Origin of the sequence: Pseudomonas sp. S3E17, from assembly GCF_024168685.1 — a bacterium.
Classification (GTDB): domain Bacteria; phylum Pseudomonadota; class Gammaproteobacteria; order Pseudomonadales; family Pseudomonadaceae; genus Aquipseudomonas; species Aquipseudomonas marginalis.
Map to the genome: position 1 here is coordinate 4,518,148 of NZ_JALJWE010000001.1, position 115,343 is coordinate 4,633,490.

Annotated in this window: 98 protein-coding genes and 2 pseudogenes (1 of these 100 running past the window's edge); 52 read left to right on the forward strand and 48 right to left on the reverse strand. The window is 62.2% G+C overall.

What is annotated here, in order from left to right:
* The first annotated feature begins 193 nt into the window (after nucleotides 1–193).
* Both rep and J3D60_RS20455 read left to right on the forward strand, forming a co-directional pair.
* Entirely contained in the window at nucleotides 194–2,203 is a 2,010-nt protein-coding gene (gene rep / locus J3D60_RS20450; RefSeq protein WP_027608306.1) for a DNA helicase Rep, read from the forward strand.
* 58 nt (nucleotides 2,204–2,261) lie between these two features.
* On the forward strand, nucleotides 2,262–2,834 hold the full coding sequence (locus J3D60_RS20455) for a xanthine phosphoribosyltransferase (RefSeq protein ID WP_065938001.1): 573 nt from the start codon (nucleotides 2,262–2,264) through the stop codon (nucleotides 2,832–2,834).
* Between the two features lie 69 nt (nucleotides 2,835–2,903).
* Here J3D60_RS20455 and J3D60_RS20460 read toward each other — a convergent pair whose 3' ends face one another.
* The 6 genes from J3D60_RS20460 to dadA form a co-directional block, all read right to left on the reverse strand.
* Complete coding sequence (locus tag J3D60_RS20460) at nucleotides 2,904–4,826, reverse strand: acetyl-CoA hydrolase/transferase C-terminal domain-containing protein (RefSeq protein ID WP_253492609.1); 1,923 nt, start codon at nucleotides 4,824–4,826, stop codon at nucleotides 2,904–2,906.
* A 136-nt stretch (nucleotides 4,827–4,962) separates the two neighbouring features.
* Entirely contained in the window at nucleotides 4,963–5,373 is a 411-nt protein-coding gene (locus J3D60_RS20465; protein WP_141157845.1) for a cytochrome c5 family protein, read from the reverse strand.
* A gap of 182 nt (nucleotides 5,374–5,555) precedes the next feature.
* Complete coding sequence (locus J3D60_RS20470; protein ID WP_003176893.1) at nucleotides 5,556–6,104, reverse strand: cupin domain-containing protein; 549 nt, start codon at nucleotides 6,102–6,104, stop codon at nucleotides 5,556–5,558.
* A 116-nt stretch (nucleotides 6,105–6,220) separates the two neighbouring features.
* Entirely contained in the window at nucleotides 6,221–7,294 is a 1,074-nt protein-coding gene (gene alr / locus J3D60_RS20475) for an alanine racemase (protein WP_253492610.1), read from the reverse strand.
* 79 nt (nucleotides 7,295–7,373) lie between these two features.
* Entirely contained in the window at nucleotides 7,374–7,727 is a 354-nt protein-coding gene (locus tag J3D60_RS20480; protein ID WP_253492613.1) for a RidA family protein, read from the reverse strand.
* Nucleotides 7,699–9,000: a D-amino acid dehydrogenase gene (dadA, locus tag J3D60_RS20485; protein WP_253492615.1), complete on the reverse strand. Its 1,302-nt coding sequence runs from the start codon at nucleotides 8,998–9,000 to the stop codon at nucleotides 7,699–7,701. Before dadA ends, J3D60_RS20480 begins: the two co-directional genes overlap by 29 nt.
* A 156-nt stretch (nucleotides 9,001–9,156) precedes the next feature.
* Between dadA and J3D60_RS20490 the strand changes: the two genes are divergently transcribed.
* Entirely contained in the window at nucleotides 9,157–9,645 is a 489-nt protein-coding gene (locus tag J3D60_RS20490; protein WP_003176896.1) for an Lrp/AsnC ligand binding domain-containing protein, read from the forward strand.
* On the opposite strand, the gene J3D60_RS20495 is transcribed toward J3D60_RS20490, so the two are convergent.
* Nucleotides 9,642–9,995 carry a YkgJ family cysteine cluster protein gene (locus J3D60_RS20495; protein WP_065926704.1) on the reverse strand — a complete coding sequence of 118 codons (354 nt, stop codon included), beginning with the start codon at nucleotides 9,993–9,995 and terminating at the stop codon, nucleotides 9,642–9,644. The genes J3D60_RS20490 and J3D60_RS20495 overlap by 4 nt on opposite strands.
* 115 nt (nucleotides 9,996–10,110) lie before the next feature.
* On the opposite strand from J3D60_RS20495, the gene J3D60_RS20500 reads away from it, so the two are divergent.
* A complete protein-coding gene (locus tag J3D60_RS20500; RefSeq protein WP_253492617.1) occupies nucleotides 10,111–11,403 on the forward strand; it encodes an FAD-binding oxidoreductase in 1,293 nt (430 codons plus the stop codon).
* Here J3D60_RS20500 and J3D60_RS20505 read toward each other — a convergent pair whose 3' ends face one another.
* Nucleotides 11,404–11,628 carry a DUF1127 domain-containing protein gene (locus tag J3D60_RS20505; RefSeq protein ID WP_092488214.1) on the reverse strand — a complete coding sequence of 75 codons (225 nt, stop codon included), beginning with the start codon at nucleotides 11,626–11,628 and terminating at the stop codon, nucleotides 11,404–11,406.
* A 165-nt stretch (nucleotides 11,629–11,793) separates the two neighbouring features.
* On the opposite strand from J3D60_RS20505, the gene J3D60_RS20510 reads away from it, so the two are divergent.
* Nucleotides 11,794–13,218: a PLP-dependent aminotransferase family protein gene (locus J3D60_RS20510; RefSeq protein WP_253492620.1), complete on the forward strand. Its 1,425-nt coding sequence runs from the start codon at nucleotides 11,794–11,796 to the stop codon at nucleotides 13,216–13,218.
* Between the two features lie 62 nt (nucleotides 13,219–13,280).
* A complete protein-coding gene (locus J3D60_RS20515; RefSeq protein ID WP_065937995.1) occupies nucleotides 13,281–14,846 on the forward strand; it encodes a phospholipase D family protein in 1,566 nt (521 codons plus the stop codon).
* 12 nt (nucleotides 14,847–14,858) lie between these two features.
* On the opposite strand, the gene J3D60_RS20520 is transcribed toward J3D60_RS20515, so the two are convergent.
* Both J3D60_RS20520 and J3D60_RS20525 read right to left on the reverse strand, forming a co-directional pair.
* Nucleotides 14,859–16,001, reverse strand: coding sequence for an MFS transporter (locus tag J3D60_RS20520; RefSeq protein WP_065937994.1), 1,143 nt, complete (start codon nucleotides 15,999–16,001; stop codon nucleotides 14,859–14,861).
* 148 nt (nucleotides 16,002–16,149) lie between these two features.
* Nucleotides 16,150–17,643 (reverse strand): aldehyde dehydrogenase, encoded by a 1,494-nt coding sequence (locus J3D60_RS20525; protein ID WP_027608295.1) that lies wholly within the window; start codon nucleotides 17,641–17,643, stop codon nucleotides 16,150–16,152.
* Between the two features lie 230 nt (nucleotides 17,644–17,873).
* Between J3D60_RS20525 and J3D60_RS20530 the strand changes: the two genes are divergently transcribed.
* The gene (locus J3D60_RS20530; RefSeq protein ID WP_027608294.1) at nucleotides 17,874–18,236 is read left to right on the forward strand and encodes a cupin domain-containing protein; all 363 of its coding nucleotides are present in this window, start codon (nucleotides 17,874–17,876) and stop codon (nucleotides 18,234–18,236) included.
* 69 nt (nucleotides 18,237–18,305) lie between these two features.
* Here J3D60_RS20530 and rpmG read toward each other — a convergent pair whose 3' ends face one another.
* Together rpmG and rpmB are read right to left on the reverse strand one after the other, a co-directional pair.
* Nucleotides 18,306–18,461 (reverse strand): 50S ribosomal protein L33, encoded by a 156-nt coding sequence (rpmG, locus tag J3D60_RS20535; RefSeq protein ID WP_003176906.1) that lies wholly within the window; start codon nucleotides 18,459–18,461, stop codon nucleotides 18,306–18,308.
* Between the two features lie 11 nt (nucleotides 18,462–18,472).
* Entirely contained in the window at nucleotides 18,473–18,706 is a 234-nt protein-coding gene (gene rpmB, locus J3D60_RS20540; RefSeq protein ID WP_003176907.1) for a 50S ribosomal protein L28, read from the reverse strand.
* Between the two features lie 458 nt (nucleotides 18,707–19,164).
* Here rpmB and J3D60_RS20545 point away from each other — a divergent pair, with 458 nt between their 5' ends.
* Entirely contained in the window at nucleotides 19,165–20,757 is a 1,593-nt protein-coding gene (locus J3D60_RS20545; protein WP_253492622.1) for an ABC transporter substrate-binding protein, read from the forward strand.
* Between the two features lie 43 nt (nucleotides 20,758–20,800).
* Here the strand turns inward: J3D60_RS20545 and radC are convergent, their stop codons facing one another.
* Nucleotides 20,801–21,475 (reverse strand): DNA repair protein RadC, encoded by a 675-nt coding sequence (gene radC / locus J3D60_RS20550; protein ID WP_065937992.1) that lies wholly within the window; start codon nucleotides 21,473–21,475, stop codon nucleotides 20,801–20,803.
* A gap of 143 nt (nucleotides 21,476–21,618) precedes the next feature.
* Here radC and coaBC point away from each other — a divergent pair, with 143 nt between their 5' ends.
* From coaBC to argB, 4 genes and pseudogenes are all read left to right on the forward strand, one after another.
* A complete protein-coding gene (gene coaBC, locus J3D60_RS20555) occupies nucleotides 21,619–22,827 on the forward strand; it encodes a bifunctional phosphopantothenoylcysteine decarboxylase/phosphopantothenate--cysteine ligase CoaBC (protein ID WP_027608291.1) in 1,209 nt (402 codons plus the stop codon).
* Nucleotides 22,828–22,832: 5 nt separating this feature from the next.
* Nucleotides 22,833–23,288, forward strand: a complete 456-nt coding sequence (gene dut, locus J3D60_RS20560) for a dUTP diphosphatase (RefSeq protein WP_027608290.1) — start codon at nucleotides 22,833–22,835, stop codon at nucleotides 23,286–23,288.
* Between the two features lie 240 nt (nucleotides 23,289–23,528).
* Nucleotides 23,529–24,950 (forward strand): annotated as a pseudogene (locus tag J3D60_RS20565) (phosphomannomutase/phosphoglucomutase); the annotation flags it as partial.
* 18 nt (nucleotides 24,951–24,968) lie between these two features.
* On the forward strand, nucleotides 24,969–25,874 hold the full coding sequence (argB, locus tag J3D60_RS20570; RefSeq protein WP_015886532.1) for an acetylglutamate kinase: 906 nt from the start codon (nucleotides 24,969–24,971) through the stop codon (nucleotides 25,872–25,874).
* A gap of 62 nt (nucleotides 25,875–25,936) precedes the next feature.
* Here the strand turns inward: argB and pyrE are convergent, their stop codons facing one another.
* Nucleotides 25,937–26,584 (reverse strand): orotate phosphoribosyltransferase, encoded by a 648-nt coding sequence (gene pyrE / locus J3D60_RS20575; RefSeq protein ID WP_027608288.1) that lies wholly within the window; start codon nucleotides 26,582–26,584, stop codon nucleotides 25,937–25,939.
* Nucleotides 26,585–26,666: 82 nt separating this feature from the next.
* Between pyrE and J3D60_RS20580 the strand changes: the two genes are divergently transcribed.
* The gene (locus tag J3D60_RS20580) at nucleotides 26,667–27,446 is read left to right on the forward strand and encodes an exodeoxyribonuclease III (protein ID WP_003195493.1); all 780 of its coding nucleotides are present in this window, start codon (nucleotides 26,667–26,669) and stop codon (nucleotides 27,444–27,446) included.
* 58 nt (nucleotides 27,447–27,504) lie between these two features.
* Here J3D60_RS20580 and J3D60_RS20585 read toward each other — a convergent pair whose 3' ends face one another.
* The gene (locus tag J3D60_RS20585) at nucleotides 27,505–27,873 is read right to left on the reverse strand and encodes a DUF4870 domain-containing protein (protein ID WP_065937991.1); all 369 of its coding nucleotides are present in this window, start codon (nucleotides 27,871–27,873) and stop codon (nucleotides 27,505–27,507) included.
* Between the two features lie 22 nt (nucleotides 27,874–27,895).
* Nucleotides 27,896–28,618 (reverse strand): ribonuclease PH, encoded by a 723-nt coding sequence (gene rph / locus J3D60_RS20590; protein WP_017735760.1) that lies wholly within the window; start codon nucleotides 28,616–28,618, stop codon nucleotides 27,896–27,898.
* Between the two features lie 204 nt (nucleotides 28,619–28,822).
* Here rph and J3D60_RS20595 point away from each other — a divergent pair, with 204 nt between their 5' ends.
* The 6 genes from J3D60_RS20595 to J3D60_RS20620 all read left to right on the forward strand — a co-directional run bounded on the left by J3D60_RS20595 (nucleotide 28,823) and on the right by J3D60_RS20620 (nucleotide 34,119).
* Complete coding sequence (locus J3D60_RS20595) at nucleotides 28,823–29,686, forward strand: YicC/YloC family endoribonuclease (RefSeq protein ID WP_065926714.1); 864 nt, start codon at nucleotides 28,823–28,825, stop codon at nucleotides 29,684–29,686.
* A gap of 10 nt (nucleotides 29,687–29,696) precedes the next feature.
* Nucleotides 29,697–30,317: a guanylate kinase gene (gmk, locus tag J3D60_RS20600; RefSeq protein ID WP_065937989.1), complete on the forward strand. Its 621-nt coding sequence runs from the start codon at nucleotides 29,697–29,699 to the stop codon at nucleotides 30,315–30,317.
* 167 nt (nucleotides 30,318–30,484) lie between these two features.
* The gene (gene rpoZ, locus J3D60_RS20605; protein ID WP_003176920.1) at nucleotides 30,485–30,748 is read left to right on the forward strand and encodes a DNA-directed RNA polymerase subunit omega; all 264 of its coding nucleotides are present in this window, start codon (nucleotides 30,485–30,487) and stop codon (nucleotides 30,746–30,748) included.
* A 60-nt stretch (nucleotides 30,749–30,808) separates the two neighbouring features.
* Complete coding sequence (gene spoT / locus J3D60_RS20610; protein ID WP_005792489.1) at nucleotides 30,809–32,914, forward strand: bifunctional GTP diphosphokinase/guanosine-3',5'-bis pyrophosphate 3'-pyrophosphohydrolase; 2,106 nt, start codon at nucleotides 30,809–30,811, stop codon at nucleotides 32,912–32,914.
* A 24-nt stretch (nucleotides 32,915–32,938) separates the two neighbouring features.
* Entirely contained in the window at nucleotides 32,939–33,319 is a 381-nt protein-coding gene (locus J3D60_RS20615) for a RidA family protein (RefSeq protein WP_003176922.1), read from the forward strand.
* Nucleotides 33,320–33,375: 56 nt separating this feature from the next.
* A complete protein-coding gene (locus J3D60_RS20620) occupies nucleotides 33,376–34,119 on the forward strand; it encodes a hypothetical protein (RefSeq protein WP_253492624.1) in 744 nt (247 codons plus the stop codon).
* Nucleotides 34,120–34,183: 64 nt separating this feature from the next.
* On the opposite strand, the gene J3D60_RS20625 is transcribed toward J3D60_RS20620, so the two are convergent.
* Entirely contained in the window at nucleotides 34,184–35,035 is an 852-nt protein-coding gene (locus J3D60_RS20625; RefSeq protein ID WP_065937987.1) for an SDR family oxidoreductase, read from the reverse strand.
* Nucleotides 35,036–35,224: 189 nt separating this feature from the next.
* On the opposite strand from J3D60_RS20625, the gene exbB reads away from it, so the two are divergent.
* The 6 genes from exbB (at nucleotide 35,225) to J3D60_RS20655 (ending at nucleotide 42,008) form a co-directional block, all read left to right on the forward strand.
* A complete protein-coding gene (exbB, locus tag J3D60_RS20630; protein WP_253492626.1) occupies nucleotides 35,225–36,205 on the forward strand; it encodes a tonB-system energizer ExbB in 981 nt (326 codons plus the stop codon).
* Between the two features lie 6 nt (nucleotides 36,206–36,211).
* Complete coding sequence (gene exbD / locus J3D60_RS20635) at nucleotides 36,212–36,637, forward strand: TonB system transport protein ExbD (protein WP_003195519.1); 426 nt, start codon at nucleotides 36,212–36,214, stop codon at nucleotides 36,635–36,637.
* Nucleotides 36,634–37,383, forward strand: coding sequence for an energy transducer TonB (locus tag J3D60_RS20640; protein WP_027608280.1), 750 nt, complete (start codon nucleotides 36,634–36,636; stop codon nucleotides 37,381–37,383). Before exbD ends, J3D60_RS20640 begins: the two co-directional genes overlap by 4 nt.
* 142 nt (nucleotides 37,384–37,525) lie before the next feature.
* Nucleotides 37,526–38,446, forward strand: a complete 921-nt coding sequence (locus tag J3D60_RS20645) for a hydrogen peroxide-inducible genes activator (protein WP_015886540.1) — start codon at nucleotides 37,526–37,528, stop codon at nucleotides 38,444–38,446.
* 8 nt (nucleotides 38,447–38,454) lie between these two features.
* Nucleotides 38,455–40,530 carry an ATP-dependent DNA helicase RecG gene (gene recG / locus J3D60_RS20650; protein ID WP_027608279.1) on the forward strand — a complete coding sequence of 692 codons (2,076 nt, stop codon included), beginning with the start codon at nucleotides 38,455–38,457 and terminating at the stop codon, nucleotides 40,528–40,530.
* Between the two features lie 77 nt (nucleotides 40,531–40,607).
* Nucleotides 40,608–42,008, forward strand: coding sequence for an aminoacyl-tRNA deacylase and HDOD domain-containing protein (locus J3D60_RS20655; protein WP_253492630.1), 1,401 nt, complete (start codon nucleotides 40,608–40,610; stop codon nucleotides 42,006–42,008).
* Nucleotides 42,009–42,054: 46 nt separating this feature from the next.
* On the opposite strand, the gene J3D60_RS20660 is transcribed toward J3D60_RS20655, so the two are convergent.
* The 13 genes from J3D60_RS20660 to tagH all read right to left on the reverse strand — a co-directional run bounded on the left by J3D60_RS20660 (nucleotide 42,055) and on the right by tagH (nucleotide 59,578).
* Nucleotides 42,055–42,429: a helicase gene (locus J3D60_RS20660; RefSeq protein ID WP_253492632.1), complete on the reverse strand. Its 375-nt coding sequence runs from the start codon at nucleotides 42,427–42,429 to the stop codon at nucleotides 42,055–42,057.
* Nucleotides 42,430–42,553: 124 nt separating this feature from the next.
* Nucleotides 42,554–43,480, reverse strand: coding sequence for a type VI secretion system-associated lipoprotein TagQ (gene tagQ / locus J3D60_RS20665; protein ID WP_027608277.1), 927 nt, complete (start codon nucleotides 43,478–43,480; stop codon nucleotides 42,554–42,556).
* Between the two features lie 84 nt (nucleotides 43,481–43,564).
* Nucleotides 43,565–45,223 carry an SUMF1/EgtB/PvdO family nonheme iron enzyme gene (locus tag J3D60_RS20670; RefSeq protein WP_253494025.1) on the reverse strand — a complete coding sequence of 553 codons (1,659 nt, stop codon included), beginning with the start codon at nucleotides 45,221–45,223 and terminating at the stop codon, nucleotides 43,565–43,567.
* A 43-nt stretch (nucleotides 45,224–45,266) separates the two neighbouring features.
* The gene (locus J3D60_RS20675; RefSeq protein ID WP_098480714.1) at nucleotides 45,267–46,451 is read right to left on the reverse strand and encodes an FtsX-like permease family protein; all 1,185 of its coding nucleotides are present in this window, start codon (nucleotides 46,449–46,451) and stop codon (nucleotides 45,267–45,269) included.
* Nucleotides 46,451–47,155: an ABC transporter ATP-binding protein gene (locus J3D60_RS20680; protein WP_027608274.1), complete on the reverse strand. Its 705-nt coding sequence runs from the start codon at nucleotides 47,153–47,155 to the stop codon at nucleotides 46,451–46,453. The genes J3D60_RS20675 and J3D60_RS20680 overlap by 1 nt, the downstream gene beginning before the upstream one ends.
* Nucleotides 47,155–50,163: a serine/threonine-protein kinase gene (locus J3D60_RS20685; protein WP_253492634.1), complete on the reverse strand. Its 3,009-nt coding sequence runs from the start codon at nucleotides 50,161–50,163 to the stop codon at nucleotides 47,155–47,157. The genes J3D60_RS20680 and J3D60_RS20685 overlap by 1 nt, the downstream gene beginning before the upstream one ends.
* Nucleotides 50,160–50,879, reverse strand: a complete 720-nt coding sequence (locus J3D60_RS20690; RefSeq protein WP_027608272.1) for a PP2C family serine/threonine-protein phosphatase — start codon at nucleotides 50,877–50,879, stop codon at nucleotides 50,160–50,162. The genes J3D60_RS20685 and J3D60_RS20690 overlap by 4 nt, the downstream gene beginning before the upstream one ends.
* Nucleotides 50,880–51,533 carry a type VI secretion system-associated protein TagF gene (tagF, locus tag J3D60_RS20695; RefSeq protein WP_065926726.1) on the reverse strand — a complete coding sequence of 218 codons (654 nt, stop codon included), beginning with the start codon at nucleotides 51,531–51,533 and terminating at the stop codon, nucleotides 50,880–50,882.
* Nucleotides 51,530–55,030, reverse strand: a complete 3,501-nt coding sequence (gene tssM, locus J3D60_RS20700; protein ID WP_253492636.1) for a type VI secretion system membrane subunit TssM — start codon at nucleotides 55,028–55,030, stop codon at nucleotides 51,530–51,532. Before tssM ends, tagF begins: the two co-directional genes overlap by 4 nt.
* Entirely contained in the window at nucleotides 55,027–56,316 is a 1,290-nt protein-coding gene (locus J3D60_RS20705; protein ID WP_253492638.1) for a DotU family type VI secretion system protein, read from the reverse strand. The genes tssM and J3D60_RS20705 overlap by 4 nt, the downstream gene beginning before the upstream one ends.
* 6 nt (nucleotides 56,317–56,322) lie before the next feature.
* The gene (gene tssK, locus J3D60_RS20710; protein ID WP_092488197.1) at nucleotides 56,323–57,657 is read right to left on the reverse strand and encodes a type VI secretion system baseplate subunit TssK; all 1,335 of its coding nucleotides are present in this window, start codon (nucleotides 57,655–57,657) and stop codon (nucleotides 56,323–56,325) included.
* A 19-nt stretch (nucleotides 57,658–57,676) separates the two neighbouring features.
* Entirely contained in the window at nucleotides 57,677–58,186 is a 510-nt protein-coding gene (gene tssJ, locus J3D60_RS20715) for a type VI secretion system lipoprotein TssJ (protein ID WP_065937975.1), read from the reverse strand.
* 57 nt (nucleotides 58,187–58,243) lie between these two features.
* Nucleotides 58,244–59,578 (reverse strand): type VI secretion system-associated FHA domain protein TagH, encoded by a 1,335-nt coding sequence (tagH, locus tag J3D60_RS20720; protein WP_092488195.1) that lies wholly within the window; start codon nucleotides 59,576–59,578, stop codon nucleotides 58,244–58,246.
* Nucleotides 59,579–59,971: 393 nt separating this feature from the next.
* Between tagH and tssA the strand changes: the two genes are divergently transcribed.
* Genes tssA through tssC form a run of 3 tightly spaced genes read left to right on the forward strand, consistent with a single transcriptional unit; the run spans nucleotide 59,972 to nucleotide 63,051 of the window.
* A complete protein-coding gene (tssA, locus tag J3D60_RS20725; protein WP_027608265.1) occupies nucleotides 59,972–60,991 on the forward strand; it encodes a type VI secretion system protein TssA in 1,020 nt (339 codons plus the stop codon).
* 54 nt (nucleotides 60,992–61,045) lie between these two features.
* Nucleotides 61,046–61,552 (forward strand): type VI secretion system contractile sheath small subunit, encoded by a 507-nt coding sequence (gene tssB / locus J3D60_RS20730; RefSeq protein ID WP_065926732.1) that lies wholly within the window; start codon nucleotides 61,046–61,048, stop codon nucleotides 61,550–61,552.
* Nucleotides 61,553–61,554: 2 nt separating this feature from the next.
* Nucleotides 61,555–63,051, forward strand: a complete 1,497-nt coding sequence (gene tssC, locus J3D60_RS20735) for a type VI secretion system contractile sheath large subunit (RefSeq protein WP_065926733.1) — start codon at nucleotides 61,555–61,557, stop codon at nucleotides 63,049–63,051.
* Nucleotides 63,052–63,074: 23 nt separating this feature from the next.
* Here the strand turns inward: tssC and J3D60_RS20740 are convergent.
* Nucleotides 63,075–63,194 (reverse strand): annotated as a pseudogene (locus tag J3D60_RS20740) (outer membrane lipoprotein carrier protein LolA); the annotation flags it as partial.
* Nucleotides 63,195–63,226: 32 nt separating this feature from the next.
* Between J3D60_RS20740 and J3D60_RS20745 the strand changes: the two are divergent.
* The 9 genes from J3D60_RS20745 (at nucleotide 63,227) to J3D60_RS20785 (ending at nucleotide 77,289) form a co-directional block, all read left to right on the forward strand.
* Nucleotides 63,227–63,715 (forward strand): type VI secretion system tube protein Hcp, encoded by a 489-nt coding sequence (locus J3D60_RS20745; RefSeq protein ID WP_015886558.1) that lies wholly within the window; start codon nucleotides 63,227–63,229, stop codon nucleotides 63,713–63,715.
* Between the two features lie 87 nt (nucleotides 63,716–63,802).
* Entirely contained in the window at nucleotides 63,803–64,318 is a 516-nt protein-coding gene (tssE, locus tag J3D60_RS20750; protein ID WP_253492640.1) for a type VI secretion system baseplate subunit TssE, read from the forward strand.
* Entirely contained in the window at nucleotides 64,315–66,174 is a 1,860-nt protein-coding gene (gene tssF, locus J3D60_RS20755; RefSeq protein ID WP_065937972.1) for a type VI secretion system baseplate subunit TssF, read from the forward strand. Before tssE ends, tssF begins: the two co-directional genes overlap by 4 nt.
* A complete protein-coding gene (gene tssG / locus J3D60_RS20760) occupies nucleotides 66,138–67,181 on the forward strand; it encodes a type VI secretion system baseplate subunit TssG (protein ID WP_027608261.1) in 1,044 nt (347 codons plus the stop codon). The genes tssF and tssG overlap by 37 nt, the downstream gene beginning before the upstream one ends.
* Nucleotides 67,174–69,837 carry a type VI secretion system ATPase TssH gene (gene tssH, locus J3D60_RS20765; RefSeq protein ID WP_065937971.1) on the forward strand — a complete coding sequence of 888 codons (2,664 nt, stop codon included), beginning with the start codon at nucleotides 67,174–67,176 and terminating at the stop codon, nucleotides 69,835–69,837. The genes tssG and tssH overlap by 8 nt, the downstream gene beginning before the upstream one ends.
* Before the next feature lie 97 nt (nucleotides 69,838–69,934).
* Nucleotides 69,935–71,875, forward strand: coding sequence for a type VI secretion system Vgr family protein (locus tag J3D60_RS20770; RefSeq protein ID WP_065926737.1), 1,941 nt, complete (start codon nucleotides 69,935–69,937; stop codon nucleotides 71,873–71,875).
* 15 nt (nucleotides 71,876–71,890) lie between these two features.
* Nucleotides 71,891–72,325, forward strand: a complete 435-nt coding sequence (locus J3D60_RS20775; RefSeq protein WP_065937970.1) for a DcrB-related protein — start codon at nucleotides 71,891–71,893, stop codon at nucleotides 72,323–72,325.
* A 12-nt stretch (nucleotides 72,326–72,337) separates the two neighbouring features.
* Entirely contained in the window at nucleotides 72,338–76,789 is a 4,452-nt protein-coding gene (locus J3D60_RS20780; protein WP_253492641.1) for an RHS repeat-associated core domain-containing protein, read from the forward strand.
* On the forward strand, nucleotides 76,786–77,289 hold the full coding sequence (locus J3D60_RS20785) for an Imm26 family immunity protein (RefSeq protein WP_065937969.1): 504 nt from the start codon (nucleotides 76,786–76,788) through the stop codon (nucleotides 77,287–77,289). The genes J3D60_RS20780 and J3D60_RS20785 overlap by 4 nt, the downstream gene beginning before the upstream one ends.
* Before the next feature lie 82 nt (nucleotides 77,290–77,371).
* On the opposite strand, the gene J3D60_RS20790 is transcribed toward J3D60_RS20785, so the two are convergent.
* The 3 genes from J3D60_RS20790 to J3D60_RS20800 form a co-directional block, all read right to left on the reverse strand.
* Nucleotides 77,372–77,647 carry an HU family DNA-binding protein gene (locus J3D60_RS20790; RefSeq protein WP_003176958.1) on the reverse strand — a complete coding sequence of 92 codons (276 nt, stop codon included), beginning with the start codon at nucleotides 77,645–77,647 and terminating at the stop codon, nucleotides 77,372–77,374.
* Between the two features lie 191 nt (nucleotides 77,648–77,838).
* Nucleotides 77,839–78,987, reverse strand: coding sequence for an NAD(P)/FAD-dependent oxidoreductase (locus J3D60_RS20795; RefSeq protein WP_141156322.1), 1,149 nt, complete (start codon nucleotides 78,985–78,987; stop codon nucleotides 77,839–77,841).
* 36 nt (nucleotides 78,988–79,023) lie between these two features.
* Nucleotides 79,024–79,191, reverse strand: coding sequence for a rubredoxin (locus tag J3D60_RS20800; RefSeq protein WP_003213373.1), 168 nt, complete (start codon nucleotides 79,189–79,191; stop codon nucleotides 79,024–79,026).
* Nucleotides 79,192–79,388: 197 nt separating this feature from the next.
* On the opposite strand from J3D60_RS20800, the gene J3D60_RS20805 reads away from it, so the two are divergent.
* Together J3D60_RS20805 and ubiA are read left to right on the forward strand one after the other, a co-directional pair.
* Nucleotides 79,389–79,952: a chorismate lyase gene (locus J3D60_RS20805; protein WP_115485451.1), complete on the forward strand. Its 564-nt coding sequence runs from the start codon at nucleotides 79,389–79,391 to the stop codon at nucleotides 79,950–79,952.
* Nucleotides 79,952–80,842, forward strand: coding sequence for a 4-hydroxybenzoate octaprenyltransferase (gene ubiA, locus J3D60_RS20810; protein ID WP_108573466.1), 891 nt, complete (start codon nucleotides 79,952–79,954; stop codon nucleotides 80,840–80,842). The genes J3D60_RS20805 and ubiA overlap by 1 nt, the downstream gene beginning before the upstream one ends.
* A gap of 68 nt (nucleotides 80,843–80,910) precedes the next feature.
* Here the strand turns inward: ubiA and J3D60_RS20815 are convergent, their stop codons facing one another.
* Complete coding sequence (locus tag J3D60_RS20815; RefSeq protein WP_027608253.1) at nucleotides 80,911–81,288, reverse strand: hypothetical protein; 378 nt, start codon at nucleotides 81,286–81,288, stop codon at nucleotides 80,911–80,913.
* Nucleotides 81,289–81,443: 155 nt separating this feature from the next.
* Here J3D60_RS20815 and phoB point away from each other — a divergent pair, with 155 nt between their 5' ends.
* The 3 genes from phoB to J3D60_RS20830 all read left to right on the forward strand — a co-directional run bounded on the left by phoB (nucleotide 81,444) and on the right by J3D60_RS20830 (nucleotide 85,112).
* Nucleotides 81,444–82,133 carry a phosphate regulon transcriptional regulator PhoB gene (gene phoB, locus J3D60_RS20820; protein WP_003176964.1) on the forward strand — a complete coding sequence of 230 codons (690 nt, stop codon included), beginning with the start codon at nucleotides 81,444–81,446 and terminating at the stop codon, nucleotides 82,131–82,133.
* A gap of 82 nt (nucleotides 82,134–82,215) precedes the next feature.
* Nucleotides 82,216–83,502, forward strand: a complete 1,287-nt coding sequence (phoR, locus tag J3D60_RS20825; RefSeq protein ID WP_253494026.1) for a phosphate regulon sensor histidine kinase PhoR — start codon at nucleotides 82,216–82,218, stop codon at nucleotides 83,500–83,502.
* Between the two features lie 269 nt (nucleotides 83,503–83,771).
* Entirely contained in the window at nucleotides 83,772–85,112 is a 1,341-nt protein-coding gene (locus J3D60_RS20830; RefSeq protein WP_027608251.1) for a hemolysin family protein, read from the forward strand.
* 3 nt (nucleotides 85,113–85,115) lie between these two features.
* On the opposite strand, the gene J3D60_RS20835 is transcribed toward J3D60_RS20830, so the two are convergent.
* The 8 genes from J3D60_RS20835 to J3D60_RS20870 form a co-directional block, all read right to left on the reverse strand.
* Nucleotides 85,116–85,787 (reverse strand): M23 family metallopeptidase, encoded by a 672-nt coding sequence (locus J3D60_RS20835; RefSeq protein WP_253492643.1) that lies wholly within the window; start codon nucleotides 85,785–85,787, stop codon nucleotides 85,116–85,118.
* Nucleotides 85,788–85,869: 82 nt separating this feature from the next.
* Nucleotides 85,870–86,781, reverse strand: coding sequence for a response regulator (locus tag J3D60_RS20840; protein ID WP_065937963.1), 912 nt, complete (start codon nucleotides 86,779–86,781; stop codon nucleotides 85,870–85,872).
* Between the two features lie 168 nt (nucleotides 86,782–86,949).
* Nucleotides 86,950–87,711 carry a phosphate signaling complex protein PhoU gene (gene phoU, locus J3D60_RS20845; RefSeq protein ID WP_065937962.1) on the reverse strand — a complete coding sequence of 254 codons (762 nt, stop codon included), beginning with the start codon at nucleotides 87,709–87,711 and terminating at the stop codon, nucleotides 86,950–86,952.
* Between the two features lie 70 nt (nucleotides 87,712–87,781).
* The gene (gene pstB, locus J3D60_RS20850) at nucleotides 87,782–88,615 is read right to left on the reverse strand and encodes a phosphate ABC transporter ATP-binding protein PstB (RefSeq protein ID WP_027608247.1); all 834 of its coding nucleotides are present in this window, start codon (nucleotides 88,613–88,615) and stop codon (nucleotides 87,782–87,784) included.
* A 133-nt stretch (nucleotides 88,616–88,748) separates the two neighbouring features.
* The gene (gene pstA, locus J3D60_RS20855) at nucleotides 88,749–90,419 is read right to left on the reverse strand and encodes a phosphate ABC transporter permease PstA (protein ID WP_065926747.1); all 1,671 of its coding nucleotides are present in this window, start codon (nucleotides 90,417–90,419) and stop codon (nucleotides 88,749–88,751) included.
* Nucleotides 90,420–90,434: 15 nt separating this feature from the next.
* A complete protein-coding gene (locus tag J3D60_RS20860) occupies nucleotides 90,435–92,468 on the reverse strand; it encodes an ABC transporter permease subunit (protein WP_174556989.1) in 2,034 nt (677 codons plus the stop codon).
* Nucleotides 92,469–92,852: 384 nt separating this feature from the next.
* Entirely contained in the window at nucleotides 92,853–93,839 is a 987-nt protein-coding gene (locus J3D60_RS20865) for a phosphate ABC transporter substrate-binding protein PstS (RefSeq protein ID WP_016978637.1), read from the reverse strand.
* A gap of 267 nt (nucleotides 93,840–94,106) precedes the next feature.
* Nucleotides 94,107–95,396, reverse strand: coding sequence for an MFS transporter (locus J3D60_RS20870; RefSeq protein WP_027608244.1), 1,290 nt, complete (start codon nucleotides 95,394–95,396; stop codon nucleotides 94,107–94,109).
* 408 nt (nucleotides 95,397–95,804) lie between these two features.
* Between J3D60_RS20870 and J3D60_RS20875 the strand changes: the two genes are divergently transcribed.
* Nucleotides 95,805–96,209 carry an acyl-CoA thioesterase gene (locus tag J3D60_RS20875; protein ID WP_003176975.1) on the forward strand — a complete coding sequence of 135 codons (405 nt, stop codon included), beginning with the start codon at nucleotides 95,805–95,807 and terminating at the stop codon, nucleotides 96,207–96,209.
* Nucleotides 96,210–96,266: 57 nt separating this feature from the next.
* A complete protein-coding gene (locus J3D60_RS20880; protein ID WP_253492644.1) occupies nucleotides 96,267–97,166 on the forward strand; it encodes a D-hexose-6-phosphate mutarotase in 900 nt (299 codons plus the stop codon).
* Nucleotides 97,167–97,179: 13 nt separating this feature from the next.
* Here the strand turns inward: J3D60_RS20880 and J3D60_RS20885 are convergent, their stop codons facing one another.
* The 5 genes from J3D60_RS20885 to J3D60_RS20905 form a co-directional block, all read right to left on the reverse strand.
* The gene (locus J3D60_RS20885; RefSeq protein WP_065937956.1) at nucleotides 97,180–97,716 is read right to left on the reverse strand and encodes a DUF3299 domain-containing protein; all 537 of its coding nucleotides are present in this window, start codon (nucleotides 97,714–97,716) and stop codon (nucleotides 97,180–97,182) included.
* A 77-nt stretch (nucleotides 97,717–97,793) separates the two neighbouring features.
* The gene (locus J3D60_RS20890) at nucleotides 97,794–98,039 is read right to left on the reverse strand and encodes a GlsB/YeaQ/YmgE family stress response membrane protein (RefSeq protein WP_005792540.1); all 246 of its coding nucleotides are present in this window, start codon (nucleotides 98,037–98,039) and stop codon (nucleotides 97,794–97,796) included.
* 105 nt (nucleotides 98,040–98,144) lie between these two features.
* Nucleotides 98,145–99,230 (reverse strand): 5-(carboxyamino)imidazole ribonucleotide synthase, encoded by a 1,086-nt coding sequence (locus tag J3D60_RS20895; protein ID WP_027608240.1) that lies wholly within the window; start codon nucleotides 99,228–99,230, stop codon nucleotides 98,145–98,147.
* 11 nt (nucleotides 99,231–99,241) lie between these two features.
* Nucleotides 99,242–99,733: a 5-(carboxyamino)imidazole ribonucleotide mutase gene (gene purE / locus J3D60_RS20900; protein ID WP_003176980.1), complete on the reverse strand. Its 492-nt coding sequence runs from the start codon at nucleotides 99,731–99,733 to the stop codon at nucleotides 99,242–99,244.
* Nucleotides 99,734–100,041: 308 nt separating this feature from the next.
* A complete protein-coding gene (locus J3D60_RS20905; RefSeq protein ID WP_053127569.1) occupies nucleotides 100,042–100,950 on the reverse strand; it encodes a LysR substrate-binding domain-containing protein in 909 nt (302 codons plus the stop codon).
* A gap of 182 nt (nucleotides 100,951–101,132) precedes the next feature.
* Here J3D60_RS20905 and aspA point away from each other — a divergent pair, with 182 nt between their 5' ends.
* From aspA to J3D60_RS20945, 8 genes are all read left to right on the forward strand, one after another.
* Nucleotides 101,133–102,557 carry an aspartate ammonia-lyase gene (aspA, locus tag J3D60_RS20910; protein ID WP_025854459.1) on the forward strand — a complete coding sequence of 475 codons (1,425 nt, stop codon included), beginning with the start codon at nucleotides 101,133–101,135 and terminating at the stop codon, nucleotides 102,555–102,557.
* A 391-nt stretch (nucleotides 102,558–102,948) separates the two neighbouring features.
* Nucleotides 102,949–104,394 (forward strand): sodium:alanine symporter family protein, encoded by a 1,446-nt coding sequence (locus tag J3D60_RS20915; protein WP_253492645.1) that lies wholly within the window; start codon nucleotides 102,949–102,951, stop codon nucleotides 104,392–104,394.
* A gap of 77 nt (nucleotides 104,395–104,471) precedes the next feature.
* Nucleotides 104,472–105,449, forward strand: coding sequence for an asparaginase (locus J3D60_RS20920; RefSeq protein ID WP_253492646.1), 978 nt, complete (start codon nucleotides 104,472–104,474; stop codon nucleotides 105,447–105,449).
* Between the two features lie 116 nt (nucleotides 105,450–105,565).
* Nucleotides 105,566–110,122, forward strand: a complete 4,557-nt coding sequence (locus J3D60_RS20925) for a hypothetical protein (RefSeq protein ID WP_253492647.1) — start codon at nucleotides 105,566–105,568, stop codon at nucleotides 110,120–110,122.
* A gap of 48 nt (nucleotides 110,123–110,170) precedes the next feature.
* A complete protein-coding gene (locus J3D60_RS20930; RefSeq protein ID WP_065946485.1) occupies nucleotides 110,171–111,163 on the forward strand; it encodes an AraC family transcriptional regulator in 993 nt (330 codons plus the stop codon).
* Between the two features lie 142 nt (nucleotides 111,164–111,305).
* Nucleotides 111,306–112,340 carry a histone deacetylase family protein gene (locus J3D60_RS20935; protein WP_253492649.1) on the forward strand — a complete coding sequence of 345 codons (1,035 nt, stop codon included), beginning with the start codon at nucleotides 111,306–111,308 and terminating at the stop codon, nucleotides 112,338–112,340.
* Nucleotides 112,337–113,428, forward strand: coding sequence for a polyamine ABC transporter substrate-binding protein (locus J3D60_RS20940; protein WP_253492650.1), 1,092 nt, complete (start codon nucleotides 112,337–112,339; stop codon nucleotides 113,426–113,428). The genes J3D60_RS20935 and J3D60_RS20940 overlap by 4 nt, the downstream gene beginning before the upstream one ends.
* 115 nt (nucleotides 113,429–113,543) lie before the next feature.
* Nucleotides 113,544–115,343: the start of a DUF6543 domain-containing protein gene (locus tag J3D60_RS20945; protein WP_253492652.1), read on the forward strand. Its footprint extends 2,814 nt past the window's final position; 1,800 of the gene's 4,614 nt are visible here — the first part of the coding sequence; its start codon is at nucleotides 113,544–113,546; its stop codon lies off the right edge, out of view.

Sequence of the window (115,343 nt, forward strand, 5' to 3'; positions counted from 1 at the left end):
AGGGGTTATCAAATACGCAGGTGTAAGCAATTGTCGCTGCTTTAACCACAAGAAGCCCCGACATCCTGCGGCAAAGTAGCAAAAGCGGCAAATTTAGATCGAGTGGTACGTCACACCGTCGATCCAGGGCAGCAGAATCTTGCCAGCCTGTTAAAATGCCCGCCCTTTTGAATAACGACTCCCTGAATTCCGTATGTCCCGACTCAATCCCCGGCAGCAAGAAGCCGTGAACTACGTCGGCGGCCCTCTATTGGTGCTCGCCGGTGCAGGTTCCGGCAAGACCAGTGTGATCACCCGCAAGATCGCGCACCTGATCCAGAACTGTGGCATCCGCGCCCAGTACATCGTCGCCATGACCTTTACCAACAAGGCCGCGCGGGAAATGAAAGAGCGTGTCGGCACCCTGCTCAAGGGTGGCGAAGGCCGTGGCCTCACGGTGTGTACCTTCCATAACCTGGGCCTGAACATCATCCGCAAGGAGCATGTGCGGCTGGGCTACAAGCCGGGCTTCTCGATCTTCGACGAGACCGACGTCAAGGCCCTGATGACCGACATCATGCAGAAGGAATACGCAGGCGACGACGGCGTCGACGAGATCAAGAACATGATCGGCGCCTGGAAAAACGACCTGATCCTGCCGCCCGAAGCCCTGGAAAACGCGCGCAACCCCAAGGAACAGACCGCCGCCATCGTCTACACCCACTACCAGCGCACGCTCAAGGCGTTCAACGCGGTGGACTTCGACGACCTGATCCTGCTGCCGGTGAAGCTGTTCCAGGAACACGCCGACATCCTCGAAAAGTGGCAGAACAAGGTGCGCTACCTGCTGGTGGACGAATACCAGGACACCAACGCCAGCCAATACCTGCTGGTGAAGTTGCTGATCGGTACGCGCAACCAGTTCACCGTGGTGGGCGACGACGACCAGTCGATCTACGCCTGGCGCGGCGCCCGCCCGGAAAACCTGATGCTGCTCAAGGACGATTACCCGTCCCTGAAAGTGGTGATGCTGGAGCAGAACTACCGCTCCACCAGCCGCATCCTGCGATGCGCCAACGTGCTGATCTCGAACAACCCCCACGAGTTTGAAAAACAACTGTGGAGCGAGATGGGCCACGGCGATGAGATCCGCGTGATCCGCTGCCGCAACGAAGACGCCGAAGCCGAGCGCGTGGCGGTGGAAATCCTCAGCCTGCACCTGCGCACCGACCGCCCCTACAGCGACTTCGCGATCCTGTATCGCGGCAACTACCAGGCCAAGCTGATCGAGCTGAAATTGCAGCACCACCAGGTCCCGTATCGGCTGTCAGGTGGCAACAGCTTTTTCGGACGCCAGGAAGTGAAGGACCTGATGGCCTACTTCCGCCTGATCGTGAACCCGGACGACGACAACGCCTTCCTGCGCGTGATCAACGTGCCGCGCCGCGAGATTGGTTCCACCACCTTGGAAAAGCTCGGCAACTACGCCACTGAACGCAAGATCTCGATGTACGCCGCCACCGACGAAATCGGCCTGGGCGAACACCTGGACACGCGTTTCACCGATCGCCTGTCGCGCTTCAAGCGCTTCATGGACAAGGTACGTGAACAGTGCGCCGGCGAAGACCCGATCAGCGCCCTGCGCAGCATGGTCATGGACATCGACTATGAAAACTGGCTGCGCACCAACAGTTCCAGCGACAAGGCCGCGGATTACCGCATGGGCAACGTCTGGTTCCTGATCGAAGCGTTGAAGAACACCCTGGAAAAAGACGAAGACGGCGAAATGACTGTCGAGGACGCCATCGGCAAGCTGGTGCTGCGCGACATGCTCGAGCGCCAGCAGGAAGAGGAAGACGGCGCCGAAGGTGTACAGATGATGACCTTGCATGCGTCCAAGGGCCTGGAATTTCCCTACGTGTTCATCATGGGCATGGAAGAGGAAATCCTCCCGCACCGCTCCAGCATCGAGGCCGACACCATTGAGGAAGAACGGCGCCTGGCCTACGTGGGCATTACCCGCGCACGTCAGACACTGGCCTTCACCTTTGCCGCCAAGCGCAAGCAATACGGCGAAATCATCGATTGTGCCCCCAGCCGTTTCCTGGACGAGCTGCCGCCGGATGACCTGGCCTGGGAAGGCAACGACGACACCCCGACCGAGGTGAAAGCCGTTCGCGGCAACACCGCCCTGGCGGATATACGCGCGATGTTAAAGCGCTAGAATCGACTACTTTTTAATCTACTTTCGGCGCACAACCCGCCATTAGAGGAAGCTTTCCGTGGAAGCACTGCACAAGAAAATTCGCGAAGAAGGCATCGTGCTTTCCGATCAGGTACTCAAGGTCGACGCCTTTCTGAATCACCAGATCGACCCGGCGCTGATGAAACTGATCGGCGACGAATTCGCCGCACGGTTCAAGGATTCGGGCATCACCAAGATCGTCACCATCGAAGCGTCGGGCATCGCACCGGCGATCATGACCGGCCTGAACCTCGGCGTGCCGGTGATTTTCGCCCGCAAGCAGCAGTCCCTGACCCTGACCGAAAACCTGCTGTCGGCGACGGTGTATTCCTTCACCAAGAAAGTCGAAAGCACCGTCGCGATCTCGCCGCGTCACCTGACCAGCAGCGATCGCGTACTGGTGATTGATGACTTCCTGGCCAACGGCAAGGCATCCCAAGCGCTGATTTCGATCATCAAACAGGCCGGTGCGACCGTTGCGGGCTTGGGGATTGTGATCGAGAAGTCGTTCCAGGGTGGTCGTGCGGAGTTGGATGCGCAGGGTTATCGGGTCGAGTCGCTGGCGCGGGTGAAGTCGCTGGAAGGTGGCGTGGTTACCTTCATCGAGTAATCGTTGCCTGCACGCGGTTAAACAGGTGGGAGAGGGCTTGCCCCTCCCACATGTTGACCTGTGTTGATTTTAGTGTGCGGTTGCTTGTAAGCCAGCGAGCAATAGGCGCTGATAGAGATCCTCCTTCAACCCCTCCGGCGAATCCAACCCCATCCGCTTCAGATGCTCGGGAAACGCCTGCGGCTCCGGTGCATCCAGCGCTGCCTTGCCCAACTCCAGAATCTCCGTCAGCTTGAATTTGCTCTTGAGCCAGTTCAAGGCGCGCAACAGATCCCGCTCTTCGTCAGTGAAGTCGCTGCCCAGCGGATATTCCGGGAACAAACGCCGATGCCGCGCCTGGATACCTTGGAGCCGCTCCGGCGTGTTGTCGCCAAAGCGCGGATCCAGCTGGAAATCCTTGGGCAACTTGCCGGCCTTTTGCGCCTGTTCGATCAAGTCGGCTTGAAAGCGTGAGTCGGTGATGTTGAGCAACGCCTCGATCACCTTGGCATCCGTCTGCCCACGCAGGTCGGCAATACCGTACTCCGTGATGACGATGTCCCTCAGGTGCCGGGGAATGGTGCAATGCCCATACTCCCAGACGATATTGGAACTGACCTCCCCCGCCGACTCACGCCAACTGCGCAGGATCAGGATCGAGCGCGCGCCCTCCAGCGCATGACCCTGAGCCACAAAGTTGTATTGCCCGCCTACGCCGCTGAGCACGCGACCATCCTCCAACTGGTCGGCCACGCCTGCGCCCAGCAACGTCACCGTGATCGCGCTGTTGATAAACCGTGCATCCTGGCGCTGCAGGCGCTTGAGTTCTTCCTGGCCGTACAGCTCGTTGATGTAACTGATGCGGGTCATGTTGAATTCCAGGCGCTTGGCGTGGGTCATCTCCTGCAAACGCTGGTAAAAACTGCGCGGCCCGAGGAAGAACCCGCCGTGGATCGAAACGCCGTCGGGTTGTGCCGCATCGTCCAGCAAACCGGCGTTGGCTTGTTCCTGAGTCGCCACATCCGGGTAGACCTTGCGCCGGACAATCCCCGCATCCGCCAGCACCAGCAGGCCGTTGACGAACATTTCGCTGCAACCGTAGAGGCCACGGGCGAAGGGGTCGACACCGCCTTCACGGCTGATCAGCGGGGCCCACTGGTATACATCGATGTCCGTCAGCAGCAGTCGATAGGCTTCGTTGTCCGCCTGGCGCGCCAGCAACGCGGCGGTCAGCGCATCGCCCATGGAGCCGATGCCGATCTGCAAGGTGCCGCCGTCGCGCACCAGGGTGCTGGCATGCAAGCCGATGAAATGGTCCTGGAACCCCACCGGCATGTTCGGCGTGGAGAACAACGTGCTGCTGTCCTTTGCATCGATCAGGTAGTCGAACGCATCCATGCCCAACTCCGAGTCCCCCGGCATGTAGGGCAAGTCGGTGTGAACCTGGCCGACAATCAAGACAGTTTCCCCCGCTTCACGGCGCTTGGCGATCATCGGCAACAGATCGAGGGTGATATCGGGGTTGCAGCTTAGGCTCAGGCGGTCCGGGTGTTCAGCGCTGCTCGCGACCAACTGCGCCACCAGGTTCAGGCCGGCGGCGTTGATGTCGCGGGCGGCGTGGCTGTAGTTGCTGCTGACGTAGTCCTGCTGGGCCGACGTGCTGTGGAGCAGGCTGCCGGGCTGCATGAAGAACTGCTGCACATGGATATTCTTCGGCAGGCTGTCTGAGTGCAGCGCGGCGAGAAACTCCAACTCTGGGTAATCACCAAACACCCGCTCGATAAAGGGTTCGAGAAAGCGCTTCTGCAAGCCATCGCCCAAGGTGGGGCGGCCCAGGCTCAACGCGGTGTAGATCGTCAGCGCCCGCTCCGGCAGCTTGGCGATACGCCGGTACAGTGCATTGGCAAACAGGTTGGGCTTGCCCAGCCCCAGGGGCATGCCCATGTGGATATGCGCCGGTAGCCGCGCGAGTACATCGTCAACTGCTTGCTCGATTGAACACAACTGCACCATCCGACCCTCCTGAACATTCCATGATTAGGGGTTGGACAGAGAGTGGCGGGTCTTTGCTGCAAAGAACAGCCTCGAAACACAAATTACATCCACAAAAAAGCCGCTCGTAAGCGGCATTTTTGACGAAGATCGACGGTTACAGGCCGGACATCTTCTTGATCGCGCCCTTCAGGTCATCATCCGAGCAATCCGCACAGGTGCCTTTTGGCGGCATGGCGTTGATACCGGTGATTGCCTTGGCCAGGATGCCATCAAGGCCGCCCTGGTGGTCGGCGCGTTCTTTCCAGGCGGCGGTGTCGCCGATTTTCGGCGCGCCCAGCAGCCCGGTGCCGTGGCATGTGTTGCAGTGCTTGGCGATGATGTCGTCGGGCGTCTTCGCAGCGCCCCCGCCCGCAACTACCGCCACTTCCATGCCCTTGCACTCCTGGCCCTGGACGCAGACTTGGCCCACAGGCTCCAGGCGCTTGGCAATGTCATCATTGGTCGCAGCTTGAGCGCTGACAGCCCATAGGGCCAGTACGGTTGCTGGTGCAGCCAGCATTTTCATAATTAGATTCACGCGTTCACCCTCAATGGTGGCTATTCACGCCTGCGGCCACGGTTTCGCAGGCGGCGAAAGTATAACGGTTAGCCCGTCCGGCCGAAACAACCCTATTAAATAAAGGGAGATTAGACCTCGCGGAATACAGCTGCGGGAGCCTCTGCAACGCTGGCAGGACGCCTCTTTTGTTAAAAGTTCGCGGGTGTGGCTGCGCTGATTAGTCGCGCCGGCACATCGAACGGATTACGGAAACGATGGGGCTTGGTGCTTTCAAAGTAGTAGCTATCGCCGGCTTCGAGCACAAAAGTTTCAAGACCGACCACCAACTCCAAACGGCCTTCCACCAGAATCCCGGTTTCCTCGCCCTCGTGGGTGAGCATTTCTTCGCCTGTATCGGCGCCAGGCGGGTAGATTTCATTGAGAAACGCAATTGCCCGGCTCGGGTGCGCACGGCCCACCAGCTTCATGGTGACGGCGCCGTCAGAGATGTCGATCAGCTCATTGGCTTTATAGACGATCTGCGTCGGTATTTCCTGGAGGATCTCCTCGGAAAAGAACTCGACCATGGACATGGGGATGCCGCCCAGCACCTTGCGCAAGGAACTGATCGAGGGGCTGACGCTGTTTTTTTCGATCATCGAAATGGTGCTGTTGGTGACACCCGCGCGCTTGGCGAGCTCACGCTGGGAAAGACCCTTCAGCTTACGGATGGATTGCAGTCGTTCGCCGACGTCCAATGCGGGAGCCTCCTAGGATTCAGGCGTTGTTGTAATTGAGCGTTATCATGGCGACAGCGTTCAGTATTTACAACACTTGGGCCTAAATCCCAGGGAGCTGTGTTCGTCCCTGTCGCTCAAGCGCCGGAATAGAGCCTTGGCACACGACGCAGGTTGCAGAAGATCTGGTACGGGATGGTCTCGGCAGCGGCGGCGACGTCACTGGCAAGGATATTTTTGCCCCACAGCTCCACCGTAGAACCAAGACCCGCCTCGGGGACGTCCGTCAGGTCGATGCACAGCATGTCCATGGACACGCGACCCAGCAATTGGCTGCGCTGCCCCGCCACCAGCACCGGCGTGCCGGTGGGCGCATGGCGCGGGTAGCCGTCGGCATAGCCCATGGCAACCACGCCGATACGCATCGGTTTGGGCGTGATGAACCGGGCACCGTAGCCTACCGGCTCGCCGGCTGGCAGTTCACGCACACAGATCACTTTCGATTCCAGGGTCATCACCGGCTGCAAACGCGCGGCCAAGGCCTGATCCTCACCAAACGGTGTGGCGCCATACAGCATGATGCCCGGGCGTACCCAGTCGCTGGATACGCTCGGCCAGCCCAGCACCGACGGCGAGTTGCGCAGGCTGACCTCCGCCACCAGTCCCTGGCGCGCCGCATCGAACACCGCCACTTGCTCGTTGCTGCTGACGCAATCCAGTTCATCGGCGCGGGCAAAATGGCTCATCAACACAATCTTTGCGACTTTGCCGCTGGCCAGCAGGCGCTGGTAAGCCTCGTGGTAATCCTTGGGGTGCAGGCCAACGCGGTGCATCCCCGAATCGAGCTTGAGCCAGATGGTCAGCGGCGCGCTCAACCGGGCCTGTTCGATGGCCTCCAGTTGCCACAGCGAATGCACCACGCACCAGAAATCATGCTCGACGATCAGCGGCAACTCGTCGGCTTCGAAAAAACCTTCCAGCAGCAGTACTGGCGCGCGAATACCCGCGACGCGCAACTCCAGCGCCTCCTCGATGCACGCCACGGCAAACCCGTCGGCCTCGGCTTCCAGCGCCTGGGCAACGCGTACGGCACCATGGCCGTAGGCGTCGGCCTTGACCACGGCGAGGGCCTTGGCCCCCGTGACTTCACGGGCCAGTTGGTAGTTGTGGCGCAGGGCTTGGAGGTCGATCAGGGCACGGGCAGGACGCATGGCGGCAGGCTTCTAGGCGGCAAAGTGAAGAAAAACCGGCGCCGACCAACAGCGTCAGCACCGGGAGAGGGAGCGTTGTTTAAGGCAGCGCGGCCACGACGGACAGCTCTACCAGGATTTCCGGTTCGCACAGCTTGGCCTCAACCGTGGCGCGGGCCGGGGCGACGCCTTTGGGCAGCCACTTGTCCCACACCGCGTTCATGCCGGCGAAATCGGCGTCGATGTCTTTCAGGTAGACCGTCACCGACAACAGCTTGGTTTTGTCGGTGCCGGCCAGGTCCAGCAAACGCTCGATATTGGCCAGGGTTTCACGGGTCTGCTGTTCGATCCCGGCGTTCATGTCGTCACCGACTTGCCCGGCCAGATACACGGTACCGCTGTGAACGACGATCTGGCTCATGCGCTCATTGGTGAGCTGGCGCTGGATTGACATGTTTTGCGGACTCCTGGTGGTTGCCATAACGGGAAATATCGAGGCCTTCGGCGCTGATCTGCGGCGTTTTCTTCGCCATCAGGTCGGCCAGCAAGCGACCGGAGCCGCACGCCATGGTCCAACCGAGGGTGCCATGGCCGGTGTTGAGGAATAGGTTCTTGAACGGCGTGGCACCGACAATCGGCGTGCCGTCGGGTGTGGTCGGGCGCAGGCCGGTCCAGAACGTGGCTTCGGCCAGATCGCCGCCCTGAGGATAAAGGTCGTTGACGATCATCTCCAGGGTTTCACGCCGACGCGGGTTAAGCGACAGGTCAAAACCGGCTATTTCAGCCATGCCGCCGACACGGATGCGGTTGTCGAAACGGGTGATGGCGACCTTGTAGGTCTCGTCGAGAATGGTCGACGTCGGCGCCATCGCTGAGTTGGTAATCGGCACGGTCAGCGAGTAGCCCTTGAGCGGGTACACCGGCGCCTTGATCCCCAGCGGCTTGAGCAGCTTCGGCGAGTAGCTGCCGAGGGCCAGCACGTAGCGGTCGGCGGTTTCCAGCTTGCCGTCGATCCACACGCCGTTGACGCGCTCGCCGGCGTAGTCGAGACGCTGGATGTCCTGTTCGAAGCGAAACTCCACACCCAACTGCTTGCACATCTCGGCCAGGCGGGTGGTGAACATCTGGCAGTCGCCGGTCTGGTCGTTGGGCAGGCGCAGGGCACCGGCGAGGATATCGGTGACGCTGGCCAGGGCCGGTTCAACACGGGCAATACCGGCGCGGTCGAGCAGCTCGAACGGCACACCGGACTCTTTCAACACGGCGATGTCCTTGGCGGCACCATCCAACTGAGCCTGGGTACGGAACAACTGGGTAGTCCCGAGGCTGCGGCCTTCGTAGGCGATACCAGTTTCCGCACGTAATTCGTCGAGGCAGTCACGGCTGTACTCGGACAGGCGCACCATGCGCTCCTTGTTCACCGCATAACGGCTGGCGGTGCAGTTGCGCAGCATCTGCGCCATCCACAGGTACTGGTCAATATCCGCCGTGGCCTTGATCGCCAACGGCGCGTGGCGTTGCAGCAACCACTTGATGGCCTTGAGCGGCACGCCCGGCGCGGCCCATGGCGAAGCGTAGCCAGGGGACACCTGGCCGGCATTGGCGAAACTGGTTTCCATGGCAGCAGCCGGCTGACGGTCGACCACGACGACTTCAAAGCCGGCCCGCGCCAAATAGTAGGCACTGGTCACACCAATGACGCCGCTACCTAAGACCAGAACGCGCATTTTTATACCCTCATCGCGGGCTTGGCCGCTGACGTGTGTTATTCAAGCAATGATGGGCGCAGTATAAAAAGCAATCGCCAGTGCATTTCACTATATAAATGCCTATATTTGGCGACAATTCTCGGCAAAAACCCTTTTTACAGAGGCGTATCCCCTATGCGTACCAACACCCAGACCAAGCGGGAGCTGGACAAGATCGACCGCAACATCCTGCGCATCCTGCAAACCGATGGGCGAATTTCGTTCACCGAGCTGGGGGAAAAGGTCGGGCTGTCCACCACGCCGTGTACCGAGCGGGTGCGGCGGCTGGAGCGCGAGGGGATCATCATGGGCTACAACGCACGGCTCAACCCACAGCACTTGAAGGGAAGTTTGCTGGTATTTGTCGAGATCAGCCTCGATTACAAATCCGGCGACACCTTTGAAGAGTTCCGCCGCGCCGTGCTCAAACTGCCCCATGTGCTGGAGTGCCACCTGGTGTCGGGGGACTTCGACTACCTGGTGAAAGCGCGAATTTCCGAGATGGCCTCGTACCGCAAATTGCTCGGCGACATCCTGCTCAAGTTGCCCCATGTGCGGGAATCGAAGAGCTATATCGTGATGGAAGAGGTCAAGGAGAGCCTCAACTTGCCTATTCCCGATTAAACCAGCACCTGCCGGGTGCTCGCCATGTATTCATGGATCTGCTTTTCCACCCGTGGATGAATCAGCTCCACCGGCCCCCGCCCATTGGGGCATGGCAAGGTCTTCGTGGTACCGAACAGCCGACAGATCAGCGGCCGCTCGTCATACACGGTGCAGCCGTGGGGGCCCAGGTGCACACAGTTCAGCTCGTCCATTGCGGCGTCCTGCTCGGCAGCGGTCTTGCGTGGCAGGCGCGACATCTCTTCGGGCGAAGTGGTGACCGGCCCACAGCAGTCGTGGCAGCCGGGGACGCACTCGAACGAAGGAATCTGACGGCGCAGCGCGCTGATTTTCTGACTGTTGCAACTCATCGAAACAGGTACCGAACGGCGAATAGACCTGGATTCTGACGCAAAACGCCCTGCGCAGACAGCTTCGTCCGACCGCTGTATCCTGCGTCAAATTTTCCAAACAGGGATGCTCCCCATGACCGCCAGCGCCCGGCACACCGCTTCCTACTACGCCGCCAGCAGAGTACCGCAACCCGATTACCCAGCGCTGACGGGCGAAGTGAGCACCGAGGTGTGCGTGATCGGCGGCGGTTTCTCCGGGCTCAACACGGCCCTGGAGCTGGCGGAGCGCGGCTTCAGCGTGGTGCTGCTGGAGGCGCGCAAGATCGCCTGGGGCGCCAGCGGGCGCAATGGCGGTCAGTTGATTCGCGGCGTCGGTCATGGCCTGGAGCAGTTCACCAACGTAATCGGCACCGATGGCGTGCGCCAAATGAAGCTGATGGGCCTGGAAGCCGTGGAAATCGTGCGTGACCGCGTCGAACGCTACCAAATCCCCTGCGACCTGACCTGGGGCTACTGCGACCTGGCCAACAAGCCTCGCGACCTGCAAGGTCTGGCAGGAGATGCCGAAGAACTGCGCAGCCTGGGCTATCGCCACGAAGTGCGCCTGCTGCAAGCGAGCGACATGGGCAGCGTCATCGGCTCCGACCGCTATGTGGGCGGCATGATCGACATGGGTTCCGGCCACCTGCATCCATTGAACCTGGCTCTCGGCGAAGCCGCCGCCGCGCAGCAATGGGGTGTGCAGTTGTTCGAACAGTCGCAAGTTACGCGCATCGACTACGGCCCCGAGGTCAAGGTGCACACCGCCCAAGGCACTGTGCGCGCCAAGACCCTGGTACTGGCTTGCAATGCCTACCTCAATGGACTGAATCCGCAATTGAGCGGCAAGGTGCTGCCCGCCGGCAGCTACATCATCGCCACCGAGCCCTTGAGCCAGGCGCAAGCCGCCAACCTGCTACCGCAGAACATGGCGGTGTGTGACCAGCGCGTGACGGTGGATTACTTCCGGCTGTCCGCCGACCGCCGCCTCCTGTTTGGCGGCGCCTGCCACTACTCCGGACGCGACCCCAAGGACATCGGCGCCTACATGCGGCCAAAGATGCTGCAGGTGTTCCCCCAGCTGGCCGACGTGAAGATCGATTACCAATGGGGCGGCATGATCGGCATCGGCGCCAACCGCCTGCCGCAGATCGGCCGCCTGGCGGACCAGCCCAATGTGTATTACGCCCAGGCCTACGCAGGCCACGGCCTCAACGCCACGCACCTGGCGGGCAAGCTGCTGGCCGAAGCCATCAGTGGCCAGCAGCAGGGACGTTTTGACCTGTTCTCCCAGGTGCCGCACATCACCTTCCCCGGCGGCAAGCACCTGCGCTCGCCGCTGCTGGCCTTGGGAATGCTCTGGCACCGCCTCAAAGAGCTGGTCTGATCAATCGCGCCAGAAGGGTTTCAAGCCTTCCTGGCGGGCCTGCTCTGCGCTCAACCCCACGTCGCGCAATTGCTCGCCGGTCAAGTGCAGCAAGGCCTTGCGCGTATGGCGGCGGTGCCAGAACAGGCTCCAGCGGCTGATCTCGCGCGGCGACGTCGCCCGCTCCTGCCCAGCCTGCAATTCCTGACTGTGTAACGTCAGCCGCACATCACTCATGCCGTTCATTTTGCTGCCCCTCATTTGCTTGTTGCCATGAGTGACCAGAATGGGCGAGCTGGCAAAACCATTACAGATTCAACCAACCTTTATTAAATCCATACAGACACTGCCTTTAGGCCGCTGAATCCTGTATTTTCCCCTTATCTGTACTGGTCACCTGGAGCGACCGACATGACGCTTTACGTCAACCTCGCCGAATTGCTGGGCACGCGCATCGAACAGGGGTTCTATCGCCCTGGCGATCGACTCCCCTCCGTACGCGCCTTGAGCGTGGAGCACGGGGTCAGCCTGAGCACCGTGCAGCAGGCGTATCGATTGCTGGAAGACAACGGCCTGGCGATGCCCAAGCCCAAGTCCGGCTACTTTGTACCGGTAGGTCGGGAGTTGCCGGCACTGCCGGAGGTCGGCCGCCCGGCCCAGCGTCCGGTGGAAATCTCGCAGTGGGACCAGGTGCTGGAATTGATTCGCGCAGTCCCGCGCAAAGACGTCATACAGATGGGTCGCGGCATGCCGGATGTATTGTCGCCCACCCTCAAGCCCCTGCTGCGCAGCCTGGCTCGCGTCAGCCGGCGCCAGGATCGGCCCGGACTGTATTACGACAGTATCCTCGGCTGTATGGAACTGCGCGAGCAAATCGCCCGGCTGTCATTGGATTCCGGCTGCCAACTGACGGCCGAGGACATCGTGATTACCACCGGCTGCCACGAGGCGCTGTCCGCCAGCATCCACGCCATCTGCGAGCCGGGCGATATCGTCGCGGTGGACTCGCCCAGCTTCCACGGGGCCATGCAGACCCTCAAGGGCCTGGGCATGAAAGCCCTGGAAATCCCCACCGACCCGATCACCGGCATCAGCCTCGAAGCCCTGGAACTGGCACTGGAACAGTGGCCGATCAAGGTCATCCAGCTGACCCCCAACTGCAATAACCCCCTGGGCTACATCATGCCGGAAGCGCGCAAACGCGCATTGCTGACCCTGGCCCAGCGCTTTGACGTGGCGATCATCGAAGACGATGTGTATGGCGAACTGGCCTACAGCTACCCACGCCCGCGCACCATCAAATCCTTCGACGAAGACGGCCGGGTGCTGCTGTGCAGTTCGTTCTCCAAGACCCTGGCGCCAGGCCTGCGCATTGGCTGGGTGGCTCCGGGCCGGTACCTGGAGCGGGTGCTGCACATGAAGTACATCAGCACCGGCTCCACCGCCACGCAGCCGCAGATCGCAATTGCCGAGTTTCTCAAAGGGGGTCATTTCGAACCGCATTTGCGACGGATGCGCACACAATATCAGCGTAATCGCGACCTGATGCTCGACTGGGTCAGCCGCTACTTCCCGGCCGGCACCCGTGCCAGCCGCCCACAAGGCAGCTTCATGCTGTGGATAGAACTGCCGGAAGGTTTCGACACCCTCAAGCTCAACCGCGCACTGGTTGAACAAGGCGTACAGGTGGCTGTGGGAAGCATCTTTTCCGCGTCGGGCAAGTACCGTAACTGCCTGCGCATGAACTACGCTGCCAAGCCCACCCCACAGATTGAAGAGGCCGTGCGCAAAGTCGGCGCTGCCGCGATCAAGATGCTGGCCGAAACGGTGGACTGACCTTTCGCGAGAAATCGCCGTCATATGTCGACAACCGCCCTGACCTGGACACGACTCCCTTGATGATTCGACGGCTTTTACCGTTTTTCCTGCTGGGAGCCCTGGCCCTGAGCGGCTGCGCCACGGTGAGTACCCCGCGCATACCCAGCGACGCCCTGCCGGCCGCCCAATCGTCGTTCGGCCGCTCGATCCAGGCCCAGGCCGCGCCTTACCAGGGCCGTTCAGGTTTTCGCCTGCTGCCCAACAGCAGCGAAGCCTTCATGGCCCGCGCCGAGCTGATCCGCAATGCCCAGACCAGCCTTGACCTGCAGTACTACATCGTCCACGACGGCATCAGCACGCGGATGCTGGTGGATGAACTGCTCAAGGCCGCCGACCGTGGCGTGCGCGTGCGCATCCTGCTGGATGACACCACCAGCGACGGCCTCGACCAGATCATCGCCACCCTCGCCGCCCACCCCAAGATCGAGATTCGCCTGTTCAACCCCCTGCACCTGGGACGCAGCACCGGTGTGACGCGAGCCATGGGCCGCCTGTTCAACCTGTCCCTGCAACACCGGCGCATGCACAACAAGCTGTGGCTGGCGGACAACAGCGTGGCCATCGTCGGTGGGCGCAACCTGGGGGATGAGTATTTCGACGCCGAGCCCAACCTGAACTTCACCGATATCGACATGCTCAGCGTCGGGCCGGTGGCCGAGCAACTCGGGCACAGTTTCGATCAGTACTGGAACAGCGCCCTGAGCAAACCCATTGATGATTTTGTCTCCAATATGCCCTCCAAAGGTGACTTGGCCGCCGCGCGCCTGGGCCTGGAGGCGTCGCTGGCCGAGTCGCGCCAGCAGAAGCACGCGTTGTATGCACGCCTGCGCACCTATCAGACCCAGCCGCGCATGGACATCTGGCGCCGCGAACTGATCTGGGCCTGGAACCAGGCGCTGTGGGACGCACCCAGCAAGGTGCTGTCCAAGGCCGACCCGGACCCGCACCTGCTGCTGACCACGCAACTGGCCCCGGAACTGGAAGGCGTCAACCATGAACTGATGATGATCTCGGCGTACTTCGTGCCGGGACAGCCCGGCCTGGTGTACCTGACGGGGCGCGCCGACGCGGGCGTATCGGTGAGCTTGTTGACCAACTCCCTTGAAGCCACCGACGTGCCTGCCGTACATGGCGGCTACGCACCGTACCGCAAGGCGTTGCTGGAGCACGGGGTAAAACTCTACGAGCTGCGCCGCCAACCGGGTGACGACGGCGGCAGCGGCCCGCACCTGTTTCGTCGAGGCACGTTCCGCGGCTCGGACTCGAGCCTGCACAGTAAGGCGATGATCTTTGATCGGCAAAAATCGTTTGTCGGCTCTTTCAATTTCGACCCGCGCTCCGTGCTGTGGAACACCGAGGTCGGCGTGCTGGTGGACAGCCCCGAACTGGCGGAACACGTGCGCAATCTCGCCCTGCAAGGCATGGCGCCGGCCCTGAGCTACGAGGCGAAACTGCAGGACGGCAACGTGGTATGGGTGACCGAGGACAACGGCCAACTGCACACCCTGACCCGTGAGCCGGGCAGTTGGTGGCGACGGTTCAATGCCTGGTTCGCCACCTCGGTCGGCCTGGAGCGCATGCTCTAGGAACAGCGCGGATCAAGCGGGCTGAGCAGCACCGAATGCGCCTTGGCGCAGCAACAGCACCACCAAACCCAAGGCCCCGGCCGCCATCAGCCACGGCAGCGCGTGCCCGCTGATCCATTGGCTGCCGGCGCCGGCCACAAGCGGGCCGATCAGGCAACCGATGCCCCATAACTGCGCGATGTGGGCATTGGCACGCACCAGCGCATCGTCACGATAACGCTCGCCGATCAGAATCAGCGACAACGTGAACAACCCGCCGGCACTGGCGCCGAACAGCACCCATATTGGCCAGATCAGCAGCGTGTGCATCAGCAACGGAATCGCCAGGCTCGATGCCAGCAACAGCAGTGCGCAACTCAAAAACAGCGTGCGTCGTGGCAGATAATCCGCCAGCGCACCGATGGGCAGTTGCAGCAGCGCGTCACCGACCACCACCGTGCTGACCATCGCCAGGGCAATTTCGGCAGTGAATCCCTGTTGCAGGCAATACACCGGCAGCAGCGTCAGGATCATCGCCTCAAACGCGGCGAACAGCGCCACCGCCCAGGCAATCGCCGGCAGGCTCAGGCAGAAGCGCCACAGGTCTGCGAAGGTCACGCTGAACGATTCGGCACTGGGCGCACCAGAGCGACCCAGCAATGCCAGCGGAGCCACCACCAGCAGGCCAACGCCAACCCAGAAACCATAGTCATGGTCGGTACCGATCAGGCCCAGCAGCAACGGGCCCGAGAGCTGGCTCAAGGCATAACTGCAGCCATACAGCGCCACCAGCCGGCCACGCCACTGCTCCACCACCAACTGGTTGATCCAGCTTTCACCGAGGATAAACACGATGGTCAGGATCACCCCGATCATCAGGCGCAACGCCAGCCATATCGGGTAGCTGGGCAGAATGGCCAGCAAACCGATGGATACCGCGCCAGCCCACAGGCACAGACGCATGAGATTCGCGGTGCCGAGCCAGGCGGCCAGGCGGCTGGAGACCTTGGCGCCAAGCAATACGCCAAAGGCCGGCATGGCGGCCATTACGCCAATCGCGAAACTGCCGTAGCCCCAGCCCTCCAGGCGCAGGGAGACCAGCGGCATGCTGACGCCGAGGGCCAGGCCGACACTGAGCACCGAGGCCAGGACGGCGAAATAGGTCGCCCAACGCATTGCCACGCTCCTGTGGATAATCATGGGTTCACACAAAACAGTGTGGGAGGGGGCTTGCTCCCGATTGCGGTGGATCATTGAGCACTGTTAGTGCCTGACACACTGCTATCGGGGGCAAGCCCCCTCCCACATTTGCCTGCGGTGTTGCTTAGAGCTTGATCCAGGTCGCCTTCAGCTCGGTGTACTTGTCGAACGCATGCAGCGACTTGTCGCGACCATTACCCGACTGCTTGAAGCCGCCAAACGGTGCGGTCATGTCGCCGCCGTCGTATTGGTTGACCCACACGCTGCCGGCACGCAGGGCCTTGGCGGTGAGGTGCGCCTTGGAAATGTCCGATGTCCACACCGCAGCGGCGAGGCCGTATTGGGTGTCGTTGGCGATCTTGATCGCTTCTTCGGCGCCGTCAAAGGTAATCACCGACAGCACCGGGCCGAAGATCTCTTCCTGGGCGATTCTCATGGCGTTGGTTACACCGTCGAAAATCGTCGGCTCGACGTAGGTGCCGCCCGTCTCTTCCAGGATGCGCTTGCCACCCGCCACCAACTTGGCGCCGTCAGTGTGGCCGGCTTCGATGTACGACAGCACGGTGTTCATCTGCTGGGTGTCCACCAGGGCTCCGACGTTGGTCGCCGGATCCAGCGGGTTGCCGGGCTTCCAGCCCTTGAGGGCCTCGATCACCAGCGGCAGGAAGGTGTCCTTGATCGAACGTTCCACCAGCAGGCGCGAACCGGCAGTGCAGACTTCACCCTGGTTGAAGGCGATGGCGCTGGCAGCGGATTCGGCGGCGGCTTGCAGGTTCGGAGCATCGGCAAAAACGATGTTCGGGCTCTTGCCGCCGGCCTCCAGCCAGACGCGCTTCATGTTCGACTCACCGGAGCGAATCAACAGTTGCTTGGCGATCTTGGTCGAACCGGTGAACACCAGTGTGTCGACGTCCATGTGCAGCGCCAGCGCATTGCCGACGGTGTGGCCGTAGCCCGGCAGCACGTTGAACACGCCTTTCGGAATACCGGCTTCAACGGCCAGGGCCGCGATGCGGATGGCGGTGAGTGGGGATTTTTCGGACGGCTTGAGGATAACCGAGTTACCGGTGGACAGCGCCGGGCCGAGTTTCCAGCAGGCCATCATCAGCGGGAAGTTCCACGGCACGATGGCACCCACCACGCCGACCGGCTCGCGGGTCACCAGACCCAACTGATCGTGGGGGGTGGCAGCGACTTCGTCGTAGATCTTGTCGATTGCCTCGCCGCTCCAGCTCAGGGCATTTGCCGCGCCGGGTACGTCAATGTTCAGGGAGTCACTGATCGGCTTGCCCATATCCAGGGTTTCGAGCAGCGCCAGTTCTTCGGCATTGGCCTTGAGCAGCGCGGCGAAACGGATCATGGTGGCTTTGCGTTTGGCCGGCGCCAGGCGCGACCAGACACCGGAATTGAAGGTGGCGCGGGCATTTTCTACGGCGCGCTGGGCGTCGGCGGCGTCACAACTGGCTACGCTGGTGAGCAGGCGGCCATCGACCGGGCTGATGCATTCGAAGGTGTCGCCGGAAACAGCAGCGGTGTATTCGCCATTGATGTAGGCGCGGCCTTCGATCTTCAGGTCCTTGGCGCGTTGTTCCCAGTCGGCACGGGTCAGGGTGGTCATGCGAGTGTCCTCCTCTTATTGAATACAAGGGCCAGGCGATGTCCCCCGGCAGCCTCAAAGAATGCTTGCCCGCCAGCCAGCTGTTCGGCTCAAAGGCAGCTGCCACCCTAAACCAGCGGCCAGGGATGTTTCAATATATTTGACATAACCGCGGTAAACGCCCTTGCGATGTTCATTTTAATAAACATAGACTTTGGGCTCTCCAACCGCAGGCCAGACGGGACACGCACATGAGCATCCAGGACATCGTCGACTTCAGCCAGGCCAACACCGCCCCAGACCGCTACCGCCCTGCCGCGGAAAAAATCCTCAAGGGCGATCCCGAACAAACGGTGTACAACCATTACAACAGCCCGTGCGGCCAGATGAACGCCGGGGTCTGGGAAGGTGAGGTCGGGCAGTGGCAGGTCAACTACAGCGAGCATGAGTATTGCGAGATCGTGCAAGGCGTCTCTGTATTGCGCGACGCCGAGGGCAATGCGAAGACCTTGCGTGCCGGCGACCGCTTCGTGATCCCCGCCGGCTTCAGCGGCACCTGGGAAGTGCTGGAGCCGTGCCGCAAGATCTATGTGGTGTTCGAGCAGAAGGCCTGATCAACAAACGCCAGGCAAAAAAAAGCCCGTATCGTGAGATACGGGCTTTTTCACAAGGAGGAAAATCAATTACTTGATTTTGCCTTCTTTGTAGATCACGTGCTTGCGAACGCGCGGGTCGAACATTTTCTTTTCGAGCTTGTCCGGGGTAGTACGCTTGTTCTTGTCGGTAGTGTAGAAGTGACCAGTACCGGCGCTAGAGATCATTCGAATCAATTCACGCATGATAGAGCTCCTTAGATCTTGCCAGCGGCGCGGATTTCGGCCAGCACGACAGTGATGCCACGCTTGTCGATAATACGCATGCCTTTGGCAGATACACGCAGGCGAACAAAACGTTTCTCTTCTTCAACCCAGAAGCGGTGATGCTGCAGGTTCGGCAGGAAACGACGACGGGTTTTGTTATTTGCGTGGGAAATGTTATTCCCAGTCACCGGACCCTTACCGGTAACTTGACAGACTCTCGACATGCCTCAGCCCTCTAAAACCACATGCCCAACCCGGCATGGGTTGGCCGCTTAATCTCTCAGTCATTTGGCGCCAGGCGCCGCGTTTCTTTAGGGTCTTACCGGCTACACCTACAAGCGAAGGAACCGGGCCCCTAGAAAAGAGCGCTGCTTTATACCAGAAAGACCCATGTGCAACAACAGCCCGTGTATTTTTACCGGCGTAAATCTTGGCGACAGACGCCCGAACCGTTGCCAGGAGGGGCCGCTGTAACAGCCGACCGCTCGTCGCACAGAATGATTTACAGCGCTCGCGTGCGCAGTAAAGCGCACAGCGAAACGCGCTGGGGTGCCATCAAAACAGCATTTGAGGCAAAAGCACAGGCAAAAATGGGCTAGTCATTTATCAACCAGACCACTACGGTAGGGCTTTTCCAGACTGCACTCGCAGATGGGCCTTCGATCTGCAAAGGAAACCGAACATGCGCCTCGCTGCCCTACCGCTATTGCTAGCCCCTCTATTTATCGCGCCGCTGGCCTCTGCCGCCAGCAACTTGAGCGTCTGCACCGAGGCCAGCCCCGAAGGGTTCGATGTGGTGCAATACAACTCGCTGACCACCACCAACGCCTCGGCCGATGTGCTGATGAACCGCCTGGTGGACTACGACGCGGCCAGCGGCAAACTGGTGCCCAGCCTGGCGGACAGCTGGGACGTCTCGCCGGATGGCCTGACCTATACCTTCAAGCTGCACCCGGACGTGAAATTCCATCGCACCGAGTATTTCACCCCAAGCCGCACCCTGACCGCCGAAGACGTGCGCTTCAGCTTCGAACGCATGCTCGACCCGGCCAATCCGTGGCACAAGATCGCCCAGAGCGGCTTCCCCCACGCCCAGTCCCTGCAATTGCCAACGCTGGTCAAGAAGATCGATGCCCTCGACCCGCTGACCGTGCGCTTTACCCTGGATCACGCCGACTCCACCTTCCTCGCGGCCCTGAGCATGGGCTTTGCCTCGATCTACCCGGCGGAATACGCCGACAAACTGCTCAAGGCCGGCACGCCGGAGAAGCTCAACAGCCAGCCGATCGGCACCGGGCCGTTCATCTTCAGCCGTTTCCAGAAAGATGCCGTGGTGCGCTACAAGGCCAACCCGGACTATTTCGCCGGCAAACCGGCTGTGGATAACTTGATCTTCGCCATTACCCCGGACGCCAACGTGCGCCTGCAGAAACTGCACCGCAACGAATGCCAGATCGCCCTGTCGCCCAAGCCCCTGGATGTGGGCGAGGCCGAAAAGGACCCCGCACTCAAGGTAGAAAAAACCGCAGCGTTCATGACCGCGTTCGTGGCCATCAACAGCCAGCACCCGCCGCTGGACAAGCCCGAGGTGCGCCAGGCCATCAACCTGGCCTTCGATAAGGGCAGCTACCTCAAGGCGGTGTTTGAAGGCACCGCCGAAGCCGCCAACGGCCCGTATCCGCCCAATACCTGGAGCTACGCCAAAGACTTGCCGGGTTATCCACAGGACCTCGCCAAGGCCAAGGCCTTGCTGGACCGTGCCGGCCTTAAGGACGGCTTCAAGACCACCCTCTGGACGCGCCCCACCGGCAGCCTGCTGAACCCTAACCCGAACCTCGGCGCGCAACTGCTGCAGGCGGACCTGGCCAAGGTGGGCATCCAGGCTGAGATCCGCGTGATCGAATGGGGCGAGCTGATTCGCCGCGCCAAAGCGGGTGAACACGACCTGCTGTTCATGGGCTGGGCCGGCGACAACGGCGACCCGGATAACTTCCTGACCCCACAGTTTTCCTGTGCAGCGGTTAAATCCGGCACCAACTTCGCCCGCTATTGCGATCCGGCGCTGGACAAGCTGATCAGCGCCGGCAAGACCACCAGCGAACAAGGTGTACGCAGCAAGCTGTACCAGCAGGCCCAGGCGCAGATCCAACAACAGGCGCTGTGGTTGCCGCTGGCGCACCCGACGGCGTTCGCCCTGGCGCGCAAGAACGTCGAGGGCTACCAGGTGAGCCCGTTCGGGCGCCAGGATTTCTCGAAGGTCAGCGTCAGGCCCTAAGCTGCAAGCTGCAAGCCTGCTTGAGACTTGCAGCTGTTCCGTCCTACATCCACCCATATTCCGCCATCGACAACGGATCACCGTCCCCCACGATGATGTGATCCAGTACCCGCACATCCACCACTTCCAGGGCCTTTTGCAGCAGCTTGGTCAATTTTCGATCAGCCGCGCTGGGCTCCGCGATCCCGGAAGGATGGTTGTGACACAAAATCAACGCCGCCGCGTTATAGGCCAGGGCGCGCTTGACCACTTGCCGCGGGTAGACCACGGCAGCGTCGATGGTCCCCTCGGACAACACTTCGAACCCCAGCACCCGATGCTTTGAATCGAGAAACAGGCAGCCGAAAACTTCATGGGGCTCATGGCGCAACAGCGACTTGAGGTAATTGCGCACGGCCACCGGGCTTTCCAGCACCGAATCGCTGCGCAGGCGCTCGGCCAGGTGGCGTCGGGACATTTCCAGCACCGCCTGCAACTGAGCAAACTTCGCCGGTCCCAAGCCCAATTGCTGGCTGAACACCGCCTGGCTGGCTTCCAGCAGCGGGCGCAAACCGCCAAATTGCGCCAGCAGATGGCGCGCCAGGTCCACCGCGCTCCTGCCGGTTACGCCGGTGCGCAGGAAGATCGCCAGCAATTCAGCATCGGACAGACTCGACGCCCCCCACTCCAAAAGCTTCTCTCGCGGCCGCTCTGCCGCCGGCCAATCACGAATACTCATTCCACCTCCCTGTGCATGTGCGCCGCTGTTGCGGGGCGGGCGCTGTGTTATCGTAGGCCCTCTTTTTTGCGTGCGATTTCACCTGGGGAGGGGGCATCGCAGGCGTCACTGAACTGGCTTCACTGAACTGGAAAGGCAAACCAATGCAGCGTCTGTATCGGAAACGCATCGTTCTCGGCGTCGGCGGCGGCATTGCCGCCTACAAGAGCGCAGAGCTGGTCCGCAGGCTTCTCGACCAGGGCGCTGAAGTGCGCGTGGTCATGACCCGCGGCGGCAGTGAGTTCATTACTCCGCTGACCATGCAGGCCTTGTCCGGACACCCGGTTCACCTGGACCTGCTGGACCCGGCAGCCGAAGCCGCCATGGGTCATATCGAACTGGCCAAGTGGGCCGACCTGGTACTGATCGCCCCTGCCACCGCCGACCTGATCGCGCGCCTGGCGCAAGGCATTGCCGATGACCTGCTGACCACCCTGGTACTGGCCACCGATGCCACCGTCGCCATCGCCCCGGCCATGAACCAGGCCATGTGGCGCGACCCGGCGACCCAGGCCAACACCCAGCTCCTGCAAAGTCGTGGCCTCAAGGTGTTCGGCCCGGCCTCCGGCAGCCAGGCCTGCGGCGATGTCGGCATGGGCCGCATGCTCGAAGCCACCGACCTGGCATTGTGCGCCGCCGAATGCTTCCAGCACCTGGCTCTGACCGGCCGGCACGTGCTGATTACGGCAGGCCCGACCCAGGAAAACATCGACCCGGTACGCTACATCACCAACCATAGCTCAGGAAAAATGGGCTTTGCCTTGGCGGAAGCCGCGGTCGAGGCAGGTGCACGCGTTACCCTGATCACCGGTCCGGTGCACTTGCCGACCCCCGATCGCGTCACGCGAATCGACGTAGTCAGCGCCCGGGACATGCTGGCCGCCTGTGAGGCCGCCATTCCCTGTGACCTGTTTATCGCTTCGGCAGCGGTTGCAGACTACCGCCCGGAAGTCGTCGCCCCGCAAAAGCTCAAGAAAGACCCTACGAGCGGCGACGGCCTGCTCCTGCAAATGGTGCGCAACCCGGACATCCTGGCCACCATTGCCACGCGTCCGGACCGCCCGTTCAGTGTCGGCTTTGCCGCCGAGACCGAGCACCTGCTCGACTACGCCGCACGCAAACTGAAAGACAAAAACCTCGACCTGATCGTTGCCAATGATGTCGCCAACCCGAGCATCGGCTTCAACAGCGAGGAAAACGCCTGCAGCGTGATCGACCGCGAGCTGCACGCCACTCTTTTCGCCCAGACCAGCAAAGGCAAGATTGCCCGCCAACTGATCTCTTTTATCGCCCAACGGCTGAACCAGGTTTAATTTCCATGCACGCTTTGCAAGCCAAGATCCTCGACCCCCGCATCGGCACCGAATTCCCGCTGCCGGCCTACGCCACCCCAGGTTCCGCCGGCCTGGACCTGCGCGCCATGCTCAAGCAAGACACCGTCCTTGAGCCGGGTCAGACCGTCCTGATTCCCACCGGCCTGTCGATCTACGTCGGCGACCCGGGCCTGGCCGCGCTGATCCTGCCGCGCTCCGGCCTGGGCCACAAACACGGTATCGTGCTGGGTAACCTGGTAGGCCTGATCGACTCGGACTACCAAGGCGAGTTGATGGTGTCGTGCTGGAATCGTGGCCAGACGGCGTTCAACATCGCTGTCGGCGAGCGCATTGCCCAGCTTGTACTGGTGCCGGTGGTGCAGGCGCACTTCGAACTGGTGCAGGATTTTGACGAAACCCAACGCGGCGCAGGCGGTTTTGGGCATTCCGGTAGTCACTGACTACGCTGAACCTGGCCGGGCGCCTTTGCCCGGCTCGATGCCCCCGCAAGGCTTTTCAGGATGAAGAATGCGCGGACTTTATCAGCGAGATTTCCCATTTTAAATCAATGCATTACGCAGAAATAAAGACAGGGGCCAAGCTCCGATGGCACTTTTGCACCACGAACTCTCTGCCGAAAACACCGTCATACCCTTCAGTTTGAGCCTGCCGGTCAGCCACATTAAGGCCAGCCTTGCCCCCTTGAGATGGAGTTTCCCCCCGCGATGAGTACCGCAGCCCGAGTAGCCCCGACATTCCCCGACAGCATCTTTCGCGCCTATGACATTCGTGGCGTAGTCCCCAAGACCCTGACCGCCGAAACCGCCTACTGGATTGGCCGCGCCATTGGCTCCCAGAGCCTGGCCCAGGACGAGCCGAACGTCTCGGTCGGTCGTGACGGTCGCCTGTCCGGCCCGGAACTGGTGGAACAACTGATCCAGGGCCTGGCCGACAGTGGCTGCCATGTCAGCGATGTGGGCCTGGTGCCCACTCCCGCGCTGTACTACGCCGCCAATGTACTGGCGGGCAAATCCGGGGTAATGCTGACCGGCAGCCATAACCCGTCGGACTACAACGGTTTCAAGATCGTCATCGCCGGCGACACCCTGGCCAACGAACAGATCCAGGCCCTGCACACCCGCCTGAAGACCAACGACCTGACCAGCGGCAAAGGCAGCATCACCAAAGTTGACATCCTGCAGCGCTACTCTGATGAAATCATCGGCGACGTCAAACTCGCACGCCGCCTCAAAGTGGTGGTGGACTGCGGCAACGGCGCGGCCGGCGTAATCGCCCCGCAGCTGCTCGAAGCCCTGAACTGCGAAGTGATCCCGCTGTTCTGCGAGGTCGATGGCAACTTCCCCAACCACCACCCGGACCCAGGCAAACCGGAAAACCTGGTGGACCTGATCGCCAAGGTCAAGGAAACCGGTGCTGACGTCGGGCTGGCCTTTGACGGCGACGGCGACCGTGTAGGCGTGGTGACCGAAACCGGCGAGATCGTATTCCCGGACCGCCTGCTGATGCTGTTCGCCCGCGATGTGGTGGCACGCAACCCGGGTGCCGAGATCATTTTCGACGTGAAGTGCACCCGCCGCCTCACCCCGCTGATCAAGGAATATGGCGGCCGTCCGCTAATGTGGAAGACCGGTCACTCGTTGATCAAAAAGAAAATGAAGGAAACCGGCGCGCTGTTGGCCGGTGAAATGAGCGGCCACGTGTTCTTCAAGGAGCGCTGGTTCGGGTTTGACGACGGCATTTACAGCGCCGCCCGTCTGCTGGAGATCCTCAGCAAGGAAAAATCCACCGCCGAAGAGCTGTTTCAGACCTTCCCGAATGATATTTCTACGCCAGAGATCAATATCCATGTGACCGAGGAGAGCAAATTCAGCATCATTGACGCACTGCACGATGCGCAATGGGGTGAAGGCGCCCACCTGACCACCATTGATGGTGTGCGAGTCGATTACGCCAAGGGCTGGGGCCTGGTTCGCGCGTCCAACACCACACCGGTGCTGGTGCTGCGTTTCGAGGCGGATACCGAGGCTGAGTTGCAGCGCATCAAGGACGTGTTCCACGCCCAGTTGAAACGTGTTGCCCCTGATCTCCAATTACCGTTCTGATTTTTACCGGAGCCCTGAATGACCCTCGAACGCGAAGCCGCTGCCAACACCGCCAAGGTCCTGTCCGAAGCGTTGCCTTACATTCGACGCTACGTCGGCAAGACGCTGGTGATCAAGTACGGCGGCAATGCCATGGAAAGCGACGAGCTGAAAACCGGCTTTGCCCGCGACATCGTGTTAATGAAGGCCGTGGGGATCAACCCCGTGGTGGTCCACGGCGGCGGCCCGCAAATCGGCGACCTGCTCAAGCGCTTGTCGATCGAGAGTCACTTCATCGATGGCATGCGCGTCACTGACGCGCAGACCATGGACGTGGTGGAGATGGTCCTCGGCGGCCAGGTGAACAAAGACATCGTCAACCTGATCAACCGCCACGGCGGCAGCGCCATTGGCCTGACCGGCAAGGACGCCGAGCTGATCCGTGCGAAAAAACTGACCGTTACCCGTCAGACGCCGGAAATGACCCAGCCGGAAATCATCGACATCGGCCAGGTGGGCGAAGTGATCGGCATCAACACCGACCTGCTGAACCTGCTGGTCAAGGGTGACTTCATCCCGGTAATCGCGCCGATCGGCGTGGGTGCCAACGGTGAGTCCTATAACATCAACGCCGACTTGGTTGCGGGCAAGGTGGCCGAAGCATTGAAGGCTGAAAAGCTGATGCTGCTGACCAACATCGCCGGCCTTATGGACAAGGAAGGCAAGGTACTGACCGGCCTGACCACCCAGCAAGTGGACGAGCTGATTGCCGACGGCACCATCTACGGCGGCATGTTGCCGAAGATCCGTTGCGCACTGGAGGCGGTGCAAGGCGGCGTCGGCAGCTCGCTGATCCTGGATGGCCGTGTACCGAATGCAATCCTGCTGGAAATCTTCACCGATACGGGTGTGGGCACGCTGATCAGTAACCGCAAGCGCCCTTAAAACGCTGAAAACAAAAAGCCCCGCTCAACCTGGTTGAGCGGGGCTTTTTTATGGTTCAGCGATTACTGAACGCCGAACTGCTCGCGATACGCCTTAACTGCCGGCAAGTGCTGCTTGAGTTGCGGGTCGTCTTCCAGGAACTGCAGCACCTGGTTCAACGACACGATACTGACCACTGGAATACCGAAATCACGCTCCACTTCCTGGATGGCCGACAACTCACCGTTGCCACGCTCCTGGCGGTTCAGCGCGATCAGCACACCGGCGGCCTTGGCGCCGTCCTGGGAAGCGATGATCTGCATCACTTCACGGATAGCCGTACCGGCCGTGATCACGTCATCGATGATCAATACATCGCCTGTAAGCGGCGCGCCCACCAGGCTGCCGCCTTCGCCATGGGCCTTGGCTTCCTTGCGATTGAAGCACCATGGCAGGTCGCGCCCATGATGTTCCGCCAGGGCCACGGCCGTTGCAGCCGCCAGTGGGATGCCCTTGTAGGCCGGGCCAAACAGCACGTCGAAGGAAATACCGCTTTCAACGATGGCTGCCGCGTAGAAACGACCCAGCTGAGCCAGGGCCGAACCCGAGTTGAACAAGCCTGCATTGAAGAAATACGGGCTGGTGCGCCCGGACTTGAGGGTGAACTCACCGAAGCGCAAAACCCCGCGATCGATGGCAAAACGAATGAAATCGCGTTGATACGCCTGCATGAAAAAAGCCTCAGATACCACGGATTTAGCTAATTAGGTAGACGGCGTGTATCATACACGCACGCGATTTTTGGGGCCATTTATGCGGATCATCAGTGTGAACGTTAATGGTATTCAGGCTGCAGTCGAGCGTGGTTTGCTCAGTTGGCTGCAAGCTCAGAATGCCGACGTCATCTGCCTGCAGGACACCCGCGCCTCCGCCTTTGAACTGGACGACCCAGCCTTCCAACTGGATGGCTACTTCCTTTATGCCTGCGATGCCGAAGTGCCCACCCAAGGTGGCGTGGCTTTGTACTCGCGGTTGCAACCCAAGGCGGTCATCAGCGGCCTCGGCTTCGAGACAGCCGACCGCTACGGGCGCTACCTGCAAGCCGATTTCGACAAGGTCAGCATCGCGACCTTGCTGCTTCCTTCGGGGCAGAACGGCGATGAAGACTTGAACCAGAAGTTCAAGCTAATGGACGATTTCGCCCGTTACCTGGATAAACAGCGACGCAAACGTCGCGAGTACATTTACTGTGGCTCGCTGTACGTGGCGCAACAGAAGCTGGATATCAAAAACTGGCGTGACAGCCAGCAATCCCCGGGCTTCCTGGCGCCGGAACGGGCCTGGATGGACGAGATTGTCGGCAACATGGGCTATGTGGATGCGCTGCGCGAAGTCAGCCGCGAAGGCGACCAGTACAGCTGGTGGCCAGACAATGAACAGGCTGAGATGCTCAACCTGGGCTGGCGCTTCGACTACCAGTTGCTGACCCCGGGTCTGCGCCGGTTCGTTCGCAGTGCACGCCTGCCACGCCAGCCGCGCTTCTCGCAGCACGCGCCGCTGATCGTGGACTACGACTGGACACTGACCATCTAGGGTCTTTATCCAGGCACAAAAAAACCGACATCGCTGTCGGTTTTTTTGTGGGTGTCGATTATTTGACCAGGCGCCAGGTCAAGGGGTAGCGATAGGCGATCCCTTTGTTGGCTTTGATTGCGCCGATGATCGTCAGCACCACGCTTGCGATAACCAAGGCCGTCATCAGGAAAAACCCAATGACCGCGAAGGCCAGCACGATGCAAATGACCCAGGCGATGGCTACGGTGATCTGGAAATTCAGTGCCTCCTTGCCCTGGTCATCAATGAACGGATCCACTTCTTTTTTCATCTGCCACAGGATCAGCGGCCCCACGACGCTGCCGAAGGGGAATACAAACCCCAGGAACGCCGCAAGATGGCATAACATTGCGCCCTGACGCACCTCGTAGGAAGGCGTAGGCACCGGCATTTGGCTGTCATTCATGGCGCTTCTCCTTGAGGCGTACTCAGTCAGCCAGTGCGGCGTTCTGCAGTTCGAAGATCTCAGTCATGCCCTTCTGGGCCAGGGCCAGCATGGCGTTCAGCTCGGCCGGCTGGAATGGCGCACCTTCGGCGGTGCCCTGCACTTCGATGAAACCACCGGTGCTGGTCATCACTACGTTCAGGTCGGTCTCGGCAGCCGAGTCTTCCAGGTAATCCAGGTCCAGCACCGGCTCGCCCTGGTACATGCCCACCGATACGGCGGCGATCATCTGCTTCAGTGGGTCGCCGCCTTTCAGGCCGCCACGCTTCTTGATGACTTTAAGCGCGTCGACCAGCGCCACCATGGCGCCAGTGATGGACGCGGTGCGCGTACCGCCATCGGCCTGGATCACGTCGCAGTCGACGTAGAGGGTAACGTCGCCCAGCTTGGACATATCCAGGGCCGCACGCAGGGAGCGCCCGATCAGGCGCTGGATTTCCAGGGTGCGGCCGCCTTGCTTGCCACGGCTGGCTTCACGCTGGTTACGCTCGCCGGTAGCGCGCGGCAGCATGCCGTATTCGGCGGTCAACCAACCCTGGCCCTGGCCCTTGAGGAAGCGCGGCACGCCATTTTCAACGCTGACGGTGCAGATAACCTTGGTATCGCCAAACTCGACCAGTACGGATCCCTCGGCGTGTTTGGTGTAGTTGCGGGTGATGCGGATCGAGCGGAGCTGATCGGCAACGCGACCACTTGGACGTTTCATAGGGGATACCTGTACTGAGGACGAAAAACTGCCGGCCATTATAGAGCCGCGAGCCGATTCGGGGCACTGCTAAAAATCTGGTTACGAATGCTCAGGGTTTGGGCGCGCCCGCCCCACTGCGCTACAATCCCGCGCCTTCGCAGCCTGTCGGCTTCAATTTACCCATCAGCCCGCTTTCGCGGGACTGCATCGCGAGGTACCTCCATGGTGCACAGCATGACCGCCTTCGCCCGCGTCGAAAAAGCCGGCGCCCAAGGTACCCTGAGCTGGGAACTGCGCTCGGTCAACAGCCGCTACCTGGAGCCGCACCTGCGCCTGCCGGAATCCTTCCGCGACCTTGAAGGCGCCGTGCGTGAGGCACTGCGCCAGGGCATCTCCCGCGGCAAGCTGGAATGCACCCTGCGTTTTACCGAAGAAACCACCGGCAAGCCGCTGCAGGTAGACCGCGAGCGCGCTGCGCAACTGGTCGCGGCGGCCGAAACCGTCGCCGGCCTGATCAAGCAGCCCGCCGCACTGAACCCTCTGGAAGTGTTGGCCTGGCCCGGCGTGCTGGTGGCCGACGCCTCCGATCCGCAAGCCCTCAATGCCGAAGCCCTCGCCCTGTTCACTCAGGGATTGAAGGAACTCAAGGCTGGCCGCGAGCGCGAAGGCGCCGAACTGGCCCGACTGATCAACGAGCGCCTGACGTCAATCGAAGCAGACGTGGTCACCTTGCGCGAGCTGGTACCGCAGATGCTCGCCACCCAACGCCAGAAGGTCCTCGACCGCTTCACCGACATGAAGGCCGACCTCGACCCCGTGCGCCTGGAGCAGGAAATGGTGCTGCTCGCGCAGAAGAGCGACGTCGCCGAAGAACTGGATCGCCTGAGCACCCACATCCTCGAAGTGCGCCGCGTGCTCAAGTCCGGCGGCGCCGCTGGTCGGCGCCTGGACTTCCTGATGCAGGAACTCAACCGCGAAGCCAATACACTGGGCTCCAAGGCTTTCGATCCGCGCAGCACCACAGCGGCGGTCAACCTCAAGGTGTTGATCGAGCAGATGCGCGAACAAGTACAGAATATTGAGTAAGGCACCCTCCATGACCCATAGCACCGGCACCCTTTACATCATTTCCGCGCCTTCGGGCGCGGGCAAGAGCAGCCTGGTCAAGGCCCTGACCGACGCTGACGAGCAGATTCGCATCTCGGTCTCCCACACCACCCGTGCCATGCGCCCGGGCGAGGTGAACGGCGTGCACTATCACTTCGTCGAGCGCACCGAGTTCGTCAAGATGATCGAGCATGGCGACTTCCTGGAGCGCGCCGAGGTGTTCGGCAACCTCTACGGCACCTCGCAGAGCCACCTGCAGCAGACCCTGGACGAAGGCCACGACCTGATCCTGGAAATCGACTGGCAGGGCGCCGAGCAAGTGCGCCAGCTGATGCCCAAGGCACGCTCGATCTTCATCCTGCCGCCGTCGCTCGAAGCCTTGCACCAGCGCCTGACGAACCGCGGCCAGGACAGCGACGAAATCATCGAAAGCCGCATGCGTGAAGCCGTCAGCGAAATGAGCCACTATGTCGACTACGACTACCTGATCATCAACGACGATTTTTCCCACGCCCTGGATGACCTGAAGGCGATTTTCCGCACCAATCAGCTCCAGCAAAAGCGTCAACAGCAGCGTTTCGGCAAATTACTCGCCGAACTGCTCGGCTGATTGGCTCTTCCCAAAACCGCTGCAAGGGCTTTACATTGGCGCTTGCAGCGGTTTTGCGAGGACCTGCGAAAAATCAGCGCTTCCCTAAACGCTGGTGATTTTTTAAACTGCTCAGTCCGCTCGCCCAACCGGGCAGCGCGCATCTTGCATTCGCTCCGAGGAATACCATGGCCCGCGTAACCGTTGAAGACTGCCTAGAACACGTGGATAACCGCTTTGAGCTGGTCATGCTCTCTACCAAGCGTGCCCGTCAACTGGCCACTGGCGGCAAAGAGCCTCTGGTCCAGTGGGAAAACGACAAGCCTACCGTTGTAGCCCTGCGTGAAATCGCTGAAGGCCTGATGAGCTACGAGTTCATCGCCAACGCTGAAATCGTTGAAGACGAACCGCTGTTTGCAGCGTTCGAGGACGAGTCCAACGAGGCCGTCTAAGCCTATGCCTGGTCGACGTAGCACGGCGCGGGGTCACAGCCTTCGGCAGGAGTTCACACTTTGCCGAGCATAGACGCCCTCGCCGATCGCTTATCGGCCTACCTCGGCCCAGACCAGGTCAACCTGGTCCGCCGAGCGTATTTCTACGCCGAACAAGCCCACGACGGCCAACGCCGCCGAAGCGGTGAGGCGTATGTCACCCACCCCCTTGCGGTGGCAAATATCCTGGCCGACATGCACATGGACCATCAGAGCCTGATGGCCGCTATGCTGCATGACGTGATCGAAGACACCGGCATTGCCAAGGAAGCGCTCAGTGCGCAATTTGGCGAAACCGTGGCCGAACTGGTCGACGGGGTCAGCAAACTGACCCAGATGAACTTCGAGACCAAGGCCGAAGCCCAGGCGGAAAACTTCCAGAAAATGGCCATGGCCATGGCCCGGGACATCCGGGTGATCCTGGTCAAGCTGGCCGACCGGCTGCACAACATGCGCACGCTGGAAGTGCTGTCCGGCGAAAAACGCCGGCGCATCGCCAAGGAAACCCTGGAAATCTACGCGCCCATCGCCAACCGGCTGGGCATGCACGCCATTCGTATCGAGTTCGAAGACCTCGGCTTCAAGGCCATGCACCCGATGCGTTCGGCGCGCATCTACCAGGCCGTCAAGCGCGCCCGGGGCAATCGCAAGGAAATCGTCAACAAGATCGAAGAATCCCTGAGCCATTGCCTGGCGATCGACGAGATCGAGGGCGAGGTCAGCGGCCGGCAGAAGCACATCTACGGCATCTACAAGAAGATGCGCGGCAAGCGCCGGGCCTTCAACGAGATCATGGACGTGTACGCGTTCCGCATCATCGTGGACAAGGTCGATACCTGCTACCGCGTGCTGGGCGCTGTACATAATCTGTACAAACCCCTGCCGGGGCGCTTCAAGGACTACATTGCCATTCCCAAGGCCAACGGCTATCAATCGCTGCATACCACGCTGTTCGGTATGCACGGGGTGCCGATCGAGATCCAGATCCGCACCCGGGAAATGGAAGAGATGGCCAACAACGGCATCGCCGCCCATTGGCTGTACAAATCCAGCGGCGACGAGCAGCCCAAAGGCACCCATGCCCGTGCCCGCCAGTGGGTCAAGGGCGTGCTGGAAATGCAGCAACGTGCCGGCAACTCCCTGGAATTTATCGAAAGCGTGAAGATCGACCTGTTCCCGGACGAGGTCTACGTGTTCACGCCCAAAGGCCGGATCATGGAGCTGCCCAAAGGCTCCACTGCGGTCGACTTTGCCTACGCGGTGCACACCGATGTCGGCAACAGCTGCATTGCCTGCCGGATCAACCGGCGCCTGGCTCCGCTGTCGGAACCGCTGCAAAGCGGCTCCACTGTGGAGATCGTCAGCGCACCGGGCGCGCGCCCGAACCCGGCGTGGCTGAACTTTGTGGTCACCGGCAAGGCGCGCACGCACATCCGCCACGCGCTGAAACTGCAGCGCCGCTCCGAATCCATCAGCCTGGGCGAGCGCCTGCTGAACAAAGTGCTCAACGGCTTCGACAGCGCCTTGGACAAGATTGCGCAGGAGCGCGTGCAAGCGATGCTCCACGAGTATCGCCAGGAAACCATCGAGGACCTGCTGGAAGATATCGGCCTGGGCAACCGCATGGCCTACGTGGTCGCCCGCCGCCTGCTGGGTGAAGGCGAACAACTGCCAAGCCCGGAAGGCCCGCTGGCGATTCGCGGCACCGAGGGCCTGGTGCTCAGCTATGCCAAATGCTGCACGCCGATCCCTGGCGACCCGATTGTCGGCCACCTGTCGGCCGGCAAGGGCATGGTCGTTCACCTCGACAACTGCCGCAACATCACCGAGATCCGCCACAACCCGGAGAAGTGCATCCAGCTCTCGTGGGCCAAGGATGTCACCGGCGAATTCAACGTCGAGCTGCGCGTGGAGCTGGAACACCAGCGCGGCCTGATCGCCCTGCTGGCCAGCAGCGTCAACGCGGCCGACGGCAATATCGAGAAAATCAGCATGGACGAGCGCGATGGTCGCATCAGCGTGGTCCAGCTGGTGGTCAGCGTGCATGACCGCGTGCACCTGGCCCGCGTGATCAAGAAACTGCGCGCCTTGACCGGTGTGATCCGCATCACCCGCATGCGTGCGTAGCCCATCCATTACAAGGAGTCATTCATGACCAAGACCGTAATCACCAGCGATAAAGCCCCAGCCGCCATCGGCACTTACTCCCAGGCCATCAAGGCGGGCAACACCGTCTACATGTCCGGCCAGATCCCGCTGGACCCAAAGACCATGGAACTGGTGGAAGGCTTCGAAGCCCAGACCGTACAGGTCTTCGAAAACCTCAAGTCCGTGGCCGAAGCTGCCGGCGGCTCGTTCAAGGACATCGTCAAGCTGAACATCTTCCTCACCGACCTGAGCCACTTCGCCAAGGTCAACGAGATCATGGGCAAGTACTTCGAACAACCTTACCCAGCCCGTGCCGCCATTGGTGTGGCCGCCCTGCCAAAGGGCGCGCAGGTTGAGATGGACGCAATTCTGGTCATCGAGTAAAACACCCGGCGCAGCCTCCACAGGCTGCGCCGACTTCGTTTTAAAAGGATTTCATGATGCGCAAAGCGCTTGTAGCCTCTTCGTTGCTCGCCCTGTTGCTCGGCGGCTGCGCCAGCAACCCTGCCAACCAGGATGTGAGCGGCACCTGGATCAACCAGGTCGCCATCGATGCGGCAGCCAAGGGCGGCCCTTTGCGTGAAGCGCTGCAAAGCTATGGCCCGAACCTCGAATGGGAGGTTAACCCCAAGGCTTCGCAGGCACGTTACTACAACGGTTTTGAAGTCGCCGAAGGCAAGTTGCTCGGCGAACAGTCCGGCGCCTGGAGCGTCGACTTCTACGGCAGCTCCGCCACTGAACTCAAGCGCAAAGGCAAGCAACTGCTGCAAGTGGCCAACGATAACGAGCCCGAGCAGCTCTTCGCCCGCGCCAAGGAACCTGCACCGGAAGGTGCGCCGCTGGGCGCCAACTTCGAACGCGCCCTGTATGGAGCCTATATGGGCGGCGACTGGAAGATCACCGACGGCTTCGGCAGCGGCGCCACTGTCCAGTTCCAGCCTGACGGCAAGGTCGCCGGTTTGCCCAATGTTGATCGGTACTCGCTGTGCCTGGCCGGTGACTGTGCCTCCATGAGCGGCGGCTACGACAGCATGTGGCTGCAACTCAACGGCGTGGGCAACCCGTGGATCTTCACGCGCAAGGGCAAGCAGCTGGAAATCTTCCAGGCGGTCAACACCGCTCAAACGGATGAAGTGCCTCAGTTCACTCCCGGGCCGCGCCAATGGCTGCTTGAAAAACAATAGCAGTCATCACCCAGCTCCAAATGTGGGAGAGGGGCTTAACCCCTCCCACATCTTTAACCGCATTTCAGCCTTTAAGAATGGCTGCGTACCCTTCGCGGTAGCTCGCATACGTGGGCGTCCACCCCAGCGCCTTTATCCGGGCATTGCTGCATTGCTTGCTGCCCGCACGCCGCACACTCGCGTCCTCGGACCACTCAGTGACGCCCAGGTAGTCACGCAGCCAGGCCACCACCTCGGCCAAGGGCGCCGGTGCGTCGTCGACGCCGATATAGACCTTATCCAGCGAACCGCCCTGCTCCACGTGGCGTAGCAAAAATGCCAGCAAGCCCGCCGCATCATCGGCGTGTATACGGTTGCCATATAAAGGTGGATCAAGCGCTACACGGTACCCCTGGCGCACCTGGGTCAGCAGCCATTCGCGACCAGGCCCGTAAATGCCGGTCAACCGCACGACGCTCGCAGGAATGCCACTGTTAAGTGCCACCTGCTCGGCCTCCAGCATGACTTGCCCGGAATAACCCTTGGCCTGGGTTTCGGAGGTTTCGTCGACCCACTCGCCATTCTGCTGCCCGTATACGCTGCTGCTGGACACAAACAGCAGGTGCTTGGGCTCCTGGCCATAATCCTTCAGCCACTCCAGCACATGCTGCAACCCTTGCACGTAAGCGGCGCGATAACCGGCCTCATCGTGGTCGGTGGCGGCGGCGCAGTACACCAGGTAATCCACCCCGCCGATCGGCCAGGTGTCAGGGCAATCCTTGTTGAACAGGTCGCCGGCAATGCCGATCACCCCGTCGGGCAGGCGCGAAATATCGCGCCGCAGGCCATGAACCTCCCATTCCGAGGCCAGCAATTGGCTAGCCAGCCGACTACCCACATCGCCACATCCGGCAATCACAACAGAAGGCACAGACATCATAAAACTCCGTTCTTAAAGGTCTAGATTAGCCCTCGCAGCAGACCGGCGGCCAGAAAAAGGGCAAATAAAGTTACTGTATTACTTCTGTTAACAAGAATTACTTGCAATAATAACCGCCCATTTGTCCTCGACCCCTTTGGGTCTGGAAGGACGATCACTCATTTTCTTCTCTCAGGTCCGGCCAGCATGACACGTAATACAACCCCCGCTTCGCCAACCAAGCTTCACAGCCCATCCCGCGCCTGGCGTGCGATTGCTGCGATGCTGTTCAGCGTACTGCTGGCGCCGACCGCCGCATTCGCTGATGCCACCGCCCCGGCTACCCCGGCCGCCGCCGAGCACAATGCTGCGGCTCCAACCGCACCCGCCGCGGCCACCGCGGCCACCGACCCGGCCCAGGCTGCAACCCCAGCCGTCGCCGACGAAACCGGTGTCGTGCTGGAAGAAGACAACACCCTGGGCATGGCCCACGACCTGTCGCCATGGGGCATGTACCAGAATGCTGACGTGGTGGTGAAAGCCGTGATGATCGGCCTGGCCATCGCGTCGATCATTACCTGGACCATCTGGATCGCCAAAGGCTTCGAGCTGCTGGGTGCCAAGCGCCGTCTGCGCACTGAAATCGTCCACCTGAAGAAAGCCACCACCCTCAAGGAAGCCAGCGAAAGCGCGACCAAGAAAGGCACCCTGGCAAACACCCTGGTGCACGACGCACTGGAAGAAATGCGCCTGTCGGCCAATACCCGTGAAAAAGAAGGCATCAAGGAGCGCGTGGCGTTCCGCCTGGAACGCCTGGTTGCAGCCTGCGGCCGTAACATGAGCAGCGGCACCGGCGTGCTGGCGACCATCGGCTCCACCGCGCCGTTCGTCGGCCTGTTCGGTACCGTCTGGGGCATCATGAACAGCTTCATCGGCATCGCCAAAACCCAGACCACCAACCTCGCCGTCGTCGCCCCCGGCATCGCCGAAGCCCTGCTGGCAACCGCCTTGGGCCTGGTCGCCGCGATTCCTGCGGTAGTGATCTACAACGTCTTCGCCCGTTCGATTGCCGGCTACAAGGCCCAGGTATCGGACGCGTCGGCAGAAGTCCTGCTGCTGGTCAGCCGCGACCTCGATCACCTGCCTACCGAGCGCAGCTCGCAACCGCACATGGTGAAAGTGGGGTAATCGGCCATGGGCCTGCATTTGAATCAAGGCGACGACGAACTCGTCGAGAACCACGAAATCAACGTCACGCCGTTTATCGACGTGATGCTCGTGCTGCTGATCATCTTCATGGTGGCCGCTCCATTGGCCACCGTGGACATCAAGGTTGACCTGCCCGCCTCCAGCGCCAAGCCGGCGCCGCGGCCGGAGAAACCGATCTTCCTCAGCGTCAAGGCGGACCAACGCCTGTTCCTGGGCGAAGAAGAAGTCAAGGCCGAAACCCTGGGGCCGGTGCTCGATGCCAAGACCCAAGGCAAGAAGGACACGACGATCTTCTTCCAGGCCGACAAGGGCGTGGACTACGGTGACCTGATGAGCGTGATGGATGCCCTGCGGGCAGCCGGCTACCTCAAGGTAGGCCTGGTCGGACTTGAGACGGCAGCCAAGAAATGATCACGACGCGCCACAAACTGACGCGTTATGGCACCAGCCTCGCCGTCGTGCTGGGCGTGCATGCCGTCGCGATTGCCATCGCGCTCCACTGGTCAGCGCCGCGCACGGTGCAGTTGCCGCCGGCAGCCATGGTCATCGACCTGGCTCCGATGCCTGCACCGCCGCCGCCGGCGCCGCCGAAAGTGGTAACGCCGCCGCAACCGCCTGCACCGGTGGAAGAGCTGCCCCTGCCGAAACTGGCCGAGGCGCCCAAGCCAACGATCCAGGTGCCCAAGCCGGTCAAGCCCAAGCCTAAACCGCAGCCGCCCAAGCCGGTGGAGAAAAAGATCGAGCCGCCCAAGGAGAAACCCTCCGAGGACCCGCCGAGCGACGCTCCGCCCACCAAGGCACCGGCTGAAAAATCGGCCCAGCCCGTACCTGGCCCGTCGCCGCAACAGATCGCCGCCAAAGCGTCCTGGGAAGGCACCCTGCTGGCACACTTGCAGAAGTACAAGAAGTACCCGCCAGGTGCCCAGGCCCGTGGCAAGGAAGGCCTGAACCGCCTGAAGTTCGTGGTGGATGGCGACGGTAACGTGCTGTCCTACGAGTTGGTGGGGCGTTCCGGCAACGCCGACCTGGACCGCGCCACCCTGGACATGATCCGTCGTGCCCAGCCGCTGCCCAAGCCGCCGGCCGACATGCTCAAGGGCGGCAGCATCGAGATCGTTGCACCGTTCGTGTACAACATCGAGAAACGTCGTCGCTGAAAATGATGGTGGTGAGGGACACCCCTCGCCACTCTCAGCAAAATCCCGCGCATTCCCCCCTCAATCCCCAGCAAAGTTCTGATAACGTGCGTCTATCGATTGCAGCCGGTATGCTTGGCCCGCAACCTCATGGACGCCCGCTATGACTCTTACAGAATTACGCTACATCGTTACCCTCGCCCAAGAGCAACACTTTGGCCACGCGGCCGAGCGTTGCCACGTCAGCCAGCCGACGCTGTCGGTGGGCGTGAAAAAGCTTGAAGACGAACTCGGTGTGCTGATTTTCGAGCGCAGCAAAAGCGCCGTGCGCCTCACCCCAGTGGGCGAAGGCATCGTGGCCCAGGCCCAGAAGGTGCTGGAACAGGCGCAAAGCATTCGCGAACTGGCCCAGGCCGGCAAGAACCAGCTGACCGCACCGCTGAAAGTCGGCGCCATCTATACCGTCGGCCCGTACCTGTTCCCGCACCTGATCCCGCAACTGCACCGCGTCGCGCCGCAGATGCCGCTGTATATCGAAGAAAACTTCACCCACGTGCTGCGCGACAAACTGCGCAACGGCGAGCTGGACGCGATCATCATCGCTTTGCCGTTCAACGAAGCGGATGTGTTGACCCTGCCGCTCTACGACGAGCCGTTCTACGTGCTGATGCCCGCCTCCCATCCGTGGACGCAAAAAGACACCATCGACGCCGGCCTGCTCAACGACAAGAGCCTGCTGTTGCTCGGCGAAGGCCACTGCTTCCGCGACCAGGTGCTGGAAGCCTGCCCGACCCTGACCAAAGGCAACGACGGCGCCAAGCACACCACCGTGGAATCCAGCTCCCTGGAAACCATCCGGCATATGGTCGCTTCCGGCCTGGGTATCTCGATCCTGCCGCTGTCGGCAGTGGACAGCCATCACTACGCCCCCGGCGTGATCGAAGTGCGTCCACTCACGCCACCGGTGCCGTTCCGTACCGTGGCGATTGCCTGGCGCGCCAGCTTCCCCCGGCCCAAAGCCATTGAGATCCTCGCCGACTCGATCCGCCTGTGTTCGGTGGCCAAGCCGCCTGCTGCGAGCTAAGTAAACGTATGACCGAGCTGTCGCAGGTGTCGGTGACGGCACTCAAGGGTGTCGGCGAGGCCATGGCCGAGAAGCTGGCCAAGGTCGGCCTGGAAAACCTTCAGGACGTGCTGTTCCACCTGCCCCTGCGCTATCAGGACCGCACTCGCGTGGTACCCATCGGCCAACTGCGTCCTGGGCAGGATGCCGTGGTCGAAGGCACCGTCAGCGGCGCCGATGTGGTGATGGGCAAGCGCCGCAGTCTGGTGGTGCGCCTGCAGGACGGCACCGGCGGCCTGAGCCTGCGTTTCTACCATTTCAGTAACGCACAGAAGGAAGGCCTCAAGCGCGGCACCCGCGTGCGCTGCTACGGCGAAGCGCGCCCCGGTGCCTCGGGCCTGGAGATCTACCACCCGGAATACCGCGCCATTACCGGTGACGAACCGCCGCCGGTGGACACCACCCTCACGCCGATCTACCCGCTCACCGAAGGCCTGACCCAACAGCGCCTGCGCCAATTGTGCATGCAGACCCTGGGCATGCTTGGCCCGCAGAGCCTGCCCGACTGGCTGCCCCTGGAACTGGCCCGCGACTACCAACTGGCGCCGCTGGCCGATGCGATCCGCTACCTGCATCACCCCCCTGCGGACGCCGATGTCGACGAACTGGCCCTCGGTCATCACTGGGCCCAGCACCGCCTGGCCTTTGAAGAGCTGCTGACTCACCAACTGTCCCAGCAACGCCTGCGCGAAAGCATGCGCTCCCTGCGTGCGCCGGCCATGCCCAAGGCCACGCGCCTGCCTGCGCAATACCTGGCCAACCTCGGCTTTGCGCCGACCGGTGCCCAGCAGCGCGTGGGCAATGAAATCGCCTACGACCTCAGCCAGCACGAGCCGATGCTGCGCCTGATCCAGGGCGACGTGGGCGCAGGCAAGACCGTGGTCGCCGCCCTCGCCGCCCTGCAAGCCCTGGAAGCCGGTTACCAGGTGGCGCTGATGGCACCCACCGAGATCCTCGCCGAGCAGCACTTCATCACGTTCAAGCGCTGGCTCGAGCCCCTGGGCCTGGAAGTCGCATGGCTGGCCGGCAAGCTCAAGGGCAAGACGCGCGCGGCTGCGCTGGAACAGATCGCAGCCGGCGCCCCGATGGTGGTGGGCACCCATGCGCTGTTCCAGGACGAAGTGCAGTTCAAGAACCTGGCCCTGGTGATCATCGACGAACAGCACCGCTTCGGCGTGCAACAGCGCCTGGCCCTGCGCCAGAAAGGCGTGGGCGGGCGCATGAACCCGCACCAGTTGATCATGACCGCCACCCCGATCCCGCGCACCCTGGCCATGAGCGCCTACGCCGACCTCGACACTTCGATCCTCGACGAACTGCCCCCCGGCCGCACACCGGTCAACACCGTGCTGGTCACCGACACCCGGCGCGTCGAAGTGATCGAACGTGTGCGCGGCGCCTGTGCCGAAGGCCGCCAGGCGTACTGGGTATGCACACTGATCGAAGAGTCCGAGGAGCTGACCTGCCAGGCCGCCGAGACCACCTATGAAGACCTCACCAGCGCCCTGGGGGAACTCAAGGTCGGGCTGATCCATGGGCGCATGAAGCCCGCGGAAAAGGCCGCGGTGATGGCTGAATTCAAGGCCGGTAACCTGCAGCTGCTGGTCGCTACCACCGTGATTGAAGTGGGCGTGGACGTGCCCAACGCCAGCCTGATGATCATCGAAAACCCCGAGCGCCTGGGCCTGGCGCAATTGCACCAATTGCGCGGCCGCGTGGGCCGAGGCAGCGCCGCCAGCCACTGCGTGCTGCTCTACCACCCGCCGTTGTCGCAGATCGGCCGTCAGCGCCTGGGCATCATGCGCGAGACCAACGACGGTTTTGTCATCGCCGAAAAAGACCTTGAACTGCGCGGCCCCGGCGAAATGCTCGGTACCCGCCAGACCGGCCTGCTGCAGTTCAAGGTCGCCGACCTGATGCGCGACGCCGACCTGTTGCCCGCCGTGCGCGATGCAGCGCAGGCGTTGCTGGAACGCTGGCCGGATCACGTCAGCCCGCTGCTGGATCGCTGGCTGCGCCATGGGCAGCAATACGGCCAAGTGTGACGCGTGACGCACTTATCCGACCTACAGGTGTATCAAGCTGGTTATACTTCGGTGACTGTAAGAAATTGGATCAGGCCATGTCAGAAGTTGCCCACGCCACAGCCCCACTGACCGCCCCACCGGTCATTCGGGCTTTGCTCGCAAAACTCGCCATCAGCTACACGGAAGTCACCGAACATCCGGGCCTGAATCCTGCGCAAAAAGTCCAGGCCGTCTTGCTGGAAGACGCGGTGGGCGCCCTGATGGTGCTGTTCCCGCAGAACCAGCTGCTGGACCTCAACCGCCTCACCGAACTCACGGGGCGCCGCCTTACGGCCGTGTCACCGGATCGCGTCGCGCGCATGCTGGGCAAGCACGACCTGAGCCTGCTGCCGGGCCTGCCGGCACTCACCAGTTCGCCGTGCCTGTACGAAGGCAGCCTGCTCAACGAGCCGAGCCTGCTGGTGCATTCGGGCGAAGCCGGGCTGCTGCTGGAAATCGCCAGCGACGCCTTCAAGACCATGCTCACCAAGGCCAGCGCCGCCCAGTTCGGTGAACCGCTGAGCAACATCCGCCCGAACCTCGACCGCCCGAATGATGACCGTGAGGAAATCACCCAGGCGATGCAGGCGTTTACCGCCCGCCGCATCCAGCAACGCCTGGAAGCGACCATCGAGATTCCACCGCTGGCCGACACCGCCCAGAAGATCATCAAGCTGCGCGTCGACCCCAATGCCACCATCGACGACATCACCGGCGTGGTCGAAACCGACCCGGCCCTCGCCGCCCAGGTGGTGAGCTGGGCCGCATCGCCGTACTACGCATCGCCGGGCAAGATCCGCTCGGTGGAAGACGCCATCGTGCGCGTGCTGGGTTTTGACCTGGTGATCAACCTCGCATTGGGCCTGGCCCTGGGCAAGACCTTGAGCCTGCCCAAGGACCACCCGCACCAGGCCACACCGTACTGGCACCAGTCCATCTACACCGCCGCCGTGATCGAAGGCCTGACCCGCGCCATGCCCCGCGCCCAGCGCCCGGAAGCCGGCCTGACCTACCTCGCCGGCCTGCTGCACAACTTCGGTTATCTGTTGCTGGCCCATGTGTTCCCACCGCACTTCTCGCTGATCTGCCGCCACCTGGAGGTCAACCCGCACCTGTGCCACAGCTATGTGGAGCAACACTTGCTGGGCATCAGCCGCGAGCAGATCGGCGCCTGGCTGATGCGCTACTGGGACATGCCGGACGAGCTGTCCACTGCCCTGCGCTTCCAGCACGACCCGACCTACGATGGGCAATACGCCGAGTACCCGAACCTGGTGTGCCTGGCCGTGCGCCTGCTGCGCAGCCGGGGGATTGGGTCCGGGCCGGACGAGACCATCCCGGACGAACTGCTCGAGCGTTTGGGTTTAAGCCGTGACAAGGCTGATGAAGTCGTGGCCAAGGTGCTGGATGCCGAGGTGCTGCTGCGCGAATTGGCCTCGCAGTTCAGCCAGGGCTGAATCTGGCGCCTGTCAGATAGCTATCCAACTCGGTAGACCTGAAAGCCTACTTCTTTTTCTTCGGCTTCAAATACTTGGTCAACCCCTGGAACCAGATCACCAGCGCCGGGTTGCCCTTGATCTGGATCGACTTGTCCTGAATCCCCGTCATGAACGCCAGTTGCTTGTTCTTCGCCTGCATTGTGGCGAAGCCATAGGCCGCATCCTTGAACGCAATGGCAAACGCCGGCCCCGGGTGGACACCCGAGCGACTGGTGATGCGCTGGTCCTTGACGATGAAGTGACGGGCAACCTTGCCGTCGAGGGTCTGCAACTGGAACGCGAGGTCTTTATCACCCAGCTGTTGCTGGAAGGCAGGATTGGTGCGGCTGGCTTTGCCCATCATCAGGCCCAGCACCCACAGGAGAAGACGAAATTTCATGCACACGGCCTCGGTGTAATTATTGAGTGGCCGCAGCAGTTTAACCAATTGCAAAAAGAACGCTACCGATCTTGCGCATTAGCGGAAGATCGGCTGGCGTTTGACGCTTATAGCAGCATGTTACTTAAACGTTAGGGCAAGGCACCGGAGCCCAGTCGACCAGGTTCGGATCGCGGCAAGTGCCTTCGATCTGCGCTTTACCGGCGCTGGCGACCTTCTTGCTTTCATCCTGCTTGGTCTGGGCGGTCTGGAAGGTTTTCTCGGTGCTCACTGCTTCTGTTGGTACGGTTGGAAGCGGTGGCTTTTTCGGTGGCTTGGTGCCGGTGCCTTTCTTCTTGCCCGGCGTCACAACGGGCGTCACATCGGCCTTGGCCACGGTGACCACGTCGGCACGCTGTACGCCAACCTGCTGCAGGTCTTTCTCGTAGGCCTGGGTGTAGTTGTTCAGGTCTTCGGCGGCTTTGCCGTTGACCGCCACGATCAGGTCATTGGATTCCTTCAGGCCCGAGACGATTTCCGCCAGGCGCTTGCGGCCTTCGGTGTCGTTGACGGTCTTGGCTTTGCGATCAGCCACCAACTTGGTGAATGCGCTCTGGTAGCACTGCTGGGACGCCCTGGCGTACGCGGTGCTGCGGTCGATGTCGGAGGCGCTTTTGTTCACGTCAGCCGCATACGAGGCAATGCGCTGGTTGTCGTCGGCGATCTGCTTCTGACGCTCGGTGTAGTAACCCGCTGCGCCGCCGGCCAGGGCCCCGCCCGCTGCGCCGATGGCGGCGTTACGGCCACGTTTTTCCTTGTCGCCGGTCAGGGCGCCGAGCAGGGCACCGCCGGCCGCGCCGATGGCCGCACCGGTCACCACCGACTTGGTCATGTTCGAATCGGTGGCGCGCAAGTGCTGCACCGGCTCGTAGCAGTTGGGGTAGTACTCGACCTTGGTGCTCGACGCGACCTTGGAGGCCGGCGACGTGGCGCAGCCGGTCAGCACAGTGCTGAAGCCGGCCGCGATCAGCAGCAAGTGACGCTTGGAAACCGCCTTACGGGAAAAAAGCATAGGTTGTGTTCTCTTCTAAGTTTGACTTGCCCAGCACGGCCACTGCCGCCTGAGTCCCTTCCAAGCTCGCCATACAGCCAGCGATCAGCGCTGACCGCTCGCTGCGAGCAATTCCTTCAAGATCGTCGCCGGGTCGGCCCGCTGTTGCTTGCGGTAGTTGCCGACATGGCGAACGAACAGTGTTGCGCGCGTCACCAGGCTCTTGCCGAGCACAGGCTTGCGATCCAACTCTTCCTTGATCCGTTGAAACTGCGCCTGGATCACCGCATCGGTGTAACGCGTGCCGGTGGCCAGGTTGTCGATATAGATCGCCACCGCGCCATCGAGGGCGCTGCGTCCGTTCTCGATGGCCGTGGCAAACAGTGCCGCGCTGGCCTCTTCCTTGTTGTCCAGGGCCTGCTGGCGACTCTTCTGCAGGTTGGCCAGGCGGATGTTGTAGTTGCTGATGGTCTCGGCCACCAGTGCGGCCGACTGAATCAGGTTGCCCGCCGCTTCTTCGCGTTGCTGGGCGATCAGCGAGACATTGCGCTTGAGTTCTTCATTGACCAGCCCCAACTCAGCCTGCAGCTTGGGGTCGACGCTGGCGGCGATGATGCTGTCCAGGCGCTTGGTCGGGTCCTGGGCGTCGTCGATGGCGTCGGTCAGCGAGGCCAGGCGGCCTTCTTTCTGCCACTGCGCAAACAACTCCTTGTAACGCGAGCGCGGCGCCGATAACGCACCAATCGCCACACGAAAACCCGTGGTCTCGTTGCTCTGCTCGGTGCCGTCGGCGGCGAACAGCGGGTATTCGCGGCGCATGCCGGTAAACAGCGTGCCCTCGCCTTCGAGGTAGTTGCCGCCCTTGACCACAAAGCCGCCGTAGGTGCCCTGGCGACGACCGGCGTGCACCAGCTGGAAGGATTCCTGGACCATTTCCGCGGCGTTGCCGATCACGTCGAACATGCCGATGGGGTTGGGCAGCTTGGTACCGATAGGCATCAAGCGCGCGGCCTGGCCAGTACCGCCGGCGACCTGGTTGAACACCGCGTAATCACCCAGCGGGCCATCGCTGTCGCTGCCTTCAACGCGGCGTGGAAACAGGCGCCCTTCCAAGTCCTGGCGGCTCACCGCCTGGCCACCGCGTGCGGCGAACTCCCACTCCACTTCAGTGGGCAGGCGCACAAAACCCAGGCCGCCGTCATCCGCCGACGACCCACGACCGCTCACCGGCAGCAAATCGCGGTGGTATTTCATCAGCCAGGCGCTGTACACCGCCGAAAAGCGCTCGGCCTCAAAGCGCGACAGCTTCACCTTGGGCAAACGCCCGGCCATGCCGGTGGGCGCATCGCACGCCGGTGCCGGTTCGCCACTGGCCAGGGATTGCGCCTGGGCCATCACCTGGGCGTACTGGCGGGCGGTCACTTCGTACTTGCCGATGAAGTACAGCATGGGCTTGAGCGGAGTCTTGGCGTCGGTCTTCGGCATCAACGGCGCGATGACTTTGCTCCAGTCTTTCGGCAAGTCCTTGAGGGTGAACTGGCCGTTGATAAAGTCGCGGCGGTAGCCGGAGATAAATGACTGCTGGTAACCCGCCTCGCCTTCGGCGAAGGGGTAGCCGAGGCTGATCTCGCGGTCATCCAAGGTCCCTTGGGCCAGCACATAGGCGTAGCGGAACACCATAGTGCCTTCGCACGGCAGCGGCAGGCTGACGTCGTCGGGCAACGGCTTGGGGTTGTCGAGCTTGTCGCTCGCTTCATCGGCCATGGCCAGCGAGGCCAGGCTCAGCGCCACAACGGCGCCCAGTAACTTATACATCTCTGATTCCTTCAGAAGCCTGGATACGCGCCACTCGCCAACCGCCACAGGCTGCCGCCACGGCGCTGACGCCAAGGACTGCAACCAGGGCCAGGCCATAGTGACGCGCCAGCAGGTGGCTGGCGTGTTCGCCCGGCACCTGCACGAATAACTTGTTCAACGCGGCCTCGGCCAGGCCATACAGCCCAACGCTGAGTAAAGCGGCAAACCCTGCGCTGTAAAGCGCCTGCAGCACCACAAACAACAACAGCGCGCCGGTGGAAAACCCCAACAGGCGCAACACCGACAATTCCCGGCGCTTACGCGCCACAGCGGCCAACGCCCCGGCGAAGATCGCCGCAAACGCGCCCGCCAAGGCCAACCCGGCGATGATCCAGAAGACGATCGACAGGTTGCGGCTCAGCGACTGCACCTGGGCGATCGTCTGTGCCTGGGTCGATACCAACAGATTCTGCCCGGCGAAAAATACCCGCAGCGGCTCCACATCGGCCAGGCTGCGCGCATACAAGCGAAACGCCGGATACACCCGCTGCTCGCTCACACCCACCTCGTCACCGGCCCAACCCAACGCCGGTACCGCACGGCCATCGCGGTAATCTTCCGCCGCTTCCAGCAATCTCAAATCGGCAAACAACCCATCCCGGGCGAAGGCTTCCAGCGGCAGCACCGCCAGTACCTGCAAGCGCGTGCGCTGGGCTTCTACACGCCCCGCCACTTGCCGCGCAAAGCTGGTCTCCAGCCAATCCCCAGGCCGCGCCGCAAGCTTCTCGGCAGCGGTGTGGCTCAGCACGATCCGGTCCAGGCCCCTGGGCATCGGCAGGCCGCTGAGCAGCGGATCACCCGCAGCGGTCGGCAGCATTTCCAGGGTCAGCGTGCCCACCTGCGCCGTCGCCGCAATCTGCCGCGTGCGCGGTAAGGCGAATGCCACATCGCTGCGCTGGCCGAGCTGTTCGACAAATGCGCTGCTGAATCGACCACCGCCCAACGGAATAATTTCACGGGTGGCCGGATCGGTCTCCAAACGTTCGGTCAAACTGCTAACCAGTCCAAATTTCAGGCCGAACAACACCAGCAACGGCGCGATCACCGCCACCAGCGCCAACACCGAACAGGCCGACAGCCAGGCATCGTTGCGATAATCCTGCCAGGCCAGGGACGCCACCAGAGGGATGCGCATCAGCACGCCTCCCCAAGGGTCGCGGTAACGCCGCCATCGGTATCGCGACGGCAACTGATGCGCCGCACCTGCAAGCCACTGGCACGGGCCAAGGGTTCGTCATGGGTGGCGATCACACAGGCGGCGCGGTGCTCGCGGGCCTGGGCCAGCAGGGCCTGCATCACGCGCTCGGCGTTCAGCGGGTCAAGGGACGCCGTCGGCTCATCGGCCAGCACCAGTTGCGGTGCATGGGCCAGGGCGCGGGCGCAGCTCACACGTTGGCGCTGGCCCACCGACAACGCGGCCGGCTTCTTGGCCAACTGGTCGCTGATCTCCAGCTGTTCCGCCAGGCGCGTCACGCTGCCGTCGTCTTTCAACCCCAGCAGTTGCCGGGACAGCGCGATATTGCTGCGCACATCCAGAAAGCCCAACAGCCCGCCGGTTTGCAGCACATAGCCCAAGTGCTGGCTGCGCAGCGCGGCCAGGGTGGATTGCTGATCGGCGCGCCACAGTCCACCAATGTCCTGCCGGTTGAATTCGAACCGGCCCACCTGATCCGGCGCCAGTACCAGCGCCAACAGATCCAGCAAGGTGCTCTTGCCGCACCCGCTCGGCCCGACAATCGCCAATTGCTCGCCGGCACGCAGGTGCAGAGCCGGGATCACCAGGCTGTACCGCTGGCTGCCGACACCCCGGCTCTTGTGCACCGCGCTCAGGTTCAGCATTACGGCAGCGTCGACAACGGCACGCGGTACAACGCATCGCCCGGCTCGGCATCGCCGAAACGGACCCAGTTGGCCACGTCATTGTGGAAGGTTTCGTAGAGGCGGATTTTCGAATCCAGCTCGTCGATAAAGTCTTCCTGCTCGGCCACGCTCAACGACAACCACAGGTCCTGGGTCATGTTCAGCGACTTGCTGCGGTACGGCAGGCCCTCCAGGTATTCGCCGAGAATGCCGCCGTCGGCCAGGTTGCCGCCCTTGCGCAGGGCTTGGGGGTCGCGGCTCATATAGGCCGAGGCGCTGGCGATTTCCTGGAAGAAATCCTTAGGCGAGGTCTGGGTCTTGCGCGCCGCATCGACGATCAGTTTCAGCGACTGTTGCAGGTCATTGAGCTGCAATTTGGTCAGCATCACGCACACCTGGAACGCCGGCAGCGCGGGGTTGGTCAGGTCGCGGTCGGCGGTCCAGGCACTCACCAGCTGCGGCGCCTGGCTGGCGTTCCGGCGCCCGAGGAAGTCCATGTGCATCGCATAACCGACCGCTGCGGATTTGTCCGCCAGGCTCGGCGCGGCACTCAGCAGCGGCACCGCTTGCGGCGTATTGCTGCGCACCTGGTGCACGAGGTTGGCGAACACACTGCCGATCTCGTCGACACGCTCGCCCAGCTTGCGCACATCGCCACCCGGCACCGGCGTGTATAAGTCGCCGATCTGCGGGTTGGCGTCGGCGGTGAGGATGCGATATTGGCTCTCGGCGCCGGCGTGGGTTTTCTTGCCCGCGTCGGTGCGCAGGTGCAGCGCGTAGATCTTGATCTGCTTGCCCAGTGCGGCCTGGCGCACTTCGGCTTCGTTCATCTGGGTGGCGGCAAACGGGTCGTTCTTGCGCAGCGCGCCCGCGTCGGTGACCAGCAGGATGATACGACCGCCGTAGCCGGACCAGTCCATGCCGTCCACGGCCTGCATCACCCCGGCAAACGCGTCCTCGTTGAAGGAGTGGCTGGACACGGTAGACGCCTTGACCTGCCGCGCCATGTCGAGGAAGCGTTGCGGGTCGCGGCCCTGGTCGAGGCTGATCAGGGTCTTGGCCACGTATTCCAGGCCTGGGGTTTTCTTGATGCTGCTCCGGAAACCGACCATGCCGAAGCTGACACTGTCCAGCTCGCCACGCTCGGCGATACGGGTTTGCAGCTCGTGCACCACATCGCGGATCTGGTCGATGTAGGGCTGCATGGAGACCGTGGTGTCCACCACCAGCACCACGGCAGTGCGGAAGGCGTCGGCATTGGCGTTGATCACCGGGGTCGATGGTTTGGCCGCAGCGTTGCTGCCCGGGTCGATGGAGGCGACGTTAAGCAACTGCACCGGCTGGCCGTTTTCGTCGAAGCTCTCCTTGGCGTCGAAGATCGGCAACAGGTAGAACTGGTTCTGCGGCACCGCGCTGGCGGCCGGCTCCAGGGCCAGGACCTGGCCGTTGTCGTCGCTGTTCTTCTGCGCCTTGGCCAGCACGCCTTTGGCGGCGGCTGGATCGGCGAGCAACTTTTCCACTTCGCCGGATTGGCGCAGGAACATCACCGGCGCCCGGCCGGAGCGTTCGGTGAACTTGAGCACGAGGCTTTGCTTCCAGTCGCTGACCTGGGCGGCCGGCAACCAGCCGTCGCTGCGGCCATCGGTGGCGGCGCCGACGCGCACCCACGGGCTGCCGTCGACGTCTTTGCGCTGGTACACGTACAGCACGGAGAACGCCGGCAGGGCCTTGCCCGGCGCGCTGCCGGCGTCACTCGACAGTTTGGCGCCGGGCTTGCTGAGCACGCGCTGGAACAAAGTCTTCTTACCGGCCATCAACAACGGCCGTTGGCCGCCGTCCACTTCGGCGGCCGCAGTGGGCGTTGCCGGGGGCACGACGGCGACCGCCGTTGGAGGCTTGGCCTGAGGCACGACGGCAGCCGGCGGCTTGGCCGGCTCATCACTGCCGCTCAACCACCAGTAACTGCCGCCACCAATGGCCAATGCGACGGCCACCGCCACGGCGGCCAGTGCCAGTACCGGCCCACGGCGCTGCTCGGACACGGCCTTATGCTGGGTCGGCGTCACCACCGGCTGGCGCACCGGTTGCGGCTGGGGTCTGTCGGTCGGGATGTCGATGGTGACCGGGGTCATGCCCGCCAGATCAAAACTCAGCGGGATCGGCAACGGCCGCACCAGCGTGGCCTCCGGCGACTCCGCAGGCAGGTTATCCAGCGCCTGCAGCAACGCCGCCGCATCCGGGAAACGCTCCGCCGGGTCCTTGGCCAACAACTTGCGCAGCACGCCCTGATAACGGCCGTGGTGCACCGGCAATTCCGGCAAGGGTTCGGTCAGGTGCGCCAGCGCGGTGGACAGCGCATCGTTGCCGTTGTACGGCAGCTTGCCGACGAGGATTTCATACAGCACCACGCCCAGCGCGTAGAGGTCGGCACGGCCATCGATCTCCTGGCCCCGCGCCTGCTCCGGGCTCATGTAGCTCGGCGTGCCCACGGCAAAGCCGGCCTGGGTGAATTGGGTGCGGTCGTCCAGGGACTTGGCGATACCGAAGTCCGACAGCACCGCCGTGCCATCGGCGCGGAACAGGATGTTTGCCGGCTTGACGTCGCGGTGCACCAGCCCCTGGGCATGGGCATAGCCCAGCGCCGAGGCGATCTGGCGGATCAGCGTAATGCCCTGCTCCGGCGTCAGGCCCGCGGCGATGCGCTCCTTGAGCGTGCCATTGGGCAGGTATTCCATGGCCATGTAATACAGCTCACCGACATTGCCGATGTCATGGATGGTCACCGTGTGCGGGTGGGACAGCCGCGCGAGGGTCTTGCCCTCGCGCAGGAAACGTTCGCAGAAACTCGGGTCGGCCGCCAGCGCCGCCGCCATCACCTTCAACGCCACCTTGCGCTCCAGGGAGCGCTGGGTCGCCAGGTACACACTGGCCATGGCGCCTTCGCCGATCTCGCCGTCGATGTCATAGCCCGGAATCACAATGTTCATGCCGATACCTTCACGACGATGGCGGTGATGTTGTCCGGCGCGCCACGGTTGAGCCCCAGGTGCACCAGGCTGCGCACGATTTCATCCGGCGCGTCGTGGCTGAGCACTTCGCGGATCTCATGGTCTTCGACGGTCTTGTTCAAGCCATCGCTGCACAGCAGGTAGCTGTCGCCGGGGGCGATCAGCAGGTCGACCACCGCCAGCTCCAGCTGGGCTTCCACGCCAATGGCGCGGGTGACGATGTTGGCGCGCGGGTGCACGCGGGCATCGGCTTCGCTGAGCAGGCCGCTGTCCTGCAGGTCCTGGACGTAGCTGTGGTCGCGGGAGATGCCTTCGAGCACGCCGTCGCGCAGGCGGTACAGGCGGCTGTCGCCGGCCCACAGGCACACACCGCGCAAGCCGCGCGCGGCGAGCACCACCACCGTGCTGCCCATCATGGTCACGCCACGGTTGGCGGTTTCTTCACGCACGGCGGCGTTGATGCGGGTCAGGTCATTGCGCAGGGCTGCCGAGTACTCGTCGAGGGAACGGCCCATCGGCACGCTGCGCAGGCTGTCGACGATCAGGCTGCTGACATAATCCCCCGCCGCGTGCCCGCCCATGCCGTCGGCCACCACCCACAGGCGGTTTTCCGGCAGGTCCAGGCACGCGTCTTCGTTGACCTGGCGAACCATGCCTACATGGCTTTTGCTCGCGGATTTGTACGTCGACCCCATCTACACCACACCTTCTTGTCCGAGCAAAAACTGCGCAAAATCGCCGGCGGCAGGCAGGCCCTGACACCGCAATAAACCAGGGGAAATCGTCTGCGAACCACGCCCCCACCACAGGCTCGCCCCGTCGCAGGCCTGTTCGGCGAGCGCGGTCATGCGCTGATGGGGCACGCTGGCCGCCACGCGCTGCAGGCCGGCGAAACGGCTGTCCACCGCACGCGGCTCGGTCGCCGGTAAGCCCAGGTCATCGAGACCAGCGTTGAAGCGTTCAAACGTGGCGCCGGCATCCAGGGTGCTGAGCAACAGCTCTTCGGCCTGCTCAAACCAGCTGTCCGGCCCGCCCACCAGGGACGCCGGGTTGATGTCGTGATCGAGCAAGGTGACCACCGCCAGCGGGAAATAGCGCCCGACCCGGTCAATGCTCGGCATCACCACGCCCGCCGCCGCGTCCGGCCCGCACACGCCGGGCGCCAGCACAAAGCGCCACAGAGGGCTGACCAGGTACGCATTGAGCCAGTCGGCGCCGAGGCTGTTCTGGCTGGCGAGCAACCCCGCCGCCAGCCAGCTGTCCCACGGGCCGATAAAGCTCTGGGGCAAGGCACGGCTGACGAAGTCTCCGCGACTGGCCAGCTTGCCGTAGAAACCCAGCGTCGTCATAGCCGCTCCGGCAGGCTGAAGCCACTGAGCACGCGGCTCTTGAACGGGTTGAAGGCGCTGTTGGCGCGCAACTCGTAGGCGATGCTCGCACCGTCGACCCGCAGGCGCAGGTTGAAGCGGTCCGGCGAGTTGCCGGCGGTGAGGTCCGACTGTTCCAGCAGGCGGAACCAGGCCCACGGTCCATCGAGGGTCACGCCCGAGCGACCACTGGCCGACGGCGGCATGATCGAGATACGCACCACGCCAATGCTGCCGGGGTTCGGCCATTGCATCGCCACCGGGCGGCTGGGGCCGTGGTCGTAGCTCAATTGCTGGCCGTCGAGGTCGAGCAGGAACTGGGTGATGGTCGGGTCCATCGACACCGGCTTGAGTTCGAAACGTACGATCGGTTGGGTGCCACCGGAGCGGAAAAACGCATCGCGGATCGTCGCCGCGCGCTGGAAGGTTTGCAGCACGCCCGGCGCAATCCCGAGTTTCTGTGCCGCGCCCGGCTGCCAGCGCCAGGTCTGTGCCGAGGTGTCCACGTACGGCTGCAGGTATTTGCGGAAGTAGTTGTCCATCACCCCGCCCACACCGAAGAACTGGCCGAAGTCATCCAGGGTCGCATCCCGCGCGCTGCCCGGCGACATCGGGTAACGACCGGCCAGGGACTGGCGGTACACATTGACCACTTCGCTGACCCATGCCGTGTTCAGTTGGTTACGCACCCCGCCCATCATGCTGTTGGTGGTGGAGTTGACCACCGACTTGACCATGCCTTGCACCAGCGGCGGTTGGCGCTCGGCGTTCAGGCTGACCCGCGTGGCCGCAGCCGCCGCCTGGTTCTTCGCCTCGCCAAGCAAGGCATCGCCGCTGGCCCCGACCATGGCGCTGACCTGCACATACAGGGCGTTCATGTCCGACAACAGGCCGTCGATGGCCGCCGGTTCACCTTCGTTCTTGCTGACGATACTGTTGAGTTCGGCAAAGTGCGCGGTCACCGGATCATCCGCCGCCGCTGGCGCATTGGCCGTCGGTTGCTCCTGGCCGAGCAGGCTGCCGAGGCGCTCCTTGAGCTTGTCGACGCCACCTTCCACCGGCACGCCTTTGGCGGCCAATTGGCGCTCTTCGGCTTGCAGATCGGTTTCCTTGGCTACGGCCACCAGCAGTTTTTTCAGCGGCGAACTCGGCCCGGAAATCACCCGCAGCACATCGGCTGCCTGGGCCACGCTGGTGATCGGCACAAAGTCGATATCGGCGAGCAACGCATCCCACTGGCGCTGATAATCCTGGAAATACAGGCGACGCACATCGGCGGCCAGGCTGACCACGTTCTGCTGATCGGCCTGCTCATGGCCCAGCACCCATTGCTCTTCGGCCAGGGTGCCGGTCTGGTTCAGGCTGCTGAGCAAAAACGCCTGGCGATAACCCTTGGCGGTGAAAAAGCCACTCAACGGCTCGCCCAACGGCTTGCCGCTTTTACGGCTGAACACCAGCGCGGCATCGCGACCAGCGGCTTCGTTGAGACGGAAGTCCGGGATGCCCTCGGGCAGTTTCTGGCGCTTGACCCGGTCGTAGACACGCTGGGCCACCGGCAGTTGTTGCAACTGGCGACGCAGATCGTCGATCAAGCGTGGGTCAAGGCGCGCATTCGGCGGATGGCGCTCGAACAGCGCCTGCAAGTGCCCGCTCAACGCCTGGCGCTGATCAGCCGGCAGGTCGCGCGGCAGGTTGCGGTCCCAGTCGAGGGCGATCCAGGCCTTGATGAAGTCCGGGTCGTAATGCTCGCTGTCGGCGAGCATCAGGTAGGCCTTGAGGCCTTCGTAGAGGAAGTCCGAGTTGCCGCCGCCGTGCAGTTGCTCCTCGATGCGCGTCACCAGGCGCGGCGCGAACACGGCGATCAACAGCTTGCGATAGACGCTGGCGGACTCGGCTTCGAGCATATCGCCCTGATACAGCCCCAGGCCTTCGGACCAGCTCGGCGAATCCCCCGCGAGGTTCTTCACCGCATTGAGCAGCGGCAGCACCGCGAGCACTTCACGCTGCGCCGGGCTGAGGTTCTGGACGGTCTGGCCCAGCGGCGCGACCTTCTGGTCGACCTGGGCGATATACGCCTGGTTGGCGCGATAACTCACCCACCACAGGCTGCTGACCACGATCACCAAGGCCACGGTGGCCGCGAGTACACCGCGTGCGATCCACGTGCGCCGACGCTCGACTTTCGGGTTAACGCCTACCAGGCCACGTTCGGCAAAGGCCACGGCGGTGAAGAGTTTTTCGATGAAGTAACTGCGCCCGGTGCCGCTCTGGCGCGCCAGGTGCTGACGGTCCAGGTTCATGCTCTGGGCCATGGCGCCGATCAGGCGATCGATCGGGCTGCCTTCCTGGGTGCCGCTGGTGAAGTACACGCCGCGCAGCAACACGCGCTCTTCAAAGGCATTGGGCTTGAACACGCCTTCGAGGAAGCTTTGCAGGCAGTCCTTCAATGCGCCGAACTGCTGCGGGAAACCGTAGATCAGGTCGCGCCGCGCCGGGTCGCGCTCCTGTTGCAGGCGCTCCACCAGGCGTTCGTTGAGGCGCTGCTCGAGGCCGGCGAATTCGCTTTGCAGGTGCGCCAGGGGGCTGTCGCTGTTCTTGCCGTCGTCCAGGGCAAAGGTCATGCCCCAGACCTGGGCGCGCTCTTCCTTGCTCAGGTTGTCGAAGAACTCCATGAAGCCCGGCACCAGGTCGAGCTTGGTCAGCATCAGGTAGATCGGGAAACGCACGCCCAATTGGGTGTACAGCTCCTGGATACGCAGGCGGATCGCCGCCGCATGGGCCGCGCGCTCGGCATCGGTGCCCAGCAGCAGGTCCGACAGGCTGATGGCGATAAAGGCGCCATCGATGGGCCGGCGCGAGCGCTGCTTTTTCAGCAGGTCGAGAAAGCCCAGCCAGGCGGCTTTGTCCACCGTCGAATTGCTGTCCTGGGTGGTGTAGCGGCCGGCGGTGTCGAGCAGTACGGCCTGGTCGGTAAACCACCAGTCGCAGTTACGCGTACCGCCAACACCGCGCACCGCCCCGGCGCCCAACTGGGCCGCCAACGGAAAGTGCAGCCCGGAGTTGACCAGCGCCGTGGTCTTGCCCGAACCCGGCGGGCCGATGATCACGTACCACGGCAGCTCGTAGAGGTTGCGGCGTTCGTCGCCACCGAGCTTGGCCTTTTTCAGCAGCGCCAGGGCTTCGTCCATGCGCTGGCGCAGGGTGGTGAGCTCTTCGGCGGTGGCCACGCTGTTGGGGTCGGCCGGGGTTTCGGCCGCCAGGCTGCGCATCACTTCGGCCGCTTGGCGCCGCGCCTGGATGATGCGGAACACGCGGTAGGCGATCCACACCGCAAACACCAGGATGATCAGCGCCCAACGGCGCCCTTCCGGCACCAGCACGTCGAGCAACGGCCCCACAAACCAGATGATCAGGCTCAGGGCGATCAGGCCCAGCACGGGGATCACCCAGCGAATCATGAAACTGAAAAACGCCTTCACTCGACGCCCTCCGCCAATACGGTGATTTCAACCCGACGATTGCGGGCACGGCCTTCGGCAGTTGTGTTGGTCGCCAACGGCTCGGTGTCGCTGCGGCCCTCGGCACTGAAGCGATCGGCCTGGCCGGTCTTGGCCGCGAGGATCTCCAATACCGACTTGGCCCGCGCCTCGGACAAGGCCCAGTTGGACGGGAAACGCAGCGTGGCAATCGGACGGTTGTCGCTGTGCCCGGTGACGCGCACCTGGCCCTTGACCTTGCGGATGGCGTCGGCGATGCGCAGCATCAGCGGCTGGTAGTCATCGACGATGCTGGAGCTGGCGGACGCAAACAGCTCATCGCCTCGAATGGTGACGACAGAACGGTCGACCTTGTCTTCCACCGCGACGCGACCGGCCTTGATGTCTTCCGCCAGGAAGCCGGCCAGACGCGGACGCTCGATCACTTTGGGTTGCGCCACCGGACGGTCGATGGCCTGCACCGGGATCTCGCCCAGGGCATGGATATTCTTGAACACCGGCTCGGCCTGCGCCGCGAGCAGCAGGCGCAAGGTGAACAGCAAGGCCAGCAACAACGCCAGGCCGATCGCCACGGCGATCCACGGCGGCATGAACTGCGCCAGCCGATCACGCGCCACGGTGACGCCACGCCAATGGGGCGACAGCTCGCGCTCGTGGTCACCGCGAGCACTGCGAATCGCCGCCGCCGTACGCTCACGCAAGGCTTCCAACTGGCTGCGACCGTCGTTCATCACGCGGTAACGGCCTTCGAACCCCAGGCACATGCACAGGTACAACAGCTCCAGCAGGTAGAGGCGCTCCCGTGGACTTTGCAGGCAGTGGTCGAGCAACTGGAAGACTTTTTCGCCCCCCCAGGCTTCGTTGTGCACCGTGATCAACAGGCTCTGCTTGCCCCAATCGCTGGTGCTGCCCCACGGCGTGCTCAACACCGCCTCATCGAGGGCGGTGCACAGCGCGTAGCGCGCCAGCAGCACCTCGTTGCGGGCCACGCCAGCGGCTTCGGCGCGCTCTTCGAACTGGCGCAGGTAGGCCAGCAACTGCGCGCGCAGGCTGGCCGGCGCCGGGTGCGCGATGGTGTTGCGCAGGCGCGTCAACAGCGCCAACAACGGGCCGGCGGCGCTTTCCAGCGGGTTCAGGCCCTGGCTTTTGCCGGTGAGGATCGGCGCGGCCGGCATCGACAGCGGGGCCGGCTCGGCACGCGCAGGCTCCGGCGCGCGGCCACCCGGGCGCGGCATGAACTGGGTGCGGTCGTCATCATTGGGATGCATCGCGGATTATCCTCGGATCGCCCAGAAGGCCAGGTTCAAGCCCGGGAACTGCCCGGCGATATGGAAGGCAAAACCACCGGAATTGCCCAGTTGCTGCCAATGCTCGCTGCCACGGTCCAGCTCGTAGTAGGTCGAGCCTGCGTGGTACGGCAGTTGGCGCGGCGCCACTGGCAACGGCAGCAAGGTGATGCCCGGCAGTTGCAGGTTGACCAGGTCGCGGATGTGCTCCACCGATCCGACCTTGCTCTGCTGGCCGAAGCGCGCACGCAGGGTTTCGCCGGGCACATCGGCACGGACCACGAGGATGAAGCTGGCGCTGTCGAGCAGGGTCTTGTCGGCCAGCATGGCCACGTGGACGCCGTAGGCTTTCTCGACAATCGGGATCGGCGTGGCCTTGCTGTCGATCAGCATCGACAGGGCTTCGCGCAGGGCCGCCATGACCGGGGCGAAGCTCAGGGCCAGGTCGTCGTGCTGGTATTGCGGGTATTCCTGGGGACGACGGCCCGAGGTGGAAAAGGTCGAGAACTCACCGGCCAGGCTGACCAGTTCGCTGAAAAAGCGCTCCGGGTGCAGCGGGCTCAACTGGCTGAAATGCTGGATCAGCGGCTGGGCGCGGTTGACCAGTTGCAGCAGCATGAAGTCGGCGATCTCCGACGCACCGCCTGCCCCCGAGGCAACCACGCGGCCCGCCAGGGCTTCGCCGCGCTGGTGCAAAAGACCCAGCAGTTCGCTGCGAAACGCGCTCAACGGCTTGCTCGCGGCCACATCGAGGACTGGCGGGATGTAGCTGTCGTCGAGAACCAGCGCACGGTCGGCGCGTTTTTCCTTGATGCGCACCAGGCCCACGGCGGCGTAGTCGCTGATGCCGTCCTGGGCGGTCAGCAAGCGCAGGGCCCGGGAACCCACGGCCACCGGCGCGCGGTTTTCGAACGGTGCGTTGTCATCGCGCACTTCGCGCACCTGGCTCACGTAGCGCGCGGCTTCCAGGGCTTCGCCTTCATCCACGGTGTCGCGGGCACCCGCACGCTTGAGGGGCAAGGCCAGGTAGACCAGGCCATCGCGCAGGTTGTCGTCGATATTCAGCGGGCTGGGCGCCAGGTCATCCTGGGGAATGTTGAACGGCGTGCCGTCGGGCAACAGGCCGCGCGCCGAGACGATGGCCAGCTTGCCCTGGGCCAGCAGGCCCTGGTCGATCAGCAATTCGGAAAACCCCCAGGCGCCGGCGGACAACGGGCGGCTGCGGGCGTCGATCAGGTTTTCCAGGTAACGGTCATGCTGCTGGAAGTGCTGCGTTCCGATGAACATGCCTTCCGACCAGACCACGCGATTGTTCCAGGACATGGGGAGCTCCGATTGCTTCTTATTGGGCAGGGCTGGATGGGGTGACCACGACGTCGGCGCGCACGGCACGCACATCGAGGCTGATCTGGTATTCGGTGTATTGGCGCGCCGGCACGTTGATCACCGTGCGCCATTGCGCGCGGTCCAACTCGCGATAACCCACCAACAAGCCGATCTGGCGCGTGGAGGGGTCGAGGTCGCGCTGGATGCTCAGTTGCTGGCCGGGTTGCACCATGACTTCGTCCTGGTCCAGCAGGTCCAGGCCGAGGGTCGATTGCGCACGGTCGGCCAGGGCGAAGTAATCGGAGCGGGCGAAGGTGGCGGCGTTCTTCAGTTCGAAAATACGCACCCGCACCGGCGCGGCCTGGCCGTTGGCGCCGGGGTTAAGCCCGGCAATGGCGTGGAAGTGCAGCTCGACGGCGGCGGTGTCCACTTCGGCCTCAGCAGCCGTTTCGGGTTTGACCGCGTCCTTGGCGCACGCGGTCAGCAGCAGCGCGGTGGCGACTGCGAGTAAAAACCTGGGAATCATCCTGCGTCCTCAATGACGTACTTAGCTATCCGTTAATCCGTAGGTTGCGGCGCGGTTTTACCGACGCTGTCGCGCGCTGTGTTCTTCGTAGGCCCGGCTGAATTCACGGCCGAACAGGTCCTGGAAATCTTCCTGGGCCTCGCGGGAAATATTGCTGTAGAGCTCGGTGAACTGCTGCCAGTACTGGGCCTGACGCGAGCCGGCGAACAGGTTCGACAGCCCGCCGGGCTTGCCCATGCGCTCTTCCAGTTGCGCCGGTTCAAAGCGCGTGAGCAGGTGCTTGATCGCTGCTTCCACCCCGGCCATCACCGCCAGTTGGTGAGCGCGCAGGTCATCAAAACTGTCGCGCACGGCAATGTCCGGCGCCATAAACGCCTGGTTACCGTGGCGAAGCAAAAGCAGTAATGCTTCGTCGGCATTCGGTGCGAATTTCAACGGATTGTTTTCGGCAGGCTGGATCATGGTCTGCTGCATGCGGAACTCACCCTTGAGGCTGGCGCGGGCACGCAATACGTCGATCAGGCCTTCGACCATCAGGCGGTAGCTGCGGCCGATGTTTTCCATCTGCGCCTCTGCCTGGGCCTTGTCCAGGCGCAACTGGTCAAGGCCGGCACCGCGCAGGAAGGCTTGCAAGAGATCGGGCTGCCGCGTGTCGGCTACAGGGGGCGCTGGCTCGACCACGGGTGGCGGCTGGATGATCGGTGCGGGTGGCGGTGGCGGAGGTGGCGGCGCACTGGCCAACGGCGCCGGCGTGTCGCCAAACAGGTCCCAGTCTTCGGGAATCACCGAGCCCGAGACCACGGGCGTCTCGACCACGGGTACCGCCACCGGGGTCGGCGGGCGGAAGTCGTGTTGTTCGCTGGGAACATGGTCGGCCACGGTGGGCGGCGGCACGGCGGTAGGGCTGAGGAAGTCGAACAGGTCCGGCAGCGTGTCCATCGACGAAGCGCCCTGGAATTGCGGGGCAATCACCGGCGTCGGCGCGGGCTTGTTCGCCACGGCGCCCATCAGGGCCTCAAAGCTGTTCGGCGAATCACCGGCGAATGGCTGGCTGTCGATGGCCTGCACGTTGAAGTCGATCCGCGCCTGGATCTCGTAATCGCCGATGCGGATCAGCTCGCCATCCTGCAACAGCTCGCTGTTACCCCTGCGCAAACGGATGCCGGCGTTAACCAACTCCACACCGTTTGTACTGTTATCGGTTAAATAATAACGGCCATCTTTGTATTGAATAACGCAGTGCTGCGAAGACACCAGGCGCTCGGGGTCAGGCAATACCCAGTCATTATCCGAGCTGCGGCCGATAGCCATCGAGCCCTGGTTCATGGACTTTTCCGAGCATTGCCCGGGGGTAATCTTGTGATAACTAGTGATAGTCAAACACAGCGACATCTTGCCTCCTTGCTGATACTTCGCGCGCAGTCGACCCCAGGGACAGCGACGCCCGGGAGATCCCCATCAGGTCGTGCAATCGACCGTTCAAAACCTGCTGATGCCAGCATGATCGCTGATCTTAACTGGGCTCCATGACAAAAATCCTATGCCGGTGCGTCGTTCGACCCACCAGTCGCGCAGGTTGTTAAGCACCGCACATCTGTCACAGAGGGCGAATAGCTTACCTTGACAAGGCATAAGTACTACACCAAAAATGCACAACTTCTTGAATACCAGTGATGGCACATTAGTGGCATCTTCTTATATGACCAAGAAAACATGCAAAGTTCCTTGCGCAACTAATGCATGCATTGCCCGCCATGTAACGGGCTGATAGGGAGATCAATTTCAGTGGATGTGCCGTTGCTGCTCACCGCCGTTTCCGCGAGTTCGCCCTGTGGCGAAGACATGGAATATGACGCGGATTTTCTCCAGCTGGAGCGTGATGCCAAGGGCCAACCCGAGCGCAGCATGGGCGATTCGATCCTGCCCGCCGAGCCGCCGGAATGGCGCAGCATCCAGCAGCAGAGCCTCGACTTGCTGCAGCGCAGCAAAGACCTGCGCATCACCCATTTCCTGTTGCAAAGCTCCCTAGCCCTCCAGGGTGCGGCCGGGCTGGCTGAAGTCCTCACGTTGATCAATGCGCTGCTGCGCGAATACTGGGCCGACCTGCACCCGCGCCTGGATGCCGACGACGATAACGACCCCACCGTACGCATCAACGCCCTCTCCGGCCTGACCAGCGATGCGACCATTCGTCTGCTGCGCGAAAGCATCCTCACGCGCTCGCGCACCTTCGGCCCTGTGAGCCTGCGCGCCGCGCTGAACGCCAGCGGCCTGATGAGTTTCCCCGACGAACAGCTCGGCGCCCAGCAGCTCAACGCCGCGTTCCTCGACAGCGACCCCGAACACCTGCAAGCCACCCGCGACGCCTTGAGCGCCGCACGCGCCGCCTGCGAAGCCATCGAGCAGCAGGTCAGCGACCAGGTGGGTTCCGCCCAAGGCGTGGACCTCAGCCTGTTGAAGCAACCGCTCAAGCAGGCGCTGCAGGTGCTTAATCAGTTTGTTCCGAACAGCGCTGCCAGCAGCGAGCCCGAGGCCGTCAGTGACGACAATGCCCCCTCGGTGGACTTCGCCGCTGCCCCCGCCGCACCTCGCCCCAGCGGCGACATCAGCAACCGTGATGACGTGCTGCGCAGCCTCGACAAGATCCTTGCGTATTACACCCGGCACGAGCCTTCGAGCCCGTTGCCGGTGTTGCTGAACCGGGCCAAGCATCTTGTGCACGCCGACTTCGCGGCCATCGTGCGCAATCTGATTCCCGATGGGATGTCCCAATTTGAAAACCTGCGCGGCCCGGACGGCGAGTAAGCCGCTCGACTGCGCAGTAACAACACCGTCGCTCAAGCGACCAGGAGCAGCAACGTGGCGAAGCAAAGTTCTCAGAAATTCATCGCGCGCAACCGCGCGCCTCGAGTGCAGATCGAGTACGACGTCGAGCTCTACGGCGCCGAGAAAAAGGTCCAGCTGCCCTTCGTGATGGGTGTGATGGCCGACCTCGCCGGCAAGCCTGCCGAGCCTCTTCTGCCTGTGGCCGACCGCAAGTTCCTTGAAGTGGACGTCGACAACTTCGACTCGCGCCTCAAGGCCATGCAGCCGCGCGTGGCGTTCCACGTACCCAACGAGCTGACCGGCGAAGGCAACCTGAGCCTGGACATCACCTTCGAAAGCATGGACGACTTCAGCCCGGCCGCCGTGGCCCGCAAGGTCGACTCGCTCAAGCAGCTGCTCGAAGCCCGCACCCAGCTGGCCAACCTGCTGACCTACATGGACGGCAAGACTGGCGCTGAAGAAATCATCATGAAGGCGATCAAGGACCCGGCACTGCTCCAGGCACTTGCCAGTGCGCCTAAGCCTGCAGGGGACCAGTAATCATGACTGACAATACCGCCCGCGAAGGCGCCCAGAGCCTGGGTGCAACCGAGGAAACCAGCGAGTTCGCATCCTTGTTGATGCAGGAATTCAAGCCCAAGACCGAGCGTGCCCGCGAAGCTGTGGAAACCGCCGTGCGCACCCTGGCCGAACAGGCCCTGGCGCAAACCGACCTGGTGTCCAACGACGCGATCAAATCGATCGAATCGATCATCGCCGCCATCGACGCCAAGCTCACCGCCCAGGTCAACCAGATCATCCACCACCAGGATTTCCAGCAGTTGGAAAGCGCCTGGCGTGGCCTGCACTACCTGGTCAATAACACCGAGAGCGATGAGCAGCTGAAGATTCGCGTGCTCAACATCTCCAAGCCGGACCTGCACAAGACCCTGAAGAAATTCAAGGGCACCGCGTGGGACCAGAGCCCGCTCTTCAAGAAGATGTACGAAGAAGAATACGGCCAGTTCGGCGGCGAACCCTATGGTTGCCTGGTGGGCGACTACTACTTCGACCAGTCGCCACCGGACGTGGAACTGCTGGGCGAGCTGTCGAAAGTCTGCGCCGCCATGCACGCCCCGTTCATTGCTGCGGCATCGCCGACCGTGATGGGCATGGGCTCGTGGCAGGAACTGTCGAACCCGCGCGACCTGACCAAGATCTTCACCACCCCGGAATACGCCGGCTGGCGCTCGCTGCGTGAATCGGAAGACTCGCGCTACATCGGCCTGACCATGCCGCGCTTCCTGGCGCGCCTGCCCTATGGCGCCAAGACCGACCCGGTGGAAGCCTTCGCCTTCGAAGAAAACACCGACGGCGCCGACAGCTCCAAGTACACCTGGGCCAACGCCGCCTACGCGATGGCGGTGAACATCAACCGTTCGTTCAAGCACTACGGCTGGTGCTCGCGCATCCGTGGCGTGGAGTCCGGCGGTGAAGTGGAAAACCTGCCGGCCCACACGTTCCCTACCGATGACGGTGGCGTGGACATGAAGTGCCCGACCGAAATCGCCATCAGCGACCGCCGTGAAGCGGAACTGGCGAAGAACGGTTTCATGCCGCTGCTGCACAAGAAAAACACTGACTTCGCCGCGTTCATCGGCGCCCAGTCGTTGCAGAAGCCGGCCGAATACGACGACCCGGACGCCACCGCCAACGCCAACCTGGCCGCGCGCCTGCCGTACCTGTTCGCTACTTGCCGTTTCGCGCACTACTTGAAGTGCATCGTGCGCGACAAGATCGGTTCCTTCAAAGAGAAGGACGAGATGCAGCGCTGGTTGCAGGACTGGATCCTCAACTACGTCGACGGTGACCCGGCGCACTCCACCGAAACCACCAAGGCCCAGCACCCGTTGGCCGCCGCCGAGGTGATCGTGGAAGACGTCGAGGGCAACCCGGGGTACTACAACTCCAAGTTCTACCTGCGCCCGCACTACCAGCTCGAAGGGCTGACCGTATCGTTGCGTCTGGTATCGAAGCTGCCTTCGGCGAAAAGCGCGTAAAAAATCGGGACTGGCTCGCTCCCTGTAGGAGCGAGCTTGCTCGCGAAAAACTTGAAGGCGCTGCGTTCATCCAGGATGCCCGCGTCACCGTTGACGACCTTCGCGAGCAAGCTCGCTCCTACAGGGGTCGGCGGCGTTAACAAATACAGTGGCTGAGACCACACAGGGAGAAAACATGGCTGTTGATATTTTCATCAAGATCGGCGACATCAAGGGCGAGTCCATGGACAAGGCCCACAAGGACGAAATCGACGTGCTGAACTGGAGCTGGGGCATGGCCCAGTCCGGCAACATGCACGTTGGCGGTGGCGGCGGCGCGGGCAAGGTGAACATCCAGGACCTGTCGCTGACCAAGTACGTCGACAAGGCCTCGCCGAACCTGATGATGCACTGCGCCAGCGGCAAGCACATCGACAAGGTCAAGCTGACCGTGCGCAAGGCCGGTGGCGAAAGCCAGGTCGAGTACATGGTGATCAACCTGGAAGAAGTGCTGGTAACGTCCCTGAGCACCGGCGGTTCGGGCGGCGATGACCGCCTGACTGAAAACGTCACCCTGAACTTCGCCCAAGTGATGGTCGACTACCAGCCGCAGAAAGCCGACGGCACCAAAGACGGCGGCGCGATCAAGTTTGGCTGGAACATCCGTTCCAACACCAAGCGCTGATAGCACTGATAGCGCTTGTGGCCGTGGCTTTACGCCACGGCCACAAGCCTTTTGTCCCTCTCGCAACCCGTCCGTGGAGCTGCTTTGGTGGTAACTGAAATCGCTTCCCGCGACCGTCTGCAACCGTCCCTGCTGGACCGGTTGACCGACGATGACCCAACCAATCCCAAGGAAAGCGCCGATAAACGCGTGCTGTCCCTGACCCAATTGAAAGCCTCGGTGCTGCGCGACCTGGCGTGGCTGCTCAATACCACGTCGTTGCTCGATGCCGATGCCACGCTGCACACACAGGCCGGTACCTCGGTGGTCAATTACGGCCTGCCGGCGCTGGCCGGCAACAGCGTTTCCAGCGTCGACATCAAGGCCCTGGAAGCCCTGATCTACCAGGCGATTGCCACCTTTGAACCGCGCATCCTGCGCCATACCCTGCGGGTGAAGGCCCACGTCGGCCATGGCGAGATGAATCACAACGCCCTGACTTTCGAGATCGAAGGCGACCTGTGGGCACAGCCGGTGCCCTTGCGCCTGTTGCTGCAAACCGACCTCGACCTGGAATCCGGCCATGTGCGCGTGGTGAATGCCGACCAGCGGAGGCGCCCATGAACCCGCGCCTGCTGGAGCTGTACAACCAGGAACTGCACCACGTGCGCGAAAGCGCGGCGGAGTTCGCCAAGGAATACCCGAAGATCGCCAGTCGGCTGACCCTGTCCGGTATGGACTGCGCCGACCCGTACGTCGAACGCCTGCTTGAGGGCTTTGCCTACCTCACTGCCCGCGTACAGCTCAAACTCGACGCCGAGTACCCGACCTTCACCCACAACCTGCTGGAAATCGCCTACCCGCACTACCTGGCGCCGACGCCATCGATGACCGTGGTGCAATTGCACACCGACCCCGACGAAGGCTCCCTGGCCAGCGGCTTCCCGCTGCCGCGCGACACCGTGTTGCGCGCCGCCCTGGGCCGCGAAACCCAGACCTGCTGCGAGTACCGCACCGCGCATCCGGTGACGTTGTGGCCGTTGCAGGTGAGCAACGCCGAGTACTTCGGCAACCCTGCCGCCGTGCTCGGGCGCCTGGCCGCCAGCGAGCCGAAAGCCAAGGCCGGCTTGCGCCTGACCCTGCGCACCGGCGCCGAATTGCCGTTCAACAGCCTCGACTTGGACAACCTGCCCCTGTACCTCAGCGGTGCCGACGAGCAGCCGTTCCGCCTTTACGAACAACTGCTGGGCAACGCCTGCGCGGTGTTTGCGCGCAAGCCCGGTGGCGATTGGGTCGAACGCCTGCCCCAGGACGCGCTGCGTTCGCGGGGTTTCGATGATGCCGATGCGGCCATGCCGGTGGTCGCGCGGGCCTTCCAGGGCTATCGCCTGTTGCAGGAATACTTCGCCCTGCCCCACCGCTTCCTGTTCGTCGAATTCGCCGAGCTGAGCCGCGCGGTCAAGCGTTGCGACGGCCAGGAGCTGGAGCTGATCGTGCTGTTCGACCGTCACGAGCCAAGCCTGGAAGGCAGCGTCGGCGCGGCGCAGTTCCTGCCGTTCTGCACCCCGGCGATCAACCTGTTCCCCAAGCGCGTGGACCGCATCCACTTGTCCGACCGGGTCAACGAGCACCACGTGATTGCCGACCGCACGCGGCCGATGGATTTCGAAATTCATTCGTTGAGCGGCATCACCGGCCATGGCACCGGGCCAGAGCAGCCCTTTTTGCCGTTCTATGCGGTCCGCGATCCATCCCGTTATGGCCGCGACCAGGCGTACTACACCGTGCGCCGCGAGCCGCGGGTGCTGTCCAGCGACCAGCGCCGCAACGGCCCGCGCTCCACCTATGTGGGCAGCGAAACCTTTGTCAGCCTGGTCGACAGCCGCCAGGCGCCGTATCGCCACGACCTGCGCCAACTCGGCGTGACCGCGCTGTGCACCAACCGCGACCTGCCGTTGTTCATGAGCGTGGGCAACGGCAAGACCGACTTCACCCTGGCCGACAGCGCGCCGGTGTTATCCGTGCGTTGCGTCGCCGGGCCAAGCCGCCCACGCGCCAGCCATGCCCATGACGCCAAGGCCTGGCGCCTGATCAGCCAGCTGTCGCTCAACTATTTGTCCCTGAGCGAGCAAGGCCAGGGCGCGGCGGCATTGCGCGAACTGCTGCGCCTGTATGGCGACAGCAACGACGCGGCCCTGCAATTGCAGATCGAAGGCTTGCGCGATGTCAGCAGCAAGGCCGTTACCCGGCGCCTGCCGATGCCCGGCCCGATTGTGTTTGGCCGCGGCCTGGAAATTACCTTGGAGTTCGATGAAAACGCGTTTCGCGGCACCGGCGTGTTCCTGCTCGGTGCGGTGCTGGAGCGCTTCCTGGCACGCTACGTGTCGATCAACAGTTTTACCGAGACGGTGATCCGTACCACCGAACGCGGCGAGATCATGCGATGGAAAGCCAAGCCCGGGCGTCGTCCGACCCTGTGAGTACGTTGGATGCGATGCATCAGGAGCCCTGGGAATACGATTTCTTCCAGGCGTTGCGGCGTATCGAGTGCGAATCGCCCGAACTGCCGCGCCTGGGCCACTCCCTGCGCCTGGCGGATGACCCGTTGCGCCTGGGGCAACAGGCCGATTGCACCTTCGCCCCGGCCACCCTGGCCTCGGTCGATCCCGGCGGCGACGGCAAACCGGCGCGGCTGGAACAGTTCTTCTTCGGCCTGGGTGGCCCCAACGGTCCGTTGCCGCTGCATATCACCGAGTACGTACGCGAGCGCCAGCGCAACAACGCCGACAGCACCAGCAAGCAGTTCCTGGACGTGTTCCACCACCGCCTGCTGAGCCTGTTTTACCGGGCCTGGGCCGAGGCGCGGCCGACGGTCAGCCACGATCGCCCGGACGATGACTACTGGTCCGCACGCCTCGCGGCCTTGAGTGGCCGGGGCATGCCGAGCCTGCTTAACCAGGGGCTGATTCCGGACACGGCGAAGCTGCATTACAGCGGCCACCTGTCGGCACAAACCCGCTACCCGGACGGTTTGAAGGCGATCCTCGGCGAGTATTTCGGCCTGCCGGTGGAGATCGAAGAATACGTCGGCCAATGGCTGGAACTGCCCGAGCGCAGCCGCGTAGGCGTGAGCGCCCACCAGTTGGGGGTGGACTTCTGCCTGGGCAGCCACGTGTGGGACCGCCAGCATAAATTCCGCATCCGCCTGGGCCCGCTCAAGTTGGACGACTACATGGGCATGCTGCCCGGCAGCCAGCCGTTCAACGAGCTGGTGGCGTGGGTGGCCGAGTACCTGGGCCATGAATTGGACTGGGACTTGAACCTGGTTCTGCAACAACCCGAAGTACCGGCGCTGCAACTCAATGGCCAGTTCCGTCTGGGCTTCAACACCTGGCTCGGCTGCCCTGCGGTTGATGCCAACGACCTAATCCTGGCCCGGCATTACGCCGATCAAGCCACCACCTCAAGGAATCCAGAGCATGGGTGAAATCAGTCGCGCCGCACTGTTCGGCAAACTCAACAGCGTGGCCTACAAGGCCATCGAAGCCGCCACCGTGTTCTGCAAGCTGCGGGGCAACCCGTACGTGGAACTGGCCCACTGGTTCCACCAGTTGCTGCAACTGCAGGACTCGGACCTGCACCGCATCATCCGCCAGTTCAACGTCGAGCCGGCGCGCCTGGCCCGAGACCTCACCGAAGCCCTGGACCGCCTGCCGCGTGGCTCGACGTCGATCACCGACTTGTCGTCCCACGTGGAAGAGGCGGTAGAGCGCGGCTGGGTGTACGGCAGCCTGATGTTCGGCGAAAGCCAGGTGCGCACCGGCTACCTGGTGCTGGGCATCCTCAAGACGCCAAGCCTGCGCCATGCGCTGCTGGGCTTGTCCTCGGAGTTCGACAAGATCAAGGCCGAAGCCCTGAGCGAGCGGTTTGACGAATACGTCGGTGATTCGCCGGAAAACGCCCTGACTGCCAGCGACGGTTTCAATGCCGGCGCCGTGCCGGGCGAGGCCAGCGGCGCCATGGCACCGAGTGCGATGGGCAAACAGGAAGCCCTCAAGCGCTTCACCGTCGACCTCACCGAACAAGCGCGCAGCGGCAAGCTCGACCCAATCGTGGGCCGTGACGAAGAGATCCGCCAATTGGTGGACATCCTCATGCGCCGCCGCCAGAACAACCCGATCCTCACCGGTGAGGCAGGTGTGGGCAAGACCGCCGTGGTCGAAGGTTTTGCCCTGCGCATCGTCGCCGGTGACGTGCCGCCCGCACTCAAGGATGTTGAACTGCGCAGCCTCGACGTGGGCCTGCTGCAAGCCGGCGCAAGCATGAAAGGCGAGTTCGAACAGCGCCTGCGCCAGGTCATCGAAGACGTCCAGGCCTCGCCCAAGCCGATCATCCTGTTTATCGACGAAGCCCACACCCTGGTGGGTGCCGGTGGCGCTGCCGGTACCGGTGATGCGGCCAACCTGCTCAAGCCGGCCCTGGCCCGTGGCACCCTGCGTACCGTGGCCGCGACGACCTGGGCCGAGTACAAGAAGCACATCGAGAAAGACCCGGCCCTGACCCGCCGCTTCCAGGTGGTACAAGTGGCCGAGCCGTCGGAAGACAAGGCGCTGCTGATGATGCGCGGCGTGGCCTCGACCATGGAGAAGCACCACCAGGTACAGATCCTCGACGAAGCCCTGGAAGCCTCGGTGAAGCTGTCCCACCGCTATATCCCGGCGCGTCAGTTGCCGGATAAATCCGTGAGCCTGCTGGACACCGCCTGTGCCCGCGTCGCCATCAGCCTGCACGCGGTGCCGGCCGAAGTGGACGACAGCCGCCGCCGCATCGAAGCCCTGGAAACCGAGCTGCAAATCATCGCCCGCGAGCATGCCATCGGCATTGCCATTGGTGCGCGCCAGAGCAACAGCGAAGCCCTGTTAAGCGCCGAGCGTGAGCGCCTGGCGACCCTGGAAAGCCGCTGGGCCGAAGAGAAAGCCCTGGTGGATGAGCTGCTCGCCACCCGTGCAACCCTGCGCGAAAAGGCCGGCGTCGTGGACAGCGGCAACGATGAATTGCGCGCACAACTGGTCGACCTGCAACAGCGCCTCACCGCGCTGCAAGGCGAAACCCCGTTGATCCTGCCGACCGTGGATTACCAGGCCGTGGCCTCGGTGGTCGCCGACTGGACCGGTATCCCGGTGGGCCGCATGGCCCGCAACGAACTGGAAACCGTGCTCAACCTCGACCAGCACCTGAAAAAACGCATCATCGGCCAGGACCACGCCCTGCAGATGATCGCCAAGCGCATCCAGACCTCCCGCGCCGGCCTCGACAACCCGAGCAAGCCGATTGGCGTGTTCATGCTGGCCGGCACCTCCGGCGTGGGCAAGACCGAAACCGCCCTGGCCCTGGCCGAAGCCATGTACGGCGGCGAGCAGAACGTGATCACCATCAACATGAGCGAGTTCCAGGAAGCCCACACGGTGTCCACCCTCAAGGGCGCGCCACCGGGCTATATCGGCTACGGCGAAGGCGGCGTGCTGACTGAAGCGGTGCGGCGCAAGCCCTACAGCGTGGTGCTGCTGGACGAGGTGGAAAAAGCCCACCCGGACGTGCATGAAATCTTCTTCCAGGTGTTCGACAAGGGCGTGATGGAAGACGGTGAAGGCCGGGTGATCGACTTCAAGAACACCCTGATCCTGTTGACCACCAACGCCGGTACCGAGCTGATTTCCCAGGTCTGCAAGGACCCGGCGAACATCCCCGAGCCGGAAGAAATCGCCAAGGCCCTGCGCCAGCCGCTGCTGGAGATCTTCCCGCCCGCCTTGCTCGGCCGCCTGGTGACGATCCCGTACTACCCGCTGAGCGACGAGATGCTCAAGGCGATCACCCGCCTGCAACTCAACCGCATCAAAAAGCGCGTGGAGAATACGCACAAGGTTGCTTTCGACTACGACGACGCGGTGGTCGACCTGATCGTCTCGCGCTGCACCGAGACCGAAAGCGGCGGGCGCATGATCGACACCATCCTGACCAATAGCCTGCTGCCGGACATGAGCCGTGAATTCCTCACGCGCATGCTCGAAGGCAAGGCATTGGCCGGTGTGCGCATCAGCAGCCGGGATAACGAGCTGCATTACGACTTCAGCGACGCCGAATAACGACTGTTGGAATGCGGTTTAAATGTGGGAGGGGGCTTGCCCCCTCCCACATTTCGAACCGGTTCCGTCAGTTATTTAGTCATTTACAGGTTAACCGATGCTATTCAACCAAGCCTCACGCCTGGCCAAGATCACCAGCCCCCTCGGGCCGGATGTGCTGCTGCTCAATGAAATGGGCGGCGGCGAAGAGCTGGGCCGCCTGTTCAACTATGAACTGCAACTGACGTCCCTGGACGCCAACATCGACCTCAACCAGTTGCTCGGCAAGCCCATGAGCGTGGGCGTGCAACTGGCGGACGGCGGTGAGCGTCACTTCCACGGCATCGTCGCGCGCTGCAGCCAGAACATCGACCAGGGCCAGTTCGCCAGTTACCAGGTGACGCTGCGCCCGTGGTTCTGGCTGCTGACTCGCACCTCGGACTGCCGGATTTTCCAGAACCTGAGCATCCCGCAGATCATCAAGCAGGTGTTCCGCGACCTGGGGTTTTCCGACTTCGAAGACGCCCTGAGCCGGCCGTACCGCGAGTGGGAATACTGCGTGCAGTACCGCGAGACCAGCTTCGATTTCGTCAGCCGCCTGATGGAACAGGAAGGCATCTACTACTTCTTCCGCCATGAACAGGACCGCCATGTGCTGGTGCTGGCCGACGCCTATGGCGCCCACACCACGGTGCCGGGCTATGCGTCGATCCCGTATTACCCCAAGGACGAGCAGCAGCGCGAACGCGACCACATGCACAACTGGCACCTGGCGCAGGAGGTTCAGCCGGGCTCGCTGGAGCTCAACGACTACGACTTCCAGCGCCCCAGCGCCAGCATCGACGTGCGCTCGGCCATGCCGCGCCCGCATACCGCCGGCGACTACCCGCTGTACGACTACCCCGGCACCTACGTGCAAAGCGCCGACGGCGAACACTACGCGCGCACCCGCATCGAAGCCCTGCAAACCCTGCATGAACAGGTCGAGTTCGCCGGCAATGCCCGTGGCCTGGGTTCCGGACACCTGTTCAGCCTCACCGGCTTCAGCCGCCAGGACCAGAACCGCGAATACCTGATCGTCGGCTGCCGCTACTACATCGTCCAGGAAAGCCTGGAAAGCGGCGGCGGTTCGGGTTCGGCGCAGTTCGAAAGCAGCCTGACCTGCATCGACGCCCAGCAAAGCTTCCGCCCGCTGGCTACCACCCACCGCCCCATCGTCAAAGGCCCGCAGACGGCATTGGTGGTTGGCCCCAAAGGCGAGGAAATCTGGACCGACCAGTACGGCCGCGTAAAGGTGCACTTCTACTGGGACCGCCACGACCAATCCAACGAAAACAGCTCGTGCTGGATCCGCGTGTCGCAATCCTGGGCCGGCAAGAACTGGGGCTCGATGCAGATTCCACGGATCGGCCAGGAAGTGATTGTCAGCTTTCTCGAAGGTGATCCGGACCGCCCGATCATTACGGGGCGGGTGTACAACGCCGAGCAGACGGTGCCCTACGACCTGCCGGAAAATGCGACCCAGAGCGGCATGAAGAGTCGCTCCAGCAAGGGCGGCACGCCGGCCAACTTCAATGAAATCCGCATGGAGGACAAGAAGGGGTTGGAGCAGTTGTATATCCATGCCGAGCGTAACCAGGACATTGTTGTCGAGGTGGACGAAAGTCATTCCGTCGGGCACGACCGCAATAAAAGTATCGGCCATAACGAGACGGTGACCATCGGCAACAACCGCCTGCGCATCGTCAAGCAGGAAGACATCCTCTCGGTGGGCCAGAGAAAGACCGACAGCATCAGCCAGAGCTACGTCATCGAAGTGGGCGAAAATCTGCGCCTGGTCTGCGGTGAAAGCATCCTCGAGCTCAACGCCAGTGGGCAGATCAACCTGACCGGCGTGAACATCAGCTTCTATGCCAGCGGCGATGCCGAGTTCAATACCGGCGGCGTGCTGCACCTGAACAACGGCGGCGGCCCTGGTGCCACGCCCGACGGCCAAGGCCAGAAAGGCGCCATCGACGCCAATATCAAAGCCGCCTTCCCCGCACCTAAAAGCTCCTGACGAGACCCGTTTGCCATGACGTACCGAATCAACGAATTCCAGTTTCAACTGCCCGCCAGTGAGTTGCAGGACGCGACGATCAATATCCTCAAGTTCCCGGAGTTGGGCACATCCCTGATCGTCAGCCGCAGCCTGTTGGCCGACGGCGAAACCCTGCACAGCAACTTCAACGACCAGCTCCAGCGCCTGGAAAAACAGGTGCAGGATTTACGCTATCAACCGGGTGTGGACGTGCGTTTGGGCGCCGCGCAGGAGGTGGAAGGCATCGAGCTGCGCAGCCAATTCAACAAGGGCAATGACAAGGTATTCCAGTATCAGTTGGCGCTGGTGATACCGGGCACGCGCAAGATGCTCGCCTTGAGTTATGTGAAGGCGGACACGCTGGGGGATGCCGAGGCGGCGCACTGGGCCCTGATCAAAAACTCGCTGTCGTTCGACGCTGTTTCCTGATGAGCTGCCTGCATGTCTGACGCGTTATGGGCGGCCCGGATGGGCGATGCGCTCTCCCACACTTCGATGATGGCCGACATCCTCGGCGGTGTGCTGGAGGTGGCGGCCAACGTGGCGATCACTGCTCTGGCGACTGCTGCGGTGGCGGCGGCGATTGGTGTGACGGTCGCTACTGCCGGCATTGGTGGCTGCATCCTCGGCGCGGTAGTCGGCATTGTCGTCGGCATGGCCATGAGCAAGACGGGGGCCGACAAGGGCCTCAGTAAAATGTGCGAGAGTTTCGCCAACGCGCTGTTTCCACCGGTGGTGGAAGCCACGATTGCGGTAGGCTCGACCGACACTTTCGTCAATAGCATCCCCGCTGCGCGTGCGGCAGGCTCCATTCCCTCGCATGTGGCGCCCGCAGGCACGGAGCTTGAAATCCCGCCGCCGGAACCCGACATCGCGCCACAAGCCGAACCTGGCTTCCTGGATATGGCCGAGGGCTTCTTCTCGCAGCTATGGCGGCCGACCGTCGCCACGCCCGCGCCTGGTGTCGTTCCAGCCCTCACCGATATGGTCCTGTGCGCCCGTCATCCGCCGATGCCCCCGCAACTTCTGGCGGAGGGTTCCGACAAAGTCACCATCAACGGCCAGCCCGCCGTGCGCAGTGGTGACCGCAGCATGTGCGACGCGACGGTAGTGTCCTCGGGCCTGATCTCGCCGAATGTCACGATTGGCGGCGGTACGGTGGTGGTACAGGAGATTCGCAGCGGGAAAACCCCAGGCGTTGGGTTGGCGATTGAAGCGTTGATGATGCTCAAAGGCGCCAGAGGCAAAACACTGAGTAATTTGCCGTGCATGTTGCTCAGCGGGGTGACGTCGTATGCGGTCAGCCAGGCTATGGGCGCTGCGGCCAATGCGACGATGGGCTCTCCCAACCCGGTACATGCAGCGACGGGGGCGAAGGTGTTGGGTGGCGATACGGAACTGGACTTCGTATTGCCGGGCGTGTTGCCGATTGATTGGCAACGATTCTACAACAGTCGGGATGAGCGCCGAGACGGGATGTTTGGCGCAGGCTGGAGTGTGCCTTATGAAATCCGCGTCGAAATCTTGTCGCACCCGGAGGGTGGCGAGGAGCTGATTTACACCGACGAACAGGGCCGGCGCATCAACCTCGGTTCTATCCCTCCAGGTTACGCGATGTTCAGTCCGGGTGAGGGCTTAAACATCCGAAGGCACCGTAACGGGCAATTGTTGATCGAAAGCAACAACGGGCTGTATCGCCTCTTTGACACCACCGCCGACGAGGCCCATGTATTGCGGTTAAGTCAATTCGGCGACCGGAACGACAACCGTATCTACCTCGACTATGACCAAGCAGGGCAACTGATACGACTGCGCGATACCTTTGATCAAGTACAGGTAGAGCTGATCCAGGAGCAGGGCCGCGTCATCCGGATAGAGCGGCTCTATCCCGATCAACATCGAGAGACGCTAGCGAGCTATGGATACGACGCTGTCGGCGACTTGACAGAGGTCCGCGACGCTTCGGGACACACCAGTCGGCGCTTCGCGTACGACGTCAGTCGGCGGATGGTCGAACACCAACTACCCACCGGCCTATGCTGTTTCTACGAATGGGGATTAGTCGGAGGTGTTGAATGGCGTGTCGTTCGTCACTGGACAGATGAGGGAGATGAATACCATTTCACCTATGATTTGGATGCTGGCGTTACATGCATCACCGACAGCTCGGCGCGCACCAGCATAAGAGTGTGGAACGCTCAGCACCAGATCATTTCGTATACCGACAACCTCGAACAGACCTGGCTGTTCGAGTGGAACGACGAACGCCAATTACTGAGTGCAACCGACCCTGAAGGGGGGCGGTATACCTGCAGCTACGATGATTCCGGCAATTTGATTGGCGAAGTCGACCCGCTTGGTCGCAGACCGTCATCAATATGGCTTGAGCATTGGGCATTGCCGGTGGTGGAGACTGATGCAGGAGGACACAGCTGGAGATACCAGTACGACCAGCGCGGTAACTGCACTCGCGAAACCGATCCACTCGGCAACATTACCCAGTATCGCTATGACAACCGTGGTCAAGTCGTAGAAATCATCGATGCAATCGGTAAAAGCAAAAAACTCCGGTGGAGTGCCTTGGGGCAACTCATAGAGCGTGTCGATTGTTCTGGCTACTCGACCCGATACAGCTACGATGAACGAGGTTTCCTCCAAACCATCATTGATGCGCTCGGGGAGCGTACCCAATTCAACTATGACATACAGGGTCGCTTGCTCAGCAGCCAGTTACCGGACGGGCGTCGCGCCCATTATCATCGTGACGCCAGTGGTCAGTTACAGGGCTTCACGGATCCCGATGGGCACACCACGTATTACCGGCACAATCGTCGCGGACAAGTCCGTCAACGTACGGATGCACATGGGCGACAGGTGTTTTTCAGCTACGACATCTACGGTCGACTAACAGCACTGACCAATGAAAACGCCGAAAGCTATCGATTCATATGGGACGCTGGCGACAGATTGACTGAACAGCACAACCTTGATGGCAGCATACGCCGCTACCACTATGGGGCGTTGGACAAGGTCTCTGCGGTTGAAGCCATTCCCGCGCCCCACGGCAGCGGTCTTGCGCTGGTATTAAACCAGCCGGTCCTGCCCATTGTTCATAATCTGGAGCGCGATGCCGTTGGGAGACTCATTACCAAAACGACAGACGATGCTCGCACGGAATATCAGTATGACGCAGTCAACCGATTGACTACGGTCACCATGACTGATAACGCCGAAAATGTGCAGACACTGAATTTTGTCTACGACGCATTGGGCCAACTGAAAGAAGAACACAACACCGCAGGGACGTTGCGCCATAGCTATGACGAGTTGGGCAATCTGATCCAAACGCAGTTGCCTGACGGCGCCTGGGTCAATCGTCTGTATTACGGCAGCGGGCATCTACACCAGATCAATCTAGATGGCCGAGTTATCAGCGACTTTGAACGTGACCGTCTGCATCGCGAAATATCGCGCACTCAGGGCAGTCTCATCACCCGTAGCGAGTACGATCGCAGTGGTCGACTTCGCTCACGTAAACGCAGCCTTGCCGAGCAACTGTCACCGCTCAGGGCAGGTGACGGGCGACACTTTGAGTACGACCCAGGGGACAATTTGATTGGCCGCACGGATCAGCACGCCAGTGGCCATCACCGCAAGTTGTTGCACTATGACGCCACCCAACGAATCATTGCTAGCCAGGACAACCTCTACGGGCAAAACGAAACCTTTGCCTATGACGCCGCCGCAAACCTTCTCGATAGCCCCATCGCTGGTGCCGGCCTGGTGGTGCATAACCAACTGCTGACTTATCAGGACAAGCGATATCGTTACGATGGTTTTGGCAGAGTGATTGAAAAACGCAGTGCCGCCCGAGGCATTCAGCGCCTGAGCTACGACGCCGAGCATCGCCTGATTGAAGTCAGAAATCAGGGCAGTACCGGTGAGACTGTCGTACGCATGCGCTATGACCCAGTGGGTCGCAGGATCAGCAAGAGCGAGCACGACAGCAATGGCTACCTGCTCGGGGAGACACGATTCACGTGGGGCTGCCTGCAATTGCTGCAGGAACACCGTAACAATCAGTCCAGCCTTTATCTCTATGAGGGCGACGACTATCAGCCACTAGCCAGGGTAGACGGCGTCGGTGCGTTGGCCAAAGTCCGCTATTACCACAACGACTTGAATGGACTGCCTGAGGTGTTGACTGAGACAGACGGGCATATCGTCTGGGAAGCGCAATACCGAGTCTGGGGTAATGCCGTTAAAGAGGTTCGAGAGCCCTATTACATTGAAGACCAGAATCTCAGATTCCAGGGTCAATATCTGGACAGAGAAACTGGGTTGCACTACAACACTTTCCGCTTTTACGACCCTGACATCGGCCGATTTACCACTCCGGACCCCATTGGCCTGAAAGGGGGACTCAATCTCTACACCTATGCCAGGAACCCGATCAGCTATGTAGACCCGCTTGGACTCACACCTGCCAATGCCCCGGGCTACCACGTGTACGGTCTATACGACCTGGATATCCATGGAAATACGGTGGGTGATCCTTACTACGTCGGGATAACCAACGACATTGCGCGCAGAACGAGTGAACATGAGGCCTCAGGCCGATTGACGAAAGACGACAGCACCACAGGTCTGCGGCGCATTGAGAAAAATGTCACATACGGCGAAGCCAGGGGTTATGAGCAGGCATACATAGAACGCTACGGGACAAGGACAGGTGAAATAGGCGCCGCAACCTCCCAAAGCAACAGGGGAAATAAATACAATTCCTTCGATCACGACAATACAACTCGCGCTCGGGACAGGCATCAGTACTTCCAAGACGCCTATAACCGAAAAAAATCCAGCCTCATTGGCAAGGGAGGAAAGTGCTCATGAATGCCCTAACGTTTTTTGGCTGGGATAAAAAGCCCCGGACGATGCTTCGCGCTATCAAGCCTGGCGATATTTTTTGCTTCAAGTTCACGGAAGATACCTTCGGTTTTGGACGAGTACTGTCCACCATGGACGAAGGTCACTGCGCCGAGATTCTGGACTTCTTTTCCGCCGAACCTATTATCTCAGAGCAACAATTGACGGATGCCAAACGCGTATCACACCCGATACTACTGAACAGCTACGGGCTGTTTGATAAAAAAAACTCGGGGGAGTGGAGAATCATCGCCTCAGAGCCTGGCTACAAAGCCCAGAATATCGAAGGTTTCTACTTCATCTACGGGGTTCCCGGGGACCTGAAGAAAATCGATATCCTAGGTAATGACAGCCCCGTGTCTGATGTCCAAGCAAAAGCTTATCCAAGCTGCGTACCGAAAAGTGACGCGCATGTGAAGTCCTTTATCTCGCTGCACAAGACATCAGCCCCTCCAGCTAAAAGCTGACATCATCAACAAAAAAAGGGCACCCGACCCAGTCGGCGTGCCCATTTTCCTACCACCCCGCCCCCTGTCGAGACGGCACTGCTTACGCGTTAACGGTGTCTTTAAGCGACTTGCCCGGCTTGAACGCAACGGTGTTGCTCGCCTTGATCTTCACAGGCTCACCGGTTTGCGGGTTTTTGCCGGTGCGGGCGCCACGGTGGCGTTGCAGGAAGGTGCCGAAGCCCACCAGGGTCACGCTGTCCTTGCGGTGCAGGGCGCCGGTGATTTCTTCGAGAACGGCGTTGAGGACGCGGTTGGCCTGTTCTTTGGTGAGATCCGCTTTTTCAGCGATGGCGGCTGCGAGTTCTGGTTTACGCATATGTGAAGCCTCTTTGACGGTTTTTTGTTGTTATGTCCGTGCTGCTCGTCTGTGGAGCAGCGCCCAAAGCGCCGCAGGCTCTACTCTGCGGCAGACGGGAGTGAGGATGGCATGCCCTCGCACGCTCCGCCAGTCTCGCGGCGACCTTTCTCGGGGGAAAAACGTGCTTATTCCGACAGAACGACCGGTATTTACGCCAGCAACGGCGGAAGTTCTTTGTTGAGGGCAAGTTTTTCCATCACGGCGCTGCCGGTCAGCGCATAACCCAGCAGGCGGCCGCTGGCGTCGCGGCACAGGGCCTTGATGTCGGCGCCCTGGCCTTCGACGCTCCACACCCCTTCGGTGCCCCGTGGCGGTGGCGAAACCACCAGCGGGCAGACCGGGGTTTTCACGGTGACCGGCATCGGGCCATAGCTGACAGCTGTGGCATTGCCGGCCAGGGTCTGGGCCAGGGCACGGGCGCAGCTCATCAGCGGCATGACGTACAGCAGGTTGAGGCCATCGACCTCGGCGCAGTCGCCCAGGGCGTAGATATTGGCGTGGGAGGTCTTGAGGTGGCGGTCCACCATGATCCCGCGGTTGGTCTGCAGGCCGGCGGCGGCGGCCAGGTCGACACGCGGGCGCAGGCCGATGGCCGAGACCACCAGGTCGCAGTGCACCACTTCACCGTCCGACAAATGCGCTTCCAGGCCGTCAGCGCTGCGTTGCAGGCGGTTGAGCACAGGGCCCAGGTGGAAACGCGCCCCCAGCCCTTCCAGGCCGGCCTGTACCGCTGCGGCCGCCGCCGGGTGCAGCAGGGTCGGCATGACTTGCTCGCACGGCGCCACCAGGTCGATTTCATAACCGCCGAGGATCAGGTCGTTGGCGAATTCACAGCCGATCAGGCCGGCGCCGAGCAGCAGCACGCGGCGCTTGCCGGCCGCAGCAGCGCGAAAGCGGGCGTAATCTTCGAGGTCATTGATCGGAAAAACCAGCTCAGCCGCATCGCCTTCGACGGGGACACGCACGGTTTCTGCGCCCCAGGCCAGGACCAGATCACGATAGGCCACCGCTTCTTCACCGATCCACAGGCGCTTGTGGCCGGGGTCGATGCCGCTGACACGGGTGTGGGTGCGCACTTCGGCCTTGAGTTGCTCGGCCATGGCGCCGGGTTCGGCCATGCTCAGGCCATCGGCTTCCTTGTTCTTGCCAAAGCCGGTGGAGAGCATGGGCTTGGAGTAGGAGCGCCCGTCATCCGCGGTGATCAGCAGCAATGGGGTCTCGCTGTCGAGCTTGCGAAACTCCCGGGCCACGTTGTAACCGGCCAATCCTGTGCCGATGATCACGACAGGTGCGTTCATTCCGTTCTCCTTGTAGTACGTCTCTGAAACTGAAAATTAGCCGATTTCGATCATTTCGAAATCCATTTTGCCGACGCCGCAGTCCGGGCACAGCCAGTCTTCCGGTACGTCCTGCCACAGGGTGCCCGGAGCGATACCATCATCCGGCCAGCCGTCTTTTTCGTCATAGATCAGGCCGCAGACTACACATTGCCACTTCTTCATTTACTTGCTTCCTCAGGGTCCAGGCAGGTTGGCCGGCGGTCGATGGATCCAGCGTTGCCGCGCGGCTCAGGGCGTTTTGTACTGATCGGGGCCGACAGATGCAAGCTCGATCGACGCAAGGCGCCGGGCCGGCCCGGCAAAAGATCAGGACGCCATGGTAAGCTCGCCGCCTCTTTTGCTGCCAATACTGACGCACCGTGCCGCACTCAATCGCCCTTCCCGATGCTTGCCAATGGTTGACCCAGAGCCTCCTGAGCCCTGCGCCCGCGCCCTTGACCCTGAACTGGCTGTTCGACGAAGGCTCGCTGACCCGCCGGCTGACGTGGCTGTCCCACGATGGCTTCAGCGTGACACCGCTGTTCGAAGGCTGGCAGCCGCTGCGCGATGATGAATGCGCGGCGCTGCGCATGCCACCGGCCAGTATCGGTTGGGTGCGCGAGGTGTATTTGCGCGGGCATGGCCAACCCTGGGTGTTCGCCCGCAGTGTGGCGGCGCGCAGTGCGTTGCAGGGCGACGGCTTGCAGATGGACGAATTGGGCAGCCGCTCCCTCGGCGAATTGCTGTTTTGCGACCGCGCGTTCACCCGCCAGGCCATCGAGGTGTGCCATTACCCTCGCCAATGGTTGCCCACCACGGACCAGGCAGACGGGCTGTGGGCGCGCCGCTCACGCTTCGATCGCGGGCCGCTGAGCGTGCTGGTAGCGGAAGTCTTCCTGCCGGCTTTCTGGCACGCGCTACATGACCATCCGGAGAACTGCTGATGTATCAACGTCTGCTCAAATCCTTGAACCGCCTGCACCCCAGGGCCTGGGATTTCATTCAGTTGACCCGCATGGACAAGCCCATCGGCATCTACCTGCTGCTGTGGCCGACGCTGTGGGCGCTGTGGATCGCCGGCAAGGGCTCGCCGTCCCTGGCCAACATCGTGATTTTTGTGCTGGGCGTGACGCTGACTCGCGCTGCCGGTTGTGTCATCAATGACTGGGCGGACCGCAAGGTCGATGGCCACGTGAAACGCACCGCGCAACGCCCGCTGGCTAGCGGCAGGATCAGTTCGAAAGAGGCCCTGGTGTTCTTTGCGGTACTGATGCTGATCAGCTTCCTGCTGGTGCTGCTGACCAACGCCACCACCATCTGGTTATCGCTGGGCGGCCTGGCACTGGCGGTCAGCTACCCGTTCATGAAGCGCTACACCTATTACCCCCAGGTGGTGTTGGGCGCGGCGTTTTCCTGGGGTATGCCAATGGCATTCACCGCCGAAACCGGCCACCTGCCCGCTACCGCCTGGCTGCTCTATATAGCCAATCTGCTGTGGACAGTGGCCTATGACACCTATTACGCGATGACCGACCGCGACGACGACTTGAAGATCGGCGTCAAGTCCACCGCCATTCTGTTCGGCGATGCCGACCGCGTGATCATCCTGACCCTGCAAGGCCTGGCGCTGCTGTGCCTGTTGCTGGCCGGCGCACGGTTTGAGCTGGGGGGATGGTTCCACCTGGGGCTGCTGGCGGCGGCAGGCTGCTTTGCCTGGGAGTTCTGGTACACCCGCGACAGGGACCGGATGAAATGCTTCAAGGCGTTTTTGCACAACCACTGGGCCGGGTTGGCGATTTTTGTCGGGATTGTGGCGGATTACGCGTTTCGCTAAGGTTTTTGCAGTGTCTAGCCGGGCCTCATCGGGGGCAAGCCCCCGATGGTTTCAGCAGCGCCGCGAAATCAGGGCTTGATCACATGCCATGCCCCACCCTTGCCATCACCGCTCTTGTCGCCGGCCTTGTGGTCATCCTTGTAGGTGTAGACAGGTTTGCCTTTGTAGGCCCATTGACTGGTCTGGTCATCACGGGTGATCACGGTCCAATCGCCCATTGATTTGTCGGTAGACTCCGCTTTCAGCGGCGGCCAGTTGGTCGCGCACTGGTCCTTGCACACTGACTTGCCATCGGCGTCCTTGTCGAAGGTGTAAAGGGTCTTCCCGCTGTGATCCACTAACAGGCCGTTCTGGGTCATCGCCGGCTCCGCCGCGAATGCCAGTGTCGGCAGCGTCAACGCCGCCGTGACCAGCAGGGCCTTCCAGGAAAAAGTACTGTGAGTCATCGGAACCTTCCTTTTGTGGTTGTCAGGATTCGGACCCAAAGCGTAGTCCAGAGTGCCCCGAATTGCCCGAGCGACTAAATTACTGTCACACGACTGCAATAATTCCGTTATCTAATGCGGCGCAAGACAGTTAAATGACAAGAGGATTTTCGAGCATGGTTGGCAGGAGCATTCTGATTGTTGACGACGAAGCGCCCATCCGCGAGATGATCGCCGTTGCGTTGGAAATGGCCGGCTATGACTGCCTGGAGGCGGAGAACTCCCAGCAGGCCCATGCCATTATCGTCGACCGCAAGCCGGACCTGATCCTGCTGGACTGGATGCTGCCCGGCACCTCCGGCATCGAACTGGCCCGCCGCCTCAAGCGCGATGAGCTGACCGGGGATATCCCGATCATCATGCTCACCGCCAAGGGCGAAGAGGACAACAAGATCCAGGGCCTGGAAGTCGGCGCCGATGACTACATCACCAAGCCGTTTTCCCCACGAGAACTGGTAGCGCGCCTGAAAGCCGTGCTGCGCCGTGCCGGCCCGACCGATGGCGAAGCACCTATCGAAGTCGGTGGCCTGCTGCTGGACCCGATCAGCCACCGCGTGACCATCGACGGCAAGCCGGCCGAGATGGGCCCGACCGAATACCGCCTGCTGCAGTTCTTCATGACCCACCAGGAGCGTGCCTATACCCGTGGCCAGTTGCTGGACCAGGTGTGGGGCGGCAACGTGTATGTCGAGGAACGCACCGTCGACGTGCATATCCGTCGCCTGCGCAAAGCCTTGGGCGATGCCTACGAGAATCTGGTACAAACCGTGCGCGGCACCGGCTACCGGTTCTCCACCAAGGGCTGAGCCAGTCACTTTCCTTCCTTAACAGCTGACAAGGACGCATGTTTAAGTGAACCAGAACTGGCATGGCACCCTGATCCGCCACATGCTCCTGTTGATCACCGCCTGCCTGTTGGTGGGCCTGGTCAGCGGCTATTACGGCTGGAGCCTGGCCATCGGTATCGGCCTGTACCTGGGCTGGACCCTCAAGCAATTGCTGCGCCTGCATGAATGGCTGCGCCAGCACAAACCCGATGAAGCACCGCCCGATGGCTACGGCCTGTGGGGTGAGGTGTTCGACAGCATCTACCACCTGCAACGCCGCGACCAACGGGTACGCGGGCGCCTGCAAGCCGTGATCGACCGAGTGCAGGAGTCCACCGCTGCGCTCAAGGACGCGGTGATCATGCTCGACAGCGACGGCAACCTGGAGTGGTGGAACCGCGCCGCCGAGACCCTGCTGGGCCTCAAGACGCCCCAGGACAGCGGCCAGCCGGTAACCAACCTGGTGCGTCACCCGCGCTTCAAGGAATACTTCGAGCAGGACAACTACGAAGAAGCGCTGGAAATCCCCTCGCCCACCAACGACCGCGTGCGCATCCAGCTGTACCTGACCCGCTACGGCAACAACGAACACCTGATGCTGGTGCGCGACGTAACCCGCATCCATCAGCTGGAGCAGATGCGCAAAGACTTCGTTGCCAACGTCTCCCACGAACTGCGCACGCCCTTGACGGTGATCTGCGGCTACCTGGAGACGCTGCTGGACAACGTCGAGGAGATCAACCCACGCTGGAGCCGTGCCCTGCAGCAAATGCAGCAGCAGGGTTCACGCATGCAGACCCTGCTCAACGACTTGCTGTTGCTGGCCAAGCTCGAGGCCACGGATTATCCATCGGACAACCAACCGGTAGCCGTCCAGAGCCTGTTGCAGACCATCAAGAATGACGCCAAGGCCCTGTCGGGCGAGCGCGGGCAGCAGATCAGCCTGGATGCCGACCCGCAGGTGTTGCTCAAAGGCAGCGAAGGCGAATTGCGCAGCGCGTTCTCCAACCTGGTGTTCAACGCGGTGAAGTACACCCAGGACAAGGGCACTATCCGCATCCGCTGGTGGGCCGACGAGCAAGGCGCACACCTGAGCGTGCAGGACTCCGGCATCGGCATCGACGCCAAGCATCTGCCGCGCCTGACCGAGCGTTTCTACCGCGTCGATTCCAGCCGCAACTCCAACACCGGCGGCACCGGGCTGGGCCTGGCCATCGTCAAGCATGTGCTGCTGCGCCACCGCGCACGCCTGGAAATCAGCAGTGTGCTGGGGCATGGCAGTACGTTCACCTGCCACTTTCCGCAAGGGCAGATGACCCGTTCGCGGCTCGTCGGAAATGACGAATAACTCAAACACAGCACAAAACCAAATGTGGGGGGGGCTTGCTCCCGATAGCAGTGCATCAGTATCAGATATGCTGACTGACACACTGCTATCGGGAGCAAGCCCCCTCCCACAATTGGAATTGTGCTGTTTCGAATAAGGCATTCCACACCCCACCCGGCGGCAACCACTAGGCAAGCGCCCCGTCAGCCGCTACATTGGCCGACTTGTGCCTGCCTTTCAGGCCCTTCTGTCACCCCTTATTGAACACACGGAACCTGCAAAACCCAATCATGGACCCTTCCCCTGGTATCACCCTCGCCACACTCTTCGCCGATTTCGGCATGATTCTTTTTGCTCTGATCCTGGTACTGCTCAACGGTTTTTTCGTTGCGGCGGAATTTGCCATGGTCAAGCTGCGCTCGACCCGGGTCGAGGCCATCGCCCACACCAACGGCTGGCGTGGGCAGATCCTGCGTACCGTGCACAGCCAGCTCGACGCCTACCTGTCGGCCTGCCAGCTGGGTATCACCCTGGCCTCCCTGGGCCTGGGCTGGGTCGGTGAGCCGGCGTTCGCGCACATCCTCGAACCGCTGCTGGGCGCCGCAGGCGTCGAATCGCCGGAAGTGATCAAGGGCGTGTCGTTCTTTGCCGCGTTCTTCGTGATTTCCTACCTGCACATCGTGGTCGGTGAACTGGCGCCCAAGTCTTGGGCCATTCGCAAGCCCGAACTGCTGTCACTGTGGACGGCGGTGCCGCTGTACCTGTTCTACTGGGCCATGTACCCGGCGATCTACCTGCTCAACGCCAGCGCCAACGCGATCCTGCGCATCGCCGGCCAAGGCGAACCCGGCCCGCACCACGAACACCATTACAGCCGCGAAGAGCTCAAGCTGATCCTGCACTCCAGCCGTGGCCAGGACCCGAGCGACCAAGGCATGCGCGTACTGGCCTCGGCCGTGGAGATGGGCGAGCTGGAAGTGGTGGACTGGGCCAACTCCCGTGAAGACCTGGTGACCCTGGACTTCAACGCCCCGCTCAAGGAAATCCTCGCGCTGTTCCGCCGCCATAAATTCAGCCGCTATCCGGTGTATGACGCGGTGCGCAACGAGTTTGTCGGGCTTTTGCACATCAAGGACCTGCTGCTGGAACTGGCGGCCCTGGACCACATCCCCGAATCGTTCAACCTGGCCGAGCTGACCCGCCCGCTGGAACGTGTGTCGCGGCACATGCCGTTATCGCAGTTGCTGGAGCAGTTCCGCAAAGGCGGCGCGCACTTTGCCCTGGTGGAAGAAGCCGACGGCAAGATCATCGGCTACCTGACCATGGAAGACGTGCTGGAAGTGCTGGTGGGCGATATCCAGGACGAACACCGCAAGGCCGAGCGCGGCATCCTCGCCTACCAGCCCGGCAAACTGCTGGTACGGGGCGATACGCCGCTGTTCAAGGTGGAACGCCTGTTGGGCGTCGACCTGGACCACATCGAGGCCGAAACCCTCGCAGGGCTGATCTACGACACCCTCAAGCGCGTGCCGGAAGAGGAAGAAGTGCTGGAGGTTGAAGGCTTGCGGATCATCATCAAGAAGATGAAAGGGCCGAAGATCGTGCTGGCCAAGGTCCTGCTGCTGGATTGACCCTCAATTGCCCAATGCAAAATTGGGCAATGTCCCGACCGGCTGGTTGAATTCGTAAGGAATCGACACCAGCCCGGCCGCGGTACTCTGTTGCACCACAAAGTGCAGGTGCGGCCCGCTGCTGTTGCCGGTATTGCCCGACAACCCCAGTGCGCTGCCCACCGCCACACGCTGCCCCGGCCTGACACTGACCGAGCCTTGCTTGAGGTGCAGGTACACGCCCTGGGTGCCGTCATCGTGCTGCACGCGCACGAAATTGCCTGACGCATCGTTGCCGCGTCCGATCTGGCTATTCTCGATTTTCACCACCACACCGCTGCGTGCCGCGATGATCGGCGTGCCTTCGGGCATGGCGATGTCCATGGCGTAGCGGCTTTTGGCGTCGGTGTGACTGAAACTGCCGTTGGGGCCTTGGGTCAGGCGGAACGGACCGCCACGCCAGGGCAAGGGGTAACGGTAGGCTTGTTGCGGGTAAACGGGTTTTGGCCTGTAGAGTACCGGCGGCTGTACGCGCTCGACCCTACGTTCCTGGATCACGAACGCCTGGGCGCCGGGGGTTTGCCGATCGCTGAAAAACACCATGCCGTTGGCATCGGTGGATCTGTACAGGGTCATGGCCTGGGTCGAATTGGCGACCAAGGCCAACATGCAGGACAGCAAAAGGCGAAGGAGCATGGCGCGAACCTGCCGGAGTGAATGAACAGCAAGCTAGCAAGGGATCATGACAATCCCGGGGCACGCCCCTTCGGACTGAAGGTCAGGCCCCCGGCACAAAATGCTTCTGCGCCGTACCGCGCGCAATCAGGCGAGAGATATAGTCGAGCTTCTGCGCATCCTGGTCGATAAAGCGGAAGGTCAGTTGCAGCCAGTCACTGTCCGGCTTGGGTTCGAAGGCGACGATGGCGTGCAGGTAGCCGTTGAGACGCGCCACCTCGGCGTTGTCGCCCTGTTCCAGGTCGAGCACGGCACTTTCCAGTACCTGAGGCAGGACCTCACCTCGACGCACCACCAGCAGCGCTTCCTTGATGCTCAGTGCCTTGATCACGCATTGCTGGGTGCCGCTGGACAGGCGCAACTGGCCCTGGCCACGGCCGCCAGCGGGCGCAGCGCCTGGCGCTTGGACCGGCGGGGCGTTGTTAAGCAGGCCTTTGCTTGGCGCAGCCGCAGCCGCAGCAACGGGGGCTGCACGTACGGCTTCGGGCTTGCCACCGGTCAGGGCGCTCAGGGAATCATTGCCGAAGGCCGAGTTCATCTTGGTCGGCGCGCTGGCGACCAGGGCGTCGAGGCGACCGACCTTGTGGAGGGCCTGCTTGACCTTGTTCAGCAGTTGCTCGTTGGTAAACGGTTTGCTGACGTAACCGGATACCCCGGCCTGGATCGCCTGGACCACGTTCTCTTTGTCGCCACGGCTGGTCACCATCACAAACGGCATGGCCTTGAGGTGCGGTTGCTCACGGCACCAGGTCAACAGCTCCAGGCCGGACATCTCCGGCATTTCCCAGTCGCACAGCACCAGGTCGAAGCTCTCGCGCATCAGGATGGTCTGGGCCTTCTTGCCGTTTACCGCATCTTCAAGCTTGATCCCGGGGAAGTAGTTGCGCAGGCACTTCTTCACCAGGTCGCGGATAAACGAGGCGTCATCCACCACCAATACACTGACTTTACTCATCGACCCTTCATCCTATAAAAACTTCGGCACGCAAAACGCCTGACTAATGGCATTTTGCCAAAACTCTGTAGTCACGTTCGGACTTTCTTTTACCCGATTCGCAAAAAATTCAGGCGCCACAAACGAAAACGCCCGACCAGAGGCCGGGCGTTAATTTCTCGGGCAACCTTACTTATCGTCAGATTCGCCCGGAACATTAGGGATTTGATCGGCTGAACCCTCAACTTCGGCCTTCATGCGCTTGAGGCCCATGTGCCGTACGTCGGTACCGCGCACCAGGTAGATCACCAGTTCCGAGATATTGCGCGCGTGATCGCCGATCCGCTCCAGGGAGCGCAGCACCCAGATGATGCTCAAGACCCGCGAGATAGAGCGCGGGTCTTCCATCATGTAGGTGGCCAGCTCACGCAGGGCGGTCTTGTATTCACGGTCGATGACCTTGTCGTACTGCGCTACCGACAATGCCAGCTCGGCGTCAAAGCGCGCAAAGGCATCCAGGGCATCCCGGACCATGTTGCGCACCTGGTCGCCGATATGACGCACTTCGACATAACCGCGCGGCGCTTCACCCTCTTCGCATAGCTGGATCGCACGGCGGGCAATCTTGGTGGCTTCGTCGCCGATCCGCTCGAGGTCGATCACCGACTTGGAAATGCTGATGATCAAGCGCAGGTCGGAGGCTGCCGGCTGGCGACGGGCGAGAATGCGCAGGCATTCTTCGTCGATGTTGCGTTCCATCTGGTTGATCTGGTCGTCGATCTCGCGCACTTGCTGGGCCAGGCCCGAGTCGGCCTCGATCAGCGCAGTAACGGCATCGTTGACTTGCTTCTCCACCAGCCCGCCCATCGCCAGGAGGTGGCTGCGCACTTCCTCGAGCTCGGCGTTGAACTGCGCGGAGATATGGTGGGTAAGGCCTTCTTTGCTAATCATGTTGGCGTCCTTGGAGCGTCCGGTAAGGTGCGGAGAACCGCAGCGTCAGTGCAATCAGAACCACAGCTTCCTAGCCGTAGCGACCGGTGATGTAGTCTTCGGTCTGCTTCTTCGCCGGATTGGTGAACAGGGTGTCGGTATCGCCGAACTCCACCAGCTTGCCCATGTACATGAACGCGGTGTAGTCGGAAACCCGCGCCGCCTGTTGCATGTTGTGGGTCACGATAACGATGGTGAACTTGGACTTGAGCTCGTAGATCAGCTCTTCGACTTTCAGCGTCGAGATCGGGTCGAGTGCCGAGCACGGTTCGTCGAGCAGCAGCACTTCCGGTTCCACGGCGATGGTCCGCGCGATCACCAGGCGTTGCTGCTGGCCGCCGGACAGGCCGAGTGCCGACTCATGCAGGCGGTCCTTGACCTCGTCCCACAGCGCCGCGCCTTTAAGGGCCCACTCAACCGCTTCGTCGAGGATGCGTTTCTTGTTGATGCCCTGGATGCGCAGGCCGTAGACCACGTTTTCGTAGATGGTCTTGGGGAACGGGTTAGGCTTCTGGAACACCATGCCCACACGGCGACGCAGTTCGGCCACGTCTTCGCCCTTGCGGTAGATGTTGGTGCCGTAGAGGTTGATGGCCCCGTCCACGCGGCAACCGTCCACCAGGTCGTTCATGCGGTTGAAGGTACGCAGCAGCGTGGACTTGCCGCAGCCCGACGGGCCGATAAAGGCGGTCACGCGCTGCTTGGGGATGTTCATGCTGACGTCGAACAGTGCCTGCTTGTCACCGTAGTACAGGCTCAGGCCCGGTACTTCGATGGCCACGGTTTCCTGGGCCAGGCTCAGGCTCTGTTTGTCGCGACCCAGGGCAGACATGTTGATGCCGTGGGAATGGGTGTCGTGTTGCATGGGATGCTCCCTGTGCTGTTGTGTGGGAGGGGGCTTGCCCCCGATAGCGGTGCATCAGGAACATGTGTGCTGGCTGGCACACCGCAATCGGGAGCAAGCCCCCTCCCACAAATAAGTCCGCGTTCAATTCAGATCAGCTGTCCAGCGCCTTGTACTTCTCGCGCAGGTGGTTACGAATCCACACCGCCGACAGGTTGAGCGTGGCGATCACCAGCACCAGCAGCAAGGCAGTGGCGTATACCAGCGGCCGTGCGGCCTCGACGTTAGGGCTCTGGAAGCCGACGTCATAAATATGGAAGCCCAGGTGCATGATCTTCTGGTCCAGGTGCAGATACGGGTAGTTGCCGTCCAGCGGCAGCGACGGGGCGAGTTTCACCACGCCGACCAGCATCAGCGGCGCCACTTCACCGGCGGCGCGGGCCACGGCGAGGATCATGCCGGTCATCATCGCCGGGCTGGCCATCGGCAGCACGATCTTCCACAGCGTCTCCGCCTTGGTCGCGCCCAGCGCCAGGGAGCCTTCACGTACCGTACGAGGGATCCGTGCCAGGCCTTCTTCGGTGGCCACGATCACCACCGGTACCGCCAGCAGCGCCAGGGTCAGCGAGGCCCAGAGCAGGCCCGGTGTACCGAAGGTCGGTGCCGGCAGCGCTTCGGCGAAGAACAGACGGTCGACCGAGCCACCCAATACATACACGAAGAAACCCAGGCCGAACACGCCGTAGACGATGGCCGGTACACCCGCCAGATTGTTCACGGCGATGCGGATGATGCGCGTCAGGGTGTTCTGCTTGGCGTATTCACGCAGGTACACCGCCGCCAGCACGCCGAACGGGGTCACGATCATCGCCATGATCAGGGTCATCATCACGGTGCCGAAGATCGCCGGGAATATCCCGCCTTCGGTGTTGGCTTCCCGCGGGTCATCACTGAGGAATTCCCACACCTTGCTGACGTAGAAACCGATCTTGGTCACGGTCCCCATGGCGTTCGGCTGGTAGGCGTGCACCACCTTGCCGATGCCGATTTCAATTTCCTTGCCGTTGCCATCGCGAGCGGTCAAGGCGTCGCGGTTGAACTGGGCGTGCAGGTCGGCCAGGCGCGCTTCGATGTCCTGGTAGCGGGCGTTCAGCTCGGCGCGGTCGGCATCCATGTCGGCCTGGGCGGCCGCGTCGAGCTTGCCTTCCAGCTCCAGTTTGCGGCCATGCAGGCGGATGCGCTCGAGGCCGGCGTTGATCGCGCCGATGTCGGACTTCTCCAGGGTCTTGAGCTGGGCCGCCAGCTTGTTCACGCGGTCCACGCGGGCTTGCAGCTCCGGCCACGCGGCCTCGCCTTCAGCGATGACCTTGCCATCCTGCTTGACGTTGACCAGGGTGCCGTAGAAGTTGCCCCACTCACGACGTTCGATGGTCATCAGGTTCTTCGGCGTGCTCTGGTCCTTCAACCACTCGCCGACGATCCAGGTGAAGTCGTTGCCGTTCAGATCGCGGTTGCCGACCTTGATCAGCTCGCGGGTCATGAATTCAGGGCCCGCATCGGGCACCGGCAGGCCCGCGCTTTTCAGGCGCTCGCGCGGCACTTCTTCTTTCTGCACCACTTCGCCGATGACGATATGGTTTTCCTGGCCCGGCACGTTGTAGTTGGCCTGGATCAGGTCGGCCGGCCAGAAGTGGCCCAGGCCACGCACGGCAATCACGGCCAGCAAACCAATGGTCATGATGACCGCGATGGACACCGCGCCACCGCTGATCCAGACGCCGGGAGCGCCGCTCTTGAACCATCCATTCAGGGAGTTCTGTTTCACAGACTTCTACCTTTCTTAAAGCGACGAGTATTTCTTGCGCAGACGCTGACGAATCAGCTCGGCGAGGGTGTTCATGATGAAGGTGAATAGCAGCAGCACCAGCGCCGAGAGGAACAGCACGCGGTAGTGACTGCCGCCGACTTCCGACTCGGGCATTTCCACCGCGACGTTGGCCGCCAGGGTGCGCAGGCCTTCGAACAGGTTCATCTCCATCACCGGCGTGTTACCGGTGGCCATCAGCACGATCATGGTCTCGCCCACGGCGCGCCCCATGCCGATCATCAGCGCCGAGAAGATGCCCGGGCTGGCGGTCAGGATCACCACGCGGGTCATGGTCTGCCACGGTGTGGCGCCCAGGGCCAGGGAACCCAGGGTCAGGCCGCGCGGTACGCTGAACACGGCGTCTTCGGCGATGGAGTAGATGTTCGGGATCACCGCAAAGCCCATGGCCAGGCCGACCACCAGGGCGTTGCGCTGGTCGTAGGTAATGCCCAGGTCGTGGGAGATCCACATGCGCATGTCGCCGCCGAAGAACCAGGTTTCCAGGTACGGGCTCATGTACAGCGAGAGCCAACCCACGAACAGGATCACCGGGATCAGGATCGCGCTTTCCCAACCATCGGGAACCCGCAGGCGGATGGATTCAGGCAGGCGGCTGAAGACAAACCCGGCCACCAGGATGCCAATCGGCAGCAGCATCAGCAGGCTGAAGATCCCCGGCAGATGCCCTTCGACATACGGCGCCAGGAACAGGCCGGCGAAGAAGCCAAGGATCACCGTCGGCATGGCTTCCATCAGTTCGATCACCGGCTTGACCTTGCGGCGCAGGCTCGGGGCCATGAAGTAAGCGGTATAGATCGCCGCGGCAACCGCCAGTGGCGCCGCCAGCAGCATGGCGTAGAACGCCGCCTTCAGGGTACCGAAGGTCAATGGCGCCAGGCTCATCTTGGGTTCGAAGTCGGTGTTGGCAGCGGTCGATTGCCAGACGTACTTAGGCTCGTCGTAGTTTTCGTACCAGACCTTGCTCCACAACGCGCTCCAGGACACTTCCGGGTGCGGGTTGTCCAGCAGCAGCGGCTGCAGCTTGCCGCCGGCTTCGACGATCACGCGGTTGGCGCGCGGCGACATACCAAACACGCCCTGGCCGTCGACCACCGGATCCACCAGCAGGGTGCGGTGGGCGGTGCTGTGGAACACGCCGAACTTGCCGGAAGCGTCGAGGGCGGTGAAGCCTTTGCGCCGCTCTTCGGCGGTGATTTCCACGATGGGCGCGGTGCCCATCTGGAAGGTACGGATCTGCTTGAAGCGCTGCTCGCCATCCGGGTCTCGGGCCATGAACCACTGGGCCAGGCCGCCTTTGGAGTTACCGACGATCAGCGAGATGCCGCCCACCAACTGGGTGCTGGCGGTGACTTCGGCAGTGCCATCTTCCAGTAATTTGTAGCGACCGTTGAGGCTCCTGTCGCGCAGGCTGAACACATCCGCCAGGGCACGCCCGTTGATCACGTACAGCCACTGCTGGCGCGGATCGATGAAGATCGCCTTCACCGGCTCGGTCATTTGCGGCAGCTCGACACGCTTCTGCTCGCTGGTGACTTCACCGGTCATCATGTTTTCTTCGCGGCTCAGGGTCAGCACGTTCAAGTGCGAACCGGCCGAGCCTGCCACCACCAGCGACGTATCAGTGGCGTTGAGGGCAACATGCTCCAACGGGCGGCCGGCATCGTCGAGCACGATCGGCGTTTCACCGTAGGGGTATTCAATCGCAGGCGTGATGGTTTTCTTGCCGTCCGGGTACGACACCTTATAGGTGTGACGGAATACCAGGGACTGGCCATTGGACAAACCGAGGATCACCAGCGGGCTGCCCGGCTGGTCTTCACCGATGGAAGCCACGCTCACGCCGGGCGCAAGCGGCAGGTCGACACGCTTGAGTTCGGCACCGCTCGTGACGTCAAAGAACAGCGCCTGGCCCTTGTCGGAAACCCGCATGGCGACTTGGTTCTGCTCTTCCAGGGAGATCAACAACGGCTTGCCGGCGTCCTGCATCCAGGCGGGCGTCAGTGCGTCTTCCTTGGTCAGCGAGGCGCCTTGGAACAGTGGCGCGACCACGTAGGCGAGGAAAAAGAAGATCAGGGTGATCGCACCCAGAACGGCGAGGCCGCCCACCAGCACGTACCAACGGGTCAGGCGATCCTTGAGCGCGCGAATACGGCGCTTGCGTTGCAGCTCAGGCGTATTGAAATCAATGCGCTTGGGGGGAGAAGTTGTCGTCATGGTGGAATTGGCCAGATCATTCATGCGCACACCCTAGCGATCCTGTATGACAGAAAGATGACAGTGCAGTGACGCAACAAATCCGCCGCGAAGCAGGGCTGGCAGCGGACTAGAAAATTCGGATGCGGGGCCGGTATTCCGGCCCCGCAGAGGCAATCAGTTGCCTTCTTTCAGACCCAGGTCAGCCAAGGCCTTGGCGGCAACCTTGGCTGGCAGTGGGATGTAGCCGTCCTTGACCACAACTTCCTGGCCCTGTTTGGACAGAACCAGTTTCACGAACTCGGCTTCCAGCGGGGCCAGAGGCTTGTTCGGGGCTTTGTTGACGTAAACGTAGAGGAAACGCGACAGCGGGTATTTGCCGTTCAAGGCGTTTTCTTCGCTGTCTTCGATGAAGTCAGTGCTGCCTTTCTTGGCCAGGGCCACGGTCTTCACGCTGGCGGTCTTGTAGCCGATGCCCGAGTAACCGATGCCGTTCAGCGAAGAGCTGATCGACTGCACGACCGAAGCCGAGCCGGGTTGTTCGTTCACGTTAGGCTTGTAGTCGCCTTTGCACAGGGCTTCTTCCTTGAAGTAGCCGTAGGTGCCGGATACCGAGTTACGGCCGAACAGTTGCACTGGCTTGTTGGCCAGGTCGCCGGTCACACCCAGGTCACCCCAGGTTTTCACATCGGCTTTGCCACCGCACAGGCGAGTCGAGGAGAAGATCGCGTCGACTTGTTCCATGGTCAGGTGCTGGATCGGGTTGTCCTTGTGCACGAACACGGCCAGGGCATCCACGGCAACCGGGATCGCGGTTGGCTTGTAGCCGTACTTCTGCTCGAAGGCCGCCAGTTCGGTGTCCTTCATCTTGCGGCTCATCGGGCCCAGGTTGGAGGTGCCTTCAGTCAGCGCAGGTGGCGCGGTGGCGGAGCCGGCAGCTTGAATCTGGATGTTGACGTTCGGGTATTCCTTTTTGTAACCCTCGGCCCACAGGGTCATCAGGTTGGCAAGGGTATCGGAACCGACGCTGGACAAGTTGCCCGACACACCAGTGGTCTTGACGTAAGCCGGGATTGCCGGATCAACACCTGCGGCCACCGCGTTGGCGGTCGCAACGCCAGCAGCGACAAAAGTCATTGCCGCCATCAAACGTTTCAGTTTCATGCCTTGCTCCTAGCAGATAGGGATAGTTGGATCGGGGCCAAGTATCGAGAGGCCGTGTGAACACTCTATGTCTGAAATATGACAATTGGATGAAAGGCCAGCATTGGAGATCACACAACAAAAGGAGAGAAGGTCGGGACGTACGAGGAGGTTAGAGCGACTAAGTGACTTCTTGGAAACAAGCTGTAATTGTTATAAAACGCAAGACATGTGGCGAGGGAGCTTGCTCCCTCGCCACATGGTTACCGGTAAAAGCGCTAAACGGGGTTACCGCCCGCGCTTCCACAGATACCCACCCACCACCATCCCCATCACGCACAGGACAGCCACGTAGTAAGCCGGGCCCATCGGGCTTTCCTTCATCAGCAGCGACACCGCCAGCGGCGTCAGCCCGCCGAACACGGCGTAGGCCACGTTGTAGGAAAACGACAGGCCACTGAAGCGCACCACGGGCGGGAAGGCTTTCACCATCACGTAAGGCACCACGCCAATGGTGCCGACGAACAGGCCGGTCAAGGCGTACAGCGGGAACAGCCAGTCCGGGTGGGTCATGAGGCTGTGGTACAGCGTCCAGGAGGTCGCCAGCAGCAAGGCGCAACCGCTTACCAGTACACGCCCGGCACCAAAACGGTCAGCCAGGGCGCCGGAGGCAATGCAGCCAAGGCTCAACGTCACGATGGCCAGGCTATTGGCTTGCAGTGCAACGGTCGGGCTGAAGTGGTAGATGGTCTGCAGCACGGTCGGGGTCATCAGGATGACCACCACGACGCCGGCCGACAGTAGCCAGGTCAGCAGCATCGACAACACGATGGCGCCGCGGTGGTCACGTAATACGGCACGCAATGGCAGCTCGGCGGCCAGGGTCTTGCGTTGCTGCATCTCGGCGAAGATCGGCGTTTCATGCAGCCAGCGGCGCAGGTACACCGACAGCAGGCCGAACACGCCACCGAGCAGGAACGGAATGCGCCAGGCGTAATCCGAGACCTGCTCAGGGCTGTAAATAGTGTTGATCGCGGTAGCGACCAGCGAGCCCAGCAGGATCCCGGCGGTCAGGCCGCTGGTCAGGGTGCCGCAGGCGTAGCCGATATGGCGCGGCGGTACGTGCTCGGAGACGAACACCCAGGCGCCGGGGACTTCACCGCCAATCGCTGCGCCCTGGATGATGCGCATCAACAGCAACAGGACCGGTGCCCACAGGCCGATCTGCGCGTAGGTCGGCAGCAGGCCCATGATCAGGGTCGGCACGGCCATCATGAAGATGCTCAGGGTGAACATTTTCTTGCGGCCCAGCAGGTCACCGAAGTGCGCCATGATGATGCCACCCAGCGGGCGTGCCAGGTAACCGGCGGCGAAGATGCCGAAGGTCTGCATCATGCGCAGCCATTCGGGCATATCGACAGGGAAGAACAGTTTTCCGACCACGGTGGCGAAAAACACGAAAATGATGAAGTCATAAAACTCCAGCGCCCCGCCCAAGGCAGACAGCGACAGGGTTTTGTAGTCGTTGCGGGTCAGCGGGCGCGACGGTTGCGCACTGCTTGCAGGCACGGAGGACATGGCAAGGCTTCTCTTATAGTAGTCAGCTTGGTAAGGACGACACGCCCGGGACCGGCGGCGGTCTGGCAAGATAGCAAATCGCTTGTAAAAGCACAGCGCCAGGAGAACAGTTGCGCGCAAAAGCCGCGATACAGCAGCTATTTACCGACCAAATGAGCGCCGGGAGGTCGTCGTGGCGCCAGGGTCTCGATATACTCGGCCCTTGCAAGCGCAAGAACCCCAGGCTTGAGGGGCTGCTGCGCCAAAACGTCGTTGGGTGCCATCCAGCCGATTTGGCAGAGTTTCCCTTTAGTACGCCTTACGAGAAACGTATCGAACGGAGTATGTTTGTGCTGAAACGTTTTTCTAACAGTCGGCTATCCACCTTGCTCCACCTATAAAAGCGTCACGGGTCAGAGGCCCCCCGGCATGATCGAACTCGAACAAGAAGATCCTATCCCGCAAGGCGATCTCGCCCTGCAAATCACCGCGCTCCCGCGTGAAACCAACGGTTTTGGCGATATTTTCGGCGGCTGGCTGGTCGCGCAGATGGACCTCGCCGGTACCGCCATGGCCAGCAAGGTCGCAGGCGGGCGTGTGGCCACCGTGGCCATTGACCGCATGGCGTTCCTGGTGCCGGTGGCCGTGGGCGCGCAACTGTCCTTCTATACCCAGGCCCTGGAAATCGGCCGCAGCTCGATCCAGATGATGGTCGAAGTGTGGAGCGACGACCCGCTGTCCAGCGAATGGCGCAAGGTCACCGAGGCGGTGTTTGTATTTGTCGCTATCGATGGCAGCGGCCGCACACGCTCGGTGCCATCGCGCGCGCGTTAAACCTCGCGGGGTTTTGACGGTCAATTGCCCCATTGCCTGCCATTGAGAGTGCCTGCTATGCCTACGCCCCACGTTGAGACCGTGAAAGTCGACGAACTGGACTGCTGGCGCATCCGCCACAACGGCGCCGAACTGATGATTGCCCAGCAGGGCGCGCATCTCTTCAGTTACGGCCGCGAAGGCGAGCAGCCGCTGATCTGGCCGAATCCTGAAGCGGTGTTCAAGAAGGGCAAGGGCATTCGTACCGGCGTACCGGTGTGCTGGCCCTGGTTTGGGGTGTTCGACCGCAACCCGTCCAGCGTAAAGGCGATGCGCCGAAGTGATCAGCCTGCGGGCGCTCACGGTTTCGTGCGTACCGCGACCTGGGCATTGGCCGGCACCTCCCTTGAAGGTGAAACGCTACGGGTGGACCTGCAACTACCGGTTCCTGCAGGCGGCTTCCCCGGCTGGCCCCATCAGGTCGACCTGAGCCTGAGCCTGCTGCTGGACGATCAACTGCACATCCGCCTGACCAGCCACAACCGTGGCGACGGCACTGTCACGCTCAGCCAGGCGCTGCACACCTACTTCGCCGTGAGCGACGTACGCAACGTGCAGATCGAAGGCCTGGACGGCTCGGTATACATCGATACCGCCGATGGCTGGAGCGAGAAAACCCAGTCCGGCCTGCTGCACTTCACTGCCGAGACCGACCGCATCTACCTCGATACGCCCCCGTCGCTGAGCATCCTCGATCAGGACTGGCAGCGTCGCATCCAGCTCACCAGCCAAGGCTCGAAATCCACCGTGATCTGGAATCCCTGGACCGAACGCGCCAAGGCTTTCGACGACATGGCCGATGATGGCTGGCAGGGCATGCTGTGCATCGAGACGGCGAATGTGCTGGATGATGTGGTGACGCTGGCGCCGGGTGAAAGCCACACGCTGGGTGTGAGCATCACCGGCATCGCCTTGTAAACCCGGCGTAAGCTTATAGATCGGATTCCTTTACGACCCGCACCTTGCCCGCATCCAGCGCATAGGCGGCATCGGCCAAATCGTTGTTCACCGTCTCCACCTTCAACGTGCCGGTCACCCACAGCGGCGTGTAGATATCATCCAGCTTCAAACCCTTGGGATAACGCACCAGCACCAACTGGTTAGGCGGCGGTGGCGGCACGTGGATGCAGGCGCCCGGGTATGGCACCAGGAAGAACAGCGTGCTGCGCCCCTTGGCGTCGGTTTCCAACGGCACCGGGTAGCCGCCGATCCGGATGTTCTTGCCGTTCATGGCGGCCACGGTCTTGGTCGAATACATCACCGCCGGCAAGCCTTTGCTCTGCTTCAGGCCACCTTTGTCGGTGAACGTGCCTTGGGCTTCGGGGGAGTTGTGATCGATCTCGGGCATGGCCTCGAGGGCCTTCTGGTCCGACAGCGGCATCAGGTCGAGCCAGTCGGTTTCCGGCAGTTCGCCGGCGTGGGCCAGGCCAGAGCCCAGCAGAAGGAGAGTCAACAGGAGACGGCGCATGGAGAGGCTCGGCAAGTACAAGTGGCGAGCATTCTAGCCCTCTGCGCCTGCGCAGCGCAGAGGACTTTGTCGGCTGATTACTTCTTTTTGATCAGGCCGTAGATCACCAGCAACACAATGGCGCCGACCAGTGCGCCGATAAAGCCTGCGCCTTGGCCCGCCTGGTAGATGCCCAGCGCCTGGCCACCGTAGGTCGCGGCCAGGGAGCCAGCGATACCCAGCAGGATGGTCATGATCCAGCCCATGCTGTCGTCGCCGGGCTTGAGGAAACGCGCCAGCAGGCCGACGATCAAGCCGATAAAGATGGTTCCGATGATACCCATGGCATTTCCCTCTGAATGAAGTGAGCTATGCCAAAGCCTAGACAGGCTTTGGCATCCTGCAATCAGAGGACGGCGATAACCGAATGGTTCCCGTCGATCCCCGGGTTATTGCTCGGCGATCAGCGCTTCGACCTTGAGGATCTGCGCTTGCAGCGTTGCGCGGTCCTTGCAGCGCAGGTTGGCGTGGCCGACCTTGCGCCCGGCCTTGAAGGCCTTGCCGTAGTGATGCAGATGGCAGTCTTCGATGGCGATCACACGCTCCACCGGCGGTACCACGCCGATAAAGTTGAGCATCGCGCTCTCACCGACCTTGGCCGTGGAGCCCAATGGCAAGCCCGCGACAGCGCGCAGGTGGTTTTCGAACTGGCTGCACTCGGCGCCTTCGGTGGTCCAGTGCCCGGAGTTATGCACACGCGGGGCGATTTCGTTGGCCTTGAGGCCGCCGTCGACTTCAAAGAACTCGAACGCCATCACACCGACGTAATCCAGCTGCTTGAGCACGCGGCTGGAATAGTCTTCGGCCAGGGCCTGCAACGGGTGATCGGTGCTGGCCACGGACAGCTTGAGGATGCCGCTGTCGTGGGTGTTGTGCACCAACGGGTAGAAGCGGGTCTCACCATCCCGGGCACGCACGGCGATCAACGAGACTTCGCCGGTGAACGGCACGAAGCCTTCCAGTAGGCAGGCCACGCTGCCCAGTTCGGCGAAGGTGCCGACCACATCGGCGGCGGTGCGCAGGACTTTCTGGCCCTTGCCGTCGTAACCCAGGGTGCGGGTTTTCAGCACGGCCGGCAGGCCGATGCTGGCGACGGCGGCGTCCAGGTCCGCCTGGGACTGGATATCGGCGAAGGCTGGGGTCGGAATGCCCAGGTCCTTGAACATGCTTTTCTCGAACCAGCGGTCACGGGCAATGCGCAAGGCTTCGGCGCTCGGGTACACCGGTACGAACTGCGACAGGAAGGCCACGGTTTCGGCCGGTACGCTTTCAAACTCGAACGTCACCAAATCGACTTCGTCGGCCAGTTGGCGCAGGTGGTCCGGGTCGCTGTAGTCAGCGCGCAGGTGTTCACCCAAGGCTGCCGCACAGGCGTCCGGCGCCGGGTCCAGGAAAGCGAAGTTCATCCCCAGCGGGGTACCCGCCAAGGCCAGCATACGGCCCAGTTGGCCGCCACCGATTACACCGATTTTCATCGTCAACACCCTCAGGCGATACGTGGGTCTGGATTGTCCAGCACGCTGTCTGTCTGCTCGGCACGGAATTTCTTCAGCACCGCGTGGAACTGCGGGTGCTTGGCGCCCAGGATACTGGCGGACAGCAGGGCGGCGTTGATCGCACCGGCCTTGCCGATCGCCAGGGTGGCCACCGGGATACCGGCCGGCATCTGCACGATGGACAACAGCGAATCCACGCCCGAGAGCATTGCCGACTGCACCGGTACGCCAAGCACCGGCAGGTGGGTCTTGGCCGCACACATGCCCGGCAGGTGTGCGGCACCGCCGGCACCGGCGATGATCACCTCGATGCCACGGGATTCTGCTTCATCGGCATACTGGAACAGCAAATCCGGGGTGCGGTGGGCAGAGACCACTTTCACTTCATACGGAATGCCGAGTTTTTCCAGCATATCGGCGGTGTGGCTAAGGGTGGACCAATCGGACTTGGAGCCCATGATCACGCCAACCAATGCACTCATCGTCGTGCCTCTTCTCTCTGGGCGCCCGCAGGCGCGTCAAAAAACAACAAGCCACGCGGGAAATCCGGCGTGGCTTGTTGTACGAAATGTGGCCGGTTGGACCGGCCGAAGGCCGCGCAGTATACCGTAATAATCCAGATAAACAGCCCCTGGGATGACCATCTGTCTAGCGGGGCAAAGTGGCGGTTTTATTGACCCTGTAGGAGCGAGCTTGCTCGCGAAGATCGCCAACGATGACGCGGGCCTTCTGAATGGATACGGCGCTCTCAGGTTTTTCGCGAGCAAGCTCACTCCTACAGGGATCGCATTCAGGTACTTTGCGCCGCGCCACCTTCCAACTTGCGCCACAACAACCGCACATTCGCCTTGCGCACCAGCGCGCAGCGATACAGACGAATTTCCAGCGGCACATGCCATTGCGGCCCGCCGCAGACCACCAATTCACCGCGGGCCAGTTCGGCACGCACGCTCAGTTGCGGCACCCAGGCGATGCCCAGGCCTTCCAGGGCCATGCTTTTGAGGCTATCGGCCATGGCGGTTTCGTACACCGTGGTAAAGCGCAGTGCGCGCTGGCGCAGCAACAGGTGCACCGAACGGCCGAGGAACGCGCCGGCGCTGTATGCCAGCAACGGCACGCTGCCCTCGCCTTCGAGGTCGAACAGCGGTTTGCCGTCGGCGTCGGCCGCGCATACCGGGAGCATTTCGGTGTTGCCCAGGTGCAGTGAGGGGAAGATTTCGGCGTCCATTTGCATCGCCGCATCGGGGTCGTAGAACGCCAGCATCAGGTCGCAGCCGCCTTCACGCAGGGCATGCACCGCATCGCCGACGTTGGTGGCCACCAGCCGCGTGGCGATGTTCAAGCCTTCGTTGCGCAGTTGCGCGATCCAGCGCGGAAAGAAACCCAACGCCAGGGAGTGGGCAGCGGCCACTTGCATGACTTCGCCCTGCCCGCCTTCCAGGTGATGCAAATGGCGCAGCACTTCACCGAGCTGCTCGACCACGGTACGTGCGGTGACCAGGAACAACTGCCCCGCCGCCGTCAGCTCAACCGGCGTGCGCGAGCGGTTGACCAGGGTCAGGCCCAATGCGGCCTCAAGGCTGCGGATACGTCGGCTGAACGCCGGCTGGGTGACAAAGCGCCGCTCCGCCGCCTGGGAAAAGCTGCGAGTCGCCGCCAGGGCGCTGAAGTCTTCCAGCCATTTGCTCTCAAGGTTCATCACTGCCTCCCACGGGTACGCACCATTTTGGCACACACGCCCGCCATGATAGCCGGGTCACACTCACATTATGCCGTTTATGCATAGGCCAGTGTTTAACAGCATTGGCCCAAAATTTCCTACAGGCCTAGCATTCGCAGCGTTCCGGCCTGTTCCGGGTCCATATCGAGATGATTTCCGTCATGTCCTCCGCTGCATCATTCCGCACAGAAAAAGACCTGCTTGGCGTACTCGAAGTACCTGCCCAAGCGTATTACGGCATCCAGACCCTGCGAGCGGTGAATAACTTCCGCCTCTCGGGCGTTCCGATTTCGCATTACCCGAAATTGGTGGTCGGCCTGGCAATGGTCAAGCAAGCAGCGGCTGACGCCAACCGCGAGTTGGGCCAGCTCAGCGAAGCCAAGCACGCGGCCATCAGCGAAGCCTGTGCCCGCCTGATTCGCGGCGATTTCCACGAAGAGTTCGTGGTGGACATGATTCAAGGCGGCGCCGGCACTTCAACCAACATGAATGCCAACGAAGTCATCGCCAACATCGCGTTGGAGGCCATGGGCCACAACAAGGGCGAATACCAGTACCTGCACCCCAACAACGACGTGAACATGGCGCAGTCGACCAACGACGCCTACCCGACCGCGATCCGCCTGGGCCTGCTGTTGGGCCACGACGCGCTGCTGGCCAGTCTCGACAGCCTGATCCAGGCATTCGCCGCCAAGGGCGTCGAATTCAGCCACGTGCTGAAAATGGGCCGCACCCAATTGCAGGACGCCGTGCCGATGACCCTCGGCCAGGAATTCCGTGCCTTCGCCACCACCCTGGGTGAAGACCTGGCCCGCCTGAAAACCCTGGCGCCAGAGCTGCTGACCGAAGTGAACCTGGGCGGCACCGCCATCGGTACCGGCATCAACGCCGACCCACGCTACCAGGCCCTGGCCGTACAACGCCTGGCCGTTATCAGCGGCCAGCCAGTGGTCCCGGCTGCCGACCTGATCGAAGCCACCTCCGACATGGGCGCCTTCGTACTGTTCTCCGGGATGCTCAAGCGTACCGCGGTGAAACTGTCGAAGATCTGCAACGACCTGCGCCTGCTGTCCAGCGGCCCACGTACCGGCATCAACGAGATCAACCTGCCGGCGCGCCAGCCAGGCAGCTCGATCATGCCCGGCAAGGTCAACCCGGTGATCCCGGAAGCGGTCAACCAAGTCGCGTTCCAAGTCATCGGCAACGACCTGGCCCTGACCATGGCGGCCGAAGGCGGCCAGCTGCAACTGAACGTGATGGAGCCGCTGATCGCCTTCAAGATCTTCGACTCGATCCGCCTGCTGCAACGCGCCATGGACATGCTGCGCGAGCACTGCATCGTCGGCATCACCGCCAACGAAGCCCGCTGCCGCGAACTGGTGGAACACTCCATCGGCCTGGTCACCGCGCTGAACCCGTACATCGGCTATGAAAACGCCACCCGCATTGCGCGTATCGCCCTCGAAAGCGGCCGCGGCGTGCTGGAACTGGTGCGCGAAGAAGGCTTGCTCGACGACGCCATGCTCGACGACATCCTGCGCCCCGAAAACATGATTGCCCCACGCCTGGTCCCGTTGAAGGCCTAAGCGTTTGTTGCACCGCTCACCAGGTTGAGGGACTAGACACCTCTCACCTTTTGAGGGCCTGAAGGCTCGTTCTTCAGGCCCTTTTTTTTGCCTCAAGGTTGTGAAATGACGCCCATAAAAAATCCAATATCGCCCTGCAAACCCTCCTTGCCTGTAACAGCTTGGCTGAAACCTTTAATCAGCCCGAGCAGACGGATCACGTTCGCCTAGGTATAGTGCCGCCCCTCTTCGCGTCTGCGGCCGTCGGTAACGAGCCCGGATACACGCGATAGCGCATGAATAACAACACCCGCAAAAGGATTGGGGTCGAACCGTCGCGCACTGCCTGGTGCTATGCGAGGGGTAGGACCGTCCTGCGTTTGCCATTAGAAAAATCAGCGAGGAACACTCCATGCTCGAAGTCATCAACGACTTCCTCTCAGGGAAAGTACTGATCGTGCTCATTGTCGGGCTCGGCGGTTATTTCACGATCCGCTCGCGTTTCGTTCAATTGCGTCACTTTTTCCACATGTTTTCGGTGTTTCGCGACAGCCTGAAAAACAGCTCCGACCAACTCAGCTCGTTCCAGGCGCTGATGCTCAGCCTGGCCGGGCGTGTCGGTGCCGGTAACATCGCAGGTGTCGGCATTGCCGTGACCCTGGGCGGCCCGGGTGCCGTGTTCTGGATGTGGGTTACCGCGCTGGTGGGCATGTCTTCGAGCTTTATCGAGTGCTCCCTCGGCCAGTTGTACAAGCGCACTGACGCGGAAGGCACCTACCGTGGCGGCCCGGCCTATTACATCCAGCACGGCCTGCACAAGCGCTGGCTGGGGATGGTCATGGCGTTCCTGCTGCTGGTGACCTTCGGCTTTGCCTTCAACGGCCTGCAAGCCCACGCCGTGACCCACTCGCTGAACAACGCGTTTGGCCTGGACACCACCTACACCGGCCTGGCCCTGGCGGTATTACTGGGCCTGGTGTTCATCGGCGGGATCAAGCGCATCGCCTCGATCGCCGACCTGCTGGTACCGGTCAAGACCCTGGTCTACATCGCCGTGACCCTGTACGTGATCGTGCTGCAATTCGACCACGTACCGGCCATGCTCGCGACCATCGTCAAAAGCGCCTTCGGCCTCGACCAAGCCTTCGGCGGCCTGGTGGGCAGCGCAATCATCATGGGTGTGAAACGCGGCGTGTTCGCCAACGAAGCCGGTTTGGGCAGTGCGCCTAACGTGGCCGCGGTCGCTTCGGTAGAACACCCGATCGCCCAGGGCGTGGTGCAGGCGTTCAGCGTGTTCCTCGACACCTTCGTGATCTGCACCTGCACCGCGTTGCTGATCCTGCTCTCCGGTTTCTACACCCCGGGCTTCGAAGGCGACGGCATTGCCCTGACCCAGAACTCCCTGGCCGCTGTAGTGGGTGACTGGGGCCGCATGTTTATCTCGGTGGCCCTGGCGTTGTTCGTGTTTACCTCGATCATGTACAACTACTACCTGGGCGAGAGCAACCTGCGCTTCCTGGTGGGCAACAACCGCAAGGTGCTGATGGGGTATCGCGCGCTGGTGCTGGTGCTGATTTTCTGGGGTTCGATCGAGAACCTGAGCACCGTGTTCGCCTTCGCCGACATCACCATGACCATGCTGGCCTTCGTCAACCTGTTCGCCCTGGCGTTCCTGTTCAAGATCGCCATGCGCATCCTGAACGACTACGACAACCAGCGCGCGGCGGGCATCAAGACCCCGGTGTTCGACTCCAGCCAGTTCCCAGACCTGGACCTGGATCGCAAGGCCTGGCCGGCCAATCCGGTAAAACCGGACGTTGCCGCATCGGCAGAACTGAACGCTCAAGTGCAACGCTGAGCGTAGACAGATGACACGCCGCCCGGCCTTGGGCATGCTCGGGGCCCGGCGGCGTTTTTCGTTCAGGAGAATCTTCGATGTCCCCAGCCAATAACCTCATGGTGCTCTACACCGGTGGCACCATCGGCATGCAGGCCAGCGCCTATGGCCTGGCGCCCACATCCGGTTTTGAAGCGCGCATGCGCGAACAGCTCGCCAACGTGTCAGTACCCGCCTGGCGCTTCCGGGAAATGTCCCCGCTGATCGACAGCGCCAACATGAGCCCCGCCTACTGGCAGCGCCTGCGCACCGCCGTGGTCGAGGCCGTGGATGACGGTTGCGATGCCGTGCTGATCCTGCACGGTACCGACACCCTGGCCTACAGCGCGGCGGCGATGAGCTTCCAGCTGTTGGGCTTGCCGGCGCCGGTGGTGTTCACCGGCTCGATGTTGCCTGCCGGCGCACCCGACAGCGATGCCTGGGAAAACGTCAGCGGAGCCCTGCTGGCGTTGGGCGAGGGCCTGGCACCCGGCGTGCACCTGTACTTCCACGGCGCGCTGATGGCCCCGACCCGCTGCGCGAAGATCCGCAGCTTTGGTCGCCATCCGTTCGCCGCGCTGCAGCGCAACGGCGGTGTGGCCCAGGCCGAAACGCTGCCCGCCGCGCTGGATTACCGCCAACCGAAGGCCCTGGCCAATGTCGGCGTATTGCCGCTGGTACCGGGTATCGCCACAGCACAATTGGACGCATTGCTCGGCAGCGGCATCCAGGCACTGGTGCTGGAATGCTTCGGCAGCGGCACCGGGCCCAGCGATAACCCTGAGTTTCTTGCCAGCCTCCAGCGCGCCGAAGAAAACGGCATCGTGGTCGTGGCAATCACCCAATGCCATGAAGGCGGCGTGGAACTGGATGTGTACGAAGCCGGCAGCCGCCTGCGCAGCGTGGGCGTGTTGTCAGGTGGCGGCATGACCCGTGAAGCGGTATTCGGCAAGCTCAACGCGTTGCTCGGGGCCGGGCTGTCCATCGCCGAAGTCCGGCGACTGGTAGAGCTGGACCTGTGCGGCGAACTGAGCTGACCCCACCGCCGCACTGTAGATAGTCACCCCCTTCCCTGGCTGGCCGGCCCCTAGCATGGAACACCCGAGCGAACACCTCGGGCCGTTCCCATCAACCGGCAAGACAGGGATGCCCCATGACCACGCCCATCTCAATCGCTTCACAACAGCCACTGGAATTGCTCACCCAACTGTTAACAGGCCCGTCGTTCAGGGAAGTGGCGGCGGTGTTGTTGCGCCAGGCGCTGCAGGCCCGCTACCCCACACTGGCAATCGACCCCGATATCTGCCTGATCGGCACCCCTGGTTGGGAGATCATCGACGAACAGGCCTGCGCCACTACCACCGCTTACCGCACACTGAGCGACAGCCTGACCGATCAGGCCGTGCTCGGCGAACCGACCCTGTACATCGAAGGCGAACACTTCCTGACCCAGCAACCGCTCACCGAGCCGCCGACCCATTTGCCGGTGCGCATCGGTGACATCGCCCATCTGCTCAATACCCTGGCCCACGTCATGCTGGCGGCCTGGCAGGAGCAACAGCTGGCGTTCTGGAACAAAAGCAACGGCAGCGGCCCCCATTGGCATCAGCTGTCCAACTCATTGCGCGGGGTGTGGAATGTCCGGCAGGCACCGGGCTGGAACGAAAGCGACTGCGCCATGGCGCGCCAGTTGTTTCACGCGCCCACCTACGATGTGCGACGGCTCGACGACCCATACACCAGCCACGCCTACCTGCTCGACATCGATCAGGTCGACGGCGCGCAGGTGACCCACCTCAACCGGCTCGCGCTGTCGGTCCTGATCGGCAAGCAGGCCGGGCGAGACGTTATCCTCACCCACTCGCTGCTCAAGGGCTATGAGAAGTTCGCGTCCCTGGCACAGCTGGGCCAGAGCCTGCCCGCCCGCCTGGACACCTCGGCGCCCCGCACACAGTTGCAATGGCGCCTGTTCGAACCTGACGGCAATTTTTTCGATCACCAGGCCTGCAGCCTGATTGCCTTGCAGGTCGAGGCCATCGGCAGCCTGGACCTCTCCGACCTGCGCCACCCGGACACGGCTCCACCACCCGGTGCCACCGAGCTGACCACCGGTCCCGGCCGCGAGTGGTACCAGCAGGCGCTGCCGGGCTGGCTGCAGGAGGCGTCGACGTCCGACCTGAACTTCTATGCACGGCATCTCAAGGACCTCGCGTCCCTGAACAGCAGCACCGGCGGCAAGTCGTATCAGGACGATATCCCGCCCATCGAGCAGTACGCGCTCAATCGCCTCAAGGCGGAAATCCTCAAGGACCACCCGCAAGCCGGTGCCCTGGCCTTGGATACGCTCACCCTGAAAGTCCAGCAGCCGGTGGTCTGGGGAACTTTCACGGTGCCCGGCATGACCGAGACCACCACCTTCAACCTCGCCGAACTGGCGCTGCACAACCTGATCGCCCTCCCGGTCGGCAACAAGACCTTGCAGCTGCATAACGGCCAGAATCTGCCGGACTGGCTGACCGTCGAGTACATCGAGAGCCTCGTTTCCCGGGTGGACATCGGCCAGAACTACCCGACGCTGATCAAAAGCAAGCTGCTGGAAATCCCTCGCGAGGCCTCATCGCGAAAGAACCTCTACATCCAGCACCTGCGCATCCAGCTGCCGTTGCTGGCCCTGCAGGGCAAGATTCAGCAGCAGGATGGCATCGATGACCGCGGCTATCGATACGTTGCCGCCCTGATGCAAGCCGAGGCCTCGGATCACACAGTAGACGGGCAGACCATCGTCATGCGGCCTCTGGCGTTCATCCCGCAACGGCGGGACGACGCCACTGCCGATGAGGTCGAAAACATGTACGTCATCGGCCCGCAAGATCCCGCTGCCGGCCCCTGCCTGCTCTATCGACCGCTGTTCACGCCGGCCCTGGTGCAATATCCGTCCCCGACCAACCTGATGTACGCCATTGCCCAGTCCCCCGACCTGCGCCGTTCGGTGCTGGCTTGGTTGCCGGACAGCGCGCGCGATGCTTACGCCAACTATGTGTTCCCGGGAGAATTGCCTTCCCCCTGGGCCGTCGCCGATTTTCTGGTGGACGCCTCGACACTGGAAACCATGAGCGGGCCCATCGGCCTGGGCAAAGACCCACTCAAGGGTGACCTGCTCGCCGGCCTGTTTGAAGCCAACGCCCAGGCCCTGGTCAAGCTGGCCGACCGCCAGTCGACCTCCAATACCGAAAACCGCTGGGCGACCCTCAAGCAGACAGGCTGGACGCTCCTCAATGCCGCGCTGCCCTTTACCAGCCCCAGCGTGGCGACAGGCCTATGGATCTGGCAGGTCGTCGATCAGTTGCAACAGTTTGTCGGGGCCACGGAGCAGGACGACACCGCCGCCCAATGGACCACCGTCACCGACGTACTGCTGAACCTGTCGATGGCGATTACCCTGCATATCAGCACGCGTCTGCGTCCCCGCGGCGCTCGGCCCGAGCGGGAATCCAGGCCGACCGAGCCCTCGGCAGGGCAGCGGGTCGAGATCAAACAGCTGGGCGCCATCGCCGGCAATGAAAGCCCACCGGGTCACACTCCACTGCTGCATACCAGCGGCGCGCTCAATCGGTCGCCCGCCACCCTGGGGCGGGTGCTGGACCGTTTCAAAGTCAGCCAGCCTGGCGCAGCGAGCAGCGTCGACACCCGCCCGGGGCCCACCCGCCACCTTACCCGCGTCGCCGAGCGTCTCTACGCACAGGTCGGCGAGCGCTGGTTTGAAGTGAGCGCGGACGACGAGGGCAACGTGGTCATCATCGACCCTCGGCAGCCGGATCGAACCGGACCGCCGCTGATTCACAACGCCGCCGGCCAATGGTTCGTCGACACCCGCCTGCGCCTGCGCGGTGGCGGCCCCAAGCGCATGCTCAACAAAGCCGAAGCGGAAGCGACCCTCAAGGCCGCGGAAGTACGGGCCAAGCTCGAGGCCTTCGAAAACGCCAAGAAGACCGCACAAAGAGCGCTGCAACAGGCCCGCCAGGCCATGACCGACGTCTCCGGTAACGCTGCCGAAGTCAAACGCCAGCACTACATGGACACCCTCGACCAGCAGAGCGCGGATTACGAAGCGGCGCTGCAACACCTCAAGACCCTGAGTGTGTTCACCCCGGTCCCCGACTACCAGCAAAAAGCCCTGGGTTATATAAGGGCGCAACTGGAGCTTACCGAAGCCGCGATCAGGGAGGCCCAGACCACCTTCACCCCCCAGCTCAGGGTCGTGCTTGACCAGCTCGAACACCCCGACACCCATTACCCGGCGCGGTACGTCGAAGACGCGCGACAAATGACCGAGATGAGTGAAGACATGATCACACGCCTGGACTACACCCATGCGCGCTTCACTCAACTCAAGGCCCTGGCCAAGGAGGGCGTGCAGTTGATCCAGAGCGCCAGGAAAAAACTGCCGGCCTACACCAGCATCGACCTCAAGGCCCTGCAGATAACCCTGGCGCGCAGGTTGTGCCTGCCGGAGGACAGCGCGACCCGTGCACCCCAGGCCTGGGCCAACCTCAATGAGATTGTCGACAACGCCGATCTGTCGGTCCAGGCCCTGCGCGACACCCTCAACGAACGCAGCGAGGCGCGGCTGGACGAACGCATCGAATCCCTGAGCAGCCTGATCGAACAATTCAAGGTCCTTGACGAACGCCTGGAGGACTTCTCCCAGGAGTTTTCCAGCCTGACCCACCTCTCCCCGCTGGAACGCCTGCGCAAACAGGTCAAGGATTTCTCCAGGCAGGCCTTGACCCATCTGTCCCAGCTGCACGCTGAGCGGGACATCCTGCGCAATCGGCCCACCCCTCCACCGACGCCCCCCAAGCCCTTGAAGAAATTCATCCATACCCGTTACAACGGCGTGATGATCGGCGAGCCCCGCCTGACAGCGGTCGGCCTTGAAACCGATCTGGTGGATATCAAGTCACCGCTGACCCGGCAGGTCATTGCCACCTTCCATGAAAAAAGCCCCAACGTCTGGGTGCAACGGCTGAGCCCTGCACACACCGAGCAGGCGGTGCCCGAGCTTCAGTCCAGCCTCGGGCAGGGCCGCACGTTGCTGGACGGTTTGCCCGCGTTCAAGCAACGGGCCATCGAGCAAACCCGCCAAGCCGGGCGCACCGCCGTCGGCATCGAATACCTGTACCACCGTCACGCGTTGCTGCTGGAAGAGACCAGCCGGCACATCGAGCAGGCCCTGGCCGACAGCACCATCACAGCCGATCAAACCCAATCGGCAACCGCCCTTGGCAAGCAGCTCAACGACGCCGCGCAGGACCTGTACCTGCGCGCATCCGAAAGCATGACGCGCATGATCAAACAGCACCCCCCAACCACCAAAGGCGTCGAATGGCTGAGCGAGCGCGACGAGATCGTCATCAAGAAATCCGTGAGGCGTCGCCGGCTCAAAAGCAGCACACCGGACTACCTGGACGAATACATCATCACCGAGCGCGCGACTCATCAAGTGCTCTGGTACGCGCACTTTCATTATTCGACCGACTGGACGCCTGCCAAGGCCTACCTCAGCGCACGGTTGAAAACCACCCATGAATATCGCCAGGGCTCGGCGGCCGACTCGGTCAAAGGCCTGAACGAGCAGCAGCAAATCGACTATTACCGCAGCGAGATCAGCCTGGAGGCGGCCAAACGGCTATTTTTTGACCACAAGTAGACGGCACACTCCTTGCTGCCTCTGGGCAAACCCTGGCAGGACTCCCCCATGCTGCACTCGCACCTGACTACGCTCAACGCCGTCTCCCTGGTACTCGACACCTTCAGGGCCGAGGGCGTGAGCCGCGACGTGCTGCTGGCCGGCAGCGGTATCTGCGGCGCCGACCTGAACCGCGCCGACACGCGCATCACCACCAACCAGGAGATGCGCGTGTGTGCCAATGCCGTGGCCCTGCGCCGCGATATCGGCCTGGAGTTGGGCCGGCGCATGCACGTGTCATCCTACGGCATGCTCGGCTACGCGCTGCTGACCAGTGCCACCTTCGGTGACGCTTTGCGCCTGGCCCTGCGCTATCCGGCGCTGTTGGGAACACTTTTCGAGCTGAGCCTGGAAGACGACGGCCAGCGCATCTGGTTCACCGCCGACGGGTATCGGGAAAACCCGGCGCTGGCCACCTTCAATGTCGAGTTCTGCCTGGTGTCGTTGAAGGTCATCTGTGACGATCTGCTGGGCCATGCCCTGCCGTTGCTCGGTGCGCGTTTCGAACACCGCGCCCCCGACTATCGCGCACGCTATGCCGAGCACTTCGATTGCCCTCTTGCCTTCGCTGCCAGCGCCAATGCCTTCGCTTTCGACCGGCGCTGGCTCGACCAGCCGTTGCCGCTGGCCGACCCCATCACCCACCGCGCCATGGCCGAGCGCTGCCGCAAACAGAACACTGAATTCACCGGGCGCCAGGCCTGGCTCGGCCGGGTACGCCAATTGCTGGCCGCCCAATTGAACGCCGCCCCCGGCATCGATGGCCTGGCCGGGCAGATGAACTGTTCGCCGCGCACCTTGCGCCGGCATCTGCATGACCTGGGTTGCAGCTATCAGGAACTGCTGGACGAGTTACGCTTCGAGCGGGCCAAACAGTTGCTGGGCGAGGACCAACTGCCGATCTATCGCATCGCCGAGCAGTTGGGCTTCAGTGAAACCGCAAGTTTCAGGCACGCCTTCGTACGCTGGAGCGGCGTGGCACCGAGTCAGTTCCGCGCTTGAGTCGCATGCCCCCACATGGGGCGAATAACGGACACAGGCTTTGGCCATATTTATCCCCTTTTGGCCGCTCCTGCCGTTCTCCAAACCTGCCCACGCCGCAACACTGCAAGGCATCCCAAGCAGCCTGCGGAGAACAACAACAATGCTGACGATCTATTCGGACGATCATCATCTGCACCACGGCCGTTGTGAATTGATGGACGGGCAATTGATGCCCTGCTTCGAAATGCCCGCCCGCGCCGACCATGTGCTGCAGCGGGTCAAGGACCGCCAGCTCGGCCCGGTGCAAGCCCCGCAGGACTTTGGCCTGGCCCCCTTGCAACGCATCCACAGCCGCGAATACCTGGATTTTTTCAAAGGTGCCTGGGCCCGTTGGGTCGAGTTCGGCCAGGACGGCGACCTGCTGCCCTATACCTGGCCCGCCCGTACCTTGCGCGCCGTCATGCCCACCAGCCTCCACGGCCAGTTGGGTTACTACAGCTTCGACGGCGGCGCGCCGATTACCGCCGGCACCTGGCAGGCAGCCTACAGTGCGGCGCAGGTGGCGCTGACCGCGCAACGGGCGATCCAGCAAGGCGCCCACAGTGCCTTCGCGCTGTGCCGGCCACCGGGACACCACGCCGCCAGCGACTTGATGGGCGGTTACTGCTACCTCAATAACGCCGCCATCGCCGCCCAGGCATTTCTCGATCAGGGCCACAGGAAGGTTGCGATCCTCGATGTGGATTACCACCACGGTAACGGCACCCAATCGATTTTCTATGAGCGTAGCGATGTGCTGTTCACCTCGATCCACGGGCACCCGGAAGCCGAGTTTCCGTTTTTTCTCGGCTATGCCGATGAGCTCGGCGACGGGACAGGAGAGGGTTTCAACTTCAACTATCCGTTGCCGGCCGGTTCGGGCTGGAACACCTGGAGCGCCGCACTGGAACAGGCTTGCCAGGCGATTGAGGGCTACGGCGCCGACGTCATTGTGGTGTCCCTGGGCGTCGATACGTTCAAGGACGACCCCATCTCGCAGTTCAAGCTCGACAGCCCCGACTACCTGGTCATGGGCAAGCGTATCGCCCGCCTGGGCAAGCCGACGCTGTTCGTGATGGAAGGCGGCTACGCGGTAGAAGAAATCGGCATCAATGCCGTCAACGTTCTCGAAGGTTTTGAAGGGGCAGTCGAATGAATATGCTCAAGTCGCTAGTGCTCTGCGCCGCCGTATTAAGCACCGCCGCGCACGCTGAAGAAAAAACCCTGCGGGTCTATAACTGGTTCGACTACATCACCCCCAAGGCCCTGGACGACTTCAAGGCTCAAAACCCGTCGATCAAGTTGGTCTACGACATCTTCGACACCAACGAAGCCCTGGAAGCCAAGCTGCTCACCGGCAATTCCGGCTATGACGTGGTGGTGCCGTCCAATGTGTTCCTGGCCAAGCAGATCGAGGCAGGTGTGTTCCAGCCGCTGGATCGCAGCCAGCTGCCGAACTGGAACCACCTCGACCCCAAGTTGATGAAGCTGATCGAGGCCAACGACCCTGGCAATAAATTTGCCGTGCCCTACATGTACGGCACCATCCTGATCGGCTTCAACCCCGACAAGGTCAAGGCCGCACTGGGCGCCAATGCACCGGTGGACAGCTGGGACCTGATCTTCAAGGAGGAGAACATCAGCAAGCTCAAGCAATGCGGCGTGGCGCTGCTGGATTCACCCTCGGAGATCCTGCCCCTGGCCTTGCAGCACCTGGGCCTGGACCCCAACAGCAACAACCCCAAGGACTATGAAAAAGCCGAAGCCTTGCTGCTGAAGATCCGCCCGTACATCACCTACTTCCACTCCTCCAAGTACATGGCCGATATTGCCAACGGCGACATCTGCGTCGCCGTCGGCTACTCCGGCAGCTTCTCCCAGGCCGCCAATCGCGCCAAGGAGGCCAGGAACGGCGTGATCGTCGACATGCGCCTGCCCAAGGAGGGCGCGCCGATCTGGTTCGACATGCTCGCCATTCCCAAAGGCGCGAAGAACCCCCAGGACGCCTACACCTTCATCAACTACCTGCTGCAACCGCACGTCATTGCGCCGATCAGTGATTTTGTCGGCTACCCCAACCCGAACAAAGACGCTACCGGGCAGGTGGACCCGGCGATCCGCAACAACCCCAACCTGTACCCCACCGAAGCCGCGATGGCCACGCTCTATACCTTGAAACCCCTGGGACGCGACGCCGAACGCGCCAGGACCCGCGCCTGGTCCAAAATCAAGTCCGGGACCTGAGCAAATGTGGCCGGGAAGTGCGCTTCCCGGCCATGATGACTTATCTACCGACCGCCCGGCCGCAGCGCCAATTACCTTGCAGCTCTTCATGCCGACCCAGGCCAAGGAGCTGCAGATGCCCAACGATTCACTCCCTAGCAACAATCGCCCGCCCAGCAGCTATGAGCTGCTGACGCAACTGAGCGTCGGCCCGTCGATCCGCGACGTTGCCGCCAACCTGTTGCGTTCGTCCCTCATGGAGCAATACCCGACACTCGCTATCGACCCTGACCTGGCCATGGTCATCACGCCGCGCTGGCGCATCGTTGGCGATGTCATCCAATCCGCACCCGCCATCGCGCAATCGCTGACCTCGGTGCTGGCCAACCAGGCTCTGGCGCCCGAGCCGGTGATCTATATCGACGGCGAACACTTCCTCACCCTGGAACCCGAGGCCAAGCCCGCCGTGCACCTGCCGGTGCAGATCGATGCCATTGCGCGGCTGATCAATGAGCTGGCGGCGCTGATCTTTACCGCCTTCCAGGAGCAGCAACTTGATTACTGGAACGCTTCCAACGGCCTGGCGGGCCCACGCTGGCAAACGCTCTCCCATTCCCTGCGCAAAGTCTGGAACGTCACCGCGCAGGACGGCTGGGATGAACACGATTGCGCCATGGCCAGGACGTTGTTCCACTTTCCAGACCGGACCAAGCGTCGGAACTTCGTCACATTCCAGACACACGCTTACCTGATCGATATAGATGGCCTGAAAAACAACCGCTCCACTCACGTCGGCCTGTCGGATATCGCGGTGCTGATCGGGGTACATGAGCAACGCCAGCGGGTCCTGACGTATTCGCTGATCAACGGCTACGAGAAATTCGAGTCACTGCAAAAGCTCGGCGAAGCCTTGCCCGCGGCACTGACTCATGCTGACGGGGAGGTAACCGTGCAATGGCGATTGTACGAACCCGCCGGGGATTTTTTCGACAGCCTGGCGTGCAACCTGATCGCCCTGCAATTGCAGGCCATCGGATCAATTGGCTCCGCCGAACTTGAAGCCCCCGCCACGGCTGCCGTCACCGGCCAGGCCGTCGCGCGCATCCTGCCGGTGATTGAGGACTTGAGCGATCACTCATTGTCGAGCATCCACCAGATCCACGAGCAACTTCCCGACTGGCTTGCCAATGCCTCGGACCTGGACGTATCGACCTACAGCCGTTACGTGATCGAGCTGGCCGAACTGCATACCCACAACCACGGGCAGTCTTTCCAGGACGGTATCCCGCCGATCCGCGATTACGCCAGGCAGCAACTGCAAAACCGGATCAAGGCCCATGCAAATGGCGCGAGCCTGAACCTGGACAAGATAGAGATCAGCATCGAAAGCCCGGTGGTCTGGGGCACCTTCGTGCTGCCCGGAACCAGTGACATCACCCGGCGCAGCCTGATCGACCTGGCCCTGGAAAACCTCACCGGGCTGCCCACCGGTACGTCCAGCGTGCACTACAACGGCGGCGAGGGGCCGCAATGGCTGACGTACAACTACCTCAAGGACGTGATCGAAACCCTCGACATCGGTGAACGCTACCCGACGCTGATCAAACACACCCTGCTCGACGACCCCGTTCAATCGAGGCTTCGGCAAACCCTCTACACCTCGCACTTGCGGGTGCAACTGCCACTGCTGGCCTTGCAGTGGAAAATCCAGGGCCTGCACGGCATCGATGATCGCGGTTATCGCTATATCGCTGCCGCGGTGCAGGAACACGCCCATGAACGGCAGGTCGAGGGGCAAGAGATCGTCATCCGGCGCCTGGCGTTCATTCCCACCCTGCGCACCAGCCAGGCGCAGGATGGGGTGGCGAATATGTTTGTGATCGGCCCCCGCGACCACACCCAAGGCCCTTGCCTGTTGTACCGCCCACTGCTGGAG

Excerpts from the sequence above, each read along its gene's own strand:
- rep (WP_027608306.1), top strand. The coding sequence starts at position 194 with ATGTCCCGACTCAATCCCCGGCAGCAAGAAGCCGTGAACTACGTCGGC.
- J3D60_RS20460 (WP_253492609.1), bottom strand. The coding sequence starts at position 4,826 with ATGGTGCAGTTGTGTTCAATCGAGCAAGCAGTTGACGATGTACTCGCG.
- J3D60_RS20465 (WP_141157845.1), bottom strand. The coding sequence starts at position 5,373 with ATGAAAATGCTGGCTGCACCAGCAACCGTACTGGCCCTATGGGCTGTC.
- alr (WP_253492610.1), bottom strand. The coding sequence starts at position 7,294 with ATGCGTCCTGCCCGTGCCCTGATCGACCTCCAAGCCCTGCGCCACAAC.
- J3D60_RS20480 (WP_253492613.1), bottom strand. The coding sequence starts at position 7,727 with ATGTCAATCCAGCGCCAGCTCACCAATGAGCGCATGAGCCAGATCGTC.
- dadA (WP_253492615.1), bottom strand. The coding sequence starts at position 9,000 with ATGCGCGTTCTGGTCTTAGGTAGCGGCGTCATTGGTGTGACCAGTGCC.
- J3D60_RS20490 (WP_003176896.1), top strand. The coding sequence starts at position 9,157 with ATGCGTACCAACACCCAGACCAAGCGGGAGCTGGACAAGATCGACCGC.
- J3D60_RS20495 (WP_065926704.1), bottom strand. The coding sequence starts at position 9,995 with ATGAGTTGCAACAGTCAGAAAATCAGCGCGCTGCGCCGTCAGATTCCT.
- J3D60_RS20500 (WP_253492617.1), top strand. The coding sequence starts at position 10,111 with ATGACCGCCAGCGCCCGGCACACCGCTTCCTACTACGCCGCCAGCAGA.
- J3D60_RS20505 (WP_092488214.1), bottom strand. The coding sequence starts at position 11,628 with ATGAACGGCATGAGTGATGTGCGGCTGACGTTACACAGTCAGGAATTG.
- J3D60_RS20510 (WP_253492620.1), top strand. The coding sequence starts at position 11,794 with ATGACGCTTTACGTCAACCTCGCCGAATTGCTGGGCACGCGCATCGAA.
- J3D60_RS20515 (WP_065937995.1), top strand. The coding sequence starts at position 13,281 with ATGATTCGACGGCTTTTACCGTTTTTCCTGCTGGGAGCCCTGGCCCTG.
- J3D60_RS20520 (WP_065937994.1), bottom strand. The coding sequence starts at position 16,001 with ATGCGTTGGGCGACCTATTTCGCCGTCCTGGCCTCGGTGCTCAGTGTC.
- J3D60_RS20525 (WP_027608295.1), bottom strand. The coding sequence starts at position 17,643 with ATGACCACCCTGACCCGTGCCGACTGGGAACAACGCGCCAAGGACCTG.
- J3D60_RS20530 (WP_027608294.1), top strand. The coding sequence starts at position 17,874 with ATGAGCATCCAGGACATCGTCGACTTCAGCCAGGCCAACACCGCCCCA.
- rpmG (WP_003176906.1), bottom strand. The coding sequence starts at position 18,461 with ATGCGTGAATTGATTCGAATGATCTCTAGCGCCGGTACTGGTCACTTC.
- rpmB (WP_003176907.1), bottom strand. The coding sequence starts at position 18,706 with ATGTCGAGAGTCTGTCAAGTTACCGGTAAGGGTCCGGTGACTGGGAAT.
- J3D60_RS20545 (WP_253492622.1), top strand. The coding sequence starts at position 19,165 with ATGCGCCTCGCTGCCCTACCGCTATTGCTAGCCCCTCTATTTATCGCG.
- radC (WP_065937992.1), bottom strand. The coding sequence starts at position 21,475 with ATGAGTATTCGTGATTGGCCGGCGGCAGAGCGGCCGCGAGAGAAGCTT.
- coaBC (WP_027608291.1), top strand. The coding sequence starts at position 21,619 with ATGCAGCGTCTGTATCGGAAACGCATCGTTCTCGGCGTCGGCGGCGGC.
- dut (WP_027608290.1), top strand. The coding sequence starts at position 22,833 with ATGCACGCTTTGCAAGCCAAGATCCTCGACCCCCGCATCGGCACCGAA.
- argB (WP_015886532.1), top strand. The coding sequence starts at position 24,969 with ATGACCCTCGAACGCGAAGCCGCTGCCAACACCGCCAAGGTCCTGTCC.
- pyrE (WP_027608288.1), bottom strand. The coding sequence starts at position 26,584 with ATGCAGGCGTATCAACGCGATTTCATTCGTTTTGCCATCGATCGCGGG.
- J3D60_RS20580 (WP_003195493.1), top strand. The coding sequence starts at position 26,667 with ATGCGGATCATCAGTGTGAACGTTAATGGTATTCAGGCTGCAGTCGAG.
- J3D60_RS20585 (WP_065937991.1), bottom strand. The coding sequence starts at position 27,873 with ATGAATGACAGCCAAATGCCGGTGCCTACGCCTTCCTACGAGGTGCGT.
- rph (WP_017735760.1), bottom strand. The coding sequence starts at position 28,618 with ATGAAACGTCCAAGTGGTCGCGTTGCCGATCAGCTCCGCTCGATCCGC.
- J3D60_RS20595 (WP_065926714.1), top strand. The coding sequence starts at position 28,823 with ATGGTGCACAGCATGACCGCCTTCGCCCGCGTCGAAAAAGCCGGCGCC.
- gmk (WP_065937989.1), top strand. The coding sequence starts at position 29,697 with ATGACCCATAGCACCGGCACCCTTTACATCATTTCCGCGCCTTCGGGC.
- rpoZ (WP_003176920.1), top strand. The coding sequence starts at position 30,485 with ATGGCCCGCGTAACCGTTGAAGACTGCCTAGAACACGTGGATAACCGC.
- J3D60_RS20615 (WP_003176922.1), top strand. The coding sequence starts at position 32,939 with ATGACCAAGACCGTAATCACCAGCGATAAAGCCCCAGCCGCCATCGGC.
- J3D60_RS20620 (WP_253492624.1), top strand. The coding sequence starts at position 33,376 with ATGCGCAAAGCGCTTGTAGCCTCTTCGTTGCTCGCCCTGTTGCTCGGC.
- J3D60_RS20625 (WP_065937987.1), bottom strand. The coding sequence starts at position 35,035 with ATGTCTGTGCCTTCTGTTGTGATTGCCGGATGTGGCGATGTGGGTAGT.
- exbB (WP_253492626.1), top strand. The coding sequence starts at position 35,225 with ATGACACGTAATACAACCCCCGCTTCGCCAACCAAGCTTCACAGCCCA.
- exbD (WP_003195519.1), top strand. The coding sequence starts at position 36,212 with ATGGGCCTGCATTTGAATCAAGGCGACGACGAACTCGTCGAGAACCAC.
- J3D60_RS20640 (WP_027608280.1), top strand. The coding sequence starts at position 36,634 with ATGATCACGACGCGCCACAAACTGACGCGTTATGGCACCAGCCTCGCC.
- J3D60_RS20645 (WP_015886540.1), top strand. The coding sequence starts at position 37,526 with ATGACTCTTACAGAATTACGCTACATCGTTACCCTCGCCCAAGAGCAA.
- recG (WP_027608279.1), top strand. The coding sequence starts at position 38,455 with ATGACCGAGCTGTCGCAGGTGTCGGTGACGGCACTCAAGGGTGTCGGC.
- J3D60_RS20655 (WP_253492630.1), top strand. The coding sequence starts at position 40,608 with ATGTCAGAAGTTGCCCACGCCACAGCCCCACTGACCGCCCCACCGGTC.
- J3D60_RS20660 (WP_253492632.1), bottom strand. The coding sequence starts at position 42,429 with ATGAAATTTCGTCTTCTCCTGTGGGTGCTGGGCCTGATGATGGGCAAA.
- tagQ (WP_027608277.1), bottom strand. The coding sequence starts at position 43,480 with ATGCTTTTTTCCCGTAAGGCGGTTTCCAAGCGTCACTTGCTGCTGATC.
- J3D60_RS20670 (WP_253494025.1), bottom strand. The coding sequence starts at position 45,223 with ATGGCCGATGAAGCGAGCGACAAGCTCGACAACCCCAAGCCGTTGCCC.
- J3D60_RS20675 (WP_098480714.1), bottom strand. The coding sequence starts at position 46,451 with ATGCGCATCCCTCTGGTGGCGTCCCTGGCCTGGCAGGATTATCGCAAC.
- J3D60_RS20680 (WP_027608274.1), bottom strand. The coding sequence starts at position 47,155 with ATGCTGAACCTGAGCGCGGTGCACAAGAGCCGGGGTGTCGGCAGCCAG.
- J3D60_RS20685 (WP_253492634.1), bottom strand. The coding sequence starts at position 50,163 with ATGAACATTGTGATTCCGGGCTATGACATCGACGGCGAGATCGGCGAA.
- J3D60_RS20690 (WP_027608272.1), bottom strand. The coding sequence starts at position 50,879 with ATGGGGTCGACGTACAAATCCGCGAGCAAAAGCCATGTAGGCATGGTT.
- tagF (WP_065926726.1), bottom strand. The coding sequence starts at position 51,533 with ATGACGACGCTGGGTTTCTACGGCAAGCTGGCCAGTCGCGGAGACTTC.
- J3D60_RS20705 (WP_253492638.1), bottom strand. The coding sequence starts at position 56,316 with ATGCATCCCAATGATGACGACCGCACCCAGTTCATGCCGCGCCCGGGT.
- tssK (WP_092488197.1), bottom strand. The coding sequence starts at position 57,657 with ATGTCCTGGAACAATCGCGTGGTCTGGTCGGAAGGCATGTTCATCGGA.
- tssJ (WP_065937975.1), bottom strand. The coding sequence starts at position 58,186 with ATGATTCCCAGGTTTTTACTCGCAGTCGCCACCGCGCTGCTGCTGACC.
- tagH (WP_092488195.1), bottom strand. The coding sequence starts at position 59,578 with ATGTCGCTGTGTTTGACTATCACTAGTTATCACAAGATTACCCCCGGG.
- tssC (WP_065926733.1), top strand. The coding sequence starts at position 61,555 with ATGACTGACAATACCGCCCGCGAAGGCGCCCAGAGCCTGGGTGCAACC.
- J3D60_RS20745 (WP_015886558.1), top strand. The coding sequence starts at position 63,227 with ATGGCTGTTGATATTTTCATCAAGATCGGCGACATCAAGGGCGAGTCC.
- tssF (WP_065937972.1), top strand. The coding sequence starts at position 64,315 with ATGAACCCGCGCCTGCTGGAGCTGTACAACCAGGAACTGCACCACGTG.
- tssG (WP_027608261.1), top strand. The coding sequence starts at position 66,138 with ATGGAAAGCCAAGCCCGGGCGTCGTCCGACCCTGTGAGTACGTTGGAT.
- tssH (WP_065937971.1), top strand. The coding sequence starts at position 67,174 with ATGGGTGAAATCAGTCGCGCCGCACTGTTCGGCAAACTCAACAGCGTG.
- J3D60_RS20770 (WP_065926737.1), top strand. The coding sequence starts at position 69,935 with ATGCTATTCAACCAAGCCTCACGCCTGGCCAAGATCACCAGCCCCCTC.
- J3D60_RS20775 (WP_065937970.1), top strand. The coding sequence starts at position 71,891 with ATGACGTACCGAATCAACGAATTCCAGTTTCAACTGCCCGCCAGTGAG.
- J3D60_RS20780 (WP_253492641.1), top strand. The coding sequence starts at position 72,338 with ATGTCTGACGCGTTATGGGCGGCCCGGATGGGCGATGCGCTCTCCCAC.
- J3D60_RS20785 (WP_065937969.1), top strand. The coding sequence starts at position 76,786 with ATGAATGCCCTAACGTTTTTTGGCTGGGATAAAAAGCCCCGGACGATG.
- J3D60_RS20790 (WP_003176958.1), bottom strand. The coding sequence starts at position 77,647 with ATGCGTAAACCAGAACTCGCAGCCGCCATCGCTGAAAAAGCGGATCTC.
- J3D60_RS20795 (WP_141156322.1), bottom strand. The coding sequence starts at position 78,987 with ATGAACGCACCTGTCGTGATCATCGGCACAGGATTGGCCGGTTACAAC.
- J3D60_RS20800 (WP_003213373.1), bottom strand. The coding sequence starts at position 79,191 with ATGAAGAAGTGGCAATGTGTAGTCTGCGGCCTGATCTATGACGAAAAA.
- ubiA (WP_108573466.1), top strand. The coding sequence starts at position 79,952 with ATGTATCAACGTCTGCTCAAATCCTTGAACCGCCTGCACCCCAGGGCC.
- J3D60_RS20815 (WP_027608253.1), bottom strand. The coding sequence starts at position 81,288 with ATGACTCACAGTACTTTTTCCTGGAAGGCCCTGCTGGTCACGGCGGCG.
- phoB (WP_003176964.1), top strand. The coding sequence starts at position 81,444 with ATGGTTGGCAGGAGCATTCTGATTGTTGACGACGAAGCGCCCATCCGC.
- phoR (WP_253494026.1), top strand. The coding sequence starts at position 82,216 with ATGCTCCTGTTGATCACCGCCTGCCTGTTGGTGGGCCTGGTCAGCGGC.
- J3D60_RS20830 (WP_027608251.1), top strand. The coding sequence starts at position 83,772 with ATGGACCCTTCCCCTGGTATCACCCTCGCCACACTCTTCGCCGATTTC.
- J3D60_RS20835 (WP_253492643.1), bottom strand. The coding sequence starts at position 85,787 with ATGCTCCTTCGCCTTTTGCTGTCCTGCATGTTGGCCTTGGTCGCCAAT.
- J3D60_RS20840 (WP_065937963.1), bottom strand. The coding sequence starts at position 86,781 with ATGAGTAAAGTCAGTGTATTGGTGGTGGATGACGCCTCGTTTATCCGC.
- phoU (WP_065937962.1), bottom strand. The coding sequence starts at position 87,711 with ATGATTAGCAAAGAAGGCCTTACCCACCATATCTCCGCGCAGTTCAAC.
- pstB (WP_027608247.1), bottom strand. The coding sequence starts at position 88,615 with ATGCAACACGACACCCATTCCCACGGCATCAACATGTCTGCCCTGGGT.
- J3D60_RS20860 (WP_174556989.1), bottom strand. The coding sequence starts at position 92,468 with ATGCAGGACGCCGGCAAGCCGTTGTTGATCTCCCTGGAAGAGCAGAAC.
- J3D60_RS20865 (WP_016978637.1), bottom strand. The coding sequence starts at position 93,839 with ATGAAACTGAAACGTTTGATGGCGGCAATGACTTTTGTCGCTGCTGGC.
- J3D60_RS20870 (WP_027608244.1), bottom strand. The coding sequence starts at position 95,396 with ATGTCCTCCGTGCCTGCAAGCAGTGCGCAACCGTCGCGCCCGCTGACC.
- J3D60_RS20875 (WP_003176975.1), top strand. The coding sequence starts at position 95,805 with ATGATCGAACTCGAACAAGAAGATCCTATCCCGCAAGGCGATCTCGCC.
- J3D60_RS20880 (WP_253492644.1), top strand. The coding sequence starts at position 96,267 with ATGCCTACGCCCCACGTTGAGACCGTGAAAGTCGACGAACTGGACTGC.
- J3D60_RS20885 (WP_065937956.1), bottom strand. The coding sequence starts at position 97,716 with ATGCGCCGTCTCCTGTTGACTCTCCTTCTGCTGGGCTCTGGCCTGGCC.
- J3D60_RS20890 (WP_005792540.1), bottom strand. The coding sequence starts at position 98,039 with ATGGGTATCATCGGAACCATCTTTATCGGCTTGATCGTCGGCCTGCTG.
- J3D60_RS20895 (WP_027608240.1), bottom strand. The coding sequence starts at position 99,230 with ATGAAAATCGGTGTAATCGGTGGCGGCCAACTGGGCCGTATGCTGGCC.
- purE (WP_003176980.1), bottom strand. The coding sequence starts at position 99,733 with ATGAGTGCATTGGTTGGCGTGATCATGGGCTCCAAGTCCGATTGGTCC.
- J3D60_RS20905 (WP_053127569.1), bottom strand. The coding sequence starts at position 100,950 with ATGAACCTTGAGAGCAAATGGCTGGAAGACTTCAGCGCCCTGGCGGCG.
- aspA (WP_025854459.1), top strand. The coding sequence starts at position 101,133 with ATGTCCTCCGCTGCATCATTCCGCACAGAAAAAGACCTGCTTGGCGTA.
- J3D60_RS20915 (WP_253492645.1), top strand. The coding sequence starts at position 102,949 with ATGCTCGAAGTCATCAACGACTTCCTCTCAGGGAAAGTACTGATCGTG.
- J3D60_RS20920 (WP_253492646.1), top strand. The coding sequence starts at position 104,472 with ATGTCCCCAGCCAATAACCTCATGGTGCTCTACACCGGTGGCACCATC.
- J3D60_RS20925 (WP_253492647.1), top strand. The coding sequence starts at position 105,566 with ATGACCACGCCCATCTCAATCGCTTCACAACAGCCACTGGAATTGCTC.
- J3D60_RS20930 (WP_065946485.1), top strand. The coding sequence starts at position 110,171 with ATGCTGCACTCGCACCTGACTACGCTCAACGCCGTCTCCCTGGTACTC.
- J3D60_RS20935 (WP_253492649.1), top strand. The coding sequence starts at position 111,306 with ATGCTGACGATCTATTCGGACGATCATCATCTGCACCACGGCCGTTGT.
- J3D60_RS20940 (WP_253492650.1), top strand. The coding sequence starts at position 112,337 with ATGAATATGCTCAAGTCGCTAGTGCTCTGCGCCGCCGTATTAAGCACC.